The organism is Lacticaseibacillus mingshuiensis (assembly GCF_016861785.1).
Lineage (GTDB): Bacteria > Bacillota > Bacilli > Lactobacillales > Lactobacillaceae > Lacticaseibacillus > Lacticaseibacillus mingshuiensis.
Window position 1 is genome coordinate 55951 of the sequence record NZ_BOLS01000005.1, and the last position, 109275, is coordinate 165225.

At 55.7% G+C, this 109275-nt stretch carries 80 protein-coding genes, 1 riboswitch and 1 other annotated feature (1 of these 82 only partly in view); of the genes, 62 read left to right on the plus strand and 18 right to left on the minus strand.

Annotation, left to right across the window (positions count from 1 at the left end):
• The 8 genes from JUE67_RS04350 to JUE67_RS04385 all read left to right on the plus strand — a co-directional run.
• Positions 1–391, plus strand: the 3' end of a protein-coding gene (locus tag JUE67_RS04350; RefSeq protein WP_203626771.1) for an HAD-IC family P-type ATPase. The gene continues 2315 nt to the left of window position 1, outside the view; only the last 391 of its 2706 coding nucleotides appear in the window; the start codon falls outside the window, past its left edge; its stop codon occupies positions 389–391.
• 308 nt (positions 392–699) lie between these two features.
• Complete coding sequence (locus JUE67_RS04355) at positions 700–1218, plus strand: transcription repressor NadR (RefSeq protein WP_203626815.1); 519 nt, start codon at positions 700–702, stop codon at positions 1216–1218.
• A gap of 81 nt (positions 1219–1299) precedes the next feature.
• The gene (locus JUE67_RS04360; protein ID WP_203626770.1) at positions 1300–2511 is read left to right on the plus strand and encodes an MFS transporter; all 1212 of its coding nucleotides are present in this window, start codon (positions 1300–1302) and stop codon (positions 2509–2511) included.
• 1101 nt (positions 2512–3612) lie between these two features.
• A complete protein-coding gene (locus tag JUE67_RS04365; protein ID WP_203626769.1) occupies positions 3613–5619 on the plus strand; it encodes a DHH family phosphoesterase in 2007 nt (668 codons plus the stop codon).
• A 25-nt stretch (positions 5620–5644) separates the two neighbouring features.
• Positions 5645–6100: a 50S ribosomal protein L9 gene (gene rplI / locus JUE67_RS04370; RefSeq protein ID WP_203626768.1), complete on the plus strand. Its 456-nt coding sequence runs from the start codon at positions 5645–5647 to the stop codon at positions 6098–6100.
• A gap of 150 nt (positions 6101–6250) precedes the next feature.
• Positions 6251–7636 (plus strand): replicative DNA helicase, encoded by a 1386-nt coding sequence (gene dnaB / locus JUE67_RS04375; RefSeq protein WP_203626767.1) that lies wholly within the window; start codon positions 6251–6253, stop codon positions 7634–7636.
• A gap of 186 nt (positions 7637–7822) precedes the next feature.
• Positions 7823–8983 carry a hypothetical protein gene (locus JUE67_RS04380; protein ID WP_203626814.1) on the plus strand — a complete coding sequence of 387 codons (1161 nt, stop codon included), beginning with the start codon at positions 7823–7825 and terminating at the stop codon, positions 8981–8983.
• A gap of 172 nt (positions 8984–9155) precedes the next feature.
• Positions 9156–10448, plus strand: coding sequence for an adenylosuccinate synthase (locus tag JUE67_RS04385; protein WP_125697666.1), 1293 nt, complete (start codon positions 9156–9158; stop codon positions 10446–10448).
• 54 nt (positions 10449–10502) lie between these two features.
• On the opposite strand, the gene JUE67_RS04390 is transcribed toward JUE67_RS04385, so the two are convergent.
• Both JUE67_RS04390 and JUE67_RS04395 read right to left on the minus strand, forming a co-directional pair.
• Positions 10503–12293 (minus strand): ABC transporter ATP-binding protein, encoded by a 1791-nt coding sequence (locus JUE67_RS04390; RefSeq protein ID WP_203626766.1) that lies wholly within the window; start codon positions 12291–12293, stop codon positions 10503–10505.
• Positions 12280–14040: an ABC transporter ATP-binding protein gene (locus JUE67_RS04395; RefSeq protein WP_203626765.1), complete on the minus strand. Its 1761-nt coding sequence runs from the start codon at positions 14038–14040 to the stop codon at positions 12280–12282. Before JUE67_RS04395 ends, JUE67_RS04390 begins: the two co-directional genes overlap by 14 nt.
• A 205-nt stretch (positions 14041–14245) precedes the next feature.
• Here JUE67_RS04395 and JUE67_RS04400 point away from each other — a divergent pair, with 205 nt between their 5' ends.
• The 6 genes from JUE67_RS04400 to JUE67_RS04425 all read left to right on the plus strand — a co-directional run bounded on the left by JUE67_RS04400 (position 14246) and on the right by JUE67_RS04425 (position 23355).
• Complete coding sequence (locus tag JUE67_RS04400) at positions 14246–15079, plus strand: helix-turn-helix transcriptional regulator (protein ID WP_203626764.1); 834 nt, start codon at positions 14246–14248, stop codon at positions 15077–15079.
• Between the two features lie 168 nt (positions 15080–15247).
• Positions 15248–18127 (plus strand): hypothetical protein, encoded by a 2880-nt coding sequence (locus JUE67_RS04405; RefSeq protein WP_203626763.1) that lies wholly within the window; start codon positions 15248–15250, stop codon positions 18125–18127.
• A 145-nt stretch (positions 18128–18272) separates the two neighbouring features.
• Positions 18273–18965, plus strand: coding sequence for a WxL domain-containing protein (locus JUE67_RS04410; protein WP_203626762.1), 693 nt, complete (start codon positions 18273–18275; stop codon positions 18963–18965).
• A gap of 167 nt (positions 18966–19132) precedes the next feature.
• The gene (locus JUE67_RS04415) at positions 19133–20143 is read left to right on the plus strand and encodes a WxLIP family cell surface protein (protein WP_203626761.1); all 1011 of its coding nucleotides are present in this window, start codon (positions 19133–19135) and stop codon (positions 20141–20143) included.
• The gene (locus tag JUE67_RS04420; protein WP_203626760.1) at positions 20127–20486 is read left to right on the plus strand and encodes an EF2685/EF0750 family sortase-dependent surface protein; all 360 of its coding nucleotides are present in this window, start codon (positions 20127–20129) and stop codon (positions 20484–20486) included. Before JUE67_RS04415 ends, JUE67_RS04420 begins: the two co-directional genes overlap by 17 nt.
• The gene (locus JUE67_RS04425) at positions 20470–23355 is read left to right on the plus strand and encodes a hypothetical protein (RefSeq protein WP_203626759.1); all 2886 of its coding nucleotides are present in this window, start codon (positions 20470–20472) and stop codon (positions 23353–23355) included. Before JUE67_RS04420 ends, JUE67_RS04425 begins: the two co-directional genes overlap by 17 nt.
• A 151-nt stretch (positions 23356–23506) precedes the next feature.
• Here the strand turns inward: JUE67_RS04425 and JUE67_RS04430 are convergent, their stop codons facing one another.
• From JUE67_RS04430 to JUE67_RS04450, 6 genes are all read right to left on the minus strand, one after another.
• Positions 23507–24349 (minus strand): alpha/beta fold hydrolase, encoded by an 843-nt coding sequence (locus tag JUE67_RS04430; RefSeq protein WP_203626758.1) that lies wholly within the window; start codon positions 24347–24349, stop codon positions 23507–23509.
• Positions 24350–24434: 85 nt separating this feature from the next.
• Positions 24435–24971, minus strand: coding sequence for a TetR/AcrR family transcriptional regulator (locus JUE67_RS04435; RefSeq protein ID WP_203626757.1), 537 nt, complete (start codon positions 24969–24971; stop codon positions 24435–24437).
• A gap of 93 nt (positions 24972–25064) precedes the next feature.
• Entirely contained in the window at positions 25065–26756 is a 1692-nt protein-coding gene (locus JUE67_RS04440) for an oleate hydratase (RefSeq protein WP_203626756.1), read from the minus strand.
• Between the two features lie 27 nt (positions 26757–26783).
• Positions 26784–26915, minus strand: coding sequence for a hypothetical protein (locus JUE67_RS12815; RefSeq protein WP_263974051.1), 132 nt, complete (start codon positions 26913–26915; stop codon positions 26784–26786).
• A 144-nt stretch (positions 26916–27059) separates the two neighbouring features.
• Complete coding sequence (locus tag JUE67_RS04445; RefSeq protein ID WP_203626755.1) at positions 27060–27617, minus strand: TetR/AcrR family transcriptional regulator C-terminal domain-containing protein; 558 nt, start codon at positions 27615–27617, stop codon at positions 27060–27062.
• Positions 27618–27672: 55 nt separating this feature from the next.
• Complete coding sequence (locus JUE67_RS04450) at positions 27673–27996, minus strand: hypothetical protein (RefSeq protein ID WP_203626754.1); 324 nt, start codon at positions 27994–27996, stop codon at positions 27673–27675.
• A gap of 635 nt (positions 27997–28631) precedes the next feature.
• Here JUE67_RS04450 and JUE67_RS04455 point away from each other — a divergent pair.
• From JUE67_RS04455 to JUE67_RS04465, 3 genes are all read left to right on the plus strand, one after another.
• Complete coding sequence (locus JUE67_RS04455; protein ID WP_203626753.1) at positions 28632–33395, plus strand: mucin-binding protein; 4764 nt, start codon at positions 28632–28634, stop codon at positions 33393–33395.
• Between the two features lie 172 nt (positions 33396–33567).
• A complete protein-coding gene (locus JUE67_RS04460) occupies positions 33568–35022 on the plus strand; it encodes a 6-phospho-beta-glucosidase (RefSeq protein ID WP_203626752.1) in 1455 nt (484 codons plus the stop codon).
• A 766-nt stretch (positions 35023–35788) separates the two neighbouring features.
• Positions 35789–36313 carry a ClbS/DfsB family four-helix bundle protein gene (locus JUE67_RS04465; RefSeq protein WP_203626751.1) on the plus strand — a complete coding sequence of 175 codons (525 nt, stop codon included), beginning with the start codon at positions 35789–35791 and terminating at the stop codon, positions 36311–36313.
• Positions 36314–36379: 66 nt separating this feature from the next.
• Here the strand turns inward: JUE67_RS04465 and JUE67_RS04470 are convergent, their stop codons facing one another.
• Both JUE67_RS04470 and JUE67_RS04475 read right to left on the minus strand, forming a co-directional pair.
• A complete protein-coding gene (locus JUE67_RS04470) occupies positions 36380–36961 on the minus strand; it encodes a uracil-DNA glycosylase family protein (RefSeq protein ID WP_203626750.1) in 582 nt (193 codons plus the stop codon).
• Positions 36962–37051: 90 nt separating this feature from the next.
• Positions 37052–39883, minus strand: a complete 2832-nt coding sequence (locus tag JUE67_RS04475; RefSeq protein WP_203636987.1) for a cation-translocating P-type ATPase — start codon at positions 39881–39883, stop codon at positions 37052–37054.
• 46 nt (positions 39884–39929) lie between these two features.
• Positions 39930–39973 (minus strand) — a sequence feature (sodium ion sensor (DUF1646 type); this cis-regulatory element may regulate processes involved in with the transportation of sodium ions).
• Between the two features lie 378 nt (positions 39974–40351).
• Here JUE67_RS04475 and pyk point away from each other — a divergent pair.
• From pyk to JUE67_RS04510, 7 genes are all read left to right on the plus strand, one after another.
• Positions 40352–41785 carry a pyruvate kinase gene (gene pyk, locus JUE67_RS04480; RefSeq protein WP_203626748.1) on the plus strand — a complete coding sequence of 478 codons (1434 nt, stop codon included), beginning with the start codon at positions 40352–40354 and terminating at the stop codon, positions 41783–41785.
• 5 nt (positions 41786–41790) lie between these two features.
• Positions 41791–42297 carry a GNAT family N-acetyltransferase gene (locus tag JUE67_RS04485; protein WP_203626747.1) on the plus strand — a complete coding sequence of 169 codons (507 nt, stop codon included), beginning with the start codon at positions 41791–41793 and terminating at the stop codon, positions 42295–42297.
• Positions 42298–42483: 186 nt separating this feature from the next.
• A complete protein-coding gene (locus JUE67_RS04490) occupies positions 42484–43797 on the plus strand; it encodes an NCS2 family permease (RefSeq protein ID WP_203626746.1) in 1314 nt (437 codons plus the stop codon).
• Between the two features lie 132 nt (positions 43798–43929).
• Entirely contained in the window at positions 43930–44808 is an 879-nt protein-coding gene (locus JUE67_RS04495) for a MurR/RpiR family transcriptional regulator (RefSeq protein WP_203626745.1), read from the plus strand.
• Positions 44809–45085: 277 nt separating this feature from the next.
• The gene (locus JUE67_RS04500; protein WP_203626744.1) at positions 45086–46135 is read left to right on the plus strand and encodes a DUF871 domain-containing protein; all 1050 of its coding nucleotides are present in this window, start codon (positions 45086–45088) and stop codon (positions 46133–46135) included.
• 16 nt (positions 46136–46151) lie between these two features.
• On the plus strand, positions 46152–47060 hold the full coding sequence (murQ, locus tag JUE67_RS04505) for an N-acetylmuramic acid 6-phosphate etherase (protein ID WP_263974052.1): 909 nt from the start codon (positions 46152–46154) through the stop codon (positions 47058–47060).
• Positions 47060–49078, plus strand: a complete 2019-nt coding sequence (locus tag JUE67_RS04510) for a glucose PTS transporter subunit IIA (protein WP_203626742.1) — start codon at positions 47060–47062, stop codon at positions 49076–49078. Before murQ ends, JUE67_RS04510 begins: the two co-directional genes overlap by 1 nt.
• Before the next feature lie 639 nt (positions 49079–49717).
• Here JUE67_RS04510 and JUE67_RS04515 read toward each other — a convergent pair.
• The 4 genes from JUE67_RS04515 to JUE67_RS04530 all read right to left on the minus strand — a co-directional run bounded on the left by JUE67_RS04515 (position 49718) and on the right by JUE67_RS04530 (position 53987).
• Entirely contained in the window at positions 49718–50470 is a 753-nt protein-coding gene (locus tag JUE67_RS04515; protein WP_203626741.1) for an amino acid ABC transporter ATP-binding protein, read from the minus strand.
• A gap of 13 nt (positions 50471–50483) precedes the next feature.
• Positions 50484–52076, minus strand: coding sequence for an ABC transporter permease subunit (locus JUE67_RS04520; RefSeq protein WP_203626740.1), 1593 nt, complete (start codon positions 52074–52076; stop codon positions 50484–50486).
• Between the two features lie 118 nt (positions 52077–52194).
• A riboswitch (Lysine riboswitch) is annotated at positions 52195–52365 on the minus strand.
• 111 nt (positions 52366–52476) lie between these two features.
• Positions 52477–53340: a CPBP family intramembrane glutamic endopeptidase gene (locus tag JUE67_RS04525; protein ID WP_203626739.1), complete on the minus strand. Its 864-nt coding sequence runs from the start codon at positions 53338–53340 to the stop codon at positions 52477–52479.
• A 128-nt stretch (positions 53341–53468) separates the two neighbouring features.
• Complete coding sequence (locus tag JUE67_RS04530; protein WP_203626738.1) at positions 53469–53987, minus strand: helix-turn-helix domain-containing protein; 519 nt, start codon at positions 53985–53987, stop codon at positions 53469–53471.
• A 452-nt stretch (positions 53988–54439) separates the two neighbouring features.
• Here JUE67_RS04530 and JUE67_RS04535 point away from each other — a divergent pair, with 452 nt between their 5' ends.
• The 13 genes from JUE67_RS04535 to JUE67_RS04595 all read left to right on the plus strand — a co-directional run bounded on the left by JUE67_RS04535 (position 54440) and on the right by JUE67_RS04595 (position 66873).
• Positions 54440–55429: a mannose/fructose/sorbose PTS transporter subunit IIA gene (locus JUE67_RS04535; RefSeq protein WP_125696333.1), complete on the plus strand. Its 990-nt coding sequence runs from the start codon at positions 54440–54442 to the stop codon at positions 55427–55429.
• Between the two features lie 111 nt (positions 55430–55540).
• A complete protein-coding gene (locus JUE67_RS04540) occupies positions 55541–56350 on the plus strand; it encodes a PTS mannose/fructose/sorbose transporter subunit IIC (protein WP_125696332.1) in 810 nt (269 codons plus the stop codon).
• 13 nt (positions 56351–56363) lie between these two features.
• Positions 56364–57296, plus strand: coding sequence for a PTS system mannose/fructose/sorbose family transporter subunit IID (locus tag JUE67_RS04545; protein ID WP_125696331.1), 933 nt, complete (start codon positions 56364–56366; stop codon positions 57294–57296).
• A gap of 74 nt (positions 57297–57370) precedes the next feature.
• The gene (locus JUE67_RS04550; protein ID WP_125696330.1) at positions 57371–57766 is read left to right on the plus strand and encodes a DUF956 family protein; all 396 of its coding nucleotides are present in this window, start codon (positions 57371–57373) and stop codon (positions 57764–57766) included.
• Between the two features lie 207 nt (positions 57767–57973).
• The gene (locus JUE67_RS04555) at positions 57974–58657 is read left to right on the plus strand and encodes a response regulator transcription factor (RefSeq protein ID WP_203626737.1); all 684 of its coding nucleotides are present in this window, start codon (positions 57974–57976) and stop codon (positions 58655–58657) included.
• On the plus strand, positions 58654–60117 hold the full coding sequence (locus tag JUE67_RS04560) for a sensor histidine kinase (protein ID WP_203626736.1): 1464 nt from the start codon (positions 58654–58656) through the stop codon (positions 60115–60117). The genes JUE67_RS04555 and JUE67_RS04560 overlap by 4 nt, the downstream gene beginning before the upstream one ends.
• A gap of 104 nt (positions 60118–60221) precedes the next feature.
• Complete coding sequence (locus tag JUE67_RS04565) at positions 60222–60986, plus strand: glycosyltransferase (protein WP_203626735.1); 765 nt, start codon at positions 60222–60224, stop codon at positions 60984–60986.
• Positions 60987–61042: 56 nt separating this feature from the next.
• Positions 61043–61192 carry a teichoic acid D-Ala incorporation-associated protein DltX gene (locus tag JUE67_RS04570; RefSeq protein WP_203626734.1) on the plus strand — a complete coding sequence of 50 codons (150 nt, stop codon included), beginning with the start codon at positions 61043–61045 and terminating at the stop codon, positions 61190–61192.
• 10 nt (positions 61193–61202) lie between these two features.
• Positions 61203–62714 carry a D-alanine--poly(phosphoribitol) ligase subunit DltA gene (gene dltA, locus JUE67_RS04575; RefSeq protein ID WP_203626733.1) on the plus strand — a complete coding sequence of 504 codons (1512 nt, stop codon included), beginning with the start codon at positions 61203–61205 and terminating at the stop codon, positions 62712–62714.
• Positions 62711–63943 (plus strand): D-alanyl-lipoteichoic acid biosynthesis protein DltB, encoded by a 1233-nt coding sequence (dltB, locus tag JUE67_RS04580; RefSeq protein ID WP_203626732.1) that lies wholly within the window; start codon positions 62711–62713, stop codon positions 63941–63943. The genes dltA and dltB overlap by 4 nt, the downstream gene beginning before the upstream one ends.
• 203 nt (positions 63944–64146) lie before the next feature.
• Positions 64147–64386, plus strand: coding sequence for a D-alanine--poly(phosphoribitol) ligase subunit DltC (dltC, locus tag JUE67_RS04585; RefSeq protein ID WP_125696323.1), 240 nt, complete (start codon positions 64147–64149; stop codon positions 64384–64386).
• Positions 64383–65639 carry a D-alanyl-lipoteichoic acid biosynthesis protein DltD gene (gene dltD, locus JUE67_RS04590; RefSeq protein ID WP_203636988.1) on the plus strand — a complete coding sequence of 419 codons (1257 nt, stop codon included), beginning with the start codon at positions 64383–64385 and terminating at the stop codon, positions 65637–65639. Before dltC ends, dltD begins: the two co-directional genes overlap by 4 nt.
• A 4-nt stretch (positions 65640–65643) precedes the next feature.
• Positions 65644–66873, plus strand: a complete 1230-nt coding sequence (locus JUE67_RS04595; RefSeq protein ID WP_203626730.1) for a serine hydrolase domain-containing protein — start codon at positions 65644–65646, stop codon at positions 66871–66873.
• Positions 66874–67505: 632 nt separating this feature from the next.
• Here JUE67_RS04595 and JUE67_RS04600 read toward each other — a convergent pair.
• Together JUE67_RS04600 and JUE67_RS04605 are read right to left on the minus strand one after the other, a co-directional pair.
• Positions 67506–68177: an alpha/beta fold hydrolase gene (locus tag JUE67_RS04600; RefSeq protein WP_203628400.1), complete on the minus strand. Its 672-nt coding sequence runs from the start codon at positions 68175–68177 to the stop codon at positions 67506–67508.
• Positions 68178–68832: 655 nt separating this feature from the next.
• Complete coding sequence (locus tag JUE67_RS04605; RefSeq protein WP_203636989.1) at positions 68833–69147, minus strand: hypothetical protein; 315 nt, start codon at positions 69145–69147, stop codon at positions 68833–68835.
• Positions 69148–69237: 90 nt separating this feature from the next.
• Between JUE67_RS04605 and yycF the strand changes: the two genes are divergently transcribed.
• From yycF to JUE67_RS04710, 21 genes are all read left to right on the plus strand, one after another.
• Entirely contained in the window at positions 69238–69948 is a 711-nt protein-coding gene (gene yycF / locus JUE67_RS04610; protein ID WP_125696318.1) for a response regulator YycF, read from the plus strand.
• A 94-nt stretch (positions 69949–70042) separates the two neighbouring features.
• Positions 70043–71947 carry a cell wall metabolism sensor histidine kinase WalK gene (gene walK, locus JUE67_RS04615; RefSeq protein WP_125696317.1) on the plus strand — a complete coding sequence of 635 codons (1905 nt, stop codon included), beginning with the start codon at positions 70043–70045 and terminating at the stop codon, positions 71945–71947.
• Positions 71937–73292: a YycH family regulatory protein gene (locus tag JUE67_RS04620; RefSeq protein WP_203636990.1), complete on the plus strand. Its 1356-nt coding sequence runs from the start codon at positions 71937–71939 to the stop codon at positions 73290–73292. Before walK ends, JUE67_RS04620 begins: the two co-directional genes overlap by 11 nt.
• An 11-nt stretch (positions 73293–73303) precedes the next feature.
• A complete protein-coding gene (locus JUE67_RS04625) occupies positions 73304–74110 on the plus strand; it encodes a two-component system regulatory protein YycI (protein WP_203628397.1) in 807 nt (268 codons plus the stop codon).
• Positions 74111–74298: 188 nt separating this feature from the next.
• A complete protein-coding gene (locus JUE67_RS04630; protein WP_203628396.1) occupies positions 74299–75114 on the plus strand; it encodes an MBL fold metallo-hydrolase in 816 nt (271 codons plus the stop codon).
• Positions 75115–75201: 87 nt separating this feature from the next.
• The gene (locus JUE67_RS04635) at positions 75202–75342 is read left to right on the plus strand and encodes a hypothetical protein (protein WP_203628395.1); all 141 of its coding nucleotides are present in this window, start codon (positions 75202–75204) and stop codon (positions 75340–75342) included.
• Between the two features lie 387 nt (positions 75343–75729).
• Positions 75730–77184, plus strand: a complete 1455-nt coding sequence (locus JUE67_RS04640; protein ID WP_125696313.1) for a S1C family serine protease — start codon at positions 75730–75732, stop codon at positions 77182–77184.
• A 673-nt stretch (positions 77185–77857) separates the two neighbouring features.
• Positions 77858–78262, plus strand: a complete 405-nt coding sequence (locus tag JUE67_RS04645) for an iron-sulfur cluster biosynthesis family protein (RefSeq protein ID WP_203628392.1) — start codon at positions 77858–77860, stop codon at positions 78260–78262.
• A gap of 639 nt (positions 78263–78901) precedes the next feature.
• Positions 78902–84745, plus strand: a complete 5844-nt coding sequence (locus tag JUE67_RS04650; RefSeq protein ID WP_203628391.1) for a S8 family serine peptidase — start codon at positions 78902–78904, stop codon at positions 84743–84745.
• The gene (locus JUE67_RS04655; RefSeq protein WP_203628390.1) at positions 84732–86078 is read left to right on the plus strand and encodes a leucine-rich repeat domain-containing protein; all 1347 of its coding nucleotides are present in this window, start codon (positions 84732–84734) and stop codon (positions 86076–86078) included. The genes JUE67_RS04650 and JUE67_RS04655 overlap by 14 nt, the downstream gene beginning before the upstream one ends.
• Before the next feature lie 41 nt (positions 86079–86119).
• A complete protein-coding gene (locus JUE67_RS04660) occupies positions 86120–90172 on the plus strand; it encodes a hypothetical protein (RefSeq protein ID WP_203628389.1) in 4053 nt (1350 codons plus the stop codon).
• A gap of 202 nt (positions 90173–90374) precedes the next feature.
• The gene (locus JUE67_RS04665) at positions 90375–90797 is read left to right on the plus strand and encodes an Hsp20 family protein (RefSeq protein ID WP_203628394.1); all 423 of its coding nucleotides are present in this window, start codon (positions 90375–90377) and stop codon (positions 90795–90797) included.
• A 120-nt stretch (positions 90798–90917) separates the two neighbouring features.
• Positions 90918–91340, plus strand: a complete 423-nt coding sequence (locus JUE67_RS04670) for an Hsp20/alpha crystallin family protein (RefSeq protein ID WP_203628388.1) — start codon at positions 90918–90920, stop codon at positions 91338–91340.
• Between the two features lie 406 nt (positions 91341–91746).
• Positions 91747–93390, plus strand: coding sequence for a peptide ABC transporter substrate-binding protein (locus JUE67_RS04675; protein ID WP_203628387.1), 1644 nt, complete (start codon positions 91747–91749; stop codon positions 93388–93390).
• A gap of 70 nt (positions 93391–93460) precedes the next feature.
• Positions 93461–94390: an oligopeptide ABC transporter permease gene (gene opp3b / locus JUE67_RS04680; protein WP_203628386.1), complete on the plus strand. Its 930-nt coding sequence runs from the start codon at positions 93461–93463 to the stop codon at positions 94388–94390.
• Between the two features lie 34 nt (positions 94391–94424).
• On the plus strand, positions 94425–95423 hold the full coding sequence (locus JUE67_RS04685) for an ABC transporter permease (protein ID WP_203628393.1): 999 nt from the start codon (positions 94425–94427) through the stop codon (positions 95421–95423).
• 14 nt (positions 95424–95437) lie between these two features.
• Positions 95438–96490 (plus strand): ABC transporter ATP-binding protein, encoded by a 1053-nt coding sequence (locus JUE67_RS04690; RefSeq protein ID WP_203628385.1) that lies wholly within the window; start codon positions 95438–95440, stop codon positions 96488–96490.
• Positions 96487–97449 carry an ABC transporter ATP-binding protein gene (locus JUE67_RS04695; protein ID WP_203636991.1) on the plus strand — a complete coding sequence of 321 codons (963 nt, stop codon included), beginning with the start codon at positions 96487–96489 and terminating at the stop codon, positions 97447–97449. Before JUE67_RS04690 ends, JUE67_RS04695 begins: the two co-directional genes overlap by 4 nt.
• Positions 97450–98111: 662 nt before the next feature.
• Positions 98112–99314 carry a hypothetical protein gene (locus JUE67_RS04700; protein ID WP_203628383.1) on the plus strand — a complete coding sequence of 401 codons (1203 nt, stop codon included), beginning with the start codon at positions 98112–98114 and terminating at the stop codon, positions 99312–99314.
• Between the two features lie 347 nt (positions 99315–99661).
• Complete coding sequence (locus JUE67_RS04705; RefSeq protein WP_203628382.1) at positions 99662–101479, plus strand: heavy metal translocating P-type ATPase; 1818 nt, start codon at positions 99662–99664, stop codon at positions 101477–101479.
• Between the two features lie 140 nt (positions 101480–101619).
• Positions 101620–102303 carry an SGNH/GDSL hydrolase family protein gene (locus JUE67_RS04710; RefSeq protein WP_203628381.1) on the plus strand — a complete coding sequence of 228 codons (684 nt, stop codon included), beginning with the start codon at positions 101620–101622 and terminating at the stop codon, positions 102301–102303.
• A gap of 98 nt (positions 102304–102401) precedes the next feature.
• Here the strand turns inward: JUE67_RS04710 and JUE67_RS04715 are convergent, their stop codons facing one another.
• Positions 102402–103775 carry a glycoside hydrolase family 1 protein gene (locus JUE67_RS04715; protein ID WP_203628380.1) on the minus strand — a complete coding sequence of 458 codons (1374 nt, stop codon included), beginning with the start codon at positions 103773–103775 and terminating at the stop codon, positions 102402–102404.
• A gap of 224 nt (positions 103776–103999) precedes the next feature.
• On the opposite strand from JUE67_RS04715, the gene JUE67_RS04720 reads away from it, so the two are divergent.
• Together JUE67_RS04720 and JUE67_RS04725 are read left to right on the plus strand one after the other, a co-directional pair.
• Complete coding sequence (locus JUE67_RS04720; protein WP_125696296.1) at positions 104000–104713, plus strand: GntR family transcriptional regulator; 714 nt, start codon at positions 104000–104002, stop codon at positions 104711–104713.
• A gap of 20 nt (positions 104714–104733) precedes the next feature.
• Positions 104734–106485 carry a glycoside hydrolase family 2 protein gene (locus JUE67_RS04725; RefSeq protein WP_203628379.1) on the plus strand — a complete coding sequence of 584 codons (1752 nt, stop codon included), beginning with the start codon at positions 104734–104736 and terminating at the stop codon, positions 106483–106485.
• Positions 106486–107550: 1065 nt separating this feature from the next.
• On the opposite strand, the gene JUE67_RS04730 is transcribed toward JUE67_RS04725, so the two are convergent.
• The gene (locus JUE67_RS04730) at positions 107551–108258 is read right to left on the minus strand and encodes a GntR family transcriptional regulator (RefSeq protein WP_203628378.1); all 708 of its coding nucleotides are present in this window, start codon (positions 108256–108258) and stop codon (positions 107551–107553) included.
• 130 nt (positions 108259–108388) lie between these two features.
• Between JUE67_RS04730 and JUE67_RS04735 the strand changes: the two genes are divergently transcribed.
• Entirely contained in the window at positions 108389–108712 is a 324-nt protein-coding gene (locus JUE67_RS04735) for a PTS sugar transporter subunit IIB (protein WP_125696293.1), read from the plus strand.
• A gap of 38 nt (positions 108713–108750) precedes the next feature.
• Positions 108751–109089, plus strand: a complete 339-nt coding sequence (locus JUE67_RS04740) for a PTS lactose/cellobiose transporter subunit IIA (RefSeq protein WP_125696292.1) — start codon at positions 108751–108753, stop codon at positions 109087–109089.
• The last annotated feature ends 186 nt before the right edge of the window (positions 109090–109275 follow it).

Here is a 109275-nt window from a genome sequence, read left to right on the forward strand (position 1 = left end):
TGGCCTGGGCCTGATCGCCCATGACTACCTGCTCAGCCGCGGAATCGTGGATGCGGCCACCGCTTCCACGATGATGGTCAACATCGTCATTCTCGGGAAGATCTTCTACCTGTTCAACATCCGCACCAAGGCCCCGGCATTTTCCAAGCAGCTCTTCACCAACCCGATGGCCTATGCGATCATCGGCCTCATGATGGTGCTGCAGCTGATTTTGACCTACGTGCCGTTCATGCAAAATGTGATGGGCACTTCCGGCATGTCCCTGCGCGAATGGGGCATCGCGATCGCCATCGGTTTCATCGTCTTGGTCGTCACCGAGATCGACAAGCTGATCCGCCTCGCCTATGCCAAAGAAGCCGCGAAACCGCATTTTCGGGCGGAAAAGGAATAGGGTGCGAAGGTGCGCGGGACAGCGGGTCAGCTAACTTGGCTCGGGCGCTTGAGGCGTCCTTTGCCTCGAGTGCACGAGACAGTTAGATGTACCCGTTGTGCGCACCGGAGCCCAACTGGACTAGGGTGCGGCGCGCGGCGATGCGCGGGTCACCGGATCTGCGTCCAAAAGCCACCCCTCATTTCCACCAAAAAAGACCTGAGTCAGAAATTTTGGCTCGGGTCTTTTTGCGGTCGTTGTCTTGACAGCCGGGGCGCGGTACACTGAAAGAACACAATGTCGTAAGTAGAAAAGGAGCTGGTTTTATGTTGACGAATGCAGAGCGGCGCGCCCAGATTCAGGCTGCCTTGAGTGAAGCAACAGAGGCGATCTCGGCGACGACTTTTGCCAAGCGATTTGGCGTCAGCCGGCAGACGGTGGTCGGCGATATTGCTTTGATGCGCGCGCACGGCGATCAGGTCATTGCAACCCCTCAAGGCTATCAGTATGAGCGGACGGCCAGCGGGGAGCAGCAGGCGGTGATCGTGTGCCGCCACACCCCGGCCCAGACGGAAGACGAGATGTCGCTGATCGTGGCGACGGGCGCCGCGCTGCTGGATGTCGCGGTGGATCATCCGGTGTATGGTGAGCTGCGCGGCCAGTTGCAGATTCGCACGCAGACCGACATCACGCTGTTTATGGCCCATTTGCGTCAGCATCCGGCCAAGCTGTTATCTGAGCTGACAGGTGGGGTCCATCTCCACACGATCGCCTACAGCACCCCGGCCCAGTTGACCGCGGTCAAAACAGCCCTGAGAAATGCGGGTTATTTATACGAAGAGGGTTGACAAGACACCTTATTTCCTAGAAAATAGAGCCAATTCGGAGGATGTCTTGACATCCTCTTTTTTCTTGGAGGAAATTGGCTCATGGAAGAAACAAAAACGGCGCCTTCGTTGTGGCAACATGCGCGCTTGATCACTGGTGTTGGGGTGGCGTGGCTCTTTGACGCCATGGATGTGGGGATGTTGTCCTTTATTTTGGCCGCGGTCGCGCCTGAATGGCATCTGACGGCGACCCAAAGCGGCTTGATCGGCAGTATCTCCTCGCTGGGGATGGCGCTCGGCGCCGTCATCTTTGGGATGATGGCCGATCGCATCGGGCGCAAAGCCGTGCTGATCATCACCCTGTTGGTCTTTTCAATGGGTTCGGCCCTGTCGGCGTTGGCAAATGGGTACGTGATGTTCATGGCACTGCGGTTCATCATCGGCGCTGGCCTCGGCGGTGAACTGCCGGTCGCCTCGACGCTGGTGTCGGAAAGCGTGGCCCCGCAACATCGCGGCCGCAGCGTGGTCCTGCTTGAAAGTTTTTGGGCGGTGGGCTGGCTGCTGGCTGCGCTGGTCTCCTATTTTGTCATTCCGCATTGGGGCTGGCGTGTGAGTGTCCTGATCACGGGATGCACGGCGCTGTACGCTTTGTATTTCCGCGGCGGCATCAACGAATCACCGGTCTTTGAAGCGGAAAAACCGCAGCGCCGCAGCTTTTTCAGTGCGTTGCGCGCGCTATGGCAACCGCAATTACGGCGGGCAACAGCCATGCTATGGATCGTCTGGTTCATGGTCGTCTTTTCCTATTATGGTATGTTCTTGTGGCTGCCAAGTGTGATGGTGCTGCGCGGCTACGACTTGATCCATAGTTTTGGCTACACCTTGCTAATGACCTTGGCCCAATTGCCTGGGTATTTTGTCGCCGCTTGGCTGATCGAAAAATGGGGCCGTAAGCCGGTCCTCATCGTGTTCTTGACCGGCACCGCGCTGTCGGCACTTGCATTTGGCGCCGCCGCCAACCTAGCGATGCTACTGACAGCCGGCGCATTGCTTTCATTCTTCAACTTGGGCGCATGGGGCGCCTTGTACGCGTATTCGCCGGAACAATATCCCGACAGCATCCGCAGCAGCGGCTCCGGCATGGCGGCTGGGGTCGGTCGGCTGGGTGGCATCGTTGGCCCGCTGGCAACAGGGGCGATGGTGGCCAGCGGCGTCTCATTTACCGCGATCTTTGGGCTGTTCACCGCGGCCGTCTTGATCGGGGCGGCGGCGGTCGCATGGCTGGGCCGCGAGACCTTGGTCAAGGCGCGCTGAGTGCAACTGCGTCTCTATCAAGCGCCACCTGCCCTTGAGGCATCGCCGAAAGTTGGAAAATACGCAAAAGGCCTGAGCAAAAAAAACGCTCAGGCCTTTTCGAATCGCATTGATCGGCACTTGGCCGCGTCATTCTGTTACCAAGTTGATCCATTGCACAGCAAACAGGCCGAAGTCTCCTCCGACCTGCCAAATTTTAGGTTGGATCCCTTTCCCTCTTCATTTTCGAGATTCCTCCCGTCGGTGTTAGGGAACTTATTCAGTTTGAAATGCAGGTGGTACATTTTTCCGGTGCCTTTCAGCACTGGGTCCGTTTAGCCCTTTGGGTTACCCCCTTACTGCAGGTAACCGTCATTGCGTCGCTCGGGGTGGGTCGCGGGTTGTCTCCCGCCGGACTGACCGACGCTGGGAGAGAACTCGTGGCCAGCTCCTCCACGCCTCTCAGTGTCGAAAATAGTATAACGCCTGCAAACGGATACGTCAACGGTTTAAATGGCAATTTTCCGGTTCAACATTCGTAAAAATAATTTTGAGATTCGATCGAGTGTGTTGACGATCTCAACTGATTTGTTCATTATCTTATCGCTAATGAACATTCTGGACGATTCTGACCATTAGCCAATTTTGATAAACACTACTAACAATTATATTTTGTCATTTAAAAACAAAATGATCATGTCGACATGTGGAATTTTTGACCTTGGCAGTCGTGATCGATCGCTGCCCGTCGATTCATTTGGGCTGATCGGGGGACTGCGCACCCTAGATGGGCTTCGTGGGGCAGGGGTAGGCCATCTAAGCCATCAGCCACACGAGGCAAAAAACGCCTCATCCGTCTGATGGACTTAGCTGCCCACCCCTAAACGCCCCGCTGCGCACCCTGCCTAGTCAGGCTCCGGTGCGCATGGTGGGAACATCCAACTGGCTCGTGCACTCGATGGCTAAGACCGCCATCAAGCGCATGAGCCAAGTTAGCTGTCCCACCATCCCGCGCACCTGCGCACCCTGGTTTGAAATTCCGACAAAGGGCAGGGCTTGGCCAAGTATGGTAGAATTACTTAAGTTTCCCTAAATTGAGACTCAGCGAAAGTGAGCGTTATGATGAAAAAACTATTTGCGCGCATCAAGCTGCCAGCATTTTTGGAAGATGAACGACTGCTGATCGTCTCAGCTGTCATGCTGGTCTTGGCCGCGCTTGACGTGATCGTCGCCTTTTTTATTCGCCCGCTGGTGGCGGTCTTGCTCTTACTCTTTCTGATCGGGCTGGTCGCAGCCGTCTTTTACGCCTTGGCGACCATTACCGCGAATACCAATAAATACATTTCTGACCTCTCGTACCGCATTAAGCGAGGGGAACAAGAGGCCCTGATCAAAATGCCGGTCGGAATCTTGATCTACGACGACCGTCTGAACATTGAATGGGCCAACCCTTATCTTCAGCAATATTTCGGCGACCAGGACTTCCTTGGCCAACCGCTGTCGGTGGTCGACCCGGCACTGGGCGAACTGGTCGCCGGCAAGCAGCAGTCCAATGAGCGCCAGAAGATCCACTGGGGCGATCATGAATTCGAGATGATCATTCAAAAAAGCATCGGGGTCGTCTATTTAATGGATATCACCCGCTATGCGCAGATCGAAGCCCAGGCGGCCGAGGAGCGTGTGGCGATCGGCCAGATCTTTTTGGATAATTACGACGAGTTGACCCAGACCATGGAGGATCAGGCCCGCTCCACGCTGAACAGCTATGTCACCAACCAGCTGACAGACTGGGCGAATAACTTCGGGATGTTCGTCAAACGCATCGGCGATGACCGCTTTTTGCTGATTGCTTATGTCCGCGCCTTAAAAAAGGTGGAAAAGGATAAATTTCACATTCTCGATGTGATTCGCGAGGAGACGTCCAAGCAGAACTTCCCGCTGACCCTATCCGTGGGGATCGCGTATGGCGAGGCCGACTTGGGCCAACTGGCACTGACCTCGCAGTCGAACTTGGACCTCGCGCTTGGTCGCGGCGGCGATCAGGTCGTTGTCCGGGCGAAAAATGAACAGGCCCGCTTTTACGGCGGCAAGACCAACCCGATGGAAAAACGGACCCGGGTGCGGGCCAGAATGATCTCAGGCGCCCTGCAGGAGCTGTTCAAACAGACTGACAAGATCTTCGTCACCGGCCACCAGCGGCCAGACATGGATTCCGTCGGCGCGGCACTTGGGATTCGGCGCATCGCGCAAATGAATGGCAAGGAATGTTACGTGGTGATCGAGCCGGACCAATTGCATTCGGATGTCCAGCGCCTGATGCAGCTGATCGGCAAAGATCCGGATACGGCCAACGCCATTATCACGCCGGAAGCCGCGCTGGCGCAGGCCACCGGGCAGAGCCTCTTCGTGATGGTCGATCACAGTAAGCCGACGATCACCGGCGCGCCGGCCCTTTATGACCGCCTCGCCGCCCGCACCGTCATCATCGATCACCATCGTCGTGGCGAGGAGTTCCCCGATAACCCGATGCTGGTCTACATTGAGCCTTATGCGAGCTCGACTTGCGAGTTGATCGCCGAGATGTTTGAGTACCAGCCGACCAATGTGGCGGGACTCAATAAGCTGGAGGCAACGGCGATGCTGGCCGGGATCACCGTGGACACCCGCAATTTTTCCCTGCGGACCGGGACGCGGACCTTCGATGCGGCCAGCTACCTGCGCTCAAACGGTGCGGATTCGCTGCTGACGCAGAATCTATTGAAGGAAAATGTCGACGCGTACATTCAAAAGAATCACTTGATCGACAGCGTTGAAATGATCACGGCGAATATGGCATTATGTACAGGAGAAGAGACCAAGCCTTATGATCCGGTGATCGCGGCGCAGGCGGCCGACACCTTGCTGTCGCTAAACGGTATTGAGGCCAGCTTCGTGGTAACGCGGCGGCCGGATAATCGCATTGGCGTCTCCGCGCGCTCGCTGGGCGACATCAATGTCCAAGTGATCATGGAAAGGCTCGGCGGCGGCGGCCATTTGAGTAATGCGGCCACTCAGATCGATGGCAAGACCGTGACTCAGGTGACGACGATGCTGCGCGAGGCGATCGCCGACGAGCAGGCGGAGAATTAAGTCGAAAGGAAAAGGTGCAAGCATCATGAAAGTGATTTTTACCCAAGATGTTCGAGGAAAAGGCAAGCGCGGCGAAGTCAAAGAGGTCCCAGATGGCTACGCGCAGAATTTTTTGATCAAAAATGGGAAGGCGAAGGCCGCGACCTCGCAGGCCATGAGTGCCCTGCAAGGTCAGCAGAAGCTTGAGGCCAAAAAGGAAGCCGCCGCCAAAGCGGAAGCCGTTGCCGTCAAGACACGGCTCGAGGACGACAACACGGTGGTGCAGATTCAGTCCAAGGCTGGCGAAGACGCGCGGTTGTTTGGCTCGATTCCGTCAAAACAGATCGCCACGGCGCTGGAAAAGCAGTACGAGATCAAGGTCGACAAGCGCAAGATCGATCTGCCGGAGCCGATTCGGGCGCTGGGCTACCGCAATGTGCCGGTGGACCTGTACCCAGGTGTGACGGCCACGATTCGCGTGCACATCACCCAACAAAAATAATTGCCTGATTCAAAGCCGCCGTTTTCGCCCATTATTTCCCGGGTGATAGGTGGCTTTTTTTATTTTCCAGCGACAAGTTCGGCGGCTTTAGTTTGTCCTGGTTTTACTCTATACTGGTTAGGACACAGCAAACGGTGAGGAGCGACAAAGATGGACGATCAACCGATTCAACGGCAAATGCCACAAAGTCTAGAAGCGGAGCAGGCCGTGCTCGGCGGTATTTTTTTGGACCCGGCGACCCTGGTCGATGCAGCTGAACTGATTCAGCCCGAAGACTTCTATAAGCGCGCCCACCAGCTGATTTTTGCGGCGATGGCCGCGCTGTCTGAGGAAGGCTCGGCCATCGATGTGGTCACCTTGCAGGACTATCTTGAGGCCCGCAATCAGTTGACGGACATCGGCGGGGTGCCGTATTTGCTCGAGCTGGCCGATGCCACGCCGACTGCGGCCCATGTGCAATACTATGCGCAGATCATTGCGGACAAGGCACAGTTGCGGCGGCTGATTCAGACAGCCGAAAAGATCATCCGCCAGAGTTATGACGACCAAAGCGATGTGGCCGGGCTGGTGGAAAACGCCGAAAATCAAATGATGCAGGTCGCCGATGTGGGGACGCGCGGCGGTTTTCGCTCGATCAAAGACGTCCTCAACTCCGCGGTCGCCGAGATCGACAAACTGTATCAAAACAAGCAGGAGATCACGGGACTGCCAACCGGTTTTCACGAGCTTGATAAGCTGACGACCGGGCTGCACGAAGATGAATTGGTGATCTTGGCGGCGCGTCCCGCAGTCGGGAAAACCGCGTTCGCGCTGAATATCGCGCAAAATGTCGGGACCAAAACCGAGAAAACAGTCGCGCTGTTTAGCTTGGAAATGGGCGCCGAGTCCTTGGTCAACCGCATGCTTTGCGCGGAAGGCAGCATCGACGCCAACCACCTGCGCACCGGCCAACTGTCGCAAGATGAATGGTCACATTTGGTGATCGCCATGGGGTCCTTGAGCCAGGCGAGCATCTACATCGATGACACCCCCGGCGTGCGCATGGCCCAGATTCGCTCGCAATGCCTGCGCCTGGCCAAGGAACATGACCTCGGCCTGGTGATCATCGATTACCTGCAGCTGATTGAAGGCTCTGGCCAAGAGAACCGTCAGCAGGAAGTCTCCGCGATCTCGCGGCAGTTGAAGAAGCTGGCTAAGGAATTGCACGTGCCGGTGATCGCGCTGTCGCAGCTTTCCCGTGGCGTCGAACAGCGCCAGGACAAACGCCCTGTGTTGTCCGATATTCGTGAATCTGGGTCCATCGAGCAGGATGCGGACATCGTGGCCTTTTTGTACCGCGATGATTATTACCGCGACGAAGAAGGCGACGATAACGCAGGCAAGCCGCATGAAGACGATGAGCAAAATGTTGGGCCGGTCGAAGTGATCGTGGAAAAAAACCGGTCCGGTGCGCGCGGCACGGTGAAGCTCTTATTCGTCAAATCCTACAACAAATTCAGTTCTATGGCGCCTGATGCCCAGGCGCCCACCCATTAACGGAAGTGGGTCAAATGTCGTTTTTGGGTCCGACAGGTAAGCGTTCCAAGCGCCTGGTCCGAACTTAGGACCAGGTGATTGGAGCCTTAGCTGCTCGGATCCGGACATTTGGCCCACGACACTGCTGTAGCATTGCGTGTGCTTTAATGGAACAAGCAACACGTCTATTTTTGGGAGGTGATCGCGATCGATGCGATCTTGATGAGTTTGATGGCGGCACTCAACGAAAAGCTGCTGATCAATGTCTATCAGCGAGATACCGATGATTTTTACACGGGCTATGTCCAGGCGCTCGGCAGCAATGCCGTGATTCTGTCGACCTATAATGACGCCGGTATCAGTGATGGCGCCGTTTTGCTGACCTTTAACGCGATCGAGCAGGTCGAATTTGCTGGCGCGGATCTCGATGACATGGACTTTCGCATTGACCTAGCGGAAAGGGCACATTTCCTCACCCTTGAGGAGCCAGCGACGCTCAAGTTCGATCCGACCCAGGACCTGCTGCAGCAATTGGCACAGCAGGCCCAGGCCAGCCAACAGGTCGTGATGGTGATTCTGGCTGACGATGACTCGTTTCTGGAAGGCCAGATCACCAGCGTGTTTGAGGATCGCTTCACGCTGTCTGTTTTCAATAAGTACAATTACACCGATGTGCGCGTGATGCAGATCGATTGCTCCGACGTACTGGTCGTGGAATTTGCCGGCCTGGACCTGTTTCTTGAGACGCAGCTGGTGGCGCAGCGCGCGCACCTGGTGCATCAAAAATCGGAGCTGCACCTCAACAACGGCCAGCTGGCGCCGATCTTGGCTGACGCGGAAAAAAGTGGCGCGATGCTGGCCGCGATTCCGCGGGATAATGAGGATCAGTTTTACATCGGCACGGTCAAGGCGCTCAATCACGGGGTCGTCGTGCTGTCGCTGCTGGACATGGCGGCTCAGTTTGGCGGCTATGTGGCCCTGCGCATCGCCGCGCTTCAGAGCCTGATTACCGCCTCGGATTACCTGCAGACCATCGCCTTTTACCGGCAGTGGGATGAGGCACATGATTTTACCCAGCAACCGGTCCTGAATGCGGATCGTGATTTTGACAACACCGCCGAACTGATTCCCAGTCTGGTGAGCGAAGCCGCGGCTTTTCAGCGGGTGATCCGGGTGCGGGCCGCCACTGAAGAGGACCATTTGATGGGCATTCCCCAGGAGGTCTCGGCGACTGGCTTTGTGATGCGCCTGACTGATGGCGGGGAACCGGAAAACGTGCCAGTGGCCTTTGATGACGTCTTGGAACTCGCTTTTGGCCATATTTTCGCCTATATCGCCGAGGAGACGTTGCATCAAGACGGCCGTTGATATTCGTGAATAACCGATGCATGAAAAACCCGAACAATTTTTGTTCGGGTTTTTGCGTTTATCAAAACATAAATCCACTTATCATTCGGAAATTGCCTTGCGAGAACCGCCTCGGATTGGTAGAATATCTTCTGGCGGCTTGGCCGACCAAATATGTTAGGAGCGACAAAATATGGGCACAGTAGTGATCGTCGGAACGCAGTGGGGCGACGAAGGCAAAGGGAAGATCACGGATTTTCTCAGCGAAGGCGCACGCATCATCAGCCGTTATCAAGGCGGGGACAACGCCGGCCACACGATTCACAACAACGGCCAAGTTTACAAACTTCGGCTGATTCCCTCAGGTATCTTGTATCCGCACCAGCTGTCAGTGATTGGCAACGGTGTGGTCGTCAATCCGAAGAGCTTGGTCGAAGAGCTCGCTTATTTGGCAGAAAAGGGCGTTGATCCTAGCAACCTGCGCATCTCAGACCGCGCGCATGTGATTCTGCCTTACCATATCGCCCTCGACAAGCTGCAGGAAGCGGCCAAGGGCGCCAATAAGATCGGCACCACTAATCGCGGCATCGGCCCGGCTTACATGGACAAGGCCTCGCGCGTCGGCATCCGCATCGCCGACCTTTTGGATAAGGAGATCTTTGCGGAGCGGCTGCGCCAGAATCTCGCCGAAAAGAATAAGGAATTCACGAAACTCTACGGCGCCGAACCGATGGCCTTCGACGATATTTTTGAAGAATATTATGGCTACGGCCAACAGATCAAAAAATATGTATGTGACACTTCAGTCGTGCTGAACGACGCGATCGACCAAGGCGAAAACGTGCTCTTTGAAGGGGCGCAAGGCGTGATGCTCGACATCGACCAAGGCACCTACCCATTTGTCACCTCGTCTAACCCGGCCGGCGGGGTCACCATTGGCGCCGGCGTGGGGGCCAGCAAGATCGACCGCGTTGTCGGCGTTGCCAAGGCGTACACCTCGCGTGTCGGCGACGGGCCATTTCCGACCGAACAGCTCAACGCAGACGGCGATTTTATCCGGGAAGCGGGCCATGAATACGGCACCGTCACCGGCCGGCCGCGGCGCATCGGCTGGTTCGATGCGGTGGTCGTTCGCCATTCCCGGCGCGTCGCCGGGGTCACCGACCTGTGCCTCAATTCGGTCGATGTCCTGACCGGCTTGAAGACTGTCAAGATCTGCACGGCCTATGAACGCAACGGCGAGACGATCTACCATTATCCGGCGTCGCTGAAGGAGCTGGCTGAGTGCAAGCCGGTCTATGAGGAAATGCCAGGCTGGGACGAGGACATCACCCAGGCGAAAACACTGGCCGACCTGCCCGTGAATGCGCGGCATTACATCGAGCGTATCGCGGAATTGATCAATGTCGACCTGCTGACGTTCTCAGTTGGGCCGGATCGTGATCAGACCAACATCCTGGCCAATATCTGGGATAAATTCAACTAATTTTAGAATCAAAAAACCGACTCACGTCACCTGAGCCGGTTTTTTGATTCTTGCTTAAAGTGATTGCAGCATGCGGTATTGAGCCTCATACAATGAGAAGTATTCGCCGCGTTTTTTCATCAATTCCTGATGACTGCCGCGTTCGACGATCTCACCGTGGTTGACCACCATGATCTGGTCCGCGTTTTGAATGGTCGACAGGCGGTGGGCGATGATGAAGCTCGTCCGGCCTTCCAGCAGGCGGTTCAGGCCAGCCTGGAGCAGCAGTTCGGTCTGCGTATCGATCGCCGCAGTCGCCTCATCGAGAATGAGGATCTTCGGGTCGGCGAGCAGTGTCCGGGCAAACGCGATCAGCTGGCGCTGGCCGGCTGACAAGGTCGAGCCGCGCTCCTGCACCTCGGTGTGATACCCCTGCGGCATGTCGCGGATAAAGTCATCCGCCCGCACGACCTTCGCGGCAGCGATGACCTCTTCCTCTGTGGCGTCGAGCTTGCCATAGCGGATGTTTTCGAGAATGGTGCCGGAGAAAATGAAGGTATCCTGCAGCATCACGCCCATTTGGCTCCGCAGCGACTTGAGTGTCACCCGGGAAATATCGACGCCATCGATATCGACTTCGCCTTCCGTCACGTTATAGAAGCGCGATAGGAGGTTGATGACGGTGGATTTCCCCGCCCCGGTCGGCCCGACCAAGGCAACGGTCTCCCCGGGCGCGGCGTGGAAGCTGACGTGTTTCAGAATCATCGGCGTGTCCTCTTCATATTTGAAGGAAACATCCTTGAATTCCACATCGCCATGAATCGGTGGCAGGTCAAAACTGTCTGGCAGGTCCTTGACCTCAGGCTCTTCATCCATCGTTTCAAAGATTCGTTCCAGATAGGCGGTGGCCGTGATCAGGGAGTTGTAGAAGTTCCCGATATCGATCACGGGGTTCCAGAAGTTGGCGACGTAACCCATGAACGCGATCAGCGTCCCGGTAGTCACATCGACGCCGCCCCATTGCGTGATGCCGATGTAGTAGATCAGCGCCGTGGTGAGGGTGGAGATGTTTTGCACCCCAGGCCACAATGCCCATTGTACGCGAATCGCATGCATAAAGGAGCTGCGGTATTCGTTGGCCACATGATCGAAGGTCGCACTGGCGTTGTCCTCTTGGGCGAACCCTTGAGTGACCTTGATGCCGGCGATACTTTCATGGATGTAGGCGTTCATGTTCGACTGCTTGTTGGACAGCTCACGATACGCCTTACGTTGCTGAATCTGCACGATGCGCGTCCAGACCAGCAAGATCGGGATCAGCGCCAAGCTCCACAGGGCGAGCTTCCAGTTGATGCTGACCATGAAGATCAACGTGACGACCAGCAGGATGATGTCGTTGATCAGGTTGATCAAGCCGTTGGACAAGAGATCTGACAAGGTGTTGATGTAATTGACGACACGAATCAGGATCTTGCCATGCGGGCGTGAGTCAAAGTAGGAAAACGGGAGCTCCTGCAAATGGTCGAAGATATCGGAACGCATATCTTTGAGCATGTCCTGGCCGACTTCGGTGATCGTCCAGATGCGGTAGCGATAGCAGAAAAAGGTGATGATCAGCAAGGCGGCAAAGATGCCCGTCAAAAGCCAAAGCAGCGAGAGATTTTTCTGCGGAATGGCCTGGTCGATGGCGACCTTCGTCAGGTATGGGCCAAGGGTGCCGGCCAAACTGCCGAGAATCAAGGTGCCCAGCACCAAGGCGAGCTTGGTCAGATACGGCACAAGATAGCGGCCAAGGCGGCGATAATAGCTCCAGTTAAAGGTCTCTTGCAGCTCTTCATCTTCATCGAATGTATTACGCTTCGCCATTTGACTCGCCTCCCTTCACACCTAATGCCCCGAGTTGTTTCTGATACGTATCAAAGTAATAGCCGTGCTTGGCGATCAATTCATCATGCGTCCCGCGCTCGATGATGTCGCCGTGTTTCAGCACGATGATCTGATCGGCGTGCCGCAACGAACTGATGCGCGTGGCGATGATGAACGTCGTCTTCTTTTGCGTGATCGGCGACAATTTCTTTTGAATCTCCGCCTCGGTCTCCATGTCCAGCGCTGAGGTCGTGTCATCCAAAATCAGAATCGATGGATTTTTGACCAGCGCGCGGGTCAGCGAGATCCGCTGTTTTTGCCCGCCGGACAGGCCAACCCCACGCTCGCCGACCACGGTGTCATAGCCATCCGGCATTTCCGCGATGAACTGCGACGCATCGGCGACATCCGCCATGTGCTGAATCAGCTGCGGCTCAGCCTGCCGGTTCCCGTAAGAGATATTGTCCTGAATCGTATCGGAAAATAGAAACAGGTCCTGCATGACGATCGTGATCTGGTCGCGCAACTGCCGAACTGGCCAGTCCTTCGCGTTTTTCCCATCGATCAGGACCTCGCCTGATGTCGGGTCATAGAACCGGGCGATCAAGTTCATCAGCGTCGATTTCCCAGACCCCGTCTCGCCGAGAATGCCCATGGTCTCACCAGGCTTGACGGTGAAGCTGATGTCATGCAGCACTGGCACTTCCGGCGCATCGGCATACTCGAAGTTGACATGGTCGAAGGTCACATACCCTTGCAGCTTCTGGTAATGCTCGCTGTCCTGCACCGGAATGGACGACTTGGCCCCCAGCATCCGCCGAATTTTGATCGTCGAGGCGGAAAAACGCTGGACATCGTTGATCAACCAGCCGCTCATCCGCATCGGCTGGTTCAACATCCACAAAAAGCCGTTGAACGCGACCAGATCGCCAAGCGTCATGGACCCTTTGATGACGAGGAACCCGCCGAGAATCAGGACGATCACCGACAGCATCGACGCGAGAATGTCCAGTGGCGGCAGGTAGCGCCGAGAAACCCGGGCGGCATCCATGTTGCGGGCCTTATACGCGTCGTTGAGCTTGTTGAACTTCTCAATTTCGTATGGTTCGCGAGTGAACGCCTTGACGACACGGTTCCCGGAAATGTTTTCCTCGACCATTGAGTTGAGGTGCGCGAAGGCTTCACGAATCTGGAAATACACCGGATGCGCCTCATTGCTCATGTGCATGGTCAGAAACCCGATGAACGGGGTCAGGGCGGCCAAGGCCAGCGTTAGCGGCCAGTTGATGCTACCCATGACCAAGATCGCGGTGACGAACCACAGCACACATTCGATCAGGTTGTAACTGTCCCAAGCCACAAAGTTGCGAATCGCGTCCATATCCCCGGTCATCCGGGCCATGATATCGCCGGTGGAGACATTGTTGAAAAATGTGAAGTCCAGCTTCTGCAGCTTTTCAAACAAGTCGTGGCGAATGTCCCACATCACGTTTTGCCCGACTTGTTCGAAGATGACCTGATAAATGTAGCGCACGATGGTCCGACCCAGCGTGACGCCAATCATGATCAGCAAAAACGGCACGAGTCGCTCGGTGTGTCCTTGGCCGATGACCTGGTCGATGATCCAGCCGCCAATGAGGGGCGCGACCACGATCGCCGCGGCATTGACGAAAATAAGCAGGGTGGCAGGAATCAGCAATTTCATATTGCGCCGAATGTACTGCCAGACCCATTGAAAGGTACCCATAATTACACCTCCGAGGCTGAGCGGGACCGACGCCCAATGCGTCGCGCGCCCAGCCATTTGTTCATGTGGCTATTATGAGGGAACTAGCTGAGACATGAATGGACTATTTTGTCTGTTTCCTTGTGTTTTTATGCTAAAATCAATGCGAAAGCGGTTCATCAGCAGTCGAGCAGGGTTTTCGGCAGGTGCCGCAGGGAGTAGACCAATGATCGATCTAAAAAGTTTCTCGCCGGATGTGCTGTATGCCTTCGCATACATGAATGAAGGGGAAGACACTAGTAAATATCACGAACATGATTTTCCGGAATTATCGGTGATGTTAGAAGGGTTCTCGGATTACACGATCGAAGGCCACCAGATTCGGGTGCAGCAAGGCCAGGCGGTGCTGTTGAACCCGCATGTGCATCACAACGAGCACCAACCGGCGGGCAGCCATAGCTACCAGCTGTACATCGGCTTTCGCCATGTCGTTTTGCCTGGGCTGACGCCGGACCATTTTCCGTTCAAAGATCCGGTATTGCGCCTGGAAGACCAGCAGCCGCTGTTTTTCAACATTGCCCAGCGCATCATTGGGGAGGTCAAACAGCGGTCGGCGTTTGGCCACGACCTCTTGCTGCAGGCCTATGTGACGGAGTTGGTCTGCATTCTGATGCGGGCGCTGCCTGACAACGCGGTCGCCGATGATCACCTCACGATCAGCGACAGCGAGACGAGCACCGAGCAGCAGGCGATGGTCTCAAGCGCCGCCTACTATCTGGATGCCCATTTTGCCGAGGACCTGACGTTGGCGCGAGTCGCCGATTACCTGCATGTCTCGGAGGCCCATCTGTCGCGGACGTTCAAGCAGCTCAAGGGTCAAAGTCCGATGACTTATCTGATGCAGGTCCGGCTTGCCCACGCCCAAAAGATTCTGGGGGAGACGGACTTGCCGATCAAAGATGTGGCGGCCAGTGTCGGTTACCACGATCCCTTTTATTTCAGTCGTTTATATAAGAAGGTATTCGGCTCTGCCCCGTCGTACGGGAAGGAACGCGCCTAACTGGAAGCACACTTACGTTGAGCGGTAAGCGTGCTTTTTTATTTGCTTATAAAATAACTGTATAGAAAACAACAAACAAATAAATTTCAATGAAATCGTTGCCAGAAAATAACATCATCCTGTACAATAGCGATAGCGGGAACAGATGTGTGGGGAGGTGACGCATGCATGAAACGGGTCTGGCATCTGGGGATGGTCGGCTTGTTGCTTTTCGGGGCAGTGGCGAGCGCGGGCTTGGTGGTTCCGGCGACAGCGGTCAAGGCCACCGCGCAGATCATTGTGCCAACAACGGGGCCGTCAGACTTTCCTGCGCCTTCACCTGAGGCATTTGACAATCACTCGGGGTTTCGGACGCAGCCGAATTATGTCGCCAGCAACGCCTTTGTCGATTGGGGGGACACAGAAGGCAAGTATCAGACGTTCCTGAAAAGTGATGAGACGGTCACGATGAAGGCTTCTTTTGGCAAAGACGGAAGTGATGGCCAGTATACACTGGGTTTTCGCACGCGGATCAAGGTCGGGGATGCCCCAGCCCAGACGAGTCAGATCGATATCGGGTTGAGCGCCTCGCAAGAACACGGCAGTCAACCGCAAAATGGGGTGAAGTGGGCGCCGTATTGGACTGGCATGCCAAATGATTATCTGCATTATCAGTTGACGTTTGATCAGTTCCATTTGACGGGCCCGACCTGGATCAGTTATCAACTGGAGGTGGATTATCATCTCGGTCAGTCGCCGGTGATCGAACGCAGCTATTATTCAGAGCCATTTTGGGTGCTGGTTTTTCCCGCTGACTATACCCCTGTGATCGAGGCTGCACCGCCGGTCGTTTTTCGCGGGCAAAGCGTGTCCGTTGGTGTTGCGGGGTTGCCGGTGGGCGTCGTGCCCGATTACCGCGATTATGAGACGCAGCTGGGGACATGGACGCCGCAGGGGGATCAATTATTGTTCAGTCCCGCAAATGGCGCCGTCGGGGCGAGTCGGTTGACTGCCCAGATCGACGTACCAGAGCAAAGTCGGTCTGCTTTTTCCTATTCGGTCGAGGCGGCAGACCCGGTCGTGTATGCGGCGGACTTGCCGGATGTGCGCGGCTATGAGACTGGCGAGGCTGAATTTGAATTGCGCCTGCCCGCCGGACTTGAGGCGCGCAACACAGAGTGGCAACTGAATGGTGAGGTGATCAAAGACGACGAGCGATTCACGCCAAGTCCGGAACGGTTGGTGATTCGCCAATTGACGCGTGAGGATGCGGGCGTTGTCACGGCGACGGCTAATTATTTTCGCTTGAGTGATGGTCGGCAGATCGCCGCGGGTCTAGCGTCCAATCCCGCGCGTCTTCAAGTTAGTACAGCGTTTCACGTGAAACCGAATCGCCGCATCTTGATCACTGCGCCGGATGCACCTGAGGGGATGGCGACGACCCCTGTCCGTTTGGTCGCGGAGCCTGATGTGAGCCTGCGCGGGTGGCCGGAGTGGGAAAGCACGGATGACACTCGGTTGCGTGTGACAAAGGATGGAAATGATGTGACGGCAGTGGCAGAAGCGGAACCCGGGACGAGTGGCCATGTTGGGCTCACAGCCCGTTCGGAGATCGAAAGCGCGGATGAGATGCTGGCGGCGGACCTCGATTTTTCTTTGGGGGCGCTGACAGGACCGGCTGTGATCGGGCCAAATGAGTTGGTGCGCGGGGTTGCGCGGCCAATGCAGCCATTCGTTGCACCTGAGCCGCCCTTGGATGACGGCCTGCCTGTCGCCACAACGTATCTGTGGGAAGTTTCACAAGACGGGCAGACCGACTGGACGCTCGCCGCAACGACGACGACGAACGAATTACACCGTCTTGCTTATGACGAGTCGTGGCCCAACTTGTTTCTTCGCGTGCGCATTCACAGTGGCACGGATGATGAGGTGGTGACCAATACCCTTGTCGTTGCGTTGCGGCCGCCACTTGTTTTGACGGATCTGCGTTATGAGACACCCGCGCTGTTTTGGGGTGACGGCGCCGGGCCAACCGCAATTCGGCCAACACATCAGCCAAGCGACATGATCGACCCGGAATGGGCCACTTATCTGCTCGACTCGGGGGAAGATGGGGCGGCGGTGGCTAGCGTGGGTGATGACGGGGTGATCGTTCCGCGCGGCCCCGGTCAGATCGCGATCGGTCTATACGCCAACTTGGCTGACGAAAGCGCCGCGATCACACATGCACCGCTGACGGTGACGGCCTTGGCCGATCGCGCTGGACGCATCGGTGAAACGGTCACGTTCAACATTCCAGAAGAGATGCTGACAATTTTTGAAGAAAATGCGTATTCAATAAGGGCCGTCAAATGGCAACGTGTGTCAGGCGACGGTGAGAAAACCGTTTTTGCGGGGGAAACAGGGAACTCGTTGACGGTCGCGCTCACCCCACAGATCGATCGCAAGGCGCGGTATCAGGTGGAGATCGTGCTGCGTGATGAGATCTGGGGGACGCAGACCGTTCTCACGTCTAATCTGGCGACCCTCACTGTTGGCAATGCACCGGTCCTTCGGTTGGTCGATGTCCCGAATTTTAATTTTGGCCACGAGAAAAACGGCGAGATGCAGGCGGCCACGGTCGAGGAGCTGATTCATGGCGCCTATACCGGACAAACGCCGCTGACTGAGGTGAGTCCGACCAATCTCGATTGGCTCTTGTCCTGGCCTGGCCAAGGTGAGGATAAGCGGCTGACGGTGATCGATACGCGTGATGCGCCCACACCTTGGCAGCTTACGGTCAGCGCGGGCCAATTGAGCCACGCAAGCGACCAGCCAGTGGTTGGCGCCAAGCTAGGCATTGGGTGGCTTTTGGGGCGCGACTTGGAGCTGTTTCCGGTGATGACGATGGGGGATGACACCCCCGTCCTGGCGCTCAATAGCGAGGCAAGGCCGGTGACTGATCAGAATTTTACGTCACCGATGTTCGGGTTTCTGAGTTTGCCGCCGCTTCCAGATGCGGTCAGCGGTAACTATCACGCGATCTTGACTTGGACACTGATCTCAGCACCAACACCTGAAGGGATGTGAGGCCGACGAGAAAAAATATTAGACGGGGAAATGGGCAGATCTCGGACGTGCGGTCAGCGCAGGCTGATCGCAATTGAGCGATACGGTGCGAGCGGCGTGCGCTCGCCAGAGTGAGACATGTGACTGGAAAAAAGGAGGACAGACCATGAAACATTCATGGGGTGTAAGACTTACTGTGGGGGCTGGACTGTTATTAGCAGCAGCGGGGCCGGTCTTGCCGGTACTTGCGGCGGATGGTAATGGTCCAGGTGTGGTCGACAATAATATTGCGGGGGCTTTGATCGGGGCGGGCTTTGTCGTCGGCAGCGATGGCACTGCAACTGCCAATAGCACGGTGAATATTCAGATCGATCCGGGCACATTGAGCCTTGACGCTGTGCCGGATCTGAAATTTGAGAAAGTTTCAATTGCTGATCTGGTAAAGAAAGATGTTGATGCAAAACTGACACTGGGGACCGATATCACCGATAAAGGGACCTTTGATGGCAATGACACGGGGCAGATCGCCGTCTCCGACTACCGCGGCACCAACACGGGGTGGAATTTATCCGCCTCACTAGGGACCTTTGCTGACCTGACTGTCACAAACTTGAGCCTTGAGGGGGCAGTCGATACCGCCAACATTGTGGCAGGTGAGTTTGCGGATAAGCCGCTGACGCCAGGCAGTGGGGCCACCAGTGTGATCAATGCCCCAATTGAAAAGGGTGCTGGGGATACGATTCTGCAGCTGTCTGGTGGGACATTGGCGTTGCCTAAGGATCCGAGTGCTAAAAAGGGCCTCCATCAGGCGACGATCACCTGGACGCTGAGTCAAGAACCAGAGACTACGACACCATAGGGACCATAGGCGTGATCAACAACATTCGGCGTGACTCATGCGCTGACATCTGAGCGGTGAGAGGTCAGTGCAACGGTTGCGTTGTGCTGGCCTTTTTTAACGCGGTCGGCAAGCGCGCTAAGTGGTGCGTATCAGGCGGAACGGACACGAAAATGGGGGAATATTGGGTGCTTCGTAAAACGATCATCATCGTCGTCGCGCTGATAATGGCGTTGGCAGGCTGGACTGTGGTGCCAGTAGCCGCGGCTGGGGCTGGGTTCACGGTGACGCCACAGCTCCCCGCAAATCAAGTGGGCGGCAATAAAGGTTACTTTGATCTTCTGGTCAAACCCGGGACTCGCCAGGCACTCACGATCACGGTCGCCAATCAAAGTGCACAACCGAAAACGTTGCGGGTGGCGATCACTTCGGCCTTTACACAAGATAACGGTCAGGTGGGGTACACCCCAAGTAGTAAGCGGGATCCGTCTGCCGTCATTCAGCTCGCCGATCTGGCATCCGCGCCCGTGTCAGTTGAGTTGAAAGCCAATGAAGGGCGAAAGGTCACCTTTTTTGTTCAAATACCGGCTACCCCACTAAAGGGGCAGTTGCTTGGCAGTTTTTATGTAACGGATGAAACGGCCCCGGCTGCGGATGACCAGTCGGGTATGAGCATCACGAATCGGTTCGCGATGGTCGTTGCCATTCAGATGCAGACCACGGAAGAAACCGTTGCGCCGCACCTGAATCTGCTGAGCGTCAAGCCCGGCAATCAGAATGACCAAGCGGCCGTGTTGGCGACGCTGCAAAATGATCAGCCGCGGTTGTTTGGTGGGATGGCGATCAAGGCGAGTGTGACCCGAGATGGTGACTCAAAACCGCTTTTAACTCGTAATGCGGACCAAATGGCGATGGCCCCAAACTCGTCGTTCAACTATGCGCTTTTTACTAAGGCCCCTTTGGTTGCCGGAAAGTATTGGCTGACGCTGACGGCTACTGCCGGCACGTACACGTGGCGGTTTCACCGCGCCTTCACGATCGACGCAAAGGTTGCGGCCAAGGTCAACAAGGGTGCGCGGCTGGCGGTGGTGCGCCCGTTCCCCTGGTGGTGGGTGCTGATCGGTGGGTTGCTCCTGATTGCCCTGGGCTTGCTCGGATTACTATTTTGGCGGAGGAAAAAAGATGAAGGGAAAAAATAGATGGTGGTTGGGCTGGCTATTAGGGGCCTGCTTGATCTTGGTCAGTCAGGGGCACCAAGTTGTTAAGGCGGCAGAAGCGATGCAGTCACAGGCACAGGTGGCCATTGTCGGCGAGGCGTTGGCGCCAGTCAAGCCGCGGCCTACGCCGCCTGCGCCGGCCCCGACAAATCCTGCACGGCCAGGGGGAAAAACGCCGAGTCAGGTGCGACCAGGCGGTATTTTTCCTGCAACGGGAGAAGAAGCCATTCCGTGGGTCACCCTGATCGGATCGGTGATCTTGCTCGAGTTGTGGCTTTTGCTGTTATATGGAAGACGAGGTGCGACGCATGCGGAGACTTCATAAAAAGGGGGTGCTATTGCTACTTAGCATCGCCTTGGTCATTGTGTTGGGGCTGCGGACGGAGCTGGGCCGCGCCAGTCCAGTCGCCGCTGCCAATCCCAGTATCGTCCTACCGCCCGCGGTACCGGTGGTGGCGGGATCTGGGTTCCGCTCCCCGACCGCGGATTCGACGCGCATCCTGACGCAGGCGAATTTTCGGGACACCGCGGGGCGCCAGCTGGGGACCGGGCGTGTGGGTATCGTTCGGTCAGGGGAGCAAATGCAGTTGCGGGCTGGAATCGGGCTAAAGGTGTTTGAGGATACTGGCACGCTTCAGGTCATGATCACGGCCCAACTTAGCGACCAGGTGCCACAACGAATGCTCGGAAATGAAGCGGGGACGCAAAAACAACTTAGCCAGTTTGGCCTGACATATCAAACGGGGCAATCTGGGCGTCAACCCGATACCAAAAATATCCAGTATGGCTTTGTCGCGCCGACCGTTAGCGCCCCTACTTGGCTCACTTTTCAGATCGGGCTGACTATTACACCACTGTTTGGTATCTTCGTTTCACCCGGGGAATACAGCACCGAATTACTGCGCCTACTGATTTTGCCGCAACCCTACACACCGGAATTGACCTCTGACCATGTCGTTCTCTTTGATGGGCGATCGACCGATGTGCAAGTCGCAGGCCTGCTCCCAGAGATCGCACCAGATTTTTCTCTATCGGCTGGCGCAACTCTAACTGCGCAAGCGCGAGGCAGTGCAACGCTGCGGCTGACTGGGAATGGGGAAGTCGGTAGCCAAACGGTCGCTGGCACGCTGTATTTTCCACCGTTGTTGCTGGGCGGGGCTGCCACGATTCAAGTTGCACCAAGGACGATCTATGGGGTGCATTTACCAGACCAAGCTGGCAGTCATGGCGGTCAGGTGGCGTTTCACCTTGCGCTTCCAAGCGGGCTTGAAGCCACCAACGTTCACTGGTTTTGGCATGGTGAGGAGCTGCCCGACCAGCACGGTGAGACAGTCACGCTTCGCGGCTTGCGGCTAGGCGATGACGGTTCGGAGGTCTATGCTATCGCCGACTTTCAAAAAGGTGGAGTGGTGCTCGAGCGCGAGGTGGAATCAAATCACGCGCACCTGACTGTTCAACCGGCCGGGTACACAATGGCACCGCGGCAGGCGCTTCTGATTGGTGGTCCTGACACCTCGGCCGCGCAAAGTCAGACGACTTTCGAGTTTCAGCCGGCGATCACAGGGGACCTGCCAAAAATCACGTGGTCGGTGATGGGGCCTGGGCCTGCGAGCATCGACAATGAAGGGACGCTGACGGCCTCTAAAATACCCGGCGCAAGCGGCAACGTGACCGTCCAGGCCCGGGTCACAGTTGGTGATGAATTGATCACGACCCTGACGCAACAGGTCGTGGTTGGTCGCTTGACCGCCGCGGTCACAACCGCGGCAGGCGAGGATGCGCGGTTCGATGCGCCGACCAGCAATGGCACTGCCTGGCGCTACACGTGGCAGACTAAGATGCCCACTGATGCGAACTGGACGACGCTACCTGATGAAAAGGGCGCCTCGTTGACCTTGAAAAACGTCCAGGCCGTCGATGCGGGGAGACAGGTTCGAGTCCTGATTCAGGTGGCGGGCGGTTTCAGTGGGACAACTCAAGTCACATCGAATGTGGGTGTCTTGTATATCGAGATGCCTCGAACCGACTACACGCTCAGAACCCAGTCACCATTTCTCTTCACCGCTGGCGATGATGAGCTGGGACAGCCGGCCAGTACGACGACCACTGTCACACTGGCGGGGGTGCAGGAAGATCAACTCGGTGGGCTCACTTGGAAGGCGATTGCGCCAGATGCGACGAGTTCAAGCGGCGCTGTTGTGATCACGCCGAGTCGCACTGACTCGCGGCAGGCGACGGTTCACACGACGGGGATGCCGGGCGTGGCGGAGATCGTAGCGCGCTACCGCGAAAATGGGGTCCTGCAGGAAAGTCGGGTGCAGCTCGAGGTGCTTTCGCTTGCGGACATCACTGTAGCGGCGAATAACGCCCTGATTTTTCAGGTACCGACGATGACCGCACCCACCAGCGTTGTTCCAACGTATGATTGGGTCCGAATGAGTGGGGGCCAAACGGTTCAAGTCACGGCAAGGCCGACCACCGCCGCTGTGACTCAGGTGGCGTCGAAGGTGACAAGTGCACTCAATGGCACTCACTATCAACTGACGATGCAATTCGACTACCAGGGGCAACCGGTCTCGTTGCACTCGAATGTCGCTGCGATCAGCGTCACCCCGCCCGATGGATTGGCGATGCAAACACTGCCCAGTTTTGCGTTTGCGAAATACGATTCTAGTCGCACGAATGCGCAGGGCACCTCGTATTTCGCCCCGACTGTTGCGGAGCTGATCACAGGCGCGTTTCAAGGAAAGGACCCGCTCCCGCAAACGCCGGGCTCGGATCCAACAACGGCGGATTGGTTGCGCGATAGCAATCCCACTGACAATACCTTGCTGATCTCGGACACGCGCGGGCCGGAATCCGGCGAGTGGCAGCTCGGTCTGAAAATGACGCGCTTTGTCAGTGGCTTTTCAGGCAACTCGATCGCCCCGCAGCCGGAAACAGGGGCCCTTCAGTTGATTTTTCATACCGAGGATGGAACTGCTTTGACGGTGCCGTCTGTGCCGATCGGAAGTGAGGATGCGACCATCTTATTCAAGCAATCGGCACTGCCCGCGGCCCTTCAACAGGCGGAAGTACTGACCTTCACTGTTGATGGTTTTTTAAAACTCGGTCCGCTTCCTTCGACGCGGGTCAATTCGTATCAGGCTGAGTTAACCTGGGAGCTCGCATTGGTCCCGCAACCTGAGGACTAAAACGGCCGGGACAGGCACGGTTAATTTATGCTCAGGTTGACCTGCGCCCTGGACTTACCAGTAGATAGAATACGCAAATGGCCTGAGACAACGACATGCGTCTCAGGCCATTTTTTCGTATCAGAGTCGAATTTGGTTGAGAAAAACGTGATCAGCGCTGATCCAGCACTGCGGCCAGTACCTCGCCAAAGCCTTCTGGTCTCTGCGCGTAGCCGAGATGGCCACCGGGGATGATCGTGACAGGAACGGTCAGCATCTTGCTGATAGCGTTGATCACGGTCTGCGGCGTCGACCCTTTGGAATCGGTGCCGTTGAGCAGAATGACCTTGTCGCGGTTGGCCTGGAAGACCGCCCAATCAATGGGTTGGCCCGTGTACTGCAAGATCTCGTATTTGAACCAGTACATCACGCCAGCCATGCGCTTGGGGTCTGGCGCGGCGCCGTCTGTTCCGGTGCCGGCCATCATCATTTTTGCGTCGAGCGGCTGGATCTTCATGGCCGCGCCGAACTTGTCGCGGGCTCCAGAGAAATCGCCACGGAGCACGGTTTCAACGGCGTCCACATTTTGCGCGCGCGCGTTGACCTGGTCGATCACCGTGCTTGTTGGGCATTCATGTAGCGCAACTTTTGCAAAGCGGTCCGGGGCGGTGGTGAAGGCCTCGGCGGCGACAATGGAACCGGAGCTACTGCCCATGAGGAAAACGGGTTGGCTCGGGCTGACCGCATCCGCCAAGGCGAGCACATCCTGCGCGTCGACCGTCAGACGGTAGTGACTGTCAAAATCTGCCGCTTCGGCTGGCAGCGGCGCGTCCATCACGGTGTCGCCGTAACCGCGTCGATCGTAAGTGACCACGGTGTAGCGGTCCTTGAGCTCCTCGGCAACGCCCTTGAAAATATTGCCTGTCCCGTTTGCGCCGGGCACCAGAATCAAGACCGGTCCCTCACCTGTTTTTGTATAAGAAAGCTGTGCACCACTGACTTTAAGTAATGTCATCGTCTCACTCCTATCTTGTTGATAGGACTAGTTTACGGGTGACGGCGGCTGACAACCAGCACAAAAAACCGCAAAGTGTCCCGTTTCATTTGAGGAGTGACAAAATTTGGCGGTTGCCCAGTTGCCGGTGAAAATCGGCAATCTGTGTCGCGGGCAACGCGGGGTCGCTTTGGAGCCACTGAAGAAACAGGCTGACATGCGCCCCGACCAGAAATGCGGCCAATAGGTCATCCGGCATCCGGGCCTGACTGCCACGAATCAGCGTCACGTAATGCGCTTGGGCCTGATGCCGCAACGCATTTTCCAGCGCCGGCCAGTGCTGCTCGGTCAAAAAGGCGCGCATCAAGGGACGATTGGCCGCTGCGTACCGATAAAAATTGGTGAAGTCCGGCTCGTTCAAAGAGCCGCCGACAAACCGGGCCGCCGTTTCGCGAACGAGGTCGGCTTGGAGCCAGTCGATAAAATCCTCCCGATCCTCAAAATTGCGATAGAACGTCGACCGCGCAACGCCGGCCTCATCCACGATCTCGCGCACGCTGATCTTGGCCAGTGGCCGGGTCAATAGCAGACGGGCGAAGGCCTCTTTAAGCGCGCGACGGCTGAGATCACTTCGTTGTGGCATCTGATCACCTCCATGTCACTCACAGTACCGCGAACGACCGCAAAAAAACAAGCCCAGCGTCCCCATTCGCCGGGCTTGTTTTTGGTCATCAAATTATTCAAACATTTTCTTGGTCGCGCGCAGCAACGTTGGAATGTCCTTGTCGTAGCGCGGTGTTTTGACCAGATGGCTCATTGGGATGCCGGCAAAATGGTACGCGGCGATCTCGCCTGAGCGAACGGCACTTTGCTCGGTGAAGACCATCTGGTAAGGCTGCTCGGCGAATTCACCTGTGAAGGCGAGGTTGGTCGAGTGGGCCGGAATGACCAGCGGACGGTCGGACTTGGCGCGGTTGTTGAACAGTGCAGAGGCATATGGCATGTAAGATGGGATGCAGTTGATCACAGAATCCATGATGGCCTCGGTCTTGGTCTTGATGTTGACAGGGCCAGGATCGACCATCGACAGCTGGCCGAGCAATTCTTTGAGCATCTCTTCGCCGGTCATTTCGATGTACGGCTTGTCGACAAATTCGCCGTGGCGCCGTGGATACAGGAAGTAACCCCAGATGACGGCCTCATTTGGCTTTTGCGTCGTGAAATGCGGCTGGTGATGCACGACGATCGACATGTTGACATCTGGTTGGCCGAGCGGTGTGATCGGCGCGGTCGAGAGAAAACTGTTCAGCGCGTTGCCTGGAATCTGCGTCGTAATGCGGGTGATCTCGTTGAGCAGCAGGTGGTCCTTGGTGGTCAGGGTGAAGCTGACCCACTCAGAGGCATCGCGGTCGGCGAAGAATTTGTCAGGATTTCCCAGGTTATAAAAATGATCTGCCGCTTTTTTCCATAGCGCGGCCGACAGCCCGTAATCCATGTTCTCCGGGGCGGCAGTGTGGTAGTCGCCGATCGTTGCGGAGTCGGTGATGGACCCGTTCGTGAAGATCACAGCGGTGTCGTCATCCACGGCGACCTGCTCGACCTCACCACTCTTGGCATCGGTGATCTCCAGGCCGGTGACGGTGATCTCATCCTGCATCGCGCTGTCCTTGAAGGTCCAATCGGTCACGATCTTGCCGAGGACGATGTTGACGCCTTTTTCTTCCAGATATTTGATCAGCGGCAGCATGATGCTTTCATATTGGTTGTAGCGTGTGCGGTTGACGCCGACCAGATGCTCGATCTGCGTGAATTCGTACAGCATCATGTGCATGTAGCGCCGAAGCTCCTGCGCCGAGCTGGCAGTGCGGAAGGCAAAAGTGGTCTCCCACATGTACCAGAAGTTGGTGGTGAACATGTGCGGGTCATCCTTGAAATAGTCGGCGATTGAGACGTTGTCGAGCTGTTCCTCGTCCTTGTCCGGCATCATCACGAGCTTGGTCAACAGCATCCGGTCGGTGTTGTTGAGGCCGAGGTGTCCGGCGTTCAAAATACCCTCGCCGCGCCGCAGCAGACGTGCTTTGTCGAAGGTGCGGTGCTTGGCGTCAAAATCATGTGTATCCTCGGCTGCTGTCATTCCGGGCTCGGTGACGGATTGAACCCGAGACAGCAGGTCCATCAGATCCACATAAGTCCGATAGTTGAGCATCCGGCCGCCACGCGCAATGAAGCCCTTGGTGTTGTCCAGCGGGTGGTTGGCGTTCCAATAATCGGCGGCTTGCTCGGTGGCGGCGCTGCCGTCGTTGGAGCCGTGGTCATCGATACCGTAGAACGTGATGGCAGAACCATCCCACTTGCCTTCTTGAATCAGATACACGGCCGCGGCCATGTTAGCAAGGCCTGCGCCGATCATAAGTGCTTTTTTCTTCATGGAAAAATACTTCCTTTCCTGCTTTTATTAACCGCGATGGGATTCGAAGATGGCGTAATCTTTTGCGTCATCATGGAACCAGTCTAGCTTGACTAAAGTGTATGCCGTTGCCGCAGCCGCGACCCCGACCAACGTGGAGAGCCAAAGTGCTTTTTTCATCTCATTCACCTCTCTGTTATTGTTTACGTTTCCATTTTAATGAAAAAAAGCCGACAAAAAAATGGACAACCTGGCCGGGTTGTCCAAAAGAAAAGGTTAAGAATCTGGTGGGCCGCGCCTTTACGAATGCATAGGGGGCACCACTCAATGGAGCTTTCGCGCATTTTCCGTTGCGACTTTGATCGATCCGGTGAGCATCATCTCCGCGCGGTTGACCAGCGCGTCTTTGCTTTCAGCGAGGCCGTTCATCAGCCACTGAATGACCTGGGCGACAATGGCCAAGCCATAGAAGTTACAAATGTCATCTTTGACGTGTTTGGGCAACGATGGGTCCGCGTCATCGACGACCTTGAGGACCAGCTGCTCGGCAACGGTTGCCAGCAGACGTTCCAGTAAGTCGCGGCCTACCGAATTAAAGCTGGCCAGACAAAAGGTGCGATTCTCATCGATATAGTCCAGCAAGATCCGATAGGCGGTCTGCCACTTGGCGATCTGCGCGTTTTTGGCGACCTGCGAGATGATCTCCTGGTCATAGACCCATGCAAGCAAGGAATAGATATCGTCGAAATGATAATAAAATGTATTGCGACTGACGCCGGCCGCCTCGGTCAATGCGTCGATGGTGATATGCTCCAGTGAGGTGGTCGCCATCATTTTTCGTAGCTGTTCGCCCAGGAGGCGCTTTGTTTTGTCGCTTGCCATGTACTTGCTCCCGTCCCTCAAAAAAAGCCGCAAAAATTTGCGGCGCCTGATGCTTTTATACCAGTGGCAGATAGATCAATTCGACAAGTTGTTTGTGACTCGCAATATTGATGCCGGCGATTGGCTGCTCCAAGATCTTTTGATATTCGCTCAGGACATCAGACGGCAACGGTGTTAATAAGTGCAAGTCGTCAATAATGTCGCTCACTGATTGGGCGCTTTCGATGTTGCCGAAGATATCGACTTTACTGAGGCAGTCACCCAGTAGGTCTGTTAGCTCAGCGTCGGGCTTCCCATTTTCGTCTGTGAGTACGACTTGTTGGTGGTTCAGCGGCAGATGGTCAAAACGGATCCATTTCAATGCGCCAAATACATTCATAACCGCACCTCGCCTCGCGTATTTGCGGCCCGCATCTGCGTCCGCCTAAGTTAATTGTAGGCAAAGGGCAAGTCAAACGCAATCACGAGAATGGCGGGGCGGGGGCGGAGCCGAGTGTATAAGCGCGGTAGCTGATCTGGTTCGGGTAATGGTGGTCGCACTAAGCCGCGAGTAACGGAACGGGCTCGATGTCTCCCCCCCCGCTTGGCACGCCCAACGGACTGAGCTTACGGATGTCAGGACAGGGTGGTATAGGCGCGAAAATGAAACCCGAACATTTACTGGGACGAATAAACCCATAATCTTTAAATTTATTTTTGACAAACATTTTTCCCGGATCGACTGTACCGCTTTGCACAATTGTCGGCTGACCATTAGTTGCACGACGAGTTAGTTAACTGACCAAATTGTTTTGGAACGCAACTATTTGTTGAATTTCTCAGAAAGTTGCGTTTATTTTTGACCGGCTAATGAGGAATTAATTTATTTTTAAGATAGTGGATAAGCAATATTAAAGAATCGCATTTTATTTAAATATCTGATTATGCTTGTTAAAGTTCCCCAACTCGTGTATAAGTGCTAAATGGGTTTAGTGTAAATTGTTACAAATAGATTTGGGGGAATGATTTATTTTGATGAAGGATAAGCGTACCAAACTGTTTAGGCAGTTATCTGATTCGACTGCCAAGGGCCACTATCGTTTATACAAGTCCGGTAAGCTGTGGGTCAATCAACTTTTGATCGGTGGGGCCGTCGTGCTTGGCCTTACGAGTAGCGTTGCTGTGGTCAAAGCGGCCGACGCGACATCAGCACCGCAGCCAGCGACGCGCAGTTCTGTGATTCAGAAGGCGACGACTGTTAAGGCGGAAAAGGTTGATGCTAAGGCATCGTCTTTCGTAGTGGCTGGTTCGGCTAGTGCGAAACAAGTCGACAATGCGGCAGATGCAACGTCCAAGAAGACTGTTGCCCCTGTGGCTACCAAGCAACCGGCTAAGCAGTCGGTCCAGCAGTCGGCCCAGGCGAAGCCAAAGTCTGTTTTGCGTCTGGCAGCACTGCAGCCGAATGACACCGTAGCGGACTTTATTGCCAATGCAAAGACCATTGGTAGCAATACAGACTTCAAGGCTTTTACTGACCAGTACGGCACTGCCGCCACAGCCAATTGGATGCGCGCTTGGCTGAATAGCTATCAGTATATTTCGGTTGGAGATGTGAAGTTTCCGGGATGGGCGACAACACATGCATCAGTGGCAATCGCTCAAGGCAAATTAACGGCTGATCATGTAGATGGTGGGAATAGTGTCGAGCCGACAGACCCTATTTCTGGATTAGCCTCTTTCGCCAACGGTGGGGTTCAAGAAGACCTGACTGGTGCGAGCCTGATTGGTACGCAACCAACTATGACAGGTTGGATCATGCAGCAGGCCATCAAGAATATCTCTGCCTTTTATCATTCATTAGCCAGTGATTCGTTTTACACCACTAATGGGCAATTCACAAAAGCAAATGCAGACAGTTTGGCTTCAGATCCGGAGAGCGGTATCACTAAACGGACCGATGATGATGGTCAAAGTGTCTATGTTGTCCATCTCTATGGAAAGCAGGGTTTTAACACTTTACAGGCGGAAGGATTTAGTGACAACGATACAGTCGTATATGATGTGACTGGTAGCGGTAAGTATAGTCTAGGTACCGGTAATAGTTCGCAAGATCCTAAATCGCTTGTTTGGAACTTACCTGACTTTACGAACGTTGATCTGACGACTACCGTAGACGGAAAGATACTCGCACCAAATGCTGTGGTTGATTACAATAACAGCTTTTCCGGTGGTATTGCCAGCAACGGTATCGGCGATGTGAAGCCGCCAATTATTACTGAGGACACGGAAGTCAACTTCACAGTCCATTTTGAAGGTGCTGGCGATGATACCCCGGACGATATCGTTCAGTCAAAAGAGACGGAGAAAACTACCGACGAAGGTACCGGCCTAGTGACATACGGTAAGGTTACTTTCGACCCAGTGGATGTCCCGCAAATTCCTGGCTATTCTACTGAGATCAGCGTTGTTGATGGTCCAACAATCACAGATGGCAAGTCGCAAACAGTGACCGTCACATACGTCGCTGATGATACCGCTAAGATCACTTTTGTAGACGTCGATGATGGTAATAAGACTGTTGGGGACACCACAATTGTTTCGGGTAAACCTGACGCGACGGTTGACTATGATGTGACGGAAAAGGTGCCAGACGGGTACGAACTCGTTGAAGGCGACCTGGAAGGTAACATTACCTTCACACCTGGTGATGATGATGTACAGATTCACCTGAAGCACAAGCACGAGATCACAAAAGATGTCCCGGTAGATTTCACAGTCAACTATGATGGCGCTGGGAAGAATACCCCAAAGGACAATGTTCAGCACGGCACCACAACGAAGGACACTGATCTTGTCACCAAAAAGAGCACGTATACGCCGGTCGAATTCAAGGATGTTCCAACGCCGACCGTACCCGGCTACGATCCCGACGATGATGTTGTCGATGGCCCAACAATCACTGATGGTCAGTCTAAAACGGTGACGGTCCACTATACCGCTAGCCAAGACTCGGCTAAGATCACCTTCGTCGATGACGACGCCAATGGCAAACAAGTTGGTAAGGTCACAACTGTTGACGGCCACACTGACGAATCCAAGCCATTTGATGTGACCAAGGATATCCCAGACGGCTACGAATTAGTCCCAGACAACAAGACCACCGGCACGATCACCTTCACGCCGGGCAATGATGATGTCCAGATCCACCTGCAGCATAAGCATGAGATTACAAAAGATGTCCCGGTAGATTTTACGGTCAACTATGAAGGTGCCGGGAAGAACACCCCATCGGCTAATGTTCAGCACGGCACCACAACGAAGGATACGGATCTTGTCACCAAAAAGAGCACGTATACGCCAGTTGAGTTCAAGGATGTTCCAACGCCGACCGTTCCCGGCTACACCACAAAAACGCCGTCTGTTGATGGTCCAACAATCACTGATGGTCAGTCTAAAATGGTGACGGTCAAATATACCGCTGACGATGACTCGGCAAAGATCACCTTCGTCGATGACGATTCAAACGGTGACCAGGTTGGTGAAGCAACAATCATCAAAGGTAAGACGGGTGAATCCAAGAACTTCAATGTGACAGTCCCAGCCGGCTACGAACTCGTCCCAGACAACAAGACCACCGGAACGATCACCTTCACGCCGGGCAATGATGATGTGAAGATCCACCTGAAGCATAAGCACGAGATCACAAAAGATGTCCCGGTAGATTTCACAGTCAACTATGATGGCGCTGGGAAGAATACCCCAAAGGACAATGTTCAGCGCGGCACTACAACGAAGGATACGGATCTTGTCACCAAAAAGAGCACGTATACGCCGGTTGAGTTCAATGATGTTCCAACGCCGACCGTTCCTGGCTACACCACAAAAACGCCGTCTGTCGAGGGGCCTACAATCACAGATGGTCGGTCTCAAAAGGTGACGGTCCACTATAACGCCAAAGAAGACTCGGCAAAAGTCACTTTCGTCGATGACGACGCCAATGGCAAACAAGTTGGGCAAGAAACAACTGTTGAAGGCCACACAGACGAATCCAAGCCATTTGATGTGACCAATGATGTCCCGGCCGGCTACGAACTCGTCCCAGGCAGCAAGACCACCGGAACGATCACCTTCACGCCGGGCAACGATGATGTGAAGATCCACCTGAAGCACAAACACGTGATCAAAGAAGACATCTCAGTCAACTTCACGGTCCATTACCAGAACGGCGGCAAGAATACCCCAAAGGACAACATTCAACGCGGCACCACAACATCGGATACCGACCAGGTCACGCATAAAACGACTTACACACCGGTCGCCTTCAAAGATGTGAAGACCCCCGACGTTCCTGGCTACAACTACGATAAGGCCGCTGTTGATGGTCCGACGATCACAGATGGCAAATCGCAAGAAGCAACGGTGACGTACACCGCGAAAGACGATCAAGCCACGATCACCTTCATCGATGATGTCACCGGCAAACAGGTCGGTGACGCCACATCGGTCACCGGTAAGACGGATGAAACCAAGTCCTACAATGTGACAAACAAGCTTCCGAAAGGTTATGAACTCGTCCCGGGCAACAAGACGACCGGCGAGATCACTTTCACGCCTGGCAACGATGACGTCCAGATTCACCTGACGCATGGCACTGAAACTGTCACAACAGGCGTCGACGGGTTGACCCGGGATGTCACGCGGACCATTCATTACATCAATGGTCGCGATCAAAGCACGATGCGGCCAAATGTGACCCAGCGCGTGTCTTTCAAGCGTTCGGCTCTGATCGATAAGGTCACCGGCGACGTCATCAAATACAACGCTTGGCAGCCAGTTTCAACTGCGAATTTTGCCAAGCAGGACAGTCCGCTGGTCGCGGGCTACACCGCCGATAAAAAGACGGTTGCGCAACAGGCGGCCGACCCGAGCGCCCTTCATGCAGATGTGACGGTCACGTACCACGCCGACGAGCAGGCGGGGACTGTGACCTATATTGATGACACCACAGGCAAAACACTGCGCGTGGATCAGCTCAAGGGACAAACGGATACGTCTGTGAACTACCCGGCAGCCGCCCTGCTGAAGGGCTATGCCAACGCAGGCTACACGATCACGGCCAACGATCTGCCGGCAGACGGTGTGATCCGCTTTTCCGCAGCGGGCGCGAATGTGTACACGGTCCATCTGACGCATGCGACGAAGCACATCACGCCGACTGCCCCGGGTAAGCCTGGCACGCCGGTCGACCCGACGAATCCGACTGGTCCGAAATGGCCGGCTGACTCGAGCAAGGATCAGCTGGTCAAGACGATCACGGAGACCGTGACCTACGTGTATGCCGATGGGCGCGAGGCCGCCAAGCCAAGCCGCGACACGGTGACCTTCACACGTGAAGGCACGGTCGATCTGGTCACGGGTGAGGTCACCTTCACCGCGTGGGTGGCCCAAGACGGCGACGACACGTTTGATGCGAAAAATAGTCCGCAGCTGGCGGGTTATACCGCGTCTCAGAATCGTATCGAGGCGATCGCCCATATGACTGCCGACGCCGCGGATCAAGTCTTTAAGGTCGTCTACACGAAAGATTCTGCACCAAAGAAGGTACCTACGCCGGAAACGCCGCAGAAGCCGGAAACGCCGGCTGCGCCTAAAGCGACGCCACGCCCGGTAGCAAAGGCAGCCAATAACGTCTTACCGAAGACAGGGGATGAAACCGCCACTGGCATCGGGTATGTGGGCCTGCTTTTGGCCTCACTGAGCGCACTGCTGATGGTCGGCGGCAAGAAACGCCGCGACTGATTCACTTTTTTGCCTCACCACTGCTCCCCCCATGAGCAAAAGATCACGCCTCGCACAACGTCATGCAGGGCGTGTTTTTTTGTGTCTGCAGCCGGGCAGTTGGACGAGGTGCGACTTTGTTTTCCCATAAGAAAACGGTATCATAAAGACAAACGACAAAGGAGCTGAGAATTTGGCTGGATTACGCAAAGATTTTCTCTGGGGCGGCGCGGTTGCCGCGAACCAACTCGAAGGTGGCTTTCAAGATGGCGGCAAGGGCCTGTCTGTCGCGGATGTGATGGCGGCCGGCGCAAACGGTGTTGAGCGTGAGATCACAGACGGCATCGTGGCGGGGAAAAACTATCCCAACCACGAGGCGATCGATTTTTACCACCGGTATAAGGATGATGTGAAACTGTTCGCGGACCTTGGCCTTAATTGCTTCCGCACCTCGATCGCCTGGACGCGCATTTTTCCCAATGGCGACGAGACTGAGCCGAACGAAGCGGGGCTGCAGTTCTACGATGACCTGTTCGACGAGCTCCATAAATACGGCATCGAGCCGGTGATCACGCTGTCTCACTTCGAGATGCCGTACCACCTGGTGAAAACATATGGCGGTTGGCGCAGCCGCAAGCTGATCGATTTTTACGTGCGTTATGCGACCACGGTGTTCAAGCGCTTCAAGGGCAAGGTCCACTACTGGATGACCTTCAACGAGATCAACAACCAGACCGGCTTGAACAAATTCGCGCTGTTCACCAATTCGGGTATTCTTGTGCGGCCTGACGAAGATGCCGCCGAGGTGATGTATCAGGCGGGGCATTATGAAGTCGTCGCGAGTGCGCTGGCGGTTCAGATCGGCCATGAGATCGACCCAACCAACCAGATCGGCTGCATGGTCGCCATGGGCCCAACCTATCCGGCCACGACCGACCCCAAGGATGCGTTGAAGGCGATGCGCGAGATGCAGCGCAACTACTGGTTCGCCGATGTGCAGGTCAAGGGCAAGTACCCGAGCTGGCTGGTCCAGTATCAAAAGGATCACTTCAACTTGGATATCACGCTGGAAGACCTCGACGTCTTGAAGGAAGGCACCGTCGACTACATCGGTTTTTCCTACTATGCCTCGCATGTCGTCAAGGCCAGTGAAAATGAGCCGGTCAGCTATGTCGATCCGCTGCACACAAAGGGCGTGGCCAACGACAAGCTTGAGCGCTCGGATTGGGGCTGGGAGATCGACCCGATCGGCCTGCGCGTGGCACTGAACTGGTTTGCGGAGCGCTATGACAAGCCGATGTTCATCGTCGAAAACGGGCTGGGTGCGATCGACACGCCAGACGCGGCCGGCCATGTGCACGACCCATACCGCATCGATTATCTGAAAAAGCACATCGAGCAGATGAAACTTGCAGTGGAAGTCGATGGCGTTGATCTGATGGGCTACACGCCATGGGGCTTCATCGATCTTGTTTCCGCCGGTACTGGTCAGATGGACAAACGCTACGGCATGATCTACGTCGACAAAAACGACGCCGGAGAAGGCAGCCTTGAGCGAAGCAAGAAAGATTCCTTCTATTGGTATCGCAATGTGATCAAGACCAATGGCGAGGAACTTGGCGATGTGACGCCAGACTACGAAGCCTAATGAGCGTACGCAAAGAGCTGGGGCAAAATGGTCCCAGTTTTTTTTGCGCAAAAAAAACGCCAACCGGCAAAAATCGTCAGTTGGCGTCTCAAGACACACTAAAGAGGCCTCGAGAGGCCCCATTTTAACTTTTTCAGTTACGAACGTGCCGCTGTCTGCGCGGGGATGGGCGCCGCGCCCTATGTACCGTGTGTTCGTTACTCCACTGCACGCACACACGGTGCTCCATCCGACCCATTTTGAACACCAGATGAAAATGGCATCCGTTGTTAACGCTTATACCCGAATCGCCAGACACGTGCCGGCGCGCTGGTGAGACAGGCCCCATGAGACTCAAGGGAAAGCTACGATCGTTCGGCAACCGGACAACGCCGGCAGGACCACCGAAGGAATTGGACAGGAGTTCAGTGAGTTTGCAAGGCTCACACCTGCAATCGAGTTAACGAGATCAGTATAGTCAGATGCTTACTTTTTGTCAACGGTTTCAATTTGCGTGGAATCACTGTTATATCGGTATTGTGAGCGCTTACGGAAAATTTAATAATTTCCTTTTTCTGTATGCGTGGGGCCTGATTGTCCGAGACCCGGAATAATTTTGCAACGTCCGCAAAAAAATGACATTGACCGGCCAAACCGCCTCTGCCCGTAATGCTTGCGGCGATCTGGAAATGACGCCCCCTTGAAAAGAGACAAGTGTTGAACGAAAATAGACAGCGGAAGGTAGTTTTTAGGTTTCCCAAAAATTTGGATGTGGAGGGGTGTGAGCATGATGAGACCACAAACAAGACAGGATCTGCTTTACGCGGTACGGACCGAGTACGATCGGTTTGAGGCGTTACTAGCGGAATTGCCATACGAAGGCAAGCGGACGGTGCTGTCCACTGAGGGGCACGGGACGAACATGCGTGACGTGTTGGCGCGGCTGGCTGCTTGGCAAAAGTGTTACCTGGATTGGACTAAGGCGAATTTTGCTGATGAGCAGCAAGGCTTTTTCCCGAAACCGTTCAACTGGCAGACCGTCCCGCGCTTCAATCGGGCCGTTTGGGAGGCCAACCAAAAGACCTCATTTGCGGCGGCAAAACGGGCATTTGAGACGCAGCACGTGATGATCGTTCAGCAAGTCGAAGACATGATCAAAGAGCAATTGTTTGTGCTGGAATTTTATCCATGGACGGGCAAACGGCCGCTGGCGGATTACACGTTCCAGGCGACAGTGGCGCGCTACCAGTGGGCCAACCGGCAGCTGGCCAAGTACGAGAAAGCGACCAAGCAGCTTCAGGAATCTCGTTGAGGTTAGGCAAGTAAATCAAAACGGAGAGATGCACGCAGTTATGCTGCGCGTCGTCTCTCCGTTTTTTTAGTCTAGAATCGCTGCGACTTGGGTCTGAAGGGCCGGCACCACGTCGCTTTCAAACCACGGATTGGTCCGCATCCAGCGATAATTCAAGGGCGAGGGGTGCACCAGCGGAAAATACTGCGGCAGGTAATCCTGATAATGCCGGACCGTTTCTGTGAGGGTCCGCTGCCGCCGCGCCCCCAGGTAATAATTTTGCGCATAGGCGCCGATGAGTAGTGACAGTCGGACTTTTGGCATCAACGCAAGCAACGGCGCATGCCATTTTTCCGCAAAACCCTTGCGCGGTGGCAGGTCGCCGGACTTGCCTTTTCCCGGGAAATAAAAATCCAGTGGCAGGACGGCCAATTTTCCTGAGTTGTAAAAGGTCTCGCGGGAGACACCCAGCCATGTCCGCAAGCGGTCGCCGCTGGGGTCGTTCCAAAAGGTCATGCTGGATTGGGCTAAGCGGCTGGGCGCCTGGCTGATCAACAGGAGCTCCGCGTCAGGCGAGATCGAAAATAGCGGGCGGTCGCCGCGCGCGGTGAAGGCCTGATTGGCGGGGTCGGCCATGATGGCGTCGGTGATCTGTGCGAGTGTGTCCATATTGCACCTCCAGTGATAGGATACCGCCAACTTGGCCAGCAAAAAAGCCCTTCACGCGGAAGGACTTTTGGTAGGCATATGGGGCAAGACTCAGACCTCTTTTGCCGGCTTGATCTGTGGGACGCTTTGCGGCGCCTTGCTTGGGCGAATGCGCCAGTACAGTTCCTTGAGCCCAGACAAGACGAAGGTCGGAATGGCTGGCAGGAAGACCACGGCCAGATAAAGCGGAGTGGTTAGCGGGGCCGTACCGATCACGGTGTTGAAAAATGGCATCACGGTGACCAGCAATGAAGCGACCGCGGCAAATGCCACGGCCATCAGCAGGCGTGGGTTCGAAAATGGGTTGCGGCGGAACAGGGTCCGCGTCGAGCGCGCATCGAACACATGCCACAGCTGGCCGAACACCAGGGTCAAGAAGCCGAGCGTTTGCGCTTCTGCGACGCTCATGCCATTGCTAGCGGCCCAGATGAAGGCGACATAGACGAGGCCACCCATCACGATGCCGCGGAGGAAAATGCGGCCCAGCATGCCCGACAGAATCGGTGCCTTTACATTTCGCGGCGGCAGCTTCATTAGGTCGGCTTCTGGAACGTCATAACCCAAGGCGAAACTCGGCAGGGCATCCGACACCATGTTCACCCACAACACCATGAGCGCCGTCAAGGTCGGCGCGGTGGCGGGCACGTTGCCGATCGGATGCGTCATCAGAATCACGCCGAACAGCAGGGCCAGCACTTCAGCTACGTTGGTGGTCAATTCGTGGCGCATGAAGTTCTTGATGTTGCCAAAAATGGTCCGGCCGGCTTTGACGGAATTTTCGATCGTCGTGAACTTGTCATCTAGCAAGATCAGATCGGCGGCATCCTTGGTAACTTCGGTGCCGTTGATGCCCATAGCGATGCCGATATCGGCGGCCCGCAGCGCAGGCGCGTCGTTGATGCCATCGCCGGTCATTGCGACGACCTCACCGTGTTTTTGCAGCGCATGGACGATGCGCTGCTTATGCTCCGGCGACACGCGCGCATAGACCCGGACTTGCGGCACGATGTTGAACAGGGCCTGATCGTCCATTCCCTCGAGCGTTTTACCTTCGACGACCTGAGCGTTCGGGTCCGCTACGATACCCAAGCGCAAGGCGATCGCGCGGGCGGTCGCGGCGTGGTCCCCGGTGATCATCACGACTTGAACGCCGGCCTGGTGCAGTTCGGCGACGCTGGTCTTTACCTCGGGGCGCGGTGGGTCGATGATGCCTGCGATGCCCAAAAGGGTAAGGTGCTGTTCGAGCTCGGCGGCGGATCCGTGTTTCGCCAGCCGTTCGTCGATGTCCCGCAGCGACACGGCGATCGTGCGCAGGGCGTCCTCGGCAAAAGTCAGCACGACGTCATCGACCTTGGCGCGACCTTCTGCGACGGGCAGGAGGTGATCGTGGTCTTGAATCAGATCCGTCTTTTCGAGCAGGACATCCGGCGCGCCTTTGGTCAGGACCTGATAGTGATCCTTGTCCTTGATCACCACGCTCATCATTTTGCGTTCGCTGTCGAATGGCAGAACACGGACGAGATCGATATCCAGGGCATTATTTTTATCCAGGACGGTGTCGCGGTCGACGCCTGTCTTGTGGCCCATGACGACTAACGCCACATCGGTCGGATTGCCGAAGGGCTGACTGCGGCCATTTTCATCCTGCTCGATCGCCGCCTCGTTGTTGAGGACGCTGGCGAGCATGAAGCGGGAAAAACCAGGGGTGTCGGCGTCGTCATCGGCGATGATCTCGCCGACGGGTTCATAGCCGTCGCCTTCCACTTGATAGCGGGCGCCATTGGCAAAAAAGCGGGTGACCGTCATCTGATTTTTCGTCAGCGTGCCGGTCTTGTCCGAGGCGATGTAACTGGTGGCACCCAATGTTTCCACGCTGTTCAATGACTTGATCAAGCCATTGTTTTTCGCCAGCATCGTCGCCCCGATCGTGAGCACGATCGACAAGACGGCTGGCAGGGCATCTGGAATCGCGGCAACGGCCAGTGCGATCGCGGTGGACAGGCTCTCGGCGATCGCCGCAAAGGACAACGCGCCGGTCGCCTGGTAGGCCTTGAACAGTTCCAACCCAAGCGTGAAGGCGACGATCGCCATGGCCACGAGCATCAACTTCTTGGTCAAGGCATTGATTGTCAGCTCGATCGGGGTCTTCTTAGTTTTGACCTGGGTGAGCAGGGTGGCGATCTTGCCGAGCTCGGTGTCCATGCCGGTGGCCACGACCAGGCCAAGGCCGTTGCCGTGGGTGACCATCGCCCCGGAATAACCCATGTTGGTGCGATCGCCGAGCTGCGCGTCTTCGTCCAGCGCGTGGGTCTGTTTGCGCACAGGCTCCGCTTCCCCGGTCAGATGCGCCTCATTCACCTGCAGTTCCGCGACATGAAGCCAGCGGACATCCGCCTCGATGAAATCGCCGGTCTTGACGGAGACAATGTCACCAGGGACAAGAGATTCCGCCGGGACAGTCTGCCATTCACCGTCCCGCAACACGTTTGCATGGTGGTCGGCCATGGTCTTCAGGGCGGCCAGAGACTTCTCGGATTTTTCCGCTTGCCAAAACGACAGGCCGGAGTTGACGCCGATCAGCAGCAAGATCGCAATGCTTTCATAGATCGCGGCGCTGGCGTGGCTGACGTCGCCGATCACGAACACGTCATAGGCGGCACTGGCCCAGGCCAGCAAGACCGCCACAAATAAAATGATGACCAGCGGCTCTTTCAAGGTGTTCAAAAATTGGCGCCAGCGCGGCAGGCGCGGGGCCTCGGCCAAGGCGTTGGGGCCATATTGGGTGAGACGGCGCTGGGCCTCATCCGGGGTCAGCCCATGGGTGCGATCACTTTGCAGCGCGTCGAGCACATCCTGTTTGTGGGCGCGAAAACTGTCTTTCATTGGAAGCCTCCTTATCGGGAAACAAAAAAAGCGTACGTTCAACCGAGTCTTCCTCCCCAGGAAGACAAGTCTTGAAGCGTACGCCCAACCGATGTCTTTAGTGTTTTGTTATTTACATTGTAAATTATCGCTAATATTTGTGTCAAGATTATTTGAATCGCAATCTTGCGCGAGGACCAGCCGATGTCCCAAAGGAACCCATTTTATATAGTAGAAACTGGCACCGCTGGCCGCGGCCTGATCTGGAAAAATCATCGCTGCCACCAATCATGATTGGCTCGATAGACCACCGGGTGAACTGAAATTTATGGGTGGGGCTGCCCGGGGGACCTGTTTTGTCCCGCCCGGCCGGATTGTGGTGCGTCGATATTGTATTTTCGCCATGATTTCTCTACAATGCTAATTGTGATGGCAATCACGGACAAGCAGGCGACGGCGTCTGCGGACAACATATGGAGGGCAATAATTATGCGCAAAACGAAGATCGTTTCGACGCTGGGTCCAGCTTCGAACAATCTGGAAACGATCACGGCACTGATCAATGCTGGTGCCAACATTTTCCGGTTCAACTTCTCACACGGCGATCATCCTGAACATCTCGGCCGGATCAACTTGGCCAAGCAGGCAATGAAGGATACCGGCAAAAAAGTCGGTCTGATGCTTGATACCAAGGGCGCCGAGATTCGCTCTGGCGAAAACACCGACGACGCTGTTTTCGAATACGAGACCGGCGACAAGATCACCCTGACCATGAACACCGGCCTTGATAACACCAAGGACGTTGTTGATGTCAGCTACGCGAACCTGTACGACGACGTGTCGGTTGGCGGCCATGTGCTGTTCGATGATGGGATCCTGGACACCAAGATCATCAGCAAGGACGAAAAGAAGCGCGAATTGACCGTTGAGGTGCAAAACCCAGCTGAACTCGGCTCCAAGAAGGGTGTCAATGCCCCTGGCGTGACCCTGCAGTTGAAGGGGATCACCGAAAAAGACAAGGACGATATCCGTTTTGGGATCAAGCAGGGGATCAACTACATCTCCGCTTCGTTCGTGCGTAAAGTCTCCGATGTCCAGGATCTTCGTCGTCTGCTCAAAGAAGAAGACGCTGAAGATGTCATGATCATCCCAAAGATCGAAAGCCAAGAAGGTATCGACAATGCCAAGGCCATCATCGAAGCCGCTGACGGTGTGATGGTTGCTCGTGGCGACATGGGTGTCGAGATTCCTTATGAAGAAGTCGTTGCCGTTGAGCAGGACCTCATTCATTTGGCCAACCTGATGGGTAAGCCGGTCATCACCGCGACCCAGATGCTTGATTCCATGCAGGAGAACCCGCGCCCGACCCGTGCTGAAGTAACTGACGTGGCCTTTGCTGTTTTGCAGGGCACCGATGCGACCATGCTGTCCGGCGAATCCGCTAACGGGGACTACCCGATCCAGTCTGTTCACACGATGGCTGTTATCGACGAACGTGCCGATCGTATGCGCCCGAGTCACTCCCCAGTCCTTGAAGAACTGAAGACCTCTGGCTCGATCACCACGACCACCGCGATCGCTGCTGTCACCGCTGCAGAGCGCGTGAACGCCAAGGCGATCATCACCCTGACTTCCAGTGGTTACACCGCACGTCAGATCAGCCGCTTCAAGCCGCTGGCCCCGATCATCGCGGTGACCTACGACGAACGCACTGCGGAATCCCTGTTCCTGTCCTGGAACGTGACCCCGATCGTGATCGAGAAGAACGGCGCAACGCTTGAAGCGCTGACCCAAGAAGCTGAAAAGAAGCTCATCGAGAACGGTTCTGCCGCAGAAGGCGATGTTGTCGTTGTTGTCGCTGGCTTGCCGCTTTACGAAGCGGGCAGCACCAACAATGTCATGATTCGTCGTATCGGCGACTAATTTTCATGACGCAAATACGTTTGATGCAGGCCGCAGATGTTGCGGCGATCGATGCGGGCTTTCGAGCCCAAAATTGGCCGCCGCGCACTGCGGTTTTGCAGTCTTATTGGCAAGATCAGCAGGCAGGGCGTCGCCAAGTCTTCGTGGCCGAGCAAAACGGGGTCGTTGCAGGCTACCTCACCTTGGTGCCCCGTGCTGCCCATGGGCCATTTGCCGGTCAGCTGCCCGAGGTGACGGACTTCAATGTGTTCGCCGCTTTTCGTCAGCAGGGCATCGGCACGGCACTGCTCGACGCTGCGGAAAACGTGGCGCGAACCGCTGGCGCCACGGTGATCAGCCTGGGGGTCGGGTTGCATGCGGGGTATGGCCCAGCTCAGCGACTGTACGTCCGGCGCGGCTATGTGCCGGATGGCTCGGGTGTGTGGTATCAAGACCGACCGCTGCCTCAAGAAGCGAGTTGCCGCAATGATGATGCTTTGGTCCTTTACCTCAGCAAGCCGCTTTTCAGTTGAAGAAATGCCCAGGAACCGGTCGTCACAGTGAATATGGCGGCCGGTTCCTTCACGATTACTGAAAAATCGTTCGGGTTTTAACGAATATGCGAAAATTATTTGATTTATCTTTCGGAACAGGATAAGATGATTGTCGTTCGTTTCGGCTATCATTCGGAAAACGTTCGGGTTTTGGAGGGAAATCATATGCTGAATAAGATCTCGACTTACTTTGAGTTTGATAAACTGGGCACGACCTGGAAGCGTGAAGTGCTTGCCGGCTTCACCACCTTTATTTCGATGGCGTACATTCTGTTCGTGAATCCGTCCGTGTTGGGCGCGGCGAATATGGATAAGGGCGCGGTGTTCACGGCGACTGCCTTGGCGAGTGCCCTGGGCTGTTTGCTGATGGGCATCCTTGCGAAGTATCCGATCGCGACGGCGCCTGCGCTGGGCATCAATGCATTTTTTGCCTATTCCGTTGTGATCGGTATGAAGGTCCCTTGGCAGACGGCCTTGGCCGGGGTATTCATCGCCTCGTTGATCTTTATTGTCATCACGATCTTCAAACTGCGCGAGCTGATCATCGACGCGATTCCTTCTGATCTTAAATACGCGATCTCTGGTGGTATCGGGCTGTTCATTGCCTTCCTGGGCCTGTCTGATGGTGGATTGATCGTGGCGAACAAGTCCACGATGATCGGCCTTGGCTCATTGTCCGAGCCGACTACCTGGCTGACGATCTTCGGGTTGATCGTCACCGCCATCTTGATGGTGCGCAAGGTGCCTGGCGCGATCTTCGTCGGGATGGTGCTGACCACGATCTTGGGGCTTGCGACAAAATTGATCGCAATGCCGACTGCCATAGTCTCCGCCGCCCCGAGCCTCAAGCCGACTTTTTTGGTCGCACTCAAACACGTCGGGGACATCAACACCTTGCAGCTGGCAGTGGTGGTATTGACATTCCTGCTGGTCACATTTTTCGACACGGCCGGCACATTGGTCGGGTTGGCCAATCAGGCTGGCTTCATGAAAGACAATAAGATGCCGCGTGTCGGTAAGGCGCTTGCCTCCGATTCCACGGCGATGCTGGTGGGTTCGTTGCTCGGGACATCGCCGGTTGGCGCCTATGTTGAATCTTCCGCCGGGATCGCAGTCGGCGGGCGCTCCGGGTTGACCGCCGTGACGACCGGCGTGTTGTTCCTGTTTGGCCTATTCTTCTCGCCACTGCTGGCAGTCGTTTCCATGCAAGTCACCGCGCCGGCCCTGATCATTGTTGGGGTGCTGATGGCGCAATCGCTTCGCCAGATCAACTGGGATCAATTGGAGATCGCGATTCCGTCCTTCCTGATCTTGATCGGGATGCCACTGACTTACAGCATCTCGGATGGCATCGCGCTGGGCTTCATCGTTTATCCGATCACCATGATCGCCGCCAAGCGTGGCAAGGAAGTTTCGCCGATCATGTACGCGTTGTTCTTTGTTTTTGTCGGGTTCATGTGGATCTTAAATGTGGGCTGACCCGCGTGACATGAGCGGGAGCGGTGCAATTTTCACTGGGAAACAGGCCAAAGCAACCCGCGGCCTGTTTCTTTTTGCTTCCATTCGCCCCAACGATTATGATAGAAGTTATTAACAGGGAGGCGTGTCGGCATGACAGTTCAGGGCAATATCGAAGGTGCAAAGGCACATCTTTCAAGCGCCGAGATGCGGGTGGCGACATACATTCTCGCGCACCCCGATGACGTGATCTCCATGAGCGTGCATGCGCTGGCCGAGGCGGCGGAAACGAGCCCGGCCACGATCTCGCGGCTGGCGCGCAGTCTTAATTTCCCGGGTTATCGTGAGTTGAAACTGCAATTGTCCTCTGACCACAGCCGGGCGCTGGCGGCGCAGACGGACGATCAGATCTACCCCAACGAGCCGATCGACTCGATCAAGTTCAAGCTTCTCACCAATGCCAAGAATTCGCTCGAAGAAACGGTCGACCAGATGCAGGAAGCGCCCCTTCAAGACGCGGTCGCCGCACTGAAAAACGCCTCCCAGGTCGTCTGTTTTGGCGTGGGCGCCTCTTATTTAGCCGCGCTGGATATTTCACAAAAATGGGCACGACTGGGCATTCCAACGCTGGCCAGCAGTGATGTGCATGAACTCTTGCCCCTGACAAGTGGGGAAATGGCGACGAAAAAAGTCTTCTGGGTCGTTTCAAATTCTGGTGAGACCCCCGAGGCGGTTCTGGTCGCGTCCCTGGCCAAGGAAAATGGGGCCACCGTGATCACCATGAGCCGGGTTGGCCAAAATTCGTTGACCAAAGCTGGCAGCATCGCGCTTCAGACCAGCCAACCACGGGAAGGGGCGATTCGGTTCGCGGCTACCCAGTCGCTGCACGCCCAATTTATGATGGTCGACATCGTCTATTACAGCTATGTCAGCCAAAACTATGAGCAGGCGAGTCGACTCGTCCGCGATTCTCGAGAGCAGCTGGATGACTACAAACAGCAGCTTCACCATGTTCTCAAGAAAAATGACTGAGGTTGAGCCAGCCCGGTTATTGAACGCCGCATGACTGGTGCAACCTCAACGATATAACCGCAGGACCAACAGCGGCCACCCGCAAAACAACCGGGTGGCCGCTTTTTGTGTCGATTTTTCGATGACACATGTTGCCTGTCACTGTGTACTACAACAGAAATTATATTTCATAAATTATCTATAACCCTTGAAACTTAATTTCTAACGTGCTATTCTAGTGCCGTTGGTGAAAGTGCTTACACCGTCCGACACAGCGGCGGCGCAAAGGGGGCTTTTGATGATCGGATCTTCCATTTATTTGACCGAACCACTCACTGAACGGGATCACCAGGAACTCAAGCAACTCGCCCAGGCCGGGTTTAGCGGGGTCTTCACCTCGCTGCACATCCCGGAAGATGACGCCGCGGCCTTACTGCCACGGCTTCGTCAACTGGCAACCTGGTGCCAAGAGACCAAGCAGACGCTGACCGCCGATATCTCAGCGGATTTTGTCGCCAAGCTTGGGTGGGACCTTGCCCGACCAGAGTCGATCTTGGCCGCTGGGGTCACGGCGTTGCGCTTGGATTTTGGGGTCGATCTGCCGACCATTGCCCGGCTCTCGCGGGCAATGCCGGTGGCGCTGAACGCAAGCACGCTTGATGAGCCGGATCTGAACCAGCTGGCCGAGGCCGGCGCGGACTTTTCTCATATTGAAGCATGGCATAATTTTTATCCGCGTCCCGAAACTGGCTTGGCTCGTGATTGGTTTGTCGCGAAAAATCGGCTGTTTCATCGCCATGGGTTGAAGACGCAAGCCTTTATCCCGGGTGATGGGGTGTTGCGTGGGCCACTATTCAAAGGCCTGCCGACGCTTGAAGATCATCGCAACTGGGCGCCACTGGCCGCAATGTTGGACCTGCAGACGCTGGGGACGGATCTCATCTATGTCGGTGATAATGCACTCAGTGAGGCTAGTTTGCGGGCCATCGCCGCAAATCAACAAGACGGGACCGTCACCCTGCGAGTGGCGGGGTTGCCGGAGACGTTGGCGCAGACTTGGCACAACCGGCCAGACGCCGCACGTGATGTGATCCGGATCGAGGAGAGTCGCTTCGCCTTGCCGCTGGATCGACCGGCGCCAAGCACGATGCAGTCTCGGCCGCTGGGCACCCTGACCGTGGATAACACGGCATACGGGCGTTATGCCGGCGAGGTCCAACTAACGACCTGTGATCTGCCGGCTGATGAGGCGGTCAACGTGCTTGGACGCGTCATCGAACCGGATCGCCCACTGCTTGATTTTATCGGCGGCGGGCAGGCACTGACGCTTGTGCCAGCACCGAAGTAAAAGAGAGGATGTTGTCATTTTGAATCTGTCAGAACTTACAACGGAAACGCGTAATCAAAAAACAATGCACCTGGATACCATGAGTGTCCATGAGTTTGCCACGACCATGAACGCCGAGGACCAGACTGTCGCCGTCAGCGTTGCCAAGGCCTTGCCACAGATCGAGCAGGCGATCGAGACGATCACCGCGCGGTTCAATCGCGGCGGCCGCCTGTTTTACATGGGTGCTGGCACCAGTGGGCGGCTGGGCGTTCTGGACGCGGCCGAATGCGTGCCGACCTTTGGCACCGAGCCAGAAATGGTGCAGGGGCTGATTGCAGGCGGCATGTCCGCAATGACCGTCGCCGTTGAAGGGGCGGAAGATAATGTGCAACTCGGCGCCGACGATCTGAAAAATGCCAACCTCACCGACAATGACACCGTGGTCGGCATCGCTGCCAGCGGCCGGACGCCTTATGTGGTCGGTGGGCTGGATTACGCCAAAACAGTTGGGGCCGCGACCATCGCCTTGTCCTGCAACAAGGACAGCGTGATCTCGGCGCATGCCGCCCTGGCGATCGAAGTCCCAGTCGGCCCCGAAGTCTTGACGGGCTCCACACGACTCAAAGCTGGTACAGCTCAAAAAATGGTCTTGAATATGTTGTCCACCGGCGCTATGGTGGGCATTGGTAAGGCTTATGGCAACTTGATGGTCGATGTGCGGCCGACAAATGAAAAATTGGTCGAGCGCAGTAAACGCATCATTCAGGAAGCTACCGACTGCGATGCCGACACCGCGGCGGCGATGTTTGAGGCAGCAGATCACGACGTCAAACTCGCGATCGTCATGACCTTGACGAACCTGCCAAAAGCCGACGCACAGGCGCGCTTGAAAGCAGGCAATGGCTTTATTGCGAAAGCAATTTCCAAGGAGGGTGAAAAGTAATGGCTGAAGACAAATATCAGGTTCTTGCCAAAGAGATCTATGATCACATTGGCGGCCCTGACAACGTGCAAAAAGTGATTCACTGTATGACCCGCGTACGGATCACCTTGAAAGATGATTCCAAAGCGGATACCGAGGGCCTGAAAAAGGTGCCTGGTGTGCTGGGTGTTGCCAACGAGGATACCTACCAAGTCATCGTCGGCCCTGGTGTTGTAAACAAGGTCGCCGCTGACATGGTCGCCCAAGTTGGCGTTGGCCTCGGCGAGCCGTTCCCAACAGCCGCTGGTGGCGCCATGGCCTCGGCTGCGACGGACTATCAGTCAGGCAAGGCGGCCGTTGAAGCAAAGGCCGCTGAAGTCCACGCCGCACATAAGGCTGCGCAAAAGCAGACCTGGTGGCGTGCTGCATTGAAGCATATTTCCGGCATTTTCATTCCACTGATTCCAGCCTTTGTTGGCGCCGGGTTGATTTCTGGTATCGCAGGGATCTTGAGCAACTTAATGACCGTTGGGACGCTCGGCGGCGGTTGGGCGCAATTCATCCTGGTCCTTAAAGTTATCAACGGTGGACTGTTCACCTATCTGAACATCTACGTTGGCATCAACGCCGCCAAGGAATTCGGCGCAACTGAAGGCCTCGGCGGGATCATGGGTGGCCTCGTGCTGTTGCCTGGCGTCGTCGCCGGCACCGCTGCGACCACCATCACCAACATTTTCACCGGCCAGGCTCTGACGGCTGGTTCCGGTGGGATCATCGGGGTCCTGTTCTCCGTTTGGATCCTGTCTTATGTTGAAAAATTCTTCCACAAGCATATTCCGGATTCTGTTGACATTATTTTCACGCCATTTTTGACATTGCTCATCATGGGTGTGTTCACCATCTTCCTGGTCATGCCTGCTGCGGGTTGGCTCTCCAACTCCTTGGTCGGCGGCATCAACTGGATCTTGAACGTCGGTGGTGCCTTCTCCGGCTTCATCCTCGGCTTGGTCTTCCTGCCGATGGTGATGTTGGGTCTGCACCAGATTCTGACGCCAATTCACCTGTCCATGATCGCCAAGCTGCACAATACGCCGCTTCTGCCGATCTTGGCGATGGCTGGCGGCGGCCAGGTCGGCGCGGCGATCGCACTGTGGATCCGTTGCCGTAAGAATAAGCAACTGACAAACATGATCAAAGGGGCGTTGCCTGTCGGGATTCTCGGCGTTGGCGAACCGTTGATCTATGGTGTTTCCCTGCCACTTGGCCGGCCGTTCATCACCGCATGTATCGGTGGTGGGATCGGCGGTGCCGTTATTGGCGGCATCGGGAACATCGGGTCGATCACCATCGGCCCATCTGGTATCGCGCTTATTCCGTTGATCTATCAAAATCGTTGGTTTGGTTATGTTCTTGGCCTGCTCGCAGCCTATGTTGGCGGGTTCATCGCCACGTACTTCTTCGGTGTGCCGAAGTCCGCGATGGTTGCCAAGGATGAAATGGGCAACCTGCTGACCGCAGACGGCGTTGTTGCAGACGCCCCTGTTGGCGCAGACGAGCCTGTTGAAGCACCAGTCGTTGCGGGTGCCAGTCAATTTGTTGCAACTGCTGCTGGTCAATTAAAGCACCTCGATCAAGTCAATGACTCTGTTTTTTCTACCAAGATGGTCGGTGATGGGTATGCCATCGATCCAACCATGGAAACGATCGTCGCCCCAGTCACTGGGACGATCGCGAATATCCAAGATACCAAGCATGCCTTCATGATGACGACCGAGACCGGATTTGAAGTGATGGTCCACATGGGTCTTGATACCGTTGAAATGAAGGGAGCGCCCTTCACCATTGAGATGAAGGAAGGCCAGCATGTCACTGCCGGCCAGCAAGTTGCCATGATGGATCTAGCGGCTGTGAAAGCGGCTGGCCATGACACCACGATCATCACCGTGGTCACCAACATGGATCACGTCGATAACATCCAGGACTTCCAGGATGGCAAAGTCGATGTGGGCGATAAAGTCGCCATGATCACCAGCAAGTAACACATTTGGTCCACAGCCCTGTTTGCGGCACACGCAGGCAAAAACGCTGTGACTCCCCCCAAATGTGAAAGCGCCGCGCACTTGTCAATGACAGGTGGGCGGCGCTTTTTTTCGTCTGATGGGGATGGAACACATCAATCGTCCAGGCCGAACTACCTGCCCACCCCTGAACGCCGCGCTGCGCACCCTTTTCCTAGTAAGGCTCCGGTCCGCATGGTCGGGACGTCTAACTGTCTCGTGCACTCGATGGCGAAGGGCGCCATCAAGCACCCGAGCCAAGTTAGCCGCCCGACCATCCCGCGGACCTGCGCACCCTAGTTGGGCTCCGCCGAGCAGGGGTGGAACATGTAGTCGTCCCGGCCGCTCGATGGCCAAGTGCGCCATCAATCGTCCAGGCCGAACTACCTGCCCACCCCTAAACGCTCGGCTGCGCACCCTTTTCCTAGTCGGGTTCCGCGCGGCAGGTCTGAGGCATCTAACTGGGTCCGGCACTCGGGGCTAAGAACGGCCCCAAGCACCAGACCCTGTTAGCTGCTCAGACCTGAACGCCGCGCTGCGCACCCTTCAAAAAAACGGCGGCACCGACGCGCTACTGTTGCGCTCGGTGTCGCCGTTCATATTAGGGGGTTGTTGCAAAGATCAGGCGCGGGTCAGGTAACGCCGCAGGAATTCCTGTGTGCGCGCTTCTTGCGGATGCTCGAAGATCTGTTCCGCGGTGCCGCTTTCGGCGATCACGCCTTCATCCATGAAGAACACGCGGTCCGACACATCTTGGGCGAACGCCATTTCGTGAGTGACAACGATCATCGTCAGGCCAGTGTGGGCCAAGGCGGTCATCGCGTTGAGGACATCATCGACCATTTCCGGATCTAGCGCAGAGGTTGGCTCATCGAACAGCAAGACTTCTGGATCCATCGCTTCGGCGCGGGCAATCGCCACACGCTGCTGCTGACCACCGGAAAGTTGGCCCGGCTTCGCGTTGATGAACGGCTCCATGCCGACTTGCTTGAGCAGGTCCAGCGCATGGGCCTTGGCTTCGGCGGCGTCGCGCTTCAACACTGTTTCCTGAGGGACGACGACATTGTCGAGGACGGTCAGGTTGTGAAACAGGTTGAAGCTCTGGAACACCATGCCAACATGGGCACGGTATTGGCGCAGGTCAAAATTGTCAGCTAAAATGCTTTGGCCGTGGAATAGGATGTCGCCATCGGTCGGTTCCTCAAGCAGATTGATGTTGCGCAAAAGCGTCGACTTGCCAGAGCCGGATTTCCCGATCACGGAGATCACTTCGCCGCGATTAACGGAAAAACTGATATCCTTGAGCACTTCATGGTCGCCAAAAGTTTTTTTGAGGTCCTTGACCTCGAGAATCGTTTCGTTTGAATCAGTCATGTTGTGCTCCTTTCTAGCCGATCTTTGGGGTCTCGACTTGCATCTGATTAGTCATGACGTTGTAGTTCTTTGGCCCGTCCATGTGTTTTTCAACAATTCGGAACAGGCGGCTGATGGTGAAGGTCAAGATGAGGTAAATGGCCGAGACCACCAGGTAGGTGTGGAAGAACTGGAAGTTTTGCCCAGCGACAGTCTCCGCGGAGAAGAACAATTCGGAAACGGAGATGACGGAAAGAACGGATGTATCCTTGATGTTGACGATAAATTCGTTGGTGACAGCCGGCAAACTGTTGCGAATCGCTTGCGGCAAGATGACCTTGATCATGGTCTGCAGATGGGTCATGCCCAGTGCGTGGGCGGCTTCGAACTGGCCAGGGTCGACCGAGGTGATGCCCCCACGAATGATCTCGGAAATGTAAGCACCGGTGTTGATCGAGACGATCAGCAACGCGGCGGCCGTCCGATCCATGTTCAAGTGGAAAGCCTGGGCGGCGCCATAGTACAGCACAGCGGCCTGGACGATCATTGGGGTGCCACGGAAGACTTCAATATAAACGGCGAGCAGCCAGTTGCCGATCGCACGCAGGCCGCGCTTGCCCTTGCTCTTTGGGACTGGGGTGGTGCGGGCGATGCCGACCAGCAAGCCGATCAGGAAGCCAACAACGGTCCCGATCAAGGAGATCAGCAGGGTCATGCCAGTGCCGCGGAGCAACATCGGACCGTATTGCTTGAGCAAGGCGACCAACCAGTTGCCGGTGCTGCCGCTAGATGGCTGGTTTGCGACCGCCTCGTTCATCAGGCGGTCACGCGTCTTTTGTGGGATCTTGGCGAGTTCCGCATTGATCCTGGCCTTATCAGGATCGTTTTTCCGCAGGCCGATCGCCAGGTCGACGTCTTCAGGATTGGTCTTGAATCCGTTGGCCTTGTCGAAGCGCAGGTAGGTGAGGTCCGGGTTGGCGTCTTCGGCGGTGATGCCTTCTGGAACTTCGGAGACATAACCATCGATGGTGCCGGATTCAAGGGCGACACGCATCGCCGGAAAATCGTTCATCGCCGGTTCCTTGATCGCGCCTTTGAGCTGATCGATCGCCTCATAATGGAAGGTATTCAGCTGGGCTGTGATCTTGGCGCCTTTGAAATCTTTGATGCTGGTGGCCTTAGCATACTTGCTATCGCGCCGGACCACGACCGTCAACTTGCTGGCGTAATAGGTGCTGGAAAAATCGATCGCCTTGCGCCGTTCCGCAGTCGGGGACATGCCGGCGATGATCGCGTCGATTTTGCCCGAGGTCAAGGCTGGCTGCAGGCCATCCCAAGAAGTCTTCACAACGACGACCTTTTTGCCCAGCGCCTTGGCGACCTTTTTCGCCATCTGAACATCGTAGCCGTTCGCCCATTCAGACGAGCCTTCGATCTTGACCGCCCCGTTTGCACTGGTGCTTTGCGTCCAGTTGAACGGTGCGTAGCCGGCTTCCATGCCGACCTTGAATGTCCCATCATCTGCCGCTTGCGTCGATTGCGGGGCCAAACTGCCCGCCGCCAGCGCAAGTGCTGCCGCAAGCCCGGCCGCTAAGCCCAGCGCGCGTCGCCAAATCCTGTTCTTCATGTAAAAACTCTCCCTTCGTGTGGTGACAAACCAAACCGCCGGGGGAAATAGAGCAAACTTAAAGGGGCTGACCTCTAGATAAATAAAAGGTCAGCCCCTGCTGCTTCTGTCGTTAGACAAGAATCATAGCGCTCCGCATTGCTGCGACAGTCCAAGCGATATTGTCGCTTGGCCCAACCTTGTGTTCCTCTGAGAGAACGCAAGATTTCGGCGGTGGATGCTTACGGCTGATTCAACGTGCTCAGGCACTCCTCAGTGTTCGTCAGGCCCCGCGACCTCTATTTCTTGGTGTTATTCGAATGTCTGAAGCCCACACTAAAGGACTCGGCCGACCTTGTCAACCCCTCCTAGCCAAAAAAGTGGCGAAAAGATGAATTTTTGGTGAGAGATGAAAGGACGCCTATAGGTTTCGCTTCTTTGCAGGCAGCGACGCGTCGCTTGAGTCGCTCGGAGCGGCAGCCGCAGCCGGCTTTGCTGCGACCTGGGTCGTCGGCACATTTATTGCCCGGGAAATACGAGGCGAACGCGGCAGCGTCCCCATTAGCGCAAGCCCGATCACGAGACAGCCACCAGTCAGCGCCGCAAAGCTCAGCCAACCCCACCAACTGCCACCCATGCTGGATGTACCATTGAGGTCAAAATAATAAGTGATCGTGTCGAAAAGGGTGTGCGCTAGAATCGGCACCAGCAGGTTATGCGTCGTCAGAAATAGCGCGGCCATCGCGAGGCCAAATGTCATGGTATAGATGACCTGCAGCCCTGTTTGCCAGAGACTCTGCGCGCCCCCAGCATTCAGCAGATGCAACAGCCCGAATATGATCGCTGAGACCACTGCCGCAAACCAGGTATTAGAAACGGCGCTCGGGGCGTGTTTGGCCAAAATAAAGAGTAGGGGGCCACGGCAAAGAATCTCTTCCATCACCCCTGCGGCCAAGCCTAACAGCAGGGCCTCACCGAGCCGAGACCAAGACCAGCCAGGAAAACGGCCGAGGTCCAGACAATTCAGGGTGATTATGAGGGCGGCCGCGCCGAGGGCAGGGACGAGGTGCTCTGGTTTTTCAAACAGTGGCAACCGCAACCAGCTCACAGACAGGCCCACCATGACCAGGCCAACGATCAATTGGACCAGGGCAACGCGGGCGTTCTCGTCTAACGGTCCGTGGCGGAACATGAAGGCAAATAAGATCAACGAAACCAAACTAATGCCGAGGACTGCGAGCGATTTTATCTCGAGGTGCTTGGGTAATAAAGCAAGATCTGTCATGGTCAGGACCACCTTAGTTTTTGAGTCGGGGATGAGCCCCACCTCAAAGCCTAACCTGGCTGGCCCCGCCAAACGAGCACCACTTGGTTGCATCGCCGCCGCAACCGGCAGGCGCGGGTGGCGCGCCGCTAGTGGCTTCCCAGGCCGACCAAGAAGCCGCCCAAGCCGTTGATCAAGATCGGGAGCCAACAGAACGCGAGGGCCAGCCATAATGACCATTTCAGTCCGCGGGGCAGCTGAGCCCAGAGCGGCTGGCGCTGCACGCGGCCCATTGCCCACAGAAAAAGGGTCGCGCCGGCAAGCCCCAGCAGGTCCGGCAGCCAGCTGGTGCCTGCGGTGTGCGTCAGGACCAGCGGCAAGGTGAGCAGCAGGGTGGCCAGGGGTAGCCCGAGCCAAAAGACACGTCGTTCTTTTTGCTGGTCCTGCTGGCGCAGGGCCGCAAGCAGCATTAAGTCCGCCCGCAACAAGTCATCCAGGCTGACCCCGAACTGATCACTGATACTGACGATATTGTCAAAACTGGGCTGGGCGCTACCCGTTTCCCACTTGGACACGGATTGACGGGAAATATGCAGCTGGTCGGCAAGGGCCTGCTGCGATAAATGATGCTCGAGTCGGATGTTGCGAATCTGATCGCCGATCGCCATTTTGGGGCCTCCTTCATCATGCGTCCTATTGATGATGCGCCTCTTTTGCCGCAATTGGCGCGCAGAGTGCAGATCTGCACCGCCCGTGATTGGCTTGCAGCGAAAAATGAGCGCTTTCAGAAATTGTCATTCAGAATACATAAATATAGTTTGTAAATAATTGAACTTACTTCGTGCAACCGGTTTCGGTTTCTGAAATGTTTCGCCAATATTGGGCTGTGCCCTAAGTCCGGCGTCTCATGGGGGTCACCGGGGCCAAAAATGGCAGCGGTTCCGCGAAAAAAAGTTGGCACGAGAATGTTACTAACACAACCCTTTCATGAAAACGCCTTATTTTTCGAGTCGTTTTGATTGCATTCAATGAAAGCAATGTTTAGACTGTTTTCTGGAGCTGATGGGCGCCTATTTTGCCATGGGCTGGTCCATCTTATCTTTTACTAGGAGGCGACATTATGGTCGGTATCATTCTTGCCAGTCACGGCGAATTCGCGGCTGGCATCAAACAATCCGGGCAGATGATTTTCGGCGAGCAAGAAGACGTCGAAGTCGTGACCTTCATGCCCAATGAAGGTCCGGACGATCTGCACCAACACCTGGAAGACGCGATCGCCAAACTCTCCGACCAGGAACAAGTGCTGTTCCTGATCGATCTGTGGAGCGGTTCACCGTTCAACCAGGCCAATCTCATCTTGGCGGATCACGAAGACAAATGGGCAATGGTCACAGGGCTCAATTTGCCGATGCTGATCGAAGCCTATGGATCACGGCTGTCGATGGATTCGGCGCAGGACATTGCGGCGCATATCGTCGAAGCCGGGCGTGACGGTGTCAAAGTCAAGCCGGAAAGTCTGGAACCACAAGCAGCTGAAGCCCCTGCCGCAGCGGCCGCGCCGGCGCAGGCCGCTGGCGCATTGCCAGAAGGCACGGTGCTGGGCGATGGCAAGATCAAGATCGGGCTCGCCCGCATCGATTCCCGTCTGCTTCATGGCCAGGTCGCAACGGCTTGGACCAAATCCGTGCAGCCGACGCGCATCATCGTCGTGTCTGACAACGTTGCGCATGACAACCTGCGCAAGACCTTGATCACTGAGGCCGCGCCTCCTGGTGTCAAAGCCAACGTGATTCCGATTCAGAAAATGATCGACATTTTCAAGGACCCACGCTTTGGCACGACCAAGGCACTGCTACTCTTTGAAAATCCGGAAGACGTTGTGCGCGTGGTGGATGGCGGGGTCGAACTGCCAGAAGTCAATGTTGGCTCGATGGCCCATTCGGAAGGCAAAGTGATGATCAACAACGTGCTGTCCGTCAATCAGGAAGACGTTGATGCCTTCAAGCACCTCGAATCAAAAGGGGTCAAGTTCAACGTGCAAAAGGTCCCAACGGATAGCAAAGCCAATTTGGATGATCTGCTGAAAAAGTCGGGTCTCAAGGGCGTTTGATCAGGAAATAGACAAGTGGCGCTTTGAAGCAGAGCTTTTCGCGGCCATTTTGCGGGACGCGCAGACGCAGCTGCTTCGCTGCTTGTCTCACTACATATTAGGAGGAGAACAATGTCTGCAATTACCATTATTCTCGTACTCATCGTTGCGTTTTTTGCCGGGATGGAAGGCATTCTTGATGAGTTCGAATTCCATCAGCCGATCATCGCCTGTGCGTTGATCGGGCTGGTGACCGGGCACCCAGTTGAAGGACTGCTGCTCGGCGGCCAACTGCAACTGATTGCCCTTGGCTGGATGAACGTCGGCGCCGCGGTTGCGCCGGATGCCGCCTTGGCCTCTGTTGCGGCCGCAATCTTGGTCACCATGAAGGGCAGCGACGTGGATACCGCTGTTGCCTTGGCAATGCCACTGGCTGTTGCCGGTCTGGTTCTGACCATTTTCGTGCGTTCCATCACCGTTGGGTTGGCGCATGGCGCTGACAACCAGGCGAAAAAAGGCTCGTTCCGCGGCGTCGAAGCGTATCATTTAACGGCGCTGATGCTGCAGGGCCTGCGTATCGTCATTCCTGCAGCACTGGTCATCGCCATTCCGGCAGAGACCGTGCAAGGCGTCCTGAACGCGATTCCGGAAGTGATCAAGTTCGGGCTGCAGGCTGGCGGTGGCATGATCGTCGCAGTTGGTTATGCGATGGTCATCAATATGATGGCCACGCCTGCTTTGTGGCCGTGGTTCTTCATCGGTTTTGCAATGTCCGCCGTTTCCGAGATCTCGCTGATCGGGATGGGGATCATCGGCGTCTGCCTGGCCCTTGTTTACCTGCAGCTGTCGCCTAAATTCAATGGCGGCGGTGGCAACAGTGGTGGCAATGCCGGCGGTGCCGGGGGCGACCCACTCGACGACATCTTGAACGATTACGAGTAAGGAGGAATCGACAATGGCTGATGAACAAATTCAATTGACCAAAAAGGACCGCCTGCATGTTTGGTGGCGCAGTCAGTTTCTCCAAGCGTCCTGGAACTACGAACGGATGCAAAACGTTGGCTGGGCATATTCCATGATTCCGGCCCTGAAGAAACTGTACAAGACCGAAGACGACCGGGCGGCTGCCCTTAAGCGCCACCTGGAATTCTTCAACACACACCCATACTTGGCCTCACCGGTCCTTGGGGTCGAAATGTCCCTTGAGGAAAAACGCGCAAATGGCGCCGCAATCGACGACAAAGCGATTCAAGGGGTCAAAATTGGGATGATGGGCCCGCTAGCTGGTGTCGGCGACCCGATCTTCTGGGGGACCATGCGTCCTGTTATTGGGGCGTTTGCGGCTTCCCTTGCACTGAAGTCCAGCTGGCTTGGCCCGATCTTCTTCTTCGTTGTGTGGAACGTGATGCGGATGGCCTTCCTGTGGTACACCCAGGAACTCGGTTACCGCCAAGGCGAAAACATTACGCAGGACCTGTCCGGCGGCTTCATGCAGAAACTGACCACCGGCGCGTCGATCTTAGGGATGTTCATCATGGGCGTCCTAGTGCCACGATGGACCACAATGAAGTTCCCGATGATCACCAGTACGATCGCCAACGACAAGAAGAGTTTGGTCGATTTCTCCGCGATCAACGGAACTGGTGCACACAAGGCTGAGGATTGGCGGAACGTGATCGATCAGATCCGCAACGGCAGCAACGTTGACGTCAACAAGGTCACGACCTTGCAGGCAACGTTTGACCAGTTGATCTACGGTTTGATGCCACTTCTTTTGACGCTGGTCTGCGTCTGGCTCTTACGCAAAAAGGTCAGCCCGATCATCATCATCTTCGCGCTGTTTGGCCTGGGGATCCTGGGCTACTGGAGCGGCGTGCTCGGTGCCTAAAGATAAGCCAAAAGACGGGGTCAACGCCTCGTCTTTTTTGTTAAAATAGGGTATTCAGAAAGGCGGCGACAGGCATGGTCGAATCACTCAATCACGAGGTCGAATACGCGATCAAGGTCAACGCGATGCTCAACCCGAATTCTCCGCGGCCCGGCGTGATGGCGTTTGGCGACAAGGGAATGGAATACCGGGCCAACAGCGGCGCGGGCTTCGTTCAGATTCCCTGGGAAAATGTGGCGCTGATTCGAGCTCAAGTCGTCGGCAAAAAACACATCCGCGGCATTTACATCGACCTCGATGACGGTCGGACGATGAACTTCGTCGTTTCAGATGCCATCCCGGCGTTGCGCGTGGCCCGCAAATATCTGGGTTCGGAAAAATTGGTCCGGGCAAAGACGATGAGCGGCCAGGTGAAGAAATGGTTCCGTAAGCATTTTGGCAAAAAGACAGGCGATCGCGCGGCAAAATAGCGGCGTGTCAGTCATGTGAATCGCAGTTCCAACAAGGCGCAGGGCATCTCTCCTGGCGCCTTGTTTGTTTGCCCAAAATTTTTCCTTCTATTATAGTTTGCAACCGGTTTCGCCCGCTAAGATGACAAAAATGTTACCGCAAGGATGCCAGCTGGCGTGGTACGCTGTGCACATAACATGGCGGATGGTCCAGAAAGGCGGCAGCTGATGAACGAAACGATACTTTTGGTCGAGGATGAGGATGGCTTGGTGACTTATTTGCGCTCGGAGCTTGGCTTTGAGGGGTATCAGGTGGTGGTGGCGCAAGATGGCCAGACCGCTTGGGAGACCTATCAGGCGCAGGCAGAGCAGATCGATCTCATTTTGCTGGACTGGATGCTGCCCCGGCTGGACGGCCTTGAAGTCATGCGCCGCATTCGCAAATTGTCCCAGGTACCGATCATCATGATGACCGCCCGCGATTACGTGGGGGACAAGGTGGCGGGGCTGGATAACGGGGCTGACGATTACATTACCAAGCCCTTTGAGATCGAGGAGCTGCTCGCCCGCATTCGGGTCAATCTGCGGCATCACGATGCGCCGGCGAAAAAACAGCTCAGTTGCGGCGACACACTTTTGGACACCAAGGCGCATCAGGTGACCCGCAATGGCGAGACCACCCAGCTGACGCAGCGCGAATTCGACCTGCTTCAGACGCTGATGCAACACGCCGGCCAGCCCATGACCCGCGACGAACTGCTAGATCAGGTCTGGGGCCCGGAATTTGACGGTCAGGTCAATATTGTGGATGTGTACATTCGCTACCTGCGCAATAAGATCGAGCACCCAAGCCTCCCGCCGCTCATTCAAACGGTGCGCGGGGTGGGCTATGAGATCGGAGGCAAGGCATGAGTCAGGCGCCAGAGACACAAGCGGCTGAGACGACTGCGCAGGCTCGCAAGCCGCGCCGCAAGCGCAACCGCCAACGCACCAGCGCCAGTCGCATGACCTGGACGTATATTTGGTTATTAGCCGTGATCATGGTGGTCACCAGCTTTGCGACGATCGGCCTCGTTGGCTATCACCTGATTCGCAGCAAGCGCGATGACAGTATTTTGATGATGAGCACGCTGAAAAGCGCGACTTCGACCAACGAACCGGATTGGCAGAAGTGGCATAACAGCACGCCGGCCAATACCCGCCGCGCCTTTGTCAAAGTCACGATGACGGACGATGCCGGCGAGGAGACCTATTTTTCCCGCGGCACTCAGCATTTTTTGAAAAATGATCTGGATGAGTGGCCACTGTCGTCGCATGTCCAATATGAACCGGACCAGGGGCTGTACTATCACAGCGAAGCCACTGAGCGGCGCGGCACCGTCACTATCCACTATCAGATCTGGCAGTCGCTTAATCCGATGGTCAATCTGCTGCGCCTGCTGGTCACCACGATCTTGGGTATCACATTGATCGGGTTGGTGCTGGGTATCTGGCTGATCGGGCTGCTCGCGCGGCGTCTCAACCAGCCGCTGGTTCAGCTCACCGAGGCGGCCAACAGCATTGTTTCCGCCAAGGATGTCACGTACCACGAGACGTTGCCAGTGCCGGACAACCCGGTGGAAGTGCACGCGCTGAGCATCGAGTTCAACCGCCTGCTGAATTCGCTCAATCGCCAGGTGATCCGCGACCATCAATTCGTGTCGGATGCCAGCCATGAATTGCGCACGCCGCTCACGGCGATCAGGGGCCATTTGTCTTTGATTAGGCGCCACGGCGAGGCCCATCCGGAGCTGGTGCCACAGTCCCTTGAAGTGATCGACACTGAGTCGCTGCGCATGCAGCACCTGATCGAGAGCTTGCTTCAGCTGTCGCGCATGGATCACGCCACACTGGCCCTCGCCTTATTTGATGTCACCCGCTTGATGCAGGGGCTGGTCGCCGCTCAGCCGCCTGCTGGCCAGCGCGTGACCTTCCAGGGAGCTCTAGGCGTGATCGCGTATGCCAATGCGGACACGGTCGAGCAGATCGTGTCAGCGCTGATCTCGAATGCCCGCAAGTATTCACCGGAAGACAGCACGATCGAGGTGTTATTGCAGGAATCCGGCCAGCACGTGTTCATCACCGTGACGGATACCGGCGAAGGCGTTCCTGAAGCGGAGAAAAAACGGATCTTTGACCGCTTTTACCGCGTGGACGCGGCCCGCTCGAAGGAAGTGGCTGGCACCGGGCTTGGCCTGGCAATCGCCAACCGGATGACCGCCCTTAATCACGGTCAGTTGACGGTCTCGGATAATCAACCCCGCGGCAGCCGGTTCACTCTGACGTTGCCGGCAGGGAAGCCGCTTTCTGAGAAAAAATCAGATAATATATAGAAAATATAAGGGGAAGCCTCCGTTATATTTTCCTACACTAGACACCGTTGAGTCAGAATGAAAAATTCTGACGACGGTGTTTTTTTGTGCGAGGGGGAATCGATATGCCGACAGCGGCGTTGATCATGCCAAGCTGGCAACAGACAGCCATCACGGAAACAGTGACCCGCTTTCGGGCGGCGCTAGATGAAAGCGCACGGCTTTGGCCGGGGCTTGTCGTCGATTATTGGTTGATCGACGATGGCGCCAATAACGAGGTCTTGGCGAGCATTGAGACGCTTCGCGCAAAAGACCCAGTACACATCCATTACATCAGTTTATCCCGCCACTTTGGCTTTGACGCCGCGGTGCAGGCGGGGCTGGCCAACATCACGGCGGATCTTTACTTGATCGCCGATCTGGATCAGCCGCATGAAGATCTACTGCCGCAACTTTTGTCCAACCATTTCGATGCGGGGGCGGAAGTGGTTGGCGTGACGATGCCGGGGCAGAACCACGCCCTGCGTCTGAGTCCGCCGGTGCATTGGTACCATTACGCCTTGCTGACGGCGGCCGCCCGAAGCGCCTTGCTGAAAGTGGCCACCAAAGAGGGCTTTTCCCTTGAGCTGATCGACTGGATCGGGTTTCGCCAGCGGTATCTCGTCTGGCCGGCCACGCCGACTGCAGGGATGCCCGTCCCATGGCGGCATTGGTTGCGCATCGGCGCGTTGACCCTTGCTGTTTTCGGCATCGTCGCGCTGGTGATGGGCCAGCTGGTGCTTGGCCTGCTGCTATTGAACCTCGCGCAACTGCTCGTATGGTTGAGCGGCGTCCACAGAAGAGGCCGCCCGCGCCCAGTCATGTACGTCGTGAGGGGAATATTTAGATAGGAAGGATGCGCAGCCGTGCGGGATCGCCCGCATGGCAACTCAAGGAGGTAAACGCAATGACAGCGCGTTTTTTGACCTGGTGGCATAAGCCGGTCGTTCAATTCATCGGCCGCACGCTGCTTTACGCGATCATCATTATGATCTTGGTTTATTTATACAGTTATCGCGGCGTGACGAATAGCCATTTCATCTACAACGAATTCTAGGAGGTCCATTATGATCAAAAACATCATTGACACCATTGACTCGATCGCCCAGGCCGATCCGGACCGACCTGCTTATAACGTGCTCGGCGAGATCAACACGTATGGGGAATTAAAACAGGCATCCGACGGTGTGGCGGCCACGTTGGCTGAGAAAAATATTCCGGCTGGTCCGATCATGATCTACTGTGATCAGAGTTTTGCGACGATTGCCGCCATGCTGGGCGCCGTCAAAAGTGGCCATGCTTACATTCCCGTTGACACCCATTCGCCTAACGATCGGCTCGCGATGATCGAAGAGATCGCCCAGCCGGTTTACGTGCTGGCGCTTGCGGACCTGCCGATCGCGATGCACACGCCGGTCATGACGCCGGCTGAAGTGACGGCGGCGATCGCCAGTGGCAAGCAAGCGGCCAATCTGCAGCCTGTGCAAGGGGATGAGAACTTCTACATTCTTTTCACCTCGGGCACGACCGGTCAGCCAAAAGGGGTTCAGATCTCCCATCGCAACTTGGTCAGCTTCGTCAACTGGATGCACACCTTCGACTTGCCGATGCATCCGAAAATGCTGAGCCAGGCGCCGTATTCCTTTGATCTGTCCGTGATGGATCTTTATGTCGGTTTGGCGGCTGGTGGGTGCATCGAGGTGATGCCAAAATCCGTCACCGACAATCTGATGCAACTGTTTGCGACCCTGCCTCGGCTGGACCTCCAGGTGTGGGTCTCCACCCCATCATTTTTGGACATCGCCTTGCTGGAGCCGACGTTTGACGCGGCGCATTATCCGGACCTTGAGATGATCCTGTTGTGCGGTGAGGAATTGACCCACGCCACGGCGGCCAAGGTGCTCGAGCGTTTTCCAGAGATTCGGCTGTACAACACGTATGGGCCGACCGAAACGACCGTCGCTGTTTCCGCCGTTCAGATCACGCAGCAGGTCCTGGCCGATCATGCCCGCCTGCCGATCGGGATCATGCAGCCAGAAGACGCGGTCAGCTTGAAGGACGCGCGCGAACAAGACGGCCATCAAGTCGGCGAGCTTGTGATCAGCGGCGAAAGTGTCTCGAAGGGGTACATCAATCGACCGGAAAAAACGGCAGCGGTTTTCAGCACTGCCGTCGATGGGACGCAAAGCTATGCGACCGGCGACCTTGGGTATATCGATGATGACGGCATGATCTTCTATCTCGGCCGCACCGATTTTCAGATCAAACTCAATGGGTTCCGCATCGAGCTGGAAGAGGTCAACCATTTTCTCAGTGATGCGCCGATGATCCGGCAAGGGGTCGCGGTGCCAAAATATAACGCGGATCATAAAGTCGCCCAGCTCCTCGCCTTTGTGGTGCCGGAAGCCAATGACTATGAGAGCAACCTGGCGCTGACTAAGGCCATCAAGAGCTACCTGGGCGGCGTGATGATGCCGTACATGATTCCGCAGCGCTTCATTTATCGCGACAGTCTGCCGCAGACGCAAAATAACAAGGTCGCGATCAAGGCCTTGATCGCGGAGGTCAACGATCAATGATCAATTTGCAGCCATACGCCAACCCGATGTATTTTGTCTATCTGCTCATCGCCTTGGTCCCGCTCATGATCGGTCTCGCATTTGGCCGGCGGTTCAAGATCTATGAAACGATCGTCTCGTTTCTGCTCTTGTTTCTGATCTTTGATGCCGACAAGTGGCAACAAGGCGTTGCGTTGATCGGTTATGTGGTGTTTGAAGCCGCGCTGGTGTGGGGGTATCACCGCTATCGCAGCCGGCAAAATCAGACCTGGGTGTTTGTGCTCGCCGTGATCGCCAGCATTATGCCGCTGGTGGTTGTGAAAATGACACCGGTCTTCTCACCGCATCCGTCGCTGATCGGGTTCTTGGGTATTTCCTACCTGACATTTAAATCCGTCCAGATGATCATGGAGATGCGCGACGGCACGATAAAGAGCTTCTCGCTGTGGGCGTTCATTCGCTTCCTGCTTTTCTTCCCGACGATCTCCAGCGGCCCGATCGACCGTTTTCGCCGGTTCGAGCAGGATTATGAAAAAATTCCTGACCGGGATGCTTATATCGACATGGTCGGCAAAGGCGTCCATTACATCTTCATCGGCTTTCTATATAAATATATTCTCGGCTATCTGTTTGGCACCGTTGCACTGCCCCAGGTGGCGCGCGGGGCGATGGGGATGCGCGATGCATTCTTCGGCACCGGCCTGTCGCTGGAGCTGGTCAAGTACATGTACACGTACTCGATGTATCTGTTCTTCGACTTCGCGGGGTATTCGCTATTTGCCGTTGGGGTGTCCTATCTGATGGGCATCGCCACCCCGATGAACTTCAACAAGCCGTTTATCGCTGGTAACATCAAGGACTTTTGGCAGCGTTGGCACATGACCCTGTCGTTTTGGTTCCGCGATTTCATCTTCATGCGCGTCACGTTTTTCATCATGAAGCACAAGCTGGTGAAAAATCGGATCCGTGTGTCCCAGGTGGCGTACTTGATCAACTTCCTGGTGATGGGCTTCTGGCACGGCGTCACGTGGTACTACATCATCTACGGGCTGTTCCATGCCGCGGCGATTATCATCAACGACATCTGGCTGCGCTTTAAGAAAAAGCATCGCAAGTCACTGCCGCACAACAAGTGGACCCAAGCCTTGGCGATCTTCATCACCTTCAACGTGGTCTGCTTCTCATTCCTGATCTTCTCAGGCTTCCTAAACCAACTCTGGTTTGCACCGATCCCACACGTATCAAGGTAGGGTGCGTAGCGGGGCGCCTAGGGGTGAGCAGCTAACTTGGGCCCGGCGCTTGGGGCGTCCTTAGCCCCGAGTGACGGAACCAGTTAGATGTCTCACCCCTGCCCCGCGAAGCCCAACTGAGGGTGCGTAGCCGAGCGTTTAAGTCTGAGCCGTTAGCTTCACCCACAATCAAATTCTATCAACAATCAAAAGGAGAAATTATCATGGCTGAAAACATCAAAGAAACGGTATTGAACATTTTGCAGGACCTGACCGGCGAAGACCTGGCCAACAATTTGGATGACAACCTGTTTGACAACGCCCTGCTGGATTCGATGGACACCGTTCAGTTGTTGCTTGAACTGCAGGACCAGCTTGGCGTGACCGTCCCTGTTTCCGAGTTTGACCGCAGCCAGTGGGATACGGCTGCGAAGATCATCAAAAAGGTGGCAGACGCCCAATGAAAAAGAAGCTCTGGCAGATCTTCGGACCGATCGCGGTCGCCTTTGCGCTAGTCGCGGTGATCTTGGTCGCGCCGCTTCCGCTGGGGAATCTGAACCGTGGCACGATCGAACGCGCCGCGGTCTCCTTGTCACCAGACGTGCTTGCGGGTCAGCGCATCAAGCATCAGGCGGTCCAAGACGGTTATGTGCCGTTTTTCGGCTCAAGTGAATTGTCCCGGATGGACGCGTTTCATCCCTCTGTTTTGGCGGCCAAATATGATCGCAATTACCGCCCGCTGCTCCTTGGCGCGCCGGGGACCCAGTCGCTGACGCATTTTATCGCCGATCAGACGATGATTCAGCAGTTGGCCGGGAAAAAGGCGGTCGTTATCTTATCCCTGCAGTGGTTCACCAAAATGGGCCAGATGCCGGACGCCTTCGCTTATTATTTTTCGCCGATGCAGACCATCGAATGGCTGCGCTCGGCGGAGCCAAAACGTGCGGCCGATGTCTATGCGGCGCATCGCTTGCTGAAAATGCCGGTGATTCGCGACAACGCGACGCTTTATGACGCCACAAAGGACATCGCCGCCGGGCAACCGATCTCCAGCGCCACCATGTCGCTGCTGGATCTGCGCGCGCGGCTCTTGAACAACGAGGACGCCCTGTTTTCCCGCTATGGGTTCAAGGCCAATAACTTGCCGAAGATCGAAAAGGCGGAAAAGCAGTTGCCAGCCGCCGCGACTTATCCGGAGTTGAACGCGCTGGCCGACAAGATCGCAGCCAAGGCGACGTCGAACAATGACTTGGGTATCGATAATCATTTCTATTCGACCCGACTCGCTGGCGGGAAGATCGATGGACTGAAAGATAGTCAGGTTCGCTTCGATTATCGCCGCTCGCCGGAATACGGCGATCTGGAGCTGCTATTGGAGCAATTTGCACGCTACCATGTCGACGTTCAGTTCGTCATTCCGCCGATCAACCAAAAGTGGGCCACCTACACTGGGCTGTCGCAGTCGATGATCAAAACGGCCGCCAACAAGGTGAAGCACCAGCTGACCAGCCAAGGCTTTGACCGCGTTCAGGACCTCACCCAGGATGGCAAGGAAAAGTACTTCATGCAAGACACCATTCATCTCGGCTGGCGCGGTTGGGTGAAAGTTGATGAGACCGTTGCGCCGTTCCTGGAAGATAAACAGGAAAAGCCAGTTTACCACATCAACCACCATTACTATTCCGCCGCGTGGGCCAACGCGACAAGCTGGAAGTGAGTCCATGCAAACACGCAAACAGCGGCGTGAGCAGTCCGCCCACGCCAAACGACCAGCGCATGTGATCGCGGCCATTCTCGCCTTGGCGATGGTGGCGCTGGCCGTGATGGGCGGTGTCTATGTGTGGCATCGCCACCAAGCCAACGCAACGGCTCAAAAGGCGAAGTCGAGTCTCGTCACGATGACGCGGACCGTCTCTGAACCCACCGTGGCCAGTTCTAGCAGCGATTCGGAGCCGCCCTCGACGGTGGACCCAACCATTCAAGCTGTTTTGCAGGGTCGCCTTGCTCCGCTTCACTTCAACGGAACGGCGATCATTGTGCGAGGCGGCAAACTGGTCGCCAGTTACGCAAGCGGCACCGCAAACGCCGGCACCGGCCAGAAAAATAGTTTGGGGACGCTGTACGAGATCAACTCGATTCAAAAAAGCCTGACCGCTGCTTTGATCATGAAGCAGATCTCGGCTGGTAAGCTCGCGATGAGCACCAAACTGAGCCAATTTTTCCCGCAGTTTCCGGCGGCCAGCCAGGTCACCGTTCAGGAATTGTTGACCATGACCTCGGGGTATCGCCCTGGCCAAGGGTATGGGCCGCGGCCGTACGTCAATGACCAGCAAGCCGTTGCGGCCATGGCGTCCACGGTGCAATTTGATCCGGCGCAGCACCGGCGCTTCTCCTACGCCGGGCTGAACTACAACATTCTCTGCGGCATCTTGGCGAAGGTCAGCGGCAAACAGTATCCGCAAAACTTGCATGAGGTGATCCTTGATCCACTCAAGTTGAACGCGGCGACATTTGCCTATGACCAGCTGCCACAAACGGCTGCCCTGGGATATCGTTGGCCGCCGAAAGCCGCGCTCGCGGATTTCAGTGCCGCCTACACCACGAGCGCAACGCAGGCCCATTTCGAGCTGGGCACCGGGCAGCTCTACATGAACTGCATGGAATTGTATCACGCGGAAAAGGCGTTGCAGGATGGCACGATCTTGACGCCGGCGGAGAAAAAGACGCTGTACACCCGGTTAGCTGGCACCAATAGCAGTTACGCCGGGGGCCTCTATCAGTCGGTGGCGACCCAGCGTCGCGCGCAAGGCTATGGCTACGGCTTCACCGGGTTCATGCGCATCAGTCGAGACGGCCAAAACGCCGTGATCTTCTTGACCAACACGACCAAGGCGCCGGACAAGTATCCCTTTCTAAAGATCGCCGACTCGTTAGCCAAAGAATATATTTGATCGATCAGTCGAGCCTTGCAAATGGGCTCGGCTTTTTGTCGTGTGCGGGAACTAAATATTAAGTTTTTCGTAAGCGTTCACAATGCCGATATAACAGTGATTCCACGCAAATCGAAACCGTTGACAAAAAGTAAGCATCTGACTATACTGATCTCGTTAACTCGATTGCAGGTGTGGGCCTTGCTAACCCACTGATTCCCTGTCCAATTCCTTCGGTGGTCCTGCCGGCCGAGTCCGGTTGCCGAACGATCGTAGCTTTCCCTTGAGTCTCATGGGGCCTGTCTCACCAGCGCGCCGGCACGTGTCTGGCGATTCGGGTATAAGCGTTAACAACGGATGCCATTTTCATCTGGTGTTCAAAATGGGTCGGATGGATCACCGTGTGTGCGTGCAGTGGAGTAACGAACACACGGTACATAGGGCGCGGCGCCCATCCCCGCGCAGACAGCGGCACGTTCGTAACTGAAAAATTTAAAATGGGGCCTCTCGAGGCCTCTTTAGTGTGTCTTGAGACGCCAACTGACGATTTTTGCCGGTTGGCGTTTTTTTGCGCGCAAAAAAAGCGCGCGACGTTTTGTCACAGCGCTTGATTGGACTTCATTTTCAATTGGCAATGTCAGGCAAGCGACGAATCACGCCTCTGGTGTCGGACTGACGAAGGCGCGAATCAGCGGGTAAAACCGGCTGGCGTCTTTGACATAATCGCTGTGCTCGGCATTTGGGACGATCTGCAAAATACTGCCCGGAATACCGCTAGCGATCGCGATACTCTCTTTGCGAGTGATGACATCCTTCGCCCCGGTCAACACAAGCGTCTGGGCCGTGATCGCCCGCAACTGTTTTTGACTGATGTGCGGGCCGTGCAGCATCAGGCCCAAGAGCGGATCGCGGTGCTTGAGATAGGCGAGTCGCACCCCGGCTCGTGCTGCCCACCGCACGCCGCGTGGAGTGAGATTACCCCCGGCCAGCACCAATTTATGAATCCGCCTTGGCGAGGCACTGGCGACCAGCATCGCGGTGATCGCGCCGTCTGAGAACCCGATCAGCGTCACCTTCATCAAATTTAGCTCACGCAAAAAGGCACGCACGTCCTCTGCCATCAGTTCATAAGTCAGCGCGACGCCGCGCTCGCTTTGGCCATGGTCTCGGCTGTCTAAGGCATAAACGGTGTGCGTCTTTGCCAAAAGTGGCGTCAGGTCGTCGAAAAGGTGCAAGTCTTCCCCGTTGCCGTGAAGCAGTAACAGGGGGGCGCCGCTTCCGTGCTTTTCATAGTTGATGCGAATGTGATTGACCGTGATCTCCATGTGATCACCTCCACGCTCAGTTTACCTGACCGAGGCGGGGAGGGAAAGCGCGGATGGCATGCAGGTCGAAGTTCAATGCCATTAGATGGGCGTATCGCAATTGATTAACTCTATTTGGACTGTTGACCTGGATTATTAGGACACGTGACGGCGGAGGGTATGCTACAAAGCATCGATTACTTACTAGTCGAAAAGGTGTAATAGAGTGTAGCGACTGCGTGGCCGCTTTTTTCTGGATAGATATTAAGTGTGACCCTGTTAGGCCTGGGCGCGCTAGGCGAGCAGTTGAGTCTGAAGGGTCGTCTGCAAGCGTGATCGTTGTGGTGTCGGGTCCAGCAATGCCAATGTCGACGCCATCTAAGAGAATCTGTCCAGTGTAGCTTTTTGGAAAATCGCTAATGATAATGCTCAGCTCTGATCCAGATTGTCGTGTCAATGTTGCCCCTGCCTGAACAATGTGTGCACCATATTTGATCTGTAAGGATGGCTCCTGATAGAGTTTGGCCGATTTTGGTACAGTCGTTTGATGCGCGGCCAAAGAGGAGGTACTGGAAGGAGAATGAGACGCTACTGAGCAGCCACCTAATAATGTGCATATGGCAATTGCTTCGAGAAGTATGGGCCGCATGTATAATCCTCTTTTCACTTTTGAACGTTATCCGCCGATAGAATGAACCAAATCAGCAGGGTTGGGCATATTACCAAAATCAACTGCTTGGACTTCGAATGATTCGGAAATTGTTGAGCTATCAACATGGCTTAGGTCAAATTGAGTGTTTGCTCCCACTACTGATAATGGGGCGTTAGAAGCCGCATAGAATTGAATCTGTTCAGTTGGTGCGGATAGACTATAGTTCGTGCCACTCTTTGGGTTTGTAACGGATTTTCCGTCTGTGTATTCCCCCGCGAACATCATACGTGAGCCGTCTTCATTATATCCGTTTCCATCTTGGCCTAAAAGCATATACATGGTGCCCAGGAATTCATCGCACCCTGAATTTTTGCCCCTGTTGTTACAAACCGTTATAATGGAGGCAGAACACACCAAGGAGGGCCGACTATGGCGAAGAAGATCTTGGTCGTTGATGACGAGAAACCGATCTCGGACATCGTGAAATTCAACCTGACAAAAGAAGGCTACGACGTTGTCACCGCATTTGATGGTGAAGAAGCGTTGGCCAAAGTGAACGAAGAAGATCCTGATCTGATCTTACTTGATCTAATGTTACCGAAGATCGATGGGCTCGAAGTGGCGCGCCAGGTGCGCAAAGACCACGACACCCCGATCATCATGCTGACGGCGAAGGACTCGGAGATCGATAAGGTCCTGGGGCTGGAACTCGGCGCGGATGATTATGTCACCAAACCATTTTCCAATCGGGAACTGGTGGCGCGGGTCAAGGCAAACCTGCGCCGCAGCGGGACGCAAAGCGCGCAGCCGGAAGCGGAAGATGAGAACAAGGAGCTGAGTATCGGCGACTTGACCATTCATCCGGATGCCTACACGGTGACGAAGCGCGGCGAGAAGATCGAGCTGACGCACCGTGAATTTGAGTTGCTGCATTATCTGGCGCGGCATATCGGCCAGGTGATGACGCGAGAGCATTTGCTTCAAACGGTCTGGGGCTACGACTACTTCGGGGATGTGCGCACCGTCGATGTGACGATGCGGCGCCTGCGCGAAAAAGTCGAGGATAATCCGTCGCATCCGGATTGGCTGATCACCCGTCGCGGCGTGGGTTATTACCTGCGCAACCCGGAAGCTGAGTAAGTCGGCTTCCTGACTTGATCATCTCTAAGGACGGCGTTTTTCGGCCTGCCCGAATCACGCCGTTGCCACCTATCTCCATGGAGCGACGGCTGTTATGAATAAGAAGATTCGCTTTTTCCAATCGATTCATTTCAAGATCGCGCTAGTGTTTATCCTGTTACTACTGGTAACTGTGGAAATCATTGGCGCGTATTTTGTGCGCTCACTTGAAAGCCAGAACATCGAGACATTCAAGACGGCGGTCAATATCGATCCGTACATTCAAGATAAACTCGCCACGGATCTGCTGCGCAAGGATACCGGCGACGCCAACAAGGACATGAAGACCACCATCAGCCAGGCGGAGATCGCCAATTCCGCCGAGATTCAGGTCGTTGATGCCAAGGGGACTGTGCGCGCGAATTCCAATATCAATGCGCAAAGCGCCATCGGGCAAAAAAGCGCGGCGAGCAATGTGAAATCCGTGCTCTATAACGGCCAGATCTTTGAAGGCTTCGAGTATGAAAATGGCAGCGGCGCCAGTTACACCAAGATCATTCCGGTGAAAAATCCCAACGCGACCGGCGACACCAACACCGTTGTCGGCGCCATCGCCATCACCGCGAGCATGGAATCCGTGTATGGCAATATCAACAAGATCGTCCGTATTTTCCTCATCGCATCGCTGGTCGCCGGCCTCTTGGGCATCGCGATCTCCATTGTGATCTCCCGGGCCATCACCCGGCCGATCGACGAGATGAAAAAGCAGGCGATTCGAATGGCGCGCGGGGATTATTCTGGGCAAGTCCGTATTTACGGCCAAGATGAGTTGGGCCAGCTGGCGGTCGCGGTCAATAACCTCTCTGTCCGTGTCGAAGAGGCCCAGGAAGCCAGTGAGGCGGAGCGCCGGCGGCTGGATTCGGTGCTCGCCCACATGACCGATGGGGTGATCGCCACCGATCGCCGAGGCAACGTCATTATCATCAATCAGACAGCGCTGGATTTTCTCGAGACAAAAAATGAAGACGTGATCGGCGTGTCGATCTTGCGCCTGCTCAACATCGAAAAGGACTACACGCTGCGCGACTTGCTGGAAAATCAAAAGGAGCTGTTGCTGGACTTCACGGAGCAGCTCAACCGCGAGCTGATCTTGCGCGTGGACTTTAGCCTGATTCAGCGGGAGACCGGATTCATCTCCGGTCTGGTCGCTGTTTTGCATGACGTCACCGAGCAACAAAAAAGCGATCGTGAACGGCGGGAATTCGTGTCGAATGTCTCACACGAATTGCGGACGCCGCTTACGTCTATGCGCAGCTACATCGAGGCGCTGAACGAAGGGGCCTGGCAGGATCCGAAGATTGCGCCGCAATTTCTCAAGGTGACGCAGGAAGAGACCGATCGGATGATCCGGATGATCAATGACCTGCTCAGTTTGTCGCGGCTTGATTCGGGCACTAGCAAGATCGAGCTTGAGACCATCAACCTCAACGAATTTTTCAACTACATCCTCGATCGCTTCGACATGATGCTCAAGACGCAAAATGAGCATGCGTCCAGCGACAACAACCAGCACATCGAAGTTGCGACCACGAAAAAGACGTACACGATTCGCCGCGAGATCACCAAGCGCGATCTGTGGGTCGAGATCGACCAGGACAAGTTCATGCAGGTGATCGACAACATCATGAATAACGCGATCAAATACAGTCCGGACGGCGGCGTGATCACCGCGCGGCTGCTTGAGACGCACAACCATGTGATTCTCTCGATCTCCGACCAAGGCCTGGGCATTCCGCGCCAGGATCTCGGCAAAGTCTTCGACCGCTTCTATCGCGTGGACAAGGCCCGCTCCCGCAAACAAGGCGGCACCGGGTTGGGTCTTGCGATCTCCAAGGAAGTTGTGGAGGCGCTGAACGGCCGCATCTGGGTCGATTCCGAAGAAGGCAAGGGCTCCACATTCTACATCTCGCTGCCGTATCAGCCGATCGAAGACGAAGGAGGCGATTGGGATGAAGCTTAGTGGCTGGATCTTACGCGTCAGCCTCATCGCGATGATCGCGCTGAGTCTTGTTTTCACCTGGTTGATCTGGCAGAATCCGTCGCGCCTGGGCCGCGAAGAAACAACCGCGGTCGTGCAGACGAAAAAAGATCCCAACATCGCCAAACTCAAGTCCACCGTCATGGCGCCGACTGCGGTCTATTACCAGCAGAACGCGCAAAAGTGGCAGCTGTTTGAGGCGGACAATGATGCTGCGCAAACGGTCCGCCTCTCGATGGCTAAGTGGCGTCTCGGCACGGTCGGCACCGCGGTTCGGCTCAGTGCGGATGACTTCACGAAGCTCTTGGCCAGCCAGGACACCGTGCAACTACATTACAGCGGGATGATCACGTATCGCACCTTCAACAGTGGCTTTTTCAATAAAAAAGCGACCGCGACCAACGGCGATTTCCAGTTTGATCGGATCCTGTTTGATTTTGCCCACCCGGACAGGCTGGCCTTTATCAACGACGAGACGCGCCAGGTGCGCTATGGCAATTTGTCCAACGCGAACACCGCGGCGCTGCGCCAGACGGTGGATGACACGTTGCCGAATGCCTTCGCGATCAGTGAGATGCGCCTCGGCACGCGGCAGGTGGCGGTGTACCGGGACCAGATTCAGGTCCAGCCGTATGCCTATCTGCTCGATCAGCAAAGCGCCAACCATTACGTGGCGCTTCTGATGCCGGCGCAACAAGCCAGCGCGATCGACTCGCGGGAGATCGGAGCGGAGACGGTCTACACGGTCGGCACGAATTATCGCCTGACCCTCACGACGTCCAGCGGCTTGATGGAATTTGAAAATGCCGCGTCCGCCAATCGCAAAAAAGATCTCCAGACCGCCTTGACCAAGGCCTACAGCGGACTGGGGAGCCTCAATCTGTTGGGCCTCAATGCGGTGCGCTATTTTTCCTGCGACCGCACCAGCCAGGAGACCACTTTCCGCGCGTTTGCCCAGGGGCTGCCGATCTTCAACGGCGAGGACAACGGCAAGGTCACAGTGGCGAGCACGAGCTCGGGCCTGCAGATCGATTTTTCCACCAATAATCTGATCGTGCCGATTCCCACCCAGCAGGCGAAAACAACGCTGCCGACCACGGCGACGGTGCTGGCCCAGCTGAAAAAAGATGGCTACGCGACCACGGGCATTCAGGATATCGTCCTCGGGTATTATTGGCACACGCAGGCGGCGGACAGCCAGGTCGTGGCGCTCACGCCGACGTATTTTGTCGAGATCAATGGCGAATACCGGCGCTACACGCAATGGCTCGCCAGCGGCATGCTCGATGATGATAGCAAAGCCAACACGGCACAACCGCTTGAATAGGAGGTGAGCACATGGATTTTCGGCGGATCGAATGGATCTTCTTGATGGTCTTCATCGGCCTGAATATCTTCCTGGGCATCAGTTTTTTCCAGTCGCAGCAAGTTGACCTTGCGACCAGCACCACGGACACCGCGGATCTGCTCGCCGACATGGGGCGCGACGGGATCAAGTTGCCGAAACTGGCGACCACCACGCCGACCGGGGGGTACCTGGCCAGCCAGCCGAACACGGCGCTCAGCCAGCGCAAGGACCAGCTGATCGGCCAGTACACCACCGTCAGCGGCACGGCCCCTGAGACGCTGCACAGCACGCTGCGCGGCGACGTCGTGATCAAGGAGAAAGACGCGGCCACCCAACTGAAGAAATGGCTCGCCAGCGGGGAAAATGCGATCGATGGCGACGAATATGTCTACGCGGAAGGCCTCTCGAGCAAGGGTACCTACATTTTTGTCCAAAAACGCGATGGAGATGAGCTGTACGATCGGCGCGCGGAGATCGTCTGCACGGTCAAAAACGAGCGGCTCATCAGCTATACGCAGACGTACATCGACAAACTGACCGTCCTGCGCAGTGATGTCGCCTTGGCTTCGGCGCAAGATGCGGTGATCACGCTGTATCGCGACAATGAGCTGGCCAACAACGCGACTGTCGCCTGGACGAAGCTTGCGTATACCTACATGCTCGACGCAAAAGGCAGCACGGTCTTTGTGCCGGCCTGGTTCGTCGGCGTCGAGACCCAAGGCGCCAAGTCGCTCACGGTGAAAAAGGTCAACGCGATCTCCAAGACGGTGATCACGACCCGGACCGAGGAACAATAGACAACAGAAGGGGGCGGCGATCTGCGAGATGGAATCGTCGCCCCTTTTGGTTGTTGCATTGGTGTGGGGCGCGCGCTGTGATGTGGGCGGCGCCGCTCCGGTGTGGGCCGGCCGCCAATTGTTTTCCCGAAGCGAACAAGGTACAATTGGGCGTGCACTATACAAAAGGAAGAAAGTAGCGATTCAAAATGAGCGAGGATTTTGGCATGCGCGTTTCGGTGCTCGCCAGCAGCAGCTCCGGCAACGCGACTTATATTGAGACACCCGAACATAAGGTGCTGGTCGACGCCGGTTTTTCCGGGCAGCGGCTGGCGGCGATGATGGCCAGCATTGGCCGCAATCTAAGCGACGTGGACAGTCTTTTCATCACCCACGAACATAGCGACCACTGCCGCGGCCTTGGCGTGCTCGCGCGGCGCTACCCGAAACTTGCGGTCTACGCCAACGCCCCGACACTTGCGGCGCTGCCGGCAAGCTTGGGAAAATTGCCAGCGGACCAACTCCATGTTTTTGACCGCGGGGCGACCTTGAGCCTGGGCGATCTGGATGTCGAGAGCTTTGGCGTCTCCCATGACTCGGCGGCGGCCCAATTTTACCAGTTTCATCACGATGACCATGCGTTTGCGATCGTCACCGATACTGGCTATGTCTCAGACACGGTGGCGGGCACGATTCGCGACGCGGACGCGTATGTGATGGAATGCAACCATGATATTGACATGTTGCGGCAGGGACCCTATCCGTGGCCGCTTCAGCAGCGTATTTTATCCGACACGGGCCATTTGTCGAATGAGGACGGGGCCGATGCGATCATGGACGTGATCGGGTTGCGCACCAAGCGCGTTTACTTGGGGCATTTGTCGCCGCACAACAACTTCAAGTCGCTGGCCCATGCGACTGTGGCGGATCTATTGATGCAGCAGGGCCTGGGCGTGGGGCACGATTTTGAGCTGTACGACACCGATCCAGAAGTGCCGGATCCGCTGTTTACCGTTGGCGCATAGACGTCGCGGGCAGCGGTTAATGATGTGTGAGGGTGGTCAGCCTGGGACGTGGGTGCGTTCTGGGCTTTTGATTAGGAGGGGAAAATCATGCGGAAAGAGGTTCTGCTTTATCCGGTCATCTTTAAGGAAAATAATGATGACGGCCATGATATTACCGTGACCAGCTCCAATATCCCGGGGATAGAAACAGCCCCAAGCGCCAGGACCAAGCGAACTGCCCACCCCTAAACGCGAGCCTCTGCACCCTTTTGTAGTCGGGCTCCGCGCGGCAGGTCTGAGGCATCTAACTGTCCCCGTCACTCGGGGCAAAGAACGCCCCAAGCGCCAGGGCCAAGTTAGCTGCTCAGACCTAAACGCCGCGCTGCGCACCCTTTTGTAGTCGGGCTCCGGTGCGCATGGTGGGGTCATCTAATTGACTCGAGCACTCGCTAGCCAAGTGCGCTATCAAGCGCTCGAGCCAAATTAGCTGCCCCACCATCCCGCGCACCTCCGCACCCTTTTTGCAAATGTCACACATTTGAAAGAAAGTGCAATCCTTCTTCATAAATTCATCACAGACACCCGTTAATATATGTCTTGTAGAAACGGAGCAGATCACCGAGGAGGGACTTCGTAATGGATAATCAAAATAACGATCAAGAAAAGAAATTCGATCCAATCACAGGCGCACCATTATCACAATCGCGTCAAGCACTCAATGCGGCGGCACCGCAGCCGAAGAAACGGCGCAGCGGGCTCAAGTCGACCGCGCTTGTCGCCGTTGTTGCCGCACTGATCGGCGGTGGCGTCGGCGGTGGGGCCGCATATTACGGCTTCACCAAGACCGCCCAAGGCCAAGACCTAGGCGTCACCTCGACCACGCAAAAGGCGGGCACAACACAGGTCTCCAATGTGTCGGTCAATGAAAGCTCGGCTTCGCAGACGGCTTTTGCGAAAGTTGAAAAAGCGGTCGTTTCCGTCGTCAACATGCAGAAGGCTCAAAGCACAAGCAGCGGCCTGGATTCATTTGGCGACATCTTCGGCAACGGCTGGGGTTCAAGCAGCGATGGCTCAGGCTCCAGTGACAGTTACGGCTCGGGCTCTTCCGATGATTCCGATAGCAACTCTTCCAGCTCCGATTCTGGATCGCTTGAGGAATACGGCGAAGGTTCCGGCGTCATTTATGAAAAGAAAGACGGCAAGGCCTACATCGTCACCAACTACCACGTGGTCGAAGGCAGCGACGCCCTTGAAGTCATCATGAGCGACGGCAGCAAAGTGACCGCCAAGCTCGTCGGCACCGATGAGGACACCGATCTTGCGGTGCTCAGCATCGATGGTAGCAAAGTCACCACAGTTGCCAGCTTTGGCGACTCCAGCAAGATCGCCGCTGGTCAGACTGTGCTCGCGATCGGCTCGCCGCTGGGTTCCCAGTACGCGACATCCGTGACCCAGGGCATTATTTCGGCCACCAGCCGGACCGTAGACACCACCGATGAGACGACCGGTCAGACGACTGGCCAAGCCACCGTCATCCAAACCGATGCCGCGATCAACTCCGGTAATTCCGGCGGTCCTCTGATCAATTTGTCGGGCCAGGTCATCGGTATCAACTCGATGAAGCTGTCTGGTACCAGCAATTCCAACGCCACGATCGAAGGGATGGGCTTTGCCATTCCGTCTAACGAAGTGGTCTCGATCATCAATCAGCTTGTCGCAAACGGCAAGGTCGTTCGCCCGGCGCTTGGCGTCACGGTCCGCGATCTGTCCAGCGTGACCTCTGACCAGCAGGAAAGCCTGCTCAAGTTGCCAAGCAGCATCACGGCTGGCGTTGTGGTCGCCGGGTTCACCGACACCTCGATCGCCAAGAAGGCTGGCCTGCAGCAATATGATGTGATCACGGCCATCGACGGCACCGCTGTTTCGTCCGTCGCGGAGCTGCACACCGCCCTGTACAAGCACAGCGTCGGCGATACCGTGAAGATCACGTATTATCACCAAAGCACCAAGAAGACGATCAGCCTCAAGCTGACTCAGACCACTGAGCAGCTGAGCACCTCGTCCACGGATAGTCAGAGCTCAAGCAACTGATCATCCCATCAATAGGCCACCAGTCTGGGGAAAATTCCCGGCTGGTGGCCTATTTTTTTGCTTTCTTGCGACCGCCTGACGGAAAATTCGGAACAGACGAATTTTATTGGCCAATACCTATTTAAGTTGGACAACCGCTGGCCAATTATGAATGTTCGAAGGCGATCTCGAAAAATTGTTCAGTTTTCAGTTGTCAAGTGTGAATTCGCCCCGGGGATAACCACAGGGCCAGCCTGTGGATAACTCTGTGGATACTGTTCATAACTCACTTTAGCGGGTGTGAATAGATTTTCCCACAACATGTGCACAACCTGTGGATAAGAAAAGTTTGAACGTCAGTGAACAAGCGTTCGGCCACGTGTATCAAGGGGTTCACCGTTTTCACAAAAGTAAATCGAACGATCAGACCGTGTGGATAAGTGTTGATTATAAAAAAATATCTTGATTTTTCCCGGCGCAAAAAGTGGTGTCAAAATATCAGCTGACCACCAGTGATAGCGTCTCGGGTTTTACACATGTGGATAAATGCTGGGGACAATCCGTGCATCGTGTGGATGAACTCAGTTATACTTAATTTAAGTAAGTTGTTGTTGACCGCGGACGCAGATCGGGTATAATAGAAATTATAAAAAGGTTGTGCGCAATCTAAAGCCCCGACGAAAGGATGATCATCATGCAAATCAATATCAAACCAGCAGCAATGGAGTACTTACAAGGTAAAGTCGCCAAGGACCAGCATTTGTTCCTTGCGCTTGATGATGGTAGCAGCAAGTTCTCGAAGCTCGGTGGCTCCTGTGCGATCGGCAACAAGTTCCAGCTGGTTCGCAGCAATCAGGCCGACAGCGATTACGATGTTGTGATCGACAACAATGCGGACCTCAACTTGACCACCGCGATGCCTGAGACGATGTACCTCGGCCACGGCCTTGCGCTGGATCACAAGCTCGGCGCGCTGGTCCTCAGCGATGACAGCGGCATGCTCGACGGCGCCGTCGCGATCGAAGACGCACCAGAAGCGCCGCAAGACGATGATGCGAAACGTAAGGAAATGGAGACCCTCGGCGGCAAGATCTGCTAAGGGGTCAGCCACCACGAATTGAATAGCACGACAAGACCAGGACAAGCTGAAAAAAGTTTGCCCTGGTTTTTTTGTGGCAAAAAATTTTGATGTTATTTTTGGGATGAACATCCGGTTTCGAACCGGCCGTAACATTAGAGATAAATTAGAAACACCACGATTTTTACACAAATGTATGAGGCGGGCAAAACCTGGTTCGTAAAATTCACATTCCCATTCGATTATTCATTTACTTCGTGTTATTTACCAACATTGCGGTTGCCAAAACAAGGCGTCAAAAAACCGCGTTAAAATGCGTCGTTTAGCAGTGTAATGGTTATGTTTCGCAAAAACTTGAACACCAGGTTAATTAATATTAATAAATATTTAATTCAGTCGTTGATTCGAGCCTTTGCTGAGGATATACTTTGCAAACATCATATAAAATTAATGTAAATCTAATTTTCTCGTTGGCTTGCACTCATTTATTGTAGACATCAAATAGCCGGCGTTTCGTTATCTGGGCAGAAACACCGACCGTGGCGGGCCGTCATCGCAGCAGTGTGGGGCAGATGACGACCGCATGGACAAAGGGTTTTTGCGGGATCAGGAATGGTCAGCGAGAATGCGGCGGTTTGCTGTTGGAGGGGGTTCGTTTTGATGAAGAAACACCGGTCATCACAATTTAATCGGCGCGCGGGGCTGATCCTGCTTTCCACCATCGTGTTGGGCACAGGCACCACCATCGCGACCGATGTTCAAGCGGTTCAGGCGGCAGTCGCCTCGACCGTGAGCTTCACGCCGGCGAAAACGGCGGAAACCACTGGGCAGACTGCCGAGGAAAAGGCGGCGGCACTTGTCCGCAGTACCGACAGCAGCACGCAAAAGACGCTGCAGTCAACTTACCTCAAGGGGGTCAAGGCCCAGCTCGAGGCAAAGGGTCTGAATACTAAAGACCTCACATTGGAAAAAGCCTCCGAGGAGACTGTTCGTGTCATCGTGATGGTCAACGGCGAATCCGCATTGGCCAAAAACGATGACCAGCGCCAAAGCACCGCGGCCGCAAACGCAGCGGAAGACAAGGTGCTGGACAAACAGGAGACCGTGCAGGATAAGGTCGAAAAACTGACAGGCAATAAAGTCGCCGAAGAATTTGGCTACTTGCTGAATGGCTTTTCCATCGATGCACAAGTCGGCCAACTGGCGGACATTGAAGCCATCAAGGGCGTTAAGTCCGTTGAAGTCGCCGATGTCACGCAGAAACAGGATGTGTTCGCGGACAGCTCAGTCCAAGGACAGGCAGCCTGGGAGAAGTACTCTCTGACCGGTCAAGGAATGGTCATCGCGATCATCGACAGTGGGATCGATCCGACCCATAAGGATCTTCGTTTGACGGATCCGTCGACCGCGAAGATCACCAAGTCCGCGGCAGAATCAAAGATCAAAGAGCTTGGCTATGGGGTCTATTCAAGCGCCAAGGTACCTTTTGCCCATAACTACGGCGAAGGGAGCGACACGCAGATCTATGATTCCTCAGAAGATATGCATGGGATGCATGTTGCGGGGATCGCAGCGGCCAATGGTGAGAATCCGGACAACACAGATTCCGTTGTGGGGGTCGCACCAGAAGCTCAACTGCTCGACATGAAGGTCTTCCCAAACACCAACACGGTCGGCCCGCTGTCTGATGTGATCATCGAGGCAATCGAAGATTCCGTCAAGCTCGATGCCGATGTCATCAACATGTCGCTTGGTTCGATCAGTACCGGTGCCTCAAGTGTTTCGGCGGAAGTTGAAGCGCTGGACCGCGCGGCTGAAGCGGGCGTCATTCCAGTTGTTGCAGCAGGTAATGACGGGAACGCCGGCTGGATGATGAATGGCGGTACTGAGAACACCACCATCAACGACTGGACGGATGACTCGACCCTCGCGTCACCGGCGATCGCTAAAAACGCGATCACCGTTGCTTCTTCTGAAAACGAGAAGCTGGATCGGTCAGCGATCACATTCACTCGTGATGGCGAAGAACTGTTCGGCGGACCGCTGAAGATGCAGATGAGTGCGTATACTGCCACACTCAAGGATCTTCAGTTCCCAACCAACAAACAGATCATTGCGCTTCCGGACAAGACAACGAAACTGACAGGTGGGGATCCAATCGCAAAAGTTGCCGATGGAGATGCCGGCCGTGGGTTCCTGACGGATTACGAAGGCGTTGCTGTGACTGGGCGCATCGTGGTTGTTTCTCGTGGCGACAACTCATTTGCCGATAAGGAGAAAAATGCGCTGAGCTCTGGGGCTGCTGGGTTGATCATCATCAACAACGCCACAGACGGTGATGCTGATTATGAGGCCAACTTGGATGATGATGGCGCAAATATCCCAACGATCTATATCACCCATGAAAACGGCGTGAAATTGCTCGCAGAGATTCGCGCCCATGCTAGCACCAAATATCAGCTCTCTCCAGTCAAATATGTGGTCGACGACAACGCGGATTATGGCACGATGTCGAGCTACAGCACCTGGGGCCCAAGTTCTGATCTGAGCGCCAAGCCTGACATCACTGCACCTGGTGGTCATCTGTGGTCGCTCGCGAACAACAACAAATATCAGGACATGAGCGGTACCTCGATGGCGTCACCTGTTGTCGCCGGGGCGGAAACGCTGATCGCGCAACATCTGAAGGCCACCACCTCATTGAGCGGGCTTGATCTGGTCAATACAGCGAAGTTGATGTCGCAAAACACGGCGACCCCACTGACCGATCCAGATCACGATAACGCACCCTATTCCCCACGTTTGCAAGGGGCAGGTAATATCCAGATCGCCAATGCGGTTGCAAACAACGTGGCACTCAGCTACGAAGATGGCACTGGGGCGGCGGCACTTGGTGAGCTGAATGGTCGCAGCAAGACCTTCAGCGTGACCTTGACGAACAATGGGAGCACGACCGCCAATTATAAATACAACGATTTTGGTGGTGTTTATACAAAGGCAATCGATGACACGAAAGTTACCTATGATACCAAGATCGCAGGCGCGACCTTGACTGCCGACCAGCAGACGATCTCGATCGCGGCCGGCAAGACGGTCACCGTCAAAGTGACATTGTCGCTACCGAGCACCTTTGAAAATGATCAGTGGGCAGAAGGCTTCATCGGCTTCACCAGTCAAGATGGTCAGCCGAACCTGTCGATGCCTGTGACCTCATTCTTTGGGGATTGGGACAATCTTCAGAGCCAGACACTTTTTGACGGCGTCGCGGGCCATGACGATTCGACCTACAACTTGAATTTCTTGCAGGACAGCTACGGCGATATCTTGGGCCTTGATTTTGACTACACGACCTATCAAAACATGGCCGCAGATGGTTCCTTTGGTGATGCACTGGATGACTATCCAGCTTATGTTAACGAAGATAAAGTGGCCATTTCGCCAAACGGGGATGAGTACCGCGATGTTGCCTCGCCGTATCTGATGACAAATCGGAACGTCAAGAAATTGACCGAGTATATCACGGACGCGAGTGGCAAGACGGTGCGGACCCTGAATACCGAAAACAACACCACACGCCATTACGTCACCAACCGCGGCGAAGAAGTGACGATCAATAATTCGATCTCCTTTAGCGCAGGGACGTTTGACGGCAACAAGTACGACACCAAGACTGGCGTGATGGCTCAACTTCCGGAAGGCCAGTACTACTACAACGTCACAGCAACGCCGGATACCAAAGATCCGCAGCCTGAAACGATCAAGATGCCGGTCAAGATCGATGTGACCAATCCAGTCTTTAAGAATGTCCAACTGGTCAAGAAGTCGGACGGTTATCATGTCACCGGGACGGTCACCGATAATCTGAGCGGGCTCAACAACTACTCAGCGATCGGCATCAGCGTCAACGGGGCCAGCGATTCGGCGGCTTACCATCTCGACGACAGCGCTTCGCTTGCGGATTATATCAACCAGGATCCAAAGGCGGATCAACTGCTGACGAGCAAGAAGTTTGACCTGACCCTGCACAGCAGTTTGAACAAGTACCTCGAAACTGGGAAAAACGAGATCATCCTCAGCATCCAGGACAACGCGGATAATCTGACGCAGAGCAAGTTTGCCCTGAGTGCAGATACCAACCAGGCCGGTAGCCAACTGATCTTGTACAACGTTTATGATGGCGAAAATGAAAGTGCCAACAGTTCCTCGTACTATGATGCGAAGACCGGCACCTATACACTGTATGGTTACTTCACCCGCGATTTTTACATCAACGGGCAGCTTGTGACCATCAATGATGACGGGACTTTCACTGCCCACATCAAGCTGGAACCAAGCACCAAGGAACTGGTCTTCTCGCTTGATAAAAAGCAGGTGCGCGTGATCAAAAAGATCGCGTTCAACTGGGCCGTATTGCCTTCTGTGACCTTGGAAAAATCCGGCGCAACGCGAACCTACTACAACGGCCAGTACATCCAGATGTACACCAACAGCGCGCCTTACTTTAAGGTCAGCGGCTCTGTCGATGACCAAGCAGGGACGACCTTTGATGGCATCGGCGGTGTGTTTGACGCTGAGATCTTCGCCAATTATCAGGCGTCGCCACAGAATTTTGAATTCAATTTGGACAAGGACACAAATAAATTCAACGCGACCTTCAAGATGGTTGGGACGGATCCTTCCACAAGTGGGCTTTCCGCTGAGGAGCTATTGAGTAGTTACGATACGGGGTACCCTGGCGATAACATCATCTCGGCCTATGCCTACAGTGGCGAGTTTGGGAGTGATGAAGAGCTTGATGGCCTTTCCGATTCGATTCTGGTCCGGCAGACTGGTACCACTGATTCGATTAAGTTCAACAACATCACCGATGCTGGGATGGTGCAATACACCGGCAAGAATGCCGCTGCCAATGGCTATGATGCGGACAAAGGCGTCTTTGTGGTCAAAGGCGTTGTGAACACCGATGCGCTGAAGGATTTTGTCATTCTTGGCCATTCAAACGATCCAGATGATCCGCTGAATAAACCGACCCTCACCACGGATGAGGCCGGCAACACGACCTTTACCTATGATCTGAAGATGGGCGCAACGGAAGATCGTTTTGTGACGTATGAATATACGAGCAAGGCGACTGGTGAGATTGCTGAAGGGAACTTCGGGGTCGCGCTGGATACGGTCTTCCCACAGCTCTACACCGATGATGGCGATACCTGGCAAGTTTCGACCAAAAAGGGTGTCGATTACGAGATCTGGACCAACAAGGACACCTATACACTGTCCGGTTGGGGCAATGACGACCTCTCAGGTTATACGCTGTACATCAACGGCGACGAAGAGTACCACGATCCGACTGATGGCGCGCTGATCGCGAAGTTCAGTGGTCATGACAAGTACAACTTCAGCAAGACTCTGCCGTTGACCGATTTTGACGGTGATCATTACTTCCAGCTTGCACTGTATGACTCTTATCAAAATATGACCGCTGCCACGTTGTTGGTTCACCATTCAACAGCCAAGCCAGCGGCACCAAAAGTTAAGGCGTCAACAACGAAGATCACGAACAAGCCAGTTTTGCTGAGCGCGACTCAGGCACAAAAGGCCCAGATCCAGTTCAGTCTCGATAACGGTAAGACTTGGAGTGATTACAGCAACGGCGTCATCAAAGGATTGAACGGGGACGTTCAGTTCAAGGCGACTGACAAGTATGGCAATGAATCCGATGTTGTGACTTATCACGTGACGAATGCCTTTCCGCTGATCGCCGCGACGCCAACCGCTTCGTTGAGTGATCTGGCGCAGGATTCGGCGACCGTGACCCTTGGCTATGACAAAACGATGACTGAAACGGCTGCGGCGATGACACATATGCAGTATAGCCTGGATGGCGGTCAGACCTGGTTGACTTACAGCGAGCCATTCAAGGTCACGGAAACCACAGATATCAAAGCGCGGACGATCGATGATGCGGGGAACGTCAGCAAGGTCAAGAACGTCCACGTGGCCTTACCGACTGCAACTCAGACCGTCACGGCACCGGCGAAGGAGACTGAAGCCCCAGCAGCGACAACGACAACCAAGACTAAGACAACGGCCTCGCCGATCGCTGAAAAGAAAACTGCGGCACCGCTCACAGTCGCACAACCGGCGGCAACCGCTGGCACAGCGAGCGCACGAACCAAGACGACGGCTTCCTTGATGCCTGCAGGAATGGATATTATGGCGATCGTGGGTCATGCAACTGGCAGCCAGACAACAGGCGCTGCGAACGTTGCGGCTGCAAAGGCTGCACGTGCTGCGCAAAAGGCTTCGACGACAAAGGCATCAAAAGCAAAAACGGCCACTGCGAAAACAGCGTCCGCGACAAAAGCCGACACCGGTTTGCTGACCGAAAAGGGTGATCAGGTCGCAGTCGCGGCGATCGGACTTGGGGCAGCAATCGTTGGCGGAGCCGCCGTCATGATGATGCGGCTGAAGAGGAAGGATGAAACGAATGAAAAGGACTAAAACCAATACCTTGCTATATAGCGCCATGGTCCTTGGGATGTTGGGGATGAGTGCTGGGAGTGCCACCGTTGTTCTAACGGCGGCAGCACCGGTGACGGTGCGCGCAGCTTCCACGGAGACTGCGGGCACGCCGCCAACGAGCGCGTATGATACCTCCAACGATGGTGGTGTCGATATCTGGAAATTTGGGGCCAATTTTGCCGAAAATGCAGATACCCCCCAAGCCACTGAGGCGGTGCCGATCAACGAGACGACCTTCCCAGACGACGCCGTGCGCCAACTGGTGCAGGAAATGGCCAAATCGATGGCCTCTGAACCGGACATTGTGTCGGATGAGGAGCTCGACGATTGGGATGGTGAGAGTCTGCTGCCATCCATGTTGAACTACCCGACCTCGCTGGATCTCTCGATTCCGTCCAATCACGCCTCGATCTCTGACCTTCATGGACTGGAAGTCTTTCCAAATCTTCAGCAACTTGGGCTAGAACACACTGGTGTGAAGGACCTTACCCCGCTGAACGACGTGCCCGCGCTTAAAGAGATCACGATGAACTTTACGCCTGCAACTGATCTTGCGACACTGACCAATCCTTCGATTCAGCGAATTGCGCTGTACGATACCTCCTCAGTGACTGGTGAGTATGAAAGCGGCGTGGACAGCATCGATTTTAGCCACTTACCTGGGCTGAAAATGGTCCAGATGGATGGCTCGACCCTTAGCAGCATCAAGTTCGCGCCAGATCAGAAGCTCCAATTCTTTTCAACCCGTGATACGCCTAATCTGACGAACGTCGATCTTGGTGACATGTCCGAGCTGTTAGAGTTTGACGTGAAGCAGTCCCCGAAATTCTTCAAGGACAATTCACTCGATCTGACAACGATGCCAAACCTGATGCGAGTGCAGGCCAATGAAGATGGTTTGACAAATGTCAATTACGGCCAGTCTGACAAGCTGCGTGAGCTTCAGATGTACTCCAACAACCTGACCAAATTGGACCTGTCTGGTTTTCCTAATTTGACCAACTTATTTGTGGATGGCAACGACCTCAAGACGCTTGATCTGTCGAACAATCCATACTTAGTCTATCTGTCCGCTTCAAGCGATAACTTGTCGAAGTTGGATCTGACTGGCCTGCATGAACTGCAGACCCTCCATGCAGGGGCTAATCAGATCTCGGATATTACGTTTGATACCCCGAAGATCTCTCAGATTCAATTGGGTAGCAACAAGCTTTCCGGAGAACTCGATCTGTCGAACTATCCGGAGCTTCGGAACTTGACGATCACGGATAATCAGTTGACCTCTTTGAAGCTGAACAATGATCCGCACTGAATGCCTTGTATGTAGACAACAACGAGCTGACGAATCTTGATATGACAGGGTCGAAGGCGTTCGGGTCGATCTCTGCAACAAATAATCACTTGGCCTTTGTCGCTTTGGACACGTCATACCTTTATTCACAGAGTTTGTCCGCAAATGCCCCTCATTTTACAGGGAGCGACCAGACGACCGATATGGGGATGTATGAGGTTGACAATACCTGGTTCGTCGACCTGGGTAAGGCGATCGGGCTGGACAATATGGATTGGGTGCGCCTGATCGGGGATGACTGGCAACTCGATGATCGAAGCGGCATCGCCCGGTATCTTGGCAACGGGACACCGACGGAGCTGCAATACAATGTCAACGCGATCCATATCTCGAATTTGAACCCGCTTGGCAGTTTTGTGCCTGATACGATCGTGACGGCTGCACTGACTGAGGTGCCGGCTCAAAAGCTGGGGCTGACGATCACGACCGCACCTGACAGCGATGAGACCGCGGCCTTCCACGGTAAAGTGGCCGGCACGGATGATCCACAGGCAGGTGTGTTGGTTCAAGTCGATGCCGGCGCCTTGCTGACCGAAGATGACCTCCCAGCTTTGGAGCCGGATGACGGCTACAAGTTCGACCACTGGGAGACCAGCATGGGGGACACCGTTGATCTGACAAACTATAAGCCCGTTGGCGACGAGACGCTTTACGCTGTTTTCAGCCAGCTAACTGAAGCCGAACTACAGGCACAGCAGGCCTACAAGTTTGGCTACCAGGATGGCTACAGCAACAGCCTGCGTGACACGACCCTGTCCTATCAATCGGATAGTTATGTTGCGTCGTATGGTGATGGTTATGAAGCCGGGAGTGCAGCACGTACCCAGGAAATCAATGCTGGCAAGCTTGCGGGGCAAAATGCTTCAGAGCTTGAGACAACGGTCTTCACTGACCCAACGCTGACGGAGACCTATAAAGACGCTTACCGCGACGCCTTTCTTGCCGCACACCTCACGGATCCGGTCTTCATGCCGAATGCGATGCTGCTGGCGAAGATCGATGGCGCAATGGGTTGGGAAAAGGCTGACCTGTCCAGCGTCGACGGGGCCCAGGCCGCGTATGACCAGATCTATGATGCGGCCGCAGCCGACCGCACCGCAGGCCTGGCAGCCGGTCAGGCAGATGCAGAAGCAGCCAAGGACCCAGCGGATACGAGTGCGGAATCGCTTGGCTACCAACTGGGCTATACGGACGGTTATGCAAGCGTCAGTGAGACCAGCGCCGGGACAGTCGCTGGGAAAACGGATGCCGATGCTGGTCTGGCAAAGGCCGATCTGAATGGCCAATCTGATGCTTACAAGGCTGCTTATCAGGCGGCGTATCAAGCAGAGGTCGATTCAGGCGTGTTTGCCAAGGCGAAGGCGGAAAATAATGCCACGACCTTGGGCACGCTGGAAGGTGAGCAGGATGGCGAGCTCGGTTTAGCTAAGCGGGCCACCAGCAACAAGGATGCTGCTTACCAAACCGCCTATGATGCCGCGTATAAGGGTGCAAAGGCCGAATACGATGCTGATTATGCACAAGGTCAAGCCGCTGGTGCGGAAGACTTTGAGGCAGGCAACCCTGAAGCTGATCTGAGCGACTCAGATGAAATGACAGGGTACCAAGATGGTTATGCAGCCGGCTACGAATCTGCTGCAAACGGCGACGGAACCGCAAGCGCCACTGCAGATACAGCCGCGGGCACTGAAGCCGGCACGGCCGATGGTGCGGCAGGCAAGGATGCAGCAGATGTGTCGGATCAGTCTCAGGCCTATCAGACTGCATACCAGCAGGCGTACTCGGATGCCCTTGGCCAATACAATGATGATCTCTCCGATGGCATGGGTGATGGCTTCAATGATGGCATCAACGGCGCAACGCCTGCGGATGTCTCGGCACAGTCGATCGGTTATCAGACGGGTTATCAAAGTGGCTTTGCGCAGGGCGAAGCGTTAGCTGGAACCAGCGCGCTTGATCCTGAGGATGGCGAAGAACCAGATACAGACACTGAGACAACAGACACAACCGCCGACGCCGCTGCTGGCACCGAAGCCGGGACGGCCGATGGGGCAGCGGGCAAAACAGCCGCCGACCTGACCGCGCAATCGGATGCTTACGCCGATGCCTACACCACGGCTTACAACACGGCCAAGGCCGCCTATGATGCCGATGAGGCGCAAGGCGAAAAGGCTGGGGCTGCGGATTACGCGGCTGGCAAGGATGCTGCTGACAACGCCAATCAGTCGGCCGGTTATCAGGCAGGCTACACCAAGGGGTTTGCGGATGCCCAACAGGCTGACGAAGATGCCCAGGCGCAGGCTGATGCTGAAGCTGCAGCCGATACCGCTGCCGGCAAAGTAGCTGGGACGGCCGATGGGGCAGCTGGTAAAACAGCGGCTGCGCTGACTGGCAAGTCCGATTCGTATCAGGCTGCCTACAATGATGCATACAACACGGCTAAGGCTGCTTACGACGCCGATGAAGCGCAAGGCGAAAAGGCTGGTGCCGCTGATTTTGCGGCTGGCAAGCCGGCAGCTGAAAATAGTGCCGAGTCCGCTGGCTATCAAGCAGGCTACACCAAAGCCTACACTGCAGCCCAACAAGCCGCGGCGACCACGGCAGCTGAACAGGCAGAAGCCGATACCGCTGCTGGCAAAGCGGCTGGGACGACGGATGGCGCAGCAGGCAAGCCGGCCGCGGATGTGACCGCCCAGTCTGATGCCTATCAGGAAGCCTACACCGCCGCGTACAACACGGCCAAGGCCGCTTACGACGCCGATGAAGCGCAAGGCGAAAAGGCTGGCGCCGCTGATTTTGCCGCCGGGAAGACGGACGCTGATAACAGCGCGAAGTCGGCCGGCTACCAGGCAGGTTACGCGAAAGGCCTGGCGGATGCCAAAGAAGCAGCCGCTGCGGCCCAGGCGCAGGATGAAGCGACGAAAGCGGCCGATACCGCTGCTGGTCAGGCGGACGGGACGGCTGATGGTGCGGCTGGCAACAAGCAAGCTGATCTGACCGGGAAGTCCGATGCTTATCAGGATGCGTACACCGCCGCGTACAACACGGCCAAGGCCGCTTACGACGCCGATGAAGCGCAAGGCGAAAAGGCCGGTGCTGCCGATTTTGCGGCTGGCAAGCCGGCAGCTGAAAATAGTGCCGAGTCCGCTGGCTATCAGGCTGGCTACACCGCGGCTTACGCCAAGGCGAAGGCAGCCGCTGACGCTGAGGATCTGAAGCAAGTTGCGGCAGACACCAAGGCCGGGACGGACGCAGGCAAGGCGGATGGCAAAGAGGGCAAAGACGCCGCTGACAATAGCGCACAGTCCGCTGCCTTCCAAAAGGCCTACGATGATGCCTACAAGCTCGCCAAGCAAAGCTATGACGCCAAAGTGGCTGCGGCAGATGCAAAGGCTGGGGCCGCTGCAGGCAAGGCAGACGGCCAGGCCGGCAAAGATGCCGCAACGCTGGATGACAAGTCGGATGCATACAAAAATGCGTACAATGCGGCTTACACGCCGGCCAAGCAGCTTTTCGACGCAAAACAGGCAACGGCGGACACCAAGGCTGGCAAAACAGCTGGGGTGGCTGATGCCAAGGCAGGCAAGGCGCAAGCTGATCTGACTGGCAAGTCCACTGCCTACAAGAATGCCTACCTCGCCGCCTACAAAGCAACGAAGGCCAAGCAGGATGCCAAGAGCAAGGTGCAAGGCAAGGCCGCAACCAGTGACCCAACCGACAACGCCGCAACGGGCACCACTGACGACCAGTCGACGGGCACCACGACCGGCGCAACCGGAGACGGCGCAAGCACGACCGGTACAGGCGCGGCCACCACAACCGGCGGCGCCACCCGCGCTGCCGCGACTGGGACCCCGACTGGCGCCTCCACAACCGACGCCACGAACAATGCCACGACCGGCGCCGCTGCCACCACAACAGGTAGCGAGGCGACCTATCCGGCAACGGGTGAGGCGGCTGGCACGCGCACCACGCTGCTGGGCGCGATCGTCGCTGGGTTCTCGGCCCTGCTCGCCCTGGTTGGCCTCGGCCGCAACAAGAAGCGCGAAGCCTAACAGCTGCCGGCACCTCCCTTTTTGAAAATGCTGACTGAACCCCTCAGACAGCGGAAAACATGGCGATCAATTGCGACCGCCATGTTTTTTTGACCAAAAATTAGCACTCTGTTGACAAGACTGCTAAATCCGACTATCATAGATTATGTAAATAAGAGAAACGCAAACGCGCGCTTCTCGTGGTGAAAGGAAGTTTTCGATGATGGCAAATGAGTTGATGAATTCAGGTCGTTGGCTGGCGGATCCGATGTTTGATGAGCTGAGCCGCCGCTTCTTTGATCGCTTTGCGCCGGCAGTTGATGACGACCACTTGCTTAGGACTGATATCCGTGAAACGGCGCAGGCCTATGTGGCGACGGTCGATGTGCCGGGCGTCAAAAAGGACGCGATCGATCTGCGTTACCAAGACGAGATCCTGACGATCACTGTGCACGAGGATTCGGCAGATGAAAGCCAAGCCAGTGGGGTGCTTCTCAGTGAGCGCCAGCACACGCAGGCTCAGCGCCAGTTCAAGCTGCCGGATGTGGACGCGGCGAAGATCAGCGCGACGACCCAAGATGGGGTACTGACGATCACCTTGCCCAAGGCGGCTGAGGTCCGCACGCATGACATTACGATCGACTAACAGGATCGGTGCGTAGTTAATAGAAGAAAAACGAAAATCTGCAAGCTAAATACTCGCATTACTGGCTGTCATGTCAGTATCATCAATGTGTACCACAAATAATGAAGGGAGACTTGTTTTATGGCTAATGAAATGATGCGTCGCAATGACTGGCTTGACCCGTTCTTTGATGATTTTGGGCGCCACTTTTTCGGCAATATGCAGCCCTCTGACCAGGTCCTGAAGACCGACATCAAGGAGACGGAAAAGAATTATGTCGCCAATGTTGATGTTCCGGGCATCGCCAAGGACGATATCAAGTTGAACTACCAGGATGGAATCTTGAACATCAGTGTGAAAAAGACAGACTTCAACGATCACGAGGATAAGGATGGCAATGTTCTGATGAGCGAGCGGCACTATGGCGCGATGAGTCGCAGCTACCGCCTGCCGAATGTGAAGGAGCAGGACATCAAGGCCCATTATGAAGATGGTGTCTTGACCATCACCTTGCCGAAGCTGACAGCGGATGAAAAGAGCCCGCATCAGATCGGAATCGAGTAAAAATAAAATAACTTTCTGACAAACGGCGGACAGTATTTGTAAACATCTGTCTGTCATCAGTAGAAGCCACCGGCCCGCGCCGGTGGCTTTTTCTTTTTCCTCAAAAAGCATCCGCGCATGAACGAAGAAGATGCTGGAAAATGAGTGTTTGTCCATTTTGTGGTGAAAATGAGAATAAGCAGTGTCCGGCCAGAAGTGAACAAAATACTTATTTAAAGAATCTGCGCCGCGCCGATACCATAAGCAGAAAGATCACCGCCGTTTTTTTAAAATATAACGAATGTGTGAAAACGGTGGGCACTTTATGAGAATGAATTGAAAAAAGTGCTTGAATTTAATCTGTTTCCAATGTGCGCTAGTCGCAATCACAAATAAGTTGTCGGCATTTCTTGAGGGGGAACCAAATATGAAAGTCAAAAAGAGTCTTAAGGCAGGCGCCATGCTCCTGACACTCGCAACGGTCTTGGCCGCTTGCGGTGGTAATAGTAGCAAAGCGACCACCAAGTCCGCGAGCGATTCCACATGGACCACGATGGTCGGGGATGTCATTTCCACCATGGATCCATCCATGAGCACGGATATCATTTCCGGGCAGGCATTGAGCAACACGACAGAAGGTCTGCTTCGTTATAGCGGCGCGGATCTTCAGCCAGCGCTGGCGACCTCTGTTCCGGAAGCGACCAACAACGGCCTGACTTACACGTATCATCTGCGCAAGTCGACCTGGTCGAACGGCACCGCCGTCACCGCGAAGGATTTTGTTTATAGCTGGCAGCGCACCGTTGATCCGGCCACGAAGTCTCAGTACGCCTACCTGTTCTCTGGCATCAAGAATGCCGATGCGATCATGGCCGGCAAAGCCAAGGCCAGTACGCTGGGCGTGAAGGCGGAAGGCGATGACACCTTGGTTGTCACCCTTGAACGCGCGATGCCTTATTTCAACACGATGCTCGCCAGCCCGACCTTTGCGCCGCAGAGCCAGGCTTTTGTTGAAAAAGCCGGGAGCAAGTATGGCCACAGCAGCAAGTACATCCTTTCCAACGGCCCTTACATCCTGAAGGACTGGAACGGGACCAGCGATTCCTGGACCTCGGTCAAGAACCCGAAGTATTGGAATGCCAAGAACGTGCACATCAAGACCCTGCAAACGAAAGTCGTTAAGGATAGCGCAACGGCTTTGAACCTTTACAACACTGGCAAGCTCGATGATGCCTCACTGTCTGGTCAGCAGGCGGCGCAGGCCAAGTCCAACAAGGATTACAGTGCGCTGAAGCAATCCGCTGTGTTCTATCTTGAAATGAACGAAAAGAAGGACAGCTTCTTCAAGAACACCAAGATCCGCCAGGCGATCTCCATGATTCTCAATCGTCAGCAGTACATCTCCAAAGTCTTGAACGACGGCTCCATTCCAGCCACCGGGGTCACCCCTGAAGGCCTCGCCGGCGATCCGGATGATACCACGAAGGATTTTGCCAACGAAGCGGCTGAATCCACGAAGCAATACACCACGTACAACAAGAAGGAAGCAGAGAAGCTTTTTGCCGAAGGGCTGAAAGAAACTGGTAACTCCTCGATCTCTGTTTCCCTGCTGTCTGATGATACCAGCGCCGCCAAGTCCACCTCGCAGTACCTGCAAAGTGCATTGCAGACCCTGGATGGGCTGAAGGTCTCCATCACCACCGTGCCATTCAAGACCCGGTTGACTCGGAGCCAAAATGGACAGTTCGACATGGTTGTTTCCGGCTGGTCCGCGGACTTCCCAGACCCGATCACCTTCCTGGATCTGTTCACCTCTGGCAATGCTTATAACGATGGCAAGTGGAGCAACGCGCAATACGACAAGCTGATCCAAGAAAGCAAGACCACGTATGCCACAGACGCCACCAAGCGTTGGGCGACCTTGCTCAAGGCACAAGAGATTCTTACGTCTGAAGCTGGCGTGATCCCAGTTTACCAGCAAGTGGCTTCTCACCTGGTCAACTCCAAGATCAAGGACCTCAAGTTCGGCCCGAACGGCTTTTATAACTACGTCGGCGCCAGCATCAAGTAAGGCGCGGCAGCGGGCAATGCCGTCATCGGTACAGGGTGGCGGCATTGTTTGAGTTCAAAGGAGACCTCATATGATCAAATACATTCTCAAGCGGATCGCGTACCTGATCTTGACGCTGTTTCTCGTGGCGAGCATCACCTTCTTTCTGATGAAGCTCCTGCCAGGGACGCCGTTCAATAATCCGAAGCTCACGCATGACCAGATCGCGCTGTTGAACAAGCAATACGGGCTGGATAAGCCGCTGTGGGTCCAATTCTTCCAGTACATCGTCGGCATTGCGCATGGTGATTTTGGCCAGTCCTATCAGTATGTCGGCGAGCCTGTGTCCACGCTGATCGCCACCCGGGTCGGCCCGTCACTACAACTCGGCGCCCAGGCCATGGTCGTTGGCACCATCCTCGGCATTTTGCTGGGCGCGATCGCGGCGATCAGGAAAAATACGTGGGTCGATTCCGTGGCCACGATTTTCGCCATTCTCGGCCGCTCGATTCCAAGCTTTGTGTTTGCCGCCTTACTCCAGTTCTTCGTCGCGTACAAATGGGGCCTGTTCCCCGTTGCGCTGTGGGAAAATGGCTTTTCCTCAAGCGTTTTGCCGACGATCGCGCTGGCCATGGCGCCCTTGGCCAACACCGCGCGCTTCATGCGAACGGAAATGGTCGATGTGCTGAACAGTGATTACATCGAGCTCGCCCGGTCCAAAGGCGATGCGAAGTGGCAGGCGGTGGCCTGGCATGCGCTGCGCAACTCGATGATCCCGATCGTCACCATCATCGGGCCAATGGCGGTCGATCTGATGTCCGGCTCCATGGTCGTGGAAAATATTTTCGCGATTCCCGGCATCGGCGAGCAGTTCGTCAAGTCGATCACGACCAACGACTACCCCGTCATCATGGGCCTGACCATTATGTACTGCTTCATGTTGACGGTGGTCATTCTCATTGTCGACATCTTATATGGCTTCATTGATCCACGAATTCGACTGACAGGGGAGGCAAACTAAAATGGCAGATGCGAAAAATCAATCAGCGACCGCCATGGCTTCGCTGCCAAAAGACGCGTTTGAACCCGCTCAGGTCGACAAGTCTGAAAAAGAGCGTATCGCGGCGCCGGCTTTGACCTTTACCCAAGACGCGATGCGCCGGCTGCGCCAAAACAAAGCCGCGATCATCTCATTTTGGATCTTGGTCGTGATCGCGGTGCTGGCATTCGGCTCGTTTTTCTGGTCCCCGGCCGATCCCAATCACCAGAACCTGACGTATTCCTATTTGCCGCCAAAATGGGGCAACCTGAATATTCCAGGGCTCAACGGCTGGAATAACGGCGTGGATGTTTACAAGGCAAATGGCATTAAAGATGGCGTCTATTTTCTGATCGGCACCGATGGCTTTGGCCGCGACATGCTGAGTCGGCTGCTGGCCGGGACGCGGGTGTCCTTGATCATCGCAATCATCGCGACCTTCTTTGACCTGTCGATCGGCGTCGTGTACGGCATTATTTCCGGCTGGCGCGGCGGCCGCACCGATATTGTGATGCAGCGTGTGATCGAGATCATCTCCTCCGTGCCAAACCTGGTCGTCGTGATCTTGATGCTGCTGGTCTTCAAGCCCGGCCTCACCTCGATCATTTTGGCCATCGCGCTGTCCGGCTGGGTCACCATGGCCCGGCTGGTGCGCGCCCAGACCTTGCAGCTCAAGGACCAGGAGTATGTGCTGGCCGCCCGCACGCTTGGGGAAAGTTCGGTGAAGATCGCGCTGAAGCATCTCGTGCCGAACCTGAGCTCCACCATCATCATTCAGACGATGTTCACCATTCCGTCGGCGATCTTCTTTGAAGCTTTCCTGTCCTACATCGGCATCGGGATTCCGTCGCCGCAAGCCAGTCTGGGGACGCTGCTTTCCGACGCCCAGCAGAACCTGCAGACGCAGCCTTACATGCTGGTGTTCCCGGCGATCGTCATTGTGCTCTTGATGCTGGCGTTCAACCTGCTCGGCGATGGCCTGCGCGACGCGTTTGATCCGCGGTCATCTCATTAGAAAGGGGCGGCATAATGGAAAAAATTCTTGAGGTCAATCATTTGACCATCGACTTCAACACCTTCGCCAGCCCGGTCCATGCCATTCGCGACGTCTCGTTTCACCTGAACAAAGGCGAGACGCTGGCCATTGTCGGGGAATCCGGCTCTGGCAAATCCGTCACCATGCGCACGGTGATGGGCTTGCTGGCGACCAACGCCAAGATCGAAGCGGGCGAGGTCAAGCTCGAAGGCAAGGACATTTTGAAAAAGTCGGAAAAAGAGCTCAACGCCATGCGCGGCAATGATGTCGCGATGATCTTCCAGGATCCGATGACGTCGCTGGATCCGACCATGACCATCGGCAAACAGGTCGCAGAACCGCTGCGCCTGCACACCAAGATCTCGCAAAAAGCCGCGCTGAAAGAGGCAGTCCGAGTGCTTGAGCTTGTCGGAATCCATGATGCCGCGCGCCGGCTGAAGGATTACCCGCATCAATTTTCTGGCGGCCAACGCCAGCGCATTGTCATCGCCATTGCGATCATCAACCATCCCAAGGTCCTGATCGCCGACGAGCCGACCACCGCGCTGGACGTAACCATTCAGGCGCAGATTATTCACCTGCTTCAAGAGATCCAGCATAAGATCGACACGGCAATCATTTTCATCACCCATGACCTGGGCGTCGTGGCTGGCATCGCAGATCGCGTCGCCGTCATGTACGCCGGCAAGATCATCGAGTCCGGCGATGTCGATGAAGTCTTTTACAACCCGCAGCATCCCTACACGTGGGGCCTGCTGGAGGCGATGCCGACGCTTGAGACCAAACGCGACCGCCTCTACGCCATTCCGGGCACGCCGCCCGATCTGCTCGACCCGCCCAAGGGAGATGCGTTTGCGCCGCGAAATCGCTATGCGATGAAGATCGATACCGAGCAGGAGCCGCCATTTTTCCAAGTATCCAAGACCCACTTTGCGGCGACGTGGCTGCTGGCGCCCGGTGCGCCGACCGTTGAACTGCCGCCGGAGATCGTGCGCCGGCGCAAAATATGGGCGCAGAAACACCCAAGTCAGGAGGCCGCCAAATGAGCGAAGACACGCGTGAAAAATTAGTCGAAGTTCGCGATCTCGTGCAGACCTTCAACGCCGGGAAAAAAGATGAGGTCCGCGCCATTCAGGACATCTCCTTTGACATCTATCGCGGCGAGACGCTGGGGCTGGTGGGTGAATCCGGGTCGGGGAAAACCACGACCGGCCGCTCGATCATTCGCCTGTACGACCCGACTTCCGGCACCGTGAAGTTCGAAGGAGAAGACATTGCCAAGCTGAAAAACGGCAGCAAGGCCATGCATCAATTCCGGCGCCAAATGCAAATGATCTTCCAGGATCCGTATGCGAGCCTCAATCCCCGCATGAAGGTCAAGGATATCATCGCAGAGGGCCTGGATATTCACCATTTGGTCAAGACGGAAAAAGAGCGCGATGACCGCGTCGCCGCCTTGCTGGAAGAAGTCGGGTTGAACCCCGATCACGCCACCCGTTACCCGCATGAATTTTCCGGGGGCCAGCGTCAGCGGATCGGCATCGCCCGCGCCCTGGCCGTGGAGCCGGAATTCATCATCGCCGACGAGCCGATCTCGGCGCTGGATGTGTCGATTCAGGCGCAGGTGGTCAACTTGATGAAGGATATTCAGGATAAAAATGGCCTGACGTATCTGTTCATTGCGCATGACTTGTCGATGGTCAAATATATTTCCGACCGAATCGCCGTCATGCACAATGGCCGGCTGGTGGAGCTTGCGTCTTCTGATGAGGTGTACACGCACCCGCTTCATCCGTACACGCAAAGCCTGCTGTCCGCGATTCCGGAGCCGGATCCGGACACGGAGCGCCGGCGCGTGCTGGTGCCGTATGATGCCAGCCAAGCCGAGGGCGATGACAAGGCCCGAAGCATGACCGAGGTCTTCCCCGGGCACTTCATCTACGCCGCCACCGACGAGGTCGCCGGCTACCAGCATGCCGCCCAAGCGGCGCACGCAAACGACTAAACTGCTTTCTTTGAAATAGCATCCACCGCTTCTGGCGTGATGCTATTTTTTTATATTGTGTTGGCTCCCGGGTGGGCGCCGGCCAGAAACTGGCTGGAACGCTCCCAAGTGACTTTAAGCCCGCGCAATTCGCCGTCTTAAAGCTCACTTTCGGTGTAAGCGGCAGAGCCGCTAACACCGACGAGGGGGCTGAGCCGTTTCTGGCCGGCGCCCACCCTTAGATCCAGCGCTCAAGCTGTGTGCTTGCTGCGGTGACTTCAAGTGCGTGTAGCAGTTGAGTCGATTGCGGCGAGTCGCCGTTTGGCAGTGTGGGGTTGGCGGGCGACCTTGTCTGTGGGTGCTCGCTGATGCTGTGAGGCGGCGTCCTGACTGTTCTGCCCCCGGTCTGCTCTCGTGCTGCGTCTCACCTTGGCCAGGCGCGGCGGACGGGTTGGTTGCGTGGACGTCTCTTTATATAGAAGGAAAATTTTTGATTGCACAGATGCGGACGCTCAAACCCTGAGTCCAACGCCCTTGTTGCCTCTTTTTTGTGGTTGGATGAGACCGACCAGCCAAGTTTATTGTGCGGTGTTGCCCGGTTCTTGTGACTATTTTTCCCTTGTCGCGGGTTTTGGCCGGCGAGATTGCTATAATAGTTGAGAGTTTAGCAGAGGAGAAGTGGGATGGCACAGAGTGGTTCACATAAGAAGATCATGGTCGAGGTGCCGGATGCGGTGGCGAGTCAGCTTGCGATTCATCCGGGGGACGAATTGCAGCTGAAGGTGCGGGGCAACACGCTGAGTTACACGAGTGGGGTGGTGTCGCCGCTTCGGCAGCGGTATTTGATCATTTGGCCGCTGGCGGTCGCGCTTGTGATGGGAATCGTGGCGATGGTGTATGCCTCGGTGCAACATCTCGGGTTGATGCCGCTGGCCGGGGACAACTCGGTGGCCTCGCTGACGATCATTTTGGGGTTGATCTCTGGGTCGCTTTTATTTATTGGCTTTTTCATCAAGTCCCGCAACGATAATGCGAACCGATTCTCTAGCAAAATCTATTGGCGAAATTTTCCCACGATCACGTTGTCACTGGTGCTGATCTTGGGGCTCGCGTTGATCGGGATCTTCTGGGTGCTGGGGGAGCTTTTTCCCACGGCGGCGTTTGACCGGTTCACGTCGATGCTGATCTTGGTGATCTTCGACTTTTTCGTCAATGCGTTCATGGTCGCTGCGGCGTTTCGCATCAATGGGCGGATTCTCACAACGCTGTTGACCACGGTCATCATCGGCGGAGTGGTGATCTCGATGGCCTCCAATGGGCAACGCCACTGGTGGCAGCGGAACCTCAGTTTTCTGGGATCGCCGGAAGCGGCCAACAGTTGGCAGTTCAATTTCACGCTGATCTTGTCAGCGTTGATCATGGTCGCTTTGATCGATTATCTGTTTGTCTCGTTGCAGGAAGTGATGGCGCGGACGTGGCAGTTGAGCTTACTGCGGGTCATGCTGACGTTGACGGCGGTGGATCTCGGCGCAGTCGGCGCATTCCCGAACTTCACGGATACACCATGGCTTCACTGGCTGCATGATTCCGTGTCGGGGATGCTCGTGTTTCTGATCGTCTTTTTGATCATTGGACTGCGCTGGCTGTTGCCTGGTGTGACAAAAGAGTTCCTGTGGTTATCGTATGGGGCAGGCATCTTCCTGCTGATTCTCAACTTCGGCTTCCGGCTGTTTGGGTATCCGTCGCTGACGGCGTTTGAGGTGCAGGCTTTTGCCGTGGCGTTTGGGTGGCTCTTGATGTTGTTCGGCCGCCTGCAGACACTGGTGGAAGAAGGCCCGACCCCGCAAGTCGTCAAGGCAGAGGCGAGGACCCGGCACCATAATTAAAGGGTGCGGCGGTGCGCGGGATGGTCGAGCAGCCAGGCTAGCCTGGCGCTTGGGGCGTTCTTAGCCCCGAGTGACTGGCGTACCTGGATGCCTCGAACATGCGCACCGAAGCCCAACTGAGAAAAGGGTGCGGAGCCGAGCGCTAATGGTCATCTTCAGCTTGCCCACCAGCCTCGATAGATCAATTTTAGGACACGCAGCCGCGTGTCCTTTTTGCTGCACTTTTCGCAAAAAATCCGCGCCATCTCCGGGGGTTTCACGTGAAACGACGAACTTGTCCTAGACTTTTCAGATTGGAATGGTTATAATTAATTAGAAGTTACAAAGTACACAAGGGGGACATGAACATGCGTGAGTATCGACGGCTTTGGGCAGTGTTAGCAGTAGGGGTGGTGGCCCTGATCTGTGAGTTTGGATTGGGGCAGGCGCTTTGGGCACAGGGCGTCATCACCATTTTAGGCTCGCTCATCGCGCTTTTGATGCTGATCGACATGATCAAAACGCTGCGCAGTGGCTCGTTTGGTGTGGATCTGCTGGCAATCACAGCGGTCGTGGCCACGCTGGCCGTGGGCGAATACTGGGCATCGATGATCGTCTTGTTGATGCTCACCGGTGGGGATGCGCTGGAGGATTTTGCGGCGCGCAAGGCGAACTCGGATCTGAAGAGTTTGCTGGATAACACGCCGACAACCGCCAATCGCCTGGTCGATGGGCGCGTCGAGGAAGTCGATGTCGACGCGGTCCAGGTCGGTGAGGCGATCGTGGTCAAGCCGGGCGAGCTCGTGCCGGTCGATGGGGTGATCACGGATGGCGATAGCATGGTCGATGAGGCCAGCTTGACGGGCGAATCGCGGCCGGTGGCCAAAACCGTTGGCGATGATCTGATGTCGGGGACGGTCAATGGCGACGCGGCGCTGACCGTGCAAGTCACGAAGCGTGCGGCGGATAGTCAGTACCAGGGAATCGTCAAGTTGGTCCAGGAAAGTGAAGCCAAGCCCGCGCATTTCGTTCGAATGGCGGACCGCTATGCGCTGCCTTTCACGATCGTCGCCTATATTATCGCCGGGGTGGCGTGGGCGCTGGCCGGCGATCCGGTCCGCTTTGCGGAGGTGCTGGTCGTGGCGTCGCCGTGCCCGCTGATCTTGGCGGCGCCGGTGGCCATGGTGTCGGGGATGAGCCGCACCAGTCGCGCCGGGATCATTGTGAAATCCGGCACGGCGCTGGAAAAATTGGCCATCGCTAAGACGGTTGCGTTTGATAAAACAGGCACGATCACACAAGGCGTTTTGGACGTGGCACGGATCGAGCCCACTGCCGATTTTTCCAAGGAAGAATTGATGACGCTGACGGCCAGCGCCGAGCAGCAAAGTACCCACATTCTGGCGCGTTCGCTCGTCTCGCATCTCGGGGCGACCAAGCTGCGGCCGGCCAGTGATGTGGAAGAGGTGACTGGCAGTGGCGTGCGCGCCGTGGTGGACGGGCATCAGCTTGTTGTTGGCAAGCGCGCGTTCGCCGGGGCCACGGAAGACGCGAATGATACCGCCGTTTATGTCGGCGTCGATGGCCAATACGCCGGGTACATCACATTCACCGACATTGTGCGGCCCGAAGCAAAGGAAACGATTGCCGCGCTGCACCAGCTGGGCGTGGCCGACACAATGATGATCTCCGGCGATAGCCAGGCGATCGCCGATGACGTGGCGGCGCAGGTGGGGCTGGACACGGTCTACGCCGAGCAGTTGCCGGCTGATAAGATCGCTGTTTTGGAAAAAATCGATCGTCACGGCCGGCCAGCGGTGATGGTCGGCGACGGGGTGAATGATGCGCCTTCCTTGGCCATTGCCGATGTCGGCATCGCCATGGGCGCGCATGGGGCCACGGCCGCCAGCGAAAGCGCCGATGCGGTAGTGCTGCGCGACGACTTGACGAAGGTCGCGTCTGCCATGATCATTGCGCAGGACACGATGCGCATCGCCCGCGAAGCTGTTTTGATCGGCATCGCGATCTGTACGGGGCTGATGCTGATCGCGAGCACCGGCATCATTCCGGCGATGATCGGCGCGCTGTTGCAGGAAGTCGTCGACACCGTCACCATTCTTTACGCGCTGCGGGCCCGGACTGGGCGGCGCGACGCGGATCAGGTCACGGCAAGCGTCAAGGCGTAGGGTCACGTGGAATCAAAAAACAGCAGTGCGCCCTGGGGTGGGGTGTGCTGCTGTTTTTGCTGGACCCGCCTATTTTCCCCCTCGCCCCACCCGCATTCGTGGTACGATAACCCAAAGCAAACTGTTTTGGAGGCATCTTCATGAATCTGACTGGCAAAATGCTGTATAGCTTTGGCGACTCCCTGATCGCCGGGCACGAACTGAATTACGGGCTACTCGATGATCTGGCCGCCCGCCATCAGCTGGCCTGGCAAAATTTTGCGCAAAATGGGGCGACTGTGGTGCCGACCAAGCCGACCGATCACACCTGGCCAAGCGACAATCAGGTGCCGGACATCGCAGCGCAGGTTCAAGGCGCGCCGAGCGAACAGCCAAATCTGATCATTTTCGATGGCCTCGTCAATGATTGTATGAGCTACATCGGCCAGTTGCGCGCGATCGGGGCACCGGCGCTGGGCTATGCGGACGCCGATTTTGACCGGGACACCTTCGCCGGGGCGTTCGAGCATGCCTGCTGGACCATGCGCCAAAAATATCCGGCGGTGCCCATTTTGTACGTGAGCGTCCACCACATGCCGAACATCCCGCAACCGCTTCAGGACCAGGCTCACGCGCTGGCGACCTTGCTGTGCGCCAAATGGGCATTTCCGGTCGTCGACGTGTATCGCGCCGGCACGATCAACACCTGTCTGCCGGCGATGGCGGATCAATTTTCCTACAACGGGCGGCCCGTCTTTCATGGCGGGGACGGCACGCACCTGAACAAGCTCGGCTACCAGCGCTATTACACGCCGATGCTCGAGGCGGCGCTGGCGACGGTCTGAGGAAAAAACGGTGGCGGACGGTGGCCACTGCCGGCAACCAGAAGCCAACCAAAAAGCGCTGAGCCTAGGCCCAACGCTTTTTTTGTCCGTTTCTAAAATTAGTCCAGATCGGCCCCGTTGCTTTCAATGACGTGCTTGAACCAGCCGTACGACTTCTTCGGCACGCGCTTCATGTCCAGCAGGTCGTGGTTGGTGCGGTTCACGTAGACCATGCCGTAGCGTTTGTCGAAATTGCCGCCCGAGCTTGGAATGTCGATGAGGCCCCAGCCGAGATACCCGAGCACCTTGACGCCATCCTGCTGAACCGCGTCGCGCAGCGCTTCAAGATGGACGCGATGATACTGAATGCGATAGTCATCCTGAATCTCTTTACCCTGAAAGTTTTCGCGGACGCCGATGCCATTTTCGATTGGGAACATTGGAATGCCGTATTCGTTGTAGACCTTGCTCAAAATGTCGCGGAAGCCCAGCGGATCGACGTTCCAGCCCCATTCGTTGTAGCGCGTGTACTTGTTCGGCACGCCGCCATAATCGAGGTAGCGCGTCGGCACCGTGCCCACCGGAACCTTCGTCGAGTCGATGGAATCGCTGCGGTAATAGGAAAACGCAATGAAGTCTGTTTTCACCTGGTCGAATTGCGCTTGGTCGGCAGCCGTGAAGTCCATGTCGATGTCGTGGTTCTTGATGAAGGTCAACACTTCATTGGAGTAGCGGCCATGGGCGTAAACGTCTAGCAGGTTGCGGTTGAAGAATTCGTTGATCTGGCGCGCGAACAAAATGTCTTCCGGATTGTTTGTCGCCGGGTAGCATTCCTCATACGCCAGCATCCCGCCGATCTGGGCCGATGAATGGGCGTGCAGGTAATTGGCGATCTCCACATGCGCGATCATCACGTGATGGGCGATGGTGAAGATCTCCTGATCCGTGTCGCCGCCTTCAAGCACGCCGGCATAATGCTTGGCGTAAGTCGTTGAATAAAGGTTTTGCTCGTTGAAAACGATCCAGTATGGCACCTTATCGGCAAAGCGGTCGACCATTTCCTTGCCAAAGCGAATGAAGGCGTTGGTCACATGCCGACTCAAAAAGCCGTTCTCTTTTTCCGCCAGCGCCAGCGGCATATCGAAATGATACAGGCAGATCATCGGGGTGATGTGGCGCGCGAGCAGGCCATCGATCAGGCGGTCGTAAAACGCGATGCCTTCCTCATTGAAATCGCCGTCGCCAGTCGGGCAGACGCGACTCCAGGAGATCTGGAATCGATAGCAGTTCATGCCCGCGGCCGCCATCAGATCGAAGTCTTCATCGAAATCATGGTATTCATCGATCGCGACTTTCCAATCGCTCGAATTTTCCGTGGCCGGGCGCACGTCATAGACCGACTTGCCCTTACCGCCTTCGTTCCAGCCGCCTTCTGTCTGCATGCTGGAGGTCGAATTCCCCCAGAGAAACCCTTTTGGCAATGCTTGTCCCATTTGTTGGACTCCCTTCAATTGTGTGCTGTCCTCATTATAACGGCCTCCCGCGACCGCTGTAAACACGCTTTCAAATAAATGTATATACTATTTTGTGGCGAAATGCAAAGCGAAGGCATAGACTATGACTGACAGATACTCGCCAGCATTCGCTCACGCCCATAGGTGACGCGTGGAAAATCAGGCGCCACCGCCATTCATGGCGCCCTTAGAAGGAGATACATATGTATAAATATCAAGAGATCGCAGAAAAACTGCAGGCGCTTTTCACCGACGGCACCTATGCCCCAGGCGCCCAGTTGCCGGATCAAGAAACGCTGGCCAAGCAATTCGACACGACCCGCATCACCATTCGCAAGGCGATTCAAAGCCTGATCATCGAAGGGGTCGTCTACACAAAACGCGGCGCCGGCACGTTTTTGCGTAAGGACTACAACCCCAATGCCGCCCGCCAAGCCGCCAGTATCGAAGCGCCCCTGGGCACCACTTTTACCTACCAGGACCGCCAAGTCTCAAGCCTTGTGCTGGGGCTGGAGGCGCGCCTGCCTGCGCCGGATGAGGAGGAAAATCTCCTGATCGACAGCGGCACACCGGTCTACGACATTCGCCGGGTGCGCTATCTGGATAAAAAGGTGTACGCCTATGAACATACGATCATGCCGACCAAGATCGCGACCCTGACGGAGCAGGTGCTGCTGGGCTCGCTGTATAGCTATCTGCGCGACGTGGCGGAGATCGAGATCGCCGGGGCGCATCGCCAGGTGTTTGCGATCGAGGCGGGGATGCCGGATGTCACGGCCGGCGTGGCCAAGCGCATCGGCGAGCCGGTGCTCGTGATCAAGCAAGTCGCGTATACCGATAGCGGCGAGCCCTTCGAGTATTCTGAGAGCCATTTTCCATTCAAGACCAGTCGCATCGTGGCCGACGTGACGCTTTAGCGCAACCTGGAGGCGGGGACATGGAAAACAAAAATCGGAATAAACAGACCTTGCCGCTTGATGACTACCCGCGGCCCCAGCTTCAGCGGCCGACTTGGCAAAATCTCAACGGCTGGTGGCAATACGCGATCACCGAGACGGCGCAGGAACCGACGCAATACGACGGTCTGATTCTGGTACCGTATTCGCCGGAGACCAAGGCCTCGGGGGTGCAGCGGCCAGTCTCGCCGACTCAGACCCTGTGGTACAAGCGAACGCTGACGGTGCCCGCCGTCGAGCCAGGCGCGCATGTGTTGCTGCATTTCGGGGCGGTGGATCAATTCTGCCGGGTCTTCGTGGATCGGCAATTACGCGCGACGCACCGAGGCGGCTACTGGCCGTTTACAGTGGAAGTCGCAGGCGGGGCCGCGCCGCGCGACGTCGAGTTGATCGTTGCCGTGCAGGATCACAGCGACCAAGGCTTTGAAGCATACGGCAAGCAAAAATTGGCGCACGGCGGCATGTGGTACACGCCGCAAAGCGGAATTTGGCAAACGGTCTGGCTGGAGGTGGTGCCGGCGACCTATTTGACCGATCTGACGATCACGCCGGATGTGGCCGCCGGGGCGGTGACCGTTGCCCTGACGACAAATCGGCCGGCGTCTGCGCTGACCGTGCAGGTGCTGGCCGATGGGGAACCGGTTGCCGGCGCGCCGATCGACCCGGCAAGCGGCCGCGTGACCTTGTCGCTCCCTCGGCCGCATCTATGGACCCCGGTGGCCCCATTTTTGTACGATCTGGTGATCACGGCCGATGACGATCAGGCGCAAAGCTATTTTGGCCTGCGCAGTTTTGCCCGCGGGTTGGATGCGGCGGGGCGGCCGGCGTTTTTGCTGAATGGCCAGCCAATTTTCCAATCCGGCCTGCTCGATCAGGGCTACTGGGCGGATGGCCTGTACACGCCGCCATCCGACGCCGCGGTGGTCCGCGAGCTCACCGCGATCAAGGAAATGGGCTTCAACATGCTGCGCAAGCACATCAAGATCGAGCCGCTGCGCTGGTATTACCACTGCGACCGGTTGGGCCTGTTAGTCTGGCAGGACTTTGTTTCCGGCGGCGGCCCGTATAACGATTGGCTGATTCGCATTTTGCCATTCGTCGGCGCCCGTTTTTCGGATAAGGAGCCGGCGCTGCTGGGCCGCGGGGATGCGCGCAGCCGGGCGGTTTACTTGCGCGACGCCCAGCGCACGCTCGCTCTGTTGAAAAATACCGTCAGCATTTGCACCTGGGTCCCATTCAATGAAGGTTGGGGGCAATTTTCCGCCAATGAGATCGCGGCAGAGGTGGTTCGGCGCGATCCGACGCGCCTGGTGGATCAAGCCTCTGGTTGGTACGATCAAGGCGGCGGCGATTTTCGCAGCCACCACAGTTACTACAAGCCGTTTCGCCTGGTGAAAAACGCGGGTGCGCGCATTCAGGCACTCACCGAATTTGGCGGGTACGCGCTGGCGGTGTCAGACCACATTCAGGTCGATCGGGCATTCGGGTATAAGTCGTTTGCGGATCCGGCGGCATTGCTGGCGGCCTTGACCAAGCTCTATCACAGTCACGTGCGCGCCAATATCCCGCGGGGCCTGGCCGTCGCGATCTACACGCAGGTCAGCGACGTCGAGGATGAGATCAACGGCCTTTGGACCTTCGATCGCGCCGTCTGCAAAATTGATCCGGCCGCGCTCACTGCCCTGAACGCGGAACTTCAAGCGACGTTCGCAGCTGCACAAAGTGGGGTCTAACTGAGGGCAGTTGGCTGGGAAAACGGGGCCCGATAAAACGCCGGTGAGTCGTGCTAGTGTGGCGTTTTTCACAACTGGACGTGCACAAAATAATTGTGGAAAAATTGTTGACAGTAAGCGCTTTCAGGTCTATACTTTTGGCATCTTAAGAATGGGTGCTGCAAGGTGGCCGGAAAATGGCGCAGTTTGTTGCAACACCCCGTGTCTTGGACGAGACGACGCGCGGTGATTCTTCCGGAGCCCACCGCGGCACCAAAAAATCGGACTCGCAGCAAGACGGCGACCGTCACTGGGAAGGCCAACCTGCCTAGTCACCCTGGGTACACCAGGCAAATGAACAAGTACTTCCGGAAAAGCCCGGCACCACTGCGGGCTGGGACGCCGATCACGTCCCCCTAACGAGTTGGAAAACAACGATTTGGGAGATCTAAAAAAATCCCTTCATCAAGGCCGTATTAAGTGCGGTCAAACGGCCAGGACCAATCTGACAAACGAGGGCCGCTGAACAGACGCCCTGACCCGAACCAAAGCTCTAACCAAGCGGCGTGACGCCCGCCTGGGGACGTTGCATCGGTAACAGGAACAAAAGAGACCGATCTAGCCGAGTGAGACGGCTGGATCGGCCTTTTTTTGTGGAGTCGACGGGGACTTCTAGCAGAAGTGGAGAAGAGGAAAGAACGAGGCGGTAAATCTGCAATGATATTCAGGATAACCTATCTAGAGCTGCTCTTTCATCTTGCCTTGCTCTGAAAAGCGGGGGGCTGTGCCTCGTACAGTGGCATGTGGATACACGCGAGGGACAAGTTTGCCCTGAGTAAATTCAAAGTTGGATATGAGGGTGGGCTCCGGCCAGAAACGGCTCAGCCCCCTCGTCGGCGTTAGCGGCTGTGCCGCTTACGCCGAAAGTGAGCTTTGAGACCGCGACCTTTGCGGGCTCAAAGTTGCTTGTCCGCTCTACTCCGGTCACCAGCCGATTTCTGGCCGGAGCCCACCCGGGCGTTTTTTCAACATCGCCGCTTAGATTGCGCAGACCACTCCCAACCTGAGATGATAGAAGCATAGCCGCTAGTTTGAGGCGAGGTGCGCCGAGTGGAAGTAGAAGTTCAGCCCCGGGTAGTCATAGATCGTCCGCGAGAAATTGAACGGCACATTGTTTTTCGAGTAGCTGACCTGCTCGAGCATCATCTTTAGCGTCCCGACCGGCGCGTGAAGCAGCTCGGCCTGATCCGGCTCAAGCGAGACCTGGGAAATGAAGTTCTCACTCGATGAGATCTCAATATCGTATGTATCGCGCACGAAATCCAAGATCGAGGAGTTGATGCTGTCGGTGGAAAGAAACGGGATGACGTCCCGCATGTAATACGCCTGTTCATAGCAATAGAGCTGCGCGTTCAAGTAGCGGAGCCGGAAGATTCGGTACAGATCGAGGTCCGCGTCGATGCGCAGGCGGCTGGCCAGGTCGATCTCACCGGCTTTGACGCGGTCGAAGGTGACGACTTTACTGGTCAAAATACCACCTGCCAGCAATTTTTTCCCCACGCCGAAGGACAAGTTGAGCGTGGCTTTATTTTCCAATTGCGTTTGGTTGATGAAATAGCCCGACCCCTGCACCCGGCGAAGAAGGCCACGTTGGTAAACGACGTCGATCGCGCGCCTAATCGTGTTGCGGCTGACGGCGTATTGTTTCATCAGTTGCTGTTCGGTCGGCAATTTATCGTGAAATGTGCCGGCCTCGATGGCGCGAATCAGATCTTCTGCGATTTCGTGATACATGACAGGCCTCCAAAAAATTAAATGGTAAGTACTTGTAAAATTTGTTCCCACGTATTATTATAGCATTGTGTTGAAAGCGGTTTAAGTAATACCGCAAAAATTTACGCTTAAATCAAGGGAGAGATACGTTATGGCTGACAAGACCATTATGTTGGTATGCAGTGCTGGGATGTCCACTTCACTGCTCGTTGCGAAGATGCAAAAGGCAGCTCAGGCTGAAGGCGTTGATGCAGATATTTTTGCAACCGCTTCATCCGATGCTCCTCACATGCTTAAGGAAAAGAACCCAGACATCTTAATGCTTGGACCCCAGGTTCGTTACATGCTGAACCAGTTCAAAGCTCAGGTCTCTGATATTCCTGTCGAAGTCATCAACATGCAGGACTACGGCATGATGAACGGCGAAAAGGTGCTCAAGGAAGCCCTCACGTCGATCGACAGTTTCCAAAAGTAATCGCATCGTCATTTTAAACGCAGTGAATGGAGAGAACAATGGCTGAAGAAGAACAAGACCAAAACATGGAAGCAATCATGGGCCTCATCATCAATGGTGGCAACGCGAAGAGCTCCGCATTTGAGGCGATCGCAGCTGCTAAAACTGGTGATTTTGACCTGGCAGACAGCAAGCTCAAGGAAGCAGACAGTTTCTTAGTTGACGCGCATAACTCGCAGACCAAGATGCTGACCGCAGAAGCAAACGGCGAGCATGCCACTGTCACCTTGCTCACGGTGCACTCCCAGGACCACTTGATGACCAGCATCACCTTCCGCGATCTGGCGGGTGAAATCGTTGATCTCTACAAGCGTCTGGCAAAAGACGAAGCCAAGTAAGCTTCGCTTTGACAGCGCAAAAAACGAGTTGTTCTGTGATGGTCTCGCAAACAGCTCGGTAGCGATGAAGCTGGGGCAAATTGCCCTGGCTTTTTTGAATTAGGGCAATGAAACACGTTCTTTCAAGGACGTGATGAATTGCCCTTCTTCTGTGTCCCAAGCATGCTTCACATGGTGCAAGATAAC

Excerpts from the sequence above, each read along its gene's own strand:
- JUE67_RS04670 (WP_203628388.1), top strand. The coding sequence starts at position 90,918 with ATGGCTAATGAAATGATGCGTCGCAATGACTGGCTTGACCCGTTCTTT.
- dltB (WP_203626732.1), top strand. The coding sequence starts at position 62,711 with ATGATCAATTTGCAGCCATACGCCAACCCGATGTATTTTGTCTATCTG.
- JUE67_RS04625 (WP_203628397.1), top strand. The coding sequence starts at position 73,304 with ATGGATTTTCGGCGGATCGAATGGATCTTCTTGATGGTCTTCATCGGC.
- JUE67_RS04545 (WP_125696331.1), top strand. The coding sequence starts at position 56,364 with ATGGCTGATGAACAAATTCAATTGACCAAAAAGGACCGCCTGCATGTT.
- JUE67_RS04510 (WP_203626742.1), top strand. The coding sequence starts at position 47,060 with ATGGCTGAAGACAAATATCAGGTTCTTGCCAAAGAGATCTATGATCAC.
- JUE67_RS04400 (WP_203626764.1), top strand. The coding sequence starts at position 14,246 with ATGATCGATCTAAAAAGTTTCTCGCCGGATGTGCTGTATGCCTTCGCA.
- JUE67_RS04560 (WP_203626736.1), top strand. The coding sequence starts at position 58,654 with ATGAGTCAGGCGCCAGAGACACAAGCGGCTGAGACGACTGCGCAGGCT.
- JUE67_RS04735 (WP_125696293.1), top strand. The coding sequence starts at position 108,389 with ATGGCTGACAAGACCATTATGTTGGTATGCAGTGCTGGGATGTCCACT.
- JUE67_RS04495 (WP_203626745.1), top strand. The coding sequence starts at position 43,930 with ATGACAGTTCAGGGCAATATCGAAGGTGCAAAGGCACATCTTTCAAGC.
- JUE67_RS04725 (WP_203628379.1), top strand. The coding sequence starts at position 104,734 with ATGGAAAACAAAAATCGGAATAAACAGACCTTGCCGCTTGATGACTAC.
- dltD (WP_203636988.1), top strand. The coding sequence starts at position 64,383 with ATGAAAAAGAAGCTCTGGCAGATCTTCGGACCGATCGCGGTCGCCTTT.
- JUE67_RS04450 (WP_203626754.1), bottom strand. The coding sequence starts at position 27,996 with ATGAATGTATTTGGCGCATTGAAATGGATCCGTTTTGACCATCTGCCG.
- JUE67_RS04530 (WP_203626738.1), bottom strand. The coding sequence starts at position 53,987 with ATGGCGATCGGCGATCAGATTCGCAACATCCGACTCGAGCATCATTTA.
- JUE67_RS04405 (WP_203626763.1), top strand. The coding sequence starts at position 15,248 with ATGAAACGGGTCTGGCATCTGGGGATGGTCGGCTTGTTGCTTTTCGGG.
- JUE67_RS04445 (WP_203626755.1), bottom strand. The coding sequence starts at position 27,617 with ATGGCAAGCGACAAAACAAAGCGCCTCCTGGGCGAACAGCTACGAAAA.
- JUE67_RS04425 (WP_203626759.1), top strand. The coding sequence starts at position 20,470 with ATGCGGAGACTTCATAAAAAGGGGGTGCTATTGCTACTTAGCATCGCC.
- JUE67_RS04360 (WP_203626770.1), top strand. The coding sequence starts at position 1,300 with ATGGAAGAAACAAAAACGGCGCCTTCGTTGTGGCAACATGCGCGCTTG.
- JUE67_RS04695 (WP_203636991.1), top strand. The coding sequence starts at position 96,487 with ATGAGCGAAGACACGCGTGAAAAATTAGTCGAAGTTCGCGATCTCGTG.
- JUE67_RS04435 (WP_203626757.1), bottom strand. The coding sequence starts at position 24,971 with ATGCCACAACGAAGTGATCTCAGCCGTCGCGCGCTTAAAGAGGCCTTC.
- JUE67_RS04715 (WP_203628380.1), bottom strand. The coding sequence starts at position 103,775 with ATGGGACAAGCATTGCCAAAAGGGTTTCTCTGGGGGAATTCGACCTCC.
- JUE67_RS04720 (WP_125696296.1), top strand. The coding sequence starts at position 104,000 with ATGTATAAATATCAAGAGATCGCAGAAAAACTGCAGGCGCTTTTCACC.
- rplI (WP_203626768.1), top strand. The coding sequence starts at position 5,645 with ATGAAAGTGATTTTTACCCAAGATGTTCGAGGAAAAGGCAAGCGCGGC.
- dnaB (WP_203626767.1), top strand. The coding sequence starts at position 6,251 with ATGGACGATCAACCGATTCAACGGCAAATGCCACAAAGTCTAGAAGCG.
- JUE67_RS04365 (WP_203626769.1), top strand. The coding sequence starts at position 3,613 with ATGAAAAAACTATTTGCGCGCATCAAGCTGCCAGCATTTTTGGAAGAT.
- JUE67_RS04520 (WP_203626740.1), bottom strand. The coding sequence starts at position 52,076 with ATGAAGAACAGGATTTGGCGACGCGCGCTGGGCTTAGCGGCCGGGCTT.
- JUE67_RS04540 (WP_125696332.1), top strand. The coding sequence starts at position 55,541 with ATGTCTGCAATTACCATTATTCTCGTACTCATCGTTGCGTTTTTTGCC.
- JUE67_RS04420 (WP_203626760.1), top strand. The coding sequence starts at position 20,127 with ATGAAGGGAAAAAATAGATGGTGGTTGGGCTGGCTATTAGGGGCCTGC.
- JUE67_RS04410 (WP_203626762.1), top strand. The coding sequence starts at position 18,273 with ATGAAACATTCATGGGGTGTAAGACTTACTGTGGGGGCTGGACTGTTA.
- dltC (WP_125696323.1), top strand. The coding sequence starts at position 64,147 with ATGGCTGAAAACATCAAAGAAACGGTATTGAACATTTTGCAGGACCTG.
- JUE67_RS04605 (WP_203636989.1), bottom strand. The coding sequence starts at position 69,147 with ATGTATATGCTTTTAGGCCAAGATGGAAACGGATATAATGAAGACGGC.
- JUE67_RS12815 (WP_263974051.1), bottom strand. The coding sequence starts at position 26,915 with ATGAAAAAAGCACTTTGGCTCTCCACGTTGGTCGGGGTCGCGGCTGCG.
- JUE67_RS04385 (WP_125697666.1), top strand. The coding sequence starts at position 9,156 with ATGGGCACAGTAGTGATCGTCGGAACGCAGTGGGGCGACGAAGGCAAA.
- JUE67_RS04740 (WP_125696292.1), top strand. The coding sequence starts at position 108,751 with ATGGCTGAAGAAGAACAAGACCAAAACATGGAAGCAATCATGGGCCTC.
- JUE67_RS04675 (WP_203628387.1), top strand. The coding sequence starts at position 91,747 with ATGAAAGTCAAAAAGAGTCTTAAGGCAGGCGCCATGCTCCTGACACTC.
- JUE67_RS04515 (WP_203626741.1), bottom strand. The coding sequence starts at position 50,470 with ATGACTGATTCAAACGAAACGATTCTCGAGGTCAAGGACCTCAAAAAA.
- JUE67_RS04700 (WP_203628383.1), top strand. The coding sequence starts at position 98,112 with ATGGCACAGAGTGGTTCACATAAGAAGATCATGGTCGAGGTGCCGGAT.
- JUE67_RS04500 (WP_203626744.1), top strand. The coding sequence starts at position 45,086 with ATGATCGGATCTTCCATTTATTTGACCGAACCACTCACTGAACGGGAT.
- JUE67_RS04690 (WP_203628385.1), top strand. The coding sequence starts at position 95,438 with ATGGAAAAAATTCTTGAGGTCAATCATTTGACCATCGACTTCAACACC.
- JUE67_RS04645 (WP_203628392.1), top strand. The coding sequence starts at position 77,858 with ATGCAAATCAATATCAAACCAGCAGCAATGGAGTACTTACAAGGTAAA.
- JUE67_RS04440 (WP_203626756.1), bottom strand. The coding sequence starts at position 26,756 with ATGAAGAAAAAAGCACTTATGATCGGCGCAGGCCTTGCTAACATGGCC.
- JUE67_RS04565 (WP_203626735.1), top strand. The coding sequence starts at position 60,222 with ATGCCGACAGCGGCGTTGATCATGCCAAGCTGGCAACAGACAGCCATC.
- JUE67_RS04655 (WP_203628390.1), top strand. The coding sequence starts at position 84,732 with ATGAAAAGGACTAAAACCAATACCTTGCTATATAGCGCCATGGTCCTT.
- JUE67_RS04660 (WP_203628389.1), top strand. The coding sequence starts at position 86,120 with ATGACAGGGTCGAAGGCGTTCGGGTCGATCTCTGCAACAAATAATCAC.
- JUE67_RS04685 (WP_203628393.1), top strand. The coding sequence starts at position 94,425 with ATGGCTTCGCTGCCAAAAGACGCGTTTGAACCCGCTCAGGTCGACAAG.
- JUE67_RS04710 (WP_203628381.1), top strand. The coding sequence starts at position 101,620 with ATGAATCTGACTGGCAAAATGCTGTATAGCTTTGGCGACTCCCTGATC.
- walK (WP_125696317.1), top strand. The coding sequence starts at position 70,043 with ATGAATAAGAAGATTCGCTTTTTCCAATCGATTCATTTCAAGATCGCG.
- JUE67_RS04550 (WP_125696330.1), top strand. The coding sequence starts at position 57,371 with ATGGTCGAATCACTCAATCACGAGGTCGAATACGCGATCAAGGTCAAC.
- JUE67_RS04620 (WP_203636990.1), top strand. The coding sequence starts at position 71,937 with ATGAAGCTTAGTGGCTGGATCTTACGCGTCAGCCTCATCGCGATGATC.
- dltA (WP_203626733.1), top strand. The coding sequence starts at position 61,203 with ATGATCAAAAACATCATTGACACCATTGACTCGATCGCCCAGGCCGAT.
- opp3b (WP_203628386.1), top strand. The coding sequence starts at position 93,461 with ATGATCAAATACATTCTCAAGCGGATCGCGTACCTGATCTTGACGCTG.
- JUE67_RS04635 (WP_203628395.1), top strand. The coding sequence starts at position 75,202 with ATGCGGAAAGAGGTTCTGCTTTATCCGGTCATCTTTAAGGAAAATAAT.
- JUE67_RS04490 (WP_203626746.1), top strand. The coding sequence starts at position 42,484 with ATGCTGAATAAGATCTCGACTTACTTTGAGTTTGATAAACTGGGCACG.
- yycF (WP_125696318.1), top strand. The coding sequence starts at position 69,238 with ATGGCGAAGAAGATCTTGGTCGTTGATGACGAGAAACCGATCTCGGAC.
- JUE67_RS04535 (WP_125696333.1), top strand. The coding sequence starts at position 54,440 with ATGGTCGGTATCATTCTTGCCAGTCACGGCGAATTCGCGGCTGGCATC.
- JUE67_RS04395 (WP_203626765.1), bottom strand. The coding sequence starts at position 14,040 with ATGGGTACCTTTCAATGGGTCTGGCAGTACATTCGGCGCAATATGAAA.
- JUE67_RS04430 (WP_203626758.1), bottom strand. The coding sequence starts at position 24,349 with ATGACATTACTTAAAGTCAGTGGTGCACAGCTTTCTTATACAAAAACA.
- JUE67_RS04650 (WP_203628391.1), top strand. The coding sequence starts at position 78,902 with ATGAAGAAACACCGGTCATCACAATTTAATCGGCGCGCGGGGCTGATC.
- JUE67_RS04570 (WP_203626734.1), top strand. The coding sequence starts at position 61,043 with ATGACAGCGCGTTTTTTGACCTGGTGGCATAAGCCGGTCGTTCAATTC.
- JUE67_RS04475 (WP_203636987.1), bottom strand. The coding sequence starts at position 39,883 with ATGAAAGACAGTTTTCGCGCCCACAAACAGGATGTGCTCGACGCGCTG.
- pyk (WP_203626748.1), top strand. The coding sequence starts at position 40,352 with ATGCGCAAAACGAAGATCGTTTCGACGCTGGGTCCAGCTTCGAACAAT.
- JUE67_RS04630 (WP_203628396.1), top strand. The coding sequence starts at position 74,299 with ATGAGCGAGGATTTTGGCATGCGCGTTTCGGTGCTCGCCAGCAGCAGC.
- JUE67_RS04640 (WP_125696313.1), top strand. The coding sequence starts at position 75,730 with ATGGATAATCAAAATAACGATCAAGAAAAGAAATTCGATCCAATCACA.
- JUE67_RS04600 (WP_203628400.1), bottom strand. The coding sequence starts at position 68,177 with ATGGAGATCACGGTCAATCACATTCGCATCAACTATGAAAAGCACGGA.
- JUE67_RS04555 (WP_203626737.1), top strand. The coding sequence starts at position 57,974 with ATGAACGAAACGATACTTTTGGTCGAGGATGAGGATGGCTTGGTGACT.
- JUE67_RS04485 (WP_203626747.1), top strand. The coding sequence starts at position 41,791 with ATGACGCAAATACGTTTGATGCAGGCCGCAGATGTTGCGGCGATCGAT.
- JUE67_RS04525 (WP_203626739.1), bottom strand. The coding sequence starts at position 53,340 with ATGACAGATCTTGCTTTATTACCCAAGCACCTCGAGATAAAATCGCTC.
- JUE67_RS04390 (WP_203626766.1), bottom strand. The coding sequence starts at position 12,293 with ATGGCGAAGCGTAATACATTCGATGAAGATGAAGAGCTGCAAGAGACC.
- JUE67_RS04455 (WP_203626753.1), top strand. The coding sequence starts at position 28,632 with ATGAAGGATAAGCGTACCAAACTGTTTAGGCAGTTATCTGATTCGACT.
- JUE67_RS04730 (WP_203628378.1), bottom strand. The coding sequence starts at position 108,258 with ATGTATCACGAAATCGCAGAAGATCTGATTCGCGCCATCGAGGCCGGC.
- JUE67_RS04465 (WP_203626751.1), top strand. The coding sequence starts at position 35,789 with ATGATGAGACCACAAACAAGACAGGATCTGCTTTACGCGGTACGGACC.
- JUE67_RS04705 (WP_203628382.1), top strand. The coding sequence starts at position 99,662 with ATGCGTGAGTATCGACGGCTTTGGGCAGTGTTAGCAGTAGGGGTGGTG.
- JUE67_RS04470 (WP_203626750.1), bottom strand. The coding sequence starts at position 36,961 with ATGGACACACTCGCACAGATCACCGACGCCATCATGGCCGACCCCGCC.
- JUE67_RS04665 (WP_203628394.1), top strand. The coding sequence starts at position 90,375 with ATGGCAAATGAGTTGATGAATTCAGGTCGTTGGCTGGCGGATCCGATG.
- JUE67_RS04595 (WP_203626730.1), top strand. The coding sequence starts at position 65,644 with ATGCAAACACGCAAACAGCGGCGTGAGCAGTCCGCCCACGCCAAACGA.